Raw genomic sequence first — 115,343 nt, 5'->3', positions numbered from 1 at the left:
CTGTACAACTGCGGCACGTTGACCTGACCTTTTCGTACGAGCCAGTAGTCGACCATGATCACGCCGTACAACGGGCCGAGCAGGGCGCCGAGGCCGGACAGGAAATAAACGATCACCAGCGGGCTGTTGTAGAGGTTCCACGGCAGGATCAGCACCGCGATGGTTGCGCTGATCAGCCCGGCGCGGCGGAACGTCAGGTATTTGGGCGCCAGGTTGCTCAGCACAAAGGCCGGGGCGACGAAGTTGGCCATGATGTTCACCGCCACAGTGACGATCAGGAACGCCAGGCAACCGAGCACCAGAAAGAAGGTGTTGGGAATCGAGGCGATGATCTCGGTCGGACTTTCGATAATCCGGCCATTGATCTGAAATTGCGCGCCGCAGAGCAGGACGGTGATGCTGGCGAATACCAGAATATTCACCGGCAGGCCCCAGAAATTGCCGACCTTGATGGTCTTGCGGCACGGCGACGAACGGGCGAAGTCGCAGAAGTTGAGGATCAGCGTGCCGTAGATCGACAGCCACAACGCACCACCGGCAAAGATGTTGCGCCACATCTCGCCGCCGGTCAGCGGTTCGCGGATCGACCAGGCGATGGTCGCGTTGGCCTGAAAGTACATCCATGCGGCGAGGGCGGCGACGGTCAGCAGAATCACTGGCCCGGCGAACGCCTCGTAACGCCGCACCATCTCCATGCCATAGGCGAGAATCGCCAGTTGCACGAACCAGATCGCCACGAAGCACACCCAGCCCAGGCTCGATAGACCGAGGATCGAGTTGTGGTCGTAGTCGGCGAAGCCTGGATGAACCGCTGTCAGCAGTACGCGAAAGACCACCGAGGCCAGATACGTCTGAATCCCGAACCAGGCAATGGCGATAACGGCACGGATCAATGCAGGAATCTGCGCCCCGTGAATGCCGAAACTGATCCGGCTGATGACAGGAAACGGCACGCCGGTCTTCTGCCCCATGTAGCCGGAGAGGTTCATGAAGCAATACACCAACGCCGCGCCGATCCCCAGGGACAGCAGGATTTGCCAGCCGCCTAGTCCGAGGGCGTACAGCCCGATGGCGAATGAGTAATTGGCGATGTTGTGAACGTCGTTGGTCCACAGGGCGAAGATGCTGTAGCGGCCCCAGCGTCGACCTTCGGCTTTGGTCGGCGCCAGGTCCTTGTTGTGCAGGCGAGGGCTGAGTACGACGGGTTCTTGAAACGTTTGGTCGTGAGGGGTTGAAGTGGGTGGGAAGGAGGGCAGATCCAGCGCGATGTTGTTATTGGAGAGGCTAGTACGCATTCCGGCAGGCTCCGAGCTTGGCGTCGCGATGACTGTGCATGAGCGTGGGCTCGACAAATCTTCGTCGCGGGCAGTCAGCATCATTGGTTACGGGGCATCTGCAGCCTGTACGGGATAGGGCGCTTCAGGCTTGCGGATCTAAAGTGTGTGTATGTTTTGACATGATTGTATACAAAACATGTATGCACTTAAGCCAGATCCATGCCAGTCAGCGATCTATGAATTCTGCTGCTAATTTCGTTTTGTTATCTGTTCGCGATAAGTGTCTGAAATAAAGGCGATATAAATTGACTGTTTGAACAGGTATTTATTTTTCAGCGGGATTTGAAGAAAACATCGACTGAGGAAGTCAGGGCGGGAGCGTGTAACTTTTTGGGGCGCGGAAATGAAAAGTGCACACATAAATGGCACCTATGGTGACATTCGTGTGTACACATTTTTAAGATCAAAAGATCGCAGCCTGCGGCAGCTCCTACAGGTGTACATCACACCCCTGTAGGAGCTGGCGAAGCCTGCGATCTTTTAAGCTTTGGACTTGCTGATGATATTGCCCGCATGCAGACCGCATTCTTTCTGCGTCGCTTCTTCCCACCACCAACGACCTTCGCGCTCGTGCTGGTTCGGCAGCACCGGGCGGGTGCAGGGCTCGCAGCCGATGCTGATGAATCCGCGTTCGTGCAGGCTGTTGTACGGCAGCTCCAGCATGCGGATGTAACCCCAGATCTCTTCACTGGTCATTTGCGCCAGCGGGTTGAATTTGTACAGGGTGCGTTCCGGGGTGGAGAACGCGGTGTCGATTTCCAGCACGGCGACGGCGCTGCGTGTTCCGGGGCTCTGATCCCGACGCTGACCGGTGGCCCAGGCTGTCACACCGGAGAGCTTGCGACGTAGCGGCTCGATCTTGCGGATGCCGCAGCATTCGCCATGGCCGTCCTTGTAGAAACTGAACAGGCCTTTTTCCTTCACGAAAGGTTCGAGCTTGGTGTAGTCCGGCGACACCAGTTCGATGTCGATCTTGTAGTGCTCGCGCACCTGATCGATGAAGCGGTAGGTCTCGGGGTGCAAGCGGCCGGTGTCGAGGCTGAACACTTTGACGTTCTTGTTCAGCTTCCAGGCCATGTCCACCAGCACCACATCTTCGGCACCGCTGAAAGATATCCACAGGTCATCGCCAAACTCGGCGAACGCGAGTTTCAGGATGTCCTGGGCGGATTTGTTGGCATAGGTCGTGGCGAGTTCCACGACGTCGAACGTTGGGCTCATCAGGGCGGCTTCCTACAGGTCGGTGGCGCTGGGCGCTCTATATGGCTCTGATGGTAACAAAAACCTACGGCTGCTGGCGCGCCCTCTGCGTTGCGCAGGCTTGCCTGAGTCGCTAGAGTTCGGCAGTCCTTTTGCTCGCTCGACTCAATAATCAATACAAATGGGAGTGTCTTGTGGAAATTGCCTGTCTGGATCTTGAAGGTGTACTGGTCCCGGAAATCTGGATCGCCTTCGCCGAAAAAACCGGGATCGAGTCCCTGAGAGCTACCACCCGGGACATCCCCGACTACGACGTGCTGATGAAGCAGCGTCTGCGGATTCTCGACGAGCACGGCTTGAAACTCACCGACATTCAGGAAGTGATCGCCACGCTCAAGCCGCTGGATGGCGCCATCGAGTTCGTCAACTGGCTGCGTGAGCGCTTTCAGGTGGTGATTCTGTCGGACACGTTCTACGAGTTCTCCCAGCCGTTGATGCGTCAACTGGGCTTCCCGACCTTGCTCTGCCATCGTCTGATTACTGACGATTCCGGTCGGGTGACGAGCTATCAATTGCGTCAGAAAGATCCCAAGCGCCAGTCGGTTTTGGCCTTCAAGAGCCTTTACTACCGGGTGATCGCGGCGGGGGATTCCTACAACGACACCACGATGTTGGGTGAGGCAGATGCGGGGATCCTGTTCCATGCGCCGGACAATGTGATTCGCGAGTTTCCGCAGTTCCCGGCGGTGCACAGCTTTGATGAGCTGAAGCAGGAATTCATCAAGGCCTCCAACCGCGCCCTGACCTTGTAAACCCAACCCTGTAGGAGCTGTCGAGTGAAACGAGGCTGCGATCCTTTGATCTTGCTCTTAAAGATCGCAGCCTCGTTTCACTCGACAGCTCCTACAGGGGGCGGTGTTGGTTGTTACAGGTTTTGCAAGGTATCGAGCAATACCTTCACCTTGGTAATCGATTCCTGATACTCAGCCTGCCACTCCGAGTCCGCGACAATCCCGCCACCACCCCAGCAACACACCTGCCCATCCTTGACCAGCAAGCTGCGAATGGCGATGGAGCTGTCCATCTCGCCGCGCACGTCCAGATAGAGCAAAGACCCGCAGTACAACCCGCGACGCGTCGGCTCCAGCTCGTCGATGATCTGCATCGCGCGAATTTTCGGTGCACCGGTAATCGAGCCGCCAGGGAAGCTGCCGGCGATCAGGTCCAAAGCGTCCCGGTCATCCGCCAGTTCTCCGGTCACGCTGCTCACCAGGTGATGCACGTTCGGGTAGCTTTCCAGGCTGAACAACTCCGGCACTCGTACCGAGCCGATACGGCAAGTACGGCCGAGGTCATTGCGCAGCAGGTCGACGATCATCAGGTTTTCCGCGCGGTCCTTGGGGCTGGCCAGCAGTTCGGCGGCGTTTGCCGCATCTTCGGTAGCGGTCAGTCCGCGAGGGCGAGTGCCTTTGATCGGGCGGGTTTCCACATGGCGTTCGCTGACTTTGACGAAGCGTTCTGGCGACAGACTCAGTACCGCACCGCCGTCGGGCAAACTCTGAAAACCGGAAAACGGCGTCGGGCACGCCGCCCGCAGCGCGCAATACGCGGCCCATGGATCGCCCTGGCACTGAGCGCGGAAACGCTGGGCGAAATTGACCTGGTAACAGTCGCCAGCCTGGATGTAGTGCTGAATGCGTTCTAGCGCGTGGCGATATTCGTCAGCGCTCAGGTCGGCCTTCATCGGGGCTTTCAACTTGAAAGACTCGACTGCTTCAGCTGTAGGCTCACTGAATAGCGTGATCAGACGCTGACGTTCGCTGTCGATCAGTGACGGGTGGAAGACCAACTGACTTGTACTCAGTTGGTGATCGGTGATCAGTGCCCAGTCATACAGCCCAAAACGTGCATCGGGCAATTGCAGATCGTCCTGCGCCTGACTGGGCAGGTGTTCCAGATGGCGACCGAAGTCGTAGCTCAGGTAACCGATGAGGCCGCCGGCGAAGGGCAAATCGTAAGGAACAGCCGCTTCACCGAGTCGTGTCAGATTGTCGCGAAGGCGTTGCAGGAAATCGCTGCCACTTTCGTCAGGCAATACTGCTATTTGCTCCAGCGGCCAGGCACTGAGCAGGTCATAACATCCACGCTCGGCACTCGGCCGGCCACTGTCGAGCAGCACGGCACCGGGGGCATGACGAATCGCCGCGAAGTACTCGGCGGGGTTGGCGCAATAGGGGAGCGGGTGTACGGAACAGGTCAACATGGGCGGGGCAGATCAGCCATCGAGGCGGGGGTGGCGATTGTAGTCTCCTCGGGGAATTGCTCCTAGAGGGGATGTCGGGGAATGGCAGATTGGCGGCAGGTTGGGAGCCTTAGTGGCTGTCAGGCCGCCTTCGCGAGCAGGCTCGCTCCCACAAGGATTGCGCTGAACCCTGTGGGAGCGAGCCTGCTCGCGAAGGGTCGCCGCGGTTCAAGATCAGCCCTCAACCGCGGGAATATGCCCAAACATTTCCTGAACAAACTCAACCCGTTCCCGCACCGTCTCAACAACCCCACGAGCCTTCAACTCTTCCAGGCGTGCTTCAACCGCGTGGGTGCGCAACGTCAGCCCGCAATCATTGGCAATCTGAATGTTCAGCCCAGGCCGGGCATTGAGCTCAAGAATCAGCGGTCCTTTCTCCTGGTCCAGCACCATGTCGACACCGATGTAACCCAGCCCGCACAACTCATAGCAGCCTGCGGCGAGTTTCATGAAGCCGTCCCAGTAGGGCAGTTGCACGCCATCCACCGCGTTGGTGGTGTCTGGGTGTTTGTTGATGATGTTGTTCAGCCAGGTCCCGCGCAACGTCTGCCCGGTCGCGAGGTCGACACCGACGCCGATGGCGCCTTGGTGCAGGTTGGCCTTGCCGCCGGACTGGCGCGTCGGCAAGCGCAGCATGGCCATCACCGGGTAGCCCATCAGCACAATGATGCGGATGTCCGGCACGCCTTCGTAGCTGATGCTTTTGAAGATCTGGTCCGGGATCACTCGGTATTCGATCAGCGCGCGGTCGCGGTGCCCGCCCAGGGAATACAGACCGGTGAGGATGCTGGAGATATGGTGCTCGAGCTCCTCATGGTCGATGATCCTGCCGGACACTGTGCGATAGCGCCCCTCGAACCGGTCGGCAACCACAATGATGCCGTCACCGCCGGCGCCCTGGGCCGGTTTGATCACGAAGTCGTTGCGCCCGCCGATGATCTCGCCGAGGTTGTCGATTTCTTTTTCGGTGGAGATCACGCCGTACAGTTCCGGCACATGAATGCCGGCGGCGATGGCGCGTTCCTTGGTGATGATCTTGTCATCGACGATCGGGTACAGACTGCGCTTGTTGTACTTGAGCACGTAGTCCGCGTTACGCCGATTGATCCCCATGATGCCCCGGGCTTCCAGGGCCTTCCAGGTCTTCCAGAAGCCGAACATCAGGCGTCAGCCTTTTTCAGGAACGCCTTGAAGCGCACCAGTTCGGTCAGGCGGTAGCCGCGATAGCGACCCATCGCCAGCATGAAGCCCACCAGGATCAACAGGGTCGCCGGGAAGGTGAACACGAAGTAAACCAGCTCCGGAACGCTCATGATCAGGTGCGCCAGCGACGCGGCGAACAGCGTACCGATCGCCACTTTCATGGCGTGGCCGGAACCGCGTTCTTCCCAGGTAATCGACAGGCGTTCGATGGTCATGGTCAGAATCACCATCGGGAACAGCGCCACCGACAACCCGCGTTCCAGGCCGAGTTTATGGCTGAACAGGCTGATCGCCGCGATCAGCACCACCACGAAGGTCAGCACCACCGACAGCCTCGGCAGCATTTGCAGCTTCAAGTGTTCAAGGTAGGAGCGCAGCGACAGGCCCAACGCCGTGATGATCGTAAACAGCACGATACCGAAGCCGAGCTGGGTTTCCCGGAACGCCAGGGCGATCAGCACCGGAGTAAAGGTGCCGAGGGTCTGAATGCCGATCAGGTTGCGCAGGATCAAAATCACCAGCACGCCGATCGGGATCATCACCATGATCATGAAGGTTTGCTGGGTTTGCAGCGGCAGGCCGTACAGCGAGTATTCGAGGAAGTTGGCGTCGGTGTTTTCGTCGGTCAGCTTGGCCAGGCGAATGGCGTTCATTTCGCTGTTGTTCAGGCTGAAGGTCACGTTGGCCTTCTTGCCGCCATCGACGGTGATCAGGTTTTCGTCGCCGGTCCACCACAGCAGGCGGTCGGTCGGCAGGCCCTGTTCACCGGTTTCCGGGTTGAAGTACAGCCAGTCGGTGCCGTTGAAACTGCGCAACCAGAGTTCCGGAGTTTGCGGCTGGTCGGCCACCAGACGAATGGTGTGGACCTTTTCCACCGGCACGTGCGCGATGGACAGCACCAGCTCGACGATTTTCGCCTTGTGCCCGGCGGACGGATCGCCGCCCAGCAGCAGTTTCACGTTGTCGTCGTTGAGATTGTTGACACGCTTGATCGCTTCGCCGATGAAGGTTTCGACGTCGGCCGAGTGCTGGCGGATCGGTGCGAGCAGGGCTTCGGCGGCGATTTTTTCCGCACCTTCGACGGCGATGCTGTCGCGGAAGGTAGGCCCTTTGATCTTGGATTTTTCACCGGTGTAGCGCTTGGTCAGCACCAGGCGGTAATAAAGGGTCTGATTGCCCTTGGCCCGACGTGCCGACCAAGTGACTTTGCGGTTGCCGTCGGCACGGTTCACGGCCACACCGTAGTTATTGGAAATGAAGCTCTCGTTGAGACTGACGTAATCGCGGCTCAGCGGCGGCACGAACATCTGGATCTTGACAGGGTCTTTGGCACTGGCGACGAACTCGACCTTGGCGTCGATGTTCCATAAGTCGTCGGTGGCGTCTTCGGTCACGGGGATGCCGAGCACGAAGATCTGATAGGCCGTAACTGAAATACCCAGCACCACCAGGATGGCGATCAGGAATTTCAGGTGAAGGGTAAGAGAGCGCATTGGAATTACTCTGCGGTATGAGCGTCGGTGGCGCAGGCGGGTTTGCCAGCAGCGTATTTAAGACTGGGGTCGACCAGCGCATCGAAGCGTTTCAGCGCTTCGGAGCCGATCAGGAGCGGGTATTGGAAGGCGCTGCGGTCGGTCAAGTTCACTTCGATACTGCGTAAAGCCGAACCCATGCAGATATTCAGCTCGATCACCGGACGGGCGGTGTACTTCTTGCCTTCTTCCGGGTCGTAGTCGCCGGCCCTGCGCTTGATCTTGCTGACGCGGGCCAGTGGCCGTTCGATTGGGTGCGAGTGCGCAGCGTCAATTGCCAGATAGAAGCGTACCCAGGACTCGCCATTGCGTTTGAAGCGTTTGATGTCTCGGGCACTCAGGGACGCGGTTTTCGCCCCGGTGTCGAGTTTGGCGGCGACTTCCAGGTCAATGCCGTCCAGGGAGGCGTACTCGTTGAGGCCGTAAACGGTCTTTTCCCCCGCCGCGGCGAAACCGGGCAGGCAAAGAAGATAAAGGAAGGTGGGGAAGGGCTTGAGTCTCATAAATCCTGGTGCGCAGCGGTCCGTACTTCTATTCAAGGCCCTGGCATTGCTGCGCAAGCTCCCTCGTATGCCTATCAACTGTTTATGACAAGCAGTGCAGATGTCACAAACAAATGCGGCCGGCATTCTAGCACGGTCGTTTTATGGCGCCAGCGCCGGGGGGCGGCTATAAACAGAGGGACTGCCTCGTTAAGGTGCAGTCGGTTATTAGACGATTGTCGACAATACCTATTTATCCTTTGACTAAAAGGTCTGTATTCGCTAGTTTTTGCGGCATCAGCTTTCAAGGTGTCGACAATATGCTGGATCAACTCGATCCCCCGGTCATTGCCCAAGACGATTCAGAGACACTTTCCGAGAACGTCTTCCGGCGCATCCAGGCGGCCATCGTCAAGGGCGAAATCGCCCCGGGCAGCAAGATCTCCGAGCCGGAACTGGCGCGCACCTATGGCATCAGCCGCGGGCCGCTGCGTGAGGCGATCCACCGTCTGGAAGGCCAGCGCCTGCTGGTTCGCGTGCCGCACGTCGGGGCGCGGGTGGTTTCGTTGAGCCATGCCGAGCTGCTGGAGCTCTACGAAATCCGCGAATCCCTCGAAGGCATGGCCTGCCGTCTGGCGGCCGAGCGCATGACCCTCGAAGAAATCGACGAACTGCGCCGGGTCCTCGAAACCCATGAACGCGATGCGGCGTTTCAGGCCGGTGTCGGCTACTACCAGCAGGAAGGCGATTTTGACTTCCATTACCGAATCATCCAGGGCAGCGGCAACCGCACCCTGACGCAGATGCTCTGCGGCGAGCTCTATCAACTGGTGCGCATGTACCGCATCCAGTTTTCCACCACGCCCAATCGCCCGCGTCAGGCCTTTGCCGAGCACCACCGAATTCTCGACGCCATCGCCGACCGTGACGGTGAACTGGCCGAGTTGTTGATGCGCCGTCACATCGGCGCCTCCAAACGCAATATCGCCCGTCACTACCAGGACGGCGCTAACCAGACAGCCACTGAACGAGGTGAGTCATGAGTTCCAACAAGAGCACTCCAGGCCAGCGTTTCCGCGATGCGGTCGCCAGCGAACATCCGCTGCAAGTGGTCGGCGCGATCAACGCCAACCACGCGCTGCTGGCCAAGCGCGCCGGTTTCAAGGCTATTTATCTGTCGGGTGGCGGGGTGGCTGCCGGCTCCCTCGGCGTGCCGGACCTGGGCATCACCGGTCTGGATGACGTGCTGACCGACGTGCGTCGCATCACTGACGTTTGCGACCTGCCGCTGTTGGTGGACGTGGACACCGGTTTCGGCTCCTCGGCGTTCAATGTCGCGCGTACCGTCAAGTCGATGATCAAATTCGGTGCGGCGGCGATTCACATCGAAGACCAGGTCGGCGCCAAGCGCTGCGGTCACCGTCCTAATAAAGAGATCGTGTCCCTGCAGGAAATGGTCGACCGCATCAAGGCAGCCGTCGATGCGCGCACCGATGACAGCTTCGTGATCATGGCCCGTACCGACGCCCTCGCAGTGGAAGGTCTGGAATCCGCTTTGGATCGCGCCGCCGCGTGCATCGAGGCCGGCGCCGACATGATTTTCCCGGAAGCCATCACCGAACTGGACATGTACAAGCTGTTCGCCAGCCGCGTGAAAGCGCCGATCCTGGCCAACATCACCGAATTCGGCGCGACGCCGCTGTACACCACCGAGCAACTCGCCGCGGCTGATGTGTCGCTGGTGCTGTACCCGCTGTCGGCTTTCCGCGCGATGAACAAAGCCGCAGAAAACGTCTACACCGCGATCCGCCGCGACGGCACGCAACAGAACGTCATCGACACCATGCAGACCCGCATGGAGCTTTACGATCGCATCGATTACCACACCTTCGAGCAGAAGCTCGATGCGTTGTTTGCTGCCAAGAAATGAAGATCAAAAGATCGCAGCCTCGTTTCACTCGACAGCTCCTACAGGGTTGTTGCCGAACGAGGTCCATGTAGGAGCTGTCGAGCGAAGCGAGGCTGCGATCTTTTCGGCAACACCCAAAGAACCTGATGAATCACAACTTGCCGATTCCCTAACAAATTCAAGATTGGAGACAGCAATGGCCGAAGCAAAAGTACTCAGTGGCGCCGGGCTCCGTGGCCAGGTTGCCGGGCAAACCGCACTGTCCACCGTGGGCCAGTCGGGCGCAGGTCTGACCTATCGTGGCTACGACGTTCGCGAACTGGCGGCTGACGCACAATTCGAAGAAGTGGCCTACCTGCTGCTTTACGGTGAACTGCCGACCAAAACACAACTCGCCGCTTACATCAGCAAACTGGGCAAGCTGCGCGACCTGCCGCAAGCGCTGAAAGAAGTGCTGGAACGCATCCCTGTCGACGCCCACCCGATGGACGTGATGCGCACCGGTTGCTCGTTCCTGGGCAACATCGAGCCGGAGAAAGACTTCTGCGAACAACACGACGTGACTGATCGTTTGCTCGCCGCGTTCCCGGCGATCATGTGCTACTGGTATCGCTTCAGCCATGACGGCAAACGCATCAGCTGCGTGAGCGATGAACAATCCATCGGCGGCCACTTCCTGCACCTGCTGCACGACAAGAAGCCGAGCGAGTTGCACGTCAAAGTGATGAACGTTTCGCTGATCCTCTACGCGGAGCACGAGTTCAACGCCTCGACCTTCACCGCACGGGTTTGCGCCTCGACCCTGTCGGACATGTATTCCTGCGTCACGGCCGCCATTGGCTCGCTGCGTGGTCCGCTGCACGGCGGCGCCAACGAAGCGGCGATGGAAATGATCGAGCGCTTCTCGTCGCCGGAAGAGGCCGTCGAAGGCACCCTCGGCATGCTGGCGCGCAAGGACAAGATCATGGGCTTCGGCCACGCGATCTATAAAGACAACGATCCGCGTAACGAAGTGATCAAGGGCTGGTCGAAAAAACTCTCTGAAGAAGTGGGCGACACTGTGCTGTTCCCGGTTTCCGAAGCCATCGACGCAACCATGTGGGAACAGAAGAAACTGTTCCCGAACGCCGACTTCTACCATGCGTCGACGTACCACTTCATGGGCATCCCGACCAAGTTGTTTACACCGATTTTCGTCTGCTCACGCCTGACCGGCTGGGCGGCGCATGTGTTCGAACAACGGGCCAACAACCGCATCATCCGCCCGAGTGCCGAGTACGTCGGCGTCGAACAGCGCAAGTACGTGCCAATCGAACAACGCTGACCGGGAGGGCGCTGACGCTGGTTACTGAAGGAACCTGAAACCCTGTGGGAGCGAGCCTGCTCGCGATGACGGACTGACATTCAACATCAATGTCGACTGATACACCGCTATCGCGAGCAGGCTCGCTCCCACAGTGGAATGTGTTTACTTCAAATCCGCGCCGGGTGCCCCCCTTTGTAATTACCGTGACCGAGTCCTGACGATGAACACTGAATTCCGCAAACCGCTGCCCGGCAGCCATCTGGATTACTTCGACGTCCGCGCGGCTGTCGAGGCCATCCAGCCTGGCGCCTACGACACTCTGCCGTACACCTCCCGCGTGCTGGCGGAAAACCTGGTGCGTCGCTGTGACCCGGCCACGCTCACCGAATCCCTGAAGCAATTCATCGAGCGCAAACGCGACCTCGACTTCCCATGGTTCCCGGCTCGCGTGGTGTGCCACGACATTCTCGGCCAGACCGCGCTGGTCGACCTCGCCGGCCTGCGTGACGCCATCGCCCTGCAAGGTGGCGACCCGGCGCAAGTGAACCCGGTGGTGCCGACACAATTGATCGTCGATCACTCCCTGGCCGTCGAGCGCGGTGGTTTCGATCCGGAGGCGTTCGAGAAGAACCGCGCCATCGAAGACCGTCGCAACGAAGACCGTTTCCACTTCATCAACTGGACCAAAAAGGCCTTCAAGAACGTTGATGTGATCCCGCCGGGCAATGGGATCATGCACCAGATCAACCTGGAGAAAATGTCTCCGGTGATCCAGGTGCGCGACGGCGTGGCGTTCCCCGACACTTGCGTCGGCACTGACAGCCACACTCCGCACGTCGATGCACTGGGCGTGATCGCCATCGGTGTCGGCGGCCTGGAAGCTGAAAGCGTGATGCTCGGCCGCGCGTCGTGGATGCGTCTGCCGGAAAGCGTCGGCGTCGAACTGACTGGCAAGCTGCAACCGGGCATCACCGCCACCGACATGGTGCTGGCGCTGACCGAGTTCCTGCGTCAGCAAAAAGTCGTCGGTGCGTGGCTGGAGTTCTTTGGCGAAGGCGCCTCCGCGTTGACGCTTGGCGACCGTGCGACCATCTCCAACATGGCCCCGGAATACGGCGCCACCGCAGCGATGTTCTACATCGACCAGCAGACCATCGACTACCTGAAACTCACCGGCCGTGAAGACGAACAGGTGCAGTTGGTCGAGAACTATGCCAAACAAACCGGCCTCTGGGCTGACAGCTTGAAGAATGCACAATACGAGCGCGGGTTGACCTTCAACCTGTCCTCGGTGGTGCGCAACATGGCCGGCCCGAGCAACCCGCACGCCCGCGTTGCGACCTCGGACCTCGCCGCCCAAGGCATCTCCGGTCAGTGGGACGACGTTCCTGGCCAGATGCCGGATGGCGCGGTGATCATCGCCGCCATCACCAGTTGCACCAACACCAGCAACCCGCGCAACGTCATCGCCGCCGGCCTGCTGGCGCGCAATGCCAACAAGCTCGGATTGACCCGCAAGCCGTGGGTCAAATCGTCCCTGGCACCGGGTTCGAAAACCGTGGCTTTGTATCTGGACGAAGCCGGCCTAACCACCGAACTGGAGCAACTCGGCTTCGGCGTCGTGGCGTTTGCTTGCACCACCTGCAACGGCATGTCCGGCGCGCTGGATCCGGTGATTCAGCAAGAGATCATTGACCGCGACCTGTACGCCACCGCTGTGCTGTCAGGCAACCGCAACTTCGACGGCCGGATTCACCCATACGCCAAGAACGCCTTCCTCGCTTCGCCGCCGTTGGTGGTGGCTTACGCCATCGCCGGCACCATCCGTTTCGACATCGAAAAAGATGTGCTGGGCCTGGACGCCGAGGGCAAGGAAATCCGCCTGAAAGACATCTGGCCGAGCGACGAAGAAATCGACGCGGTGGTCAAGGCTTCGGTCAAGCCGGAGCAGTTCCGTCAGGTCTACATTCCGATGTTTGCCATCCACGAAGACACCGGCCCGAAAGTGACGCCGCTGTACGACTGGCGCGAGATGAGCACCTACATCCGCCGTCCGCCGTACTGGGAAGGCGCGCTGGCCGGGGCTCGTCCGCTCAAGGGTATGCGCCCGCTGGCGGTGCTGCCGGACAACATCACCACTGATCACCTGTCGCCGTCGAACGCGATCATGCTCGACAGCGCCGCCGGTGAATACCTGGCGAAAATGGGCTTGCCGGAAGAGGACTTCAACTCTTACGCAACGCACCGCGGTGACCACTTGACCGCGCAACGCGCCACCTTTGCCAACCCGAAACTGTTCAATGAAATGGTTCAGGAAAACGGCAAGGTCAAACAGGGTTCACTGGCGCGTGTCGAGCCGGAAGGCAAAGTGATGCGCATGTGGGAAGCCATCGAAACCTACATGGAACGCAAGCAGCCGCTGATCATCATTGCCGGCGCCGACTACGGTCAGGGTTCGTCTCGCGACTGGGCGGCCAAAGGCGTGCGTCTGGCGGGTGTGGAAGCGATTGCAGCCGAAGGCTTCGAGCGCATTCACCGCACCAACCTGGTGGGCATGGGCGTGTTGCCGCTGGAATTCAAACCGGGCACCGACCGCAAGACGCTGGGCATCGACGGCAGCGAAACCTACGACGTGATCGGCGAGCGCACCCCGCGTGCCGATCTGACGCTGGTGATCAATCGCAAGAACGGCGAACGCGTCGAAGTGCCGGTGACCTGCCGTCTCGACACCGCCGAAGAAGTGTCGATTTATGAGGCGGGCGGCGTGCTGCAACGCTTCGCTCAGGACTTCCTCGAAGAATCGGCGGTTGCCGTTTAACACGATGAGTTCGGGCGGGGCCATGCGGTCCCGCTCGATCCTAAAAGGAACATCATGGCTCACGCACCTCAAATTAGAATCCCCGCCACCTACATGCGCGGCGGCACCAGTAAAGGCGTGTTCTTCAGCCTGAAAGACCTGCCTGAAGCAGCACAGGTTGCAGGCCCGGCGCGCGACGCTTTGTTGCTGCGGGTGATCGGCAGCCCCGACCCGTATGACAAGCAAATCGACGGCATGGGTGGCGCGACCTCCAGCACCAGCAAAACCGTGATCCTGTCCAAAAGCATCAAGGCCGATCACGACGTCGATTACCTGTTCGGTCAGGTGTCTATCGACAAACCTTTCGTCGACTGGAGCGGTAACTGCGGCAACCTGTCGGCAGCGGTCGGTTCGTTCGCCATCAGCAATGGTTTAGTGGACGCCAGCCGCATCCCGCATAACGGCGTTGCCGTGGTTCGCGTGTGGCAGGCCAACATCGGCAAGACCATCATCGCCCACGTGCCGATCACCAACGGTGAAGTGCAGGAGACCGGTGATTTCGAACTCGACGGCGTGACCTTTCCGGCGGCTGAAGTGCAGGTCGAGTTCATGGACCCGGCGGCGGAAGAAGAGGGCGGCGGTGGTTCGATGTTTCCTACCGGCAACCTGGTCGATGACCTCGAAGTGCCTGGCGTCGGAACGTTCAAGGCGACCATGATCAATGCCGGTATTCCGACGATTTTCGTTAATGCCGAAGACATCGGTTACACCGGCACCGAGCTGCAAGGCGCGATCAACAGTGATCCGAAAGCGTTGCTGATGTTTGAAACCATTCGGGCTTACGGCGCATTGCGCATGGGCCTGATCAAGGATCTGGACGAAGCGGCCAAGCGTCAGCACACGCCCAAGGTTGCTTTCGTGGCCAAGCCTGCGGACTACGTTGCTTCGAGTGGCAAAGCGATTGCGGCGGGCGATGTCGATCTGTTGGTGCGGGCGCTGTCCATGGGCAAATTGCACCACGCGATGATGGGCACGGCGGCGGTGGCTATCGGTACGGCGGCGGCGATTTCCGGCACGCTGGTGAACCTCGCTGCGGGTGGTATTGAGCGCAATGCCGTGCGCTTTGGGCATCCGTCCGGCACCTTGCGTGTGGGGGCTGAAGCCAGCCAGGTGAACGGCGAGTGGACCGTGAACAAAGCCATCATGAGCCGCAGCGCACGGGTGTTGATGGAAGGTTATGTCCGCGTGCCGGGTGACTGTTTCTAACTAGCGCATACCCCCGTAGGAGCTGCCGAAGGCTGCGATCTTTTGATCTTGCCTTTAAAAAATCGAGATCAAAAGATCGCAGCCTTCGGCAGCTCCTACGGGATCGCATTTCAATAATAAGAATGAGATTGCCCTGAACCGAGGTCCCATTAACGAACCACTTCAAGAGTGAATCGAACATGAGCACCAACGTCGACCAGAACAACCGCCCCGACTACGACACGGTCCTGCAGGACATTGCCGACTACGTCCTCAACTTCAAAATCCAATCCGCCGAAGCCCTCGACACCGCCCGCAACTGCCTGATGGACACATTGGGCTGTGGCCTGTTGGCCCTGCGCTTTCCCGAATGCACCAAACACCTCGGCCCCATGGTGGAAGGCACTGTCGTCCCGTTCGGCGCGCGTGTCCCCGGCACCAGTTATCGCCTCGACCCGGTCAAGGCGGCGTGGGACATCGGCTGCATCGTGCGCTGGCTCGATTACAACGACACCTGGCTCGCCGCCGAATGGGGCCATCCGTCCGATAACCTCGGGGGCATTCTCGCGGTGGCCGATCACTTGTCGCAAAAACGCCTCGCCAATGGCGATGCGCCGCTGACCGTTCGCGTGGTACTCGAAGCCATGATCATGGCTCACGAAATCCAGGGCGTGATCGCGCTGGAAAACTCCTTCAATCGCGTAGGCCTGGATCACGTCATTCTGGTGAAAGTCGCCTCGACCGCTGTCACCGCCAAGCTGATGGGCGCCAATCGCGAGCAGTTGTTGTCCGCGTTGTCCCACGCGTTCGCCGACGGTCAGGCGCTGCGCACCTACCGTCATGCGCCGAATGCCGGATCGCGTAAATCCTGGGCGGCCGGCGACGCGTCCAGCCGTGGCGTGCGTCTGGCGGACATCGCAATGCGTGGCGAGATGGGCATCCCCGGCGTACTGACCGCGAAACAATGGGGCTTCTACGACGTGCTGTTCAGTCACACCAACAACGACCTGGCGCTCAAGCCCGCAGACAAACGCGCCTTCAGCTTCTCCCGGCCGTACGGCAGCTACGTGATGGAAAACGTGCTGTTCAAGATCAGCTTCCCGGCCGAGTTCCACGCGCAAACGGCGTGCGAAGCGGCCGTGACGTTACATCCGCAAGTCAGAAATCGCCTGCACGAAATCGACAAAATCGTCATCACCACCCACGAATCGGCGATCCGCATCATCTCCAAGGTCGGCCCGCTGGCCAACGCTGCGGACCGTGACCATTGCATCCAGTACATGACAGCCGTGCCGCTGGCGTTCGGCAATCTGGTGGCCGAGCAGTATGAGGACGACTTCCACGCGGCGCATCCGATCATCGACGTGCTGCGCGAAAAAATGGTCATCGTCGAAGACCCGCGCTACACCCGCGAATACCTGGAAGCCGACAAACGCTCCATCGCCAATGCGATACAGGTGTTCTTCAAGGACGGCTCCAGCACCGAAAACGTGTTGGTGGAGTACCCGATCGGCCACCGCCGTCGCCGCACCGACGGCATTCCGCTGCTGGAAGACAAGTTCAAGACGAACCTGGCGACGCGCTTCACCGCCCAGCGATGCGCCGAGATCTTTGCGTTGTGCAAGGATCAGGCGAAGCTTGAAGCAACACCGGTGAATCGGTTTGTGGATTTGTTCGTCATTTGATCGGATAAACGCCAATCCCCCGTAGGAGCTGCCGAAGGCTCGGGCCGCGTTCGGACGATCTTTTGATCTTGTTTTTAAAAGCAAAATCAAAAGATCGTCCGAACGCGGCCCGAGCCTTCGGCAGCTCCTACAGGGGCCGTGTCAGCCATTTTTCGATGGGCAATTTGGTGATCGCAAACCCCGTCAGCAAAATCGCCGAGTACATCATCAGTTCCCGGGACAAGGTTTGCCCCTCGTACCAGGCACCGATGATCACCGCGAACACCGGAAAAATGATGAACACAAACGACAGAATGATCGGACTCAGGCGTTTGAGCAGTATGAAATAAACAATGAATCCGCCCACTGACGCCACGAGCCCGAGATAGAGCAGGGCGCTCCAGGAACGCAGGCTGATCGCAGCAAACACAGGCGTTTCGAAGTGCAATCCCGCGACAAACAGCATCAACCCGGCGATGCCAATGGGCAGTGTGTTGTAGGTGATGACGCTGATCGCCGTACCGTGTTTTTTAGTCACCACGTAACACAGCGCATGCATCACCGCCGCGCAGAGGATCGCCAACACCCCGAGCAACTCGGCATGGTCCAGATGCAGCCCTTGGCTGCGGATGATCATGAACAGGCTGCCGAAACCGATGGCGATGCCGAGCACTTGCGAGGGATAGATTTTCTCCCGCAGAAACAGCGCGGAGAACAGCAGGATGAACACCGGCATGCAGCTGAACAGCAGCGCCGTCAGGCCAGACGAAACGTGTATCTCGCCGTAGTTGAGCAAGTAGTACGGCAGGCTGAAATACGACAGCGTGACAAAGACAAAAAACCAACGGCTTTCCTTGGGAAACAGCAGCGGCTCACGACGTATCAGGGCGAAGCCGAGAAAGAGCGGGAAGGCGATGAGGAACCGCAGGCCGGCGGCGGTCAGCGGCGGCACGCTTTCAACCGCAATCTTGATCCCGAGCCACGTGGTGCCCCAGCTCAGGCACACGATCAGGAACAGCACGCTGGTGACCAAGGCGGCGAGCCAGGGTTTTGCAGTACATGAAGGTGCACTGACGGTAATGGACATGAGCGAGCTCCTTTTATGTTCGGAATTGACCTTCATCTGCAAAAGGTCTATCCCTGATTGAACCTGTTTCAAGCACGCTATTCGGGGCTGGAATGACTGTCAAAACAAGTATTGCCATGGTGTCAATCCTGCGCGACGGCCTGGCGAACGGTCTGGGTGTGAAATACAAACGCCTCGCCGACGCGGTCGAAAAAGGCATCGCTGAAGGGCTGATCGAGCCTGGCTGCAAATTGCCGCCTCATCGGTTGCTGGCGGATAGCCTCGGCGTGACCATCGGTACCATCAGCCGCGCTTACGGTGAACTCGAACGCGTGGGATTGGTGGTCGCTCGCGTAGGAGACGGCACCTATGTGCGTCAGCGTGGGATGGAACGACCGCGGGACGGTGGCTTTCGCAATGTCAGTGATGAGCCTCGGGCGTTTTTTGACATGAGCCGTAATCAACCGATTCCGGGGCAGGAAGCGCTTTTTTTGAGTCAGAGCCTGCAAGCGTTGTCCCTTGATCCTGAGGCGTTGCAACACATCAGCGGCTACACCGTCGATGTCGGTTTGCCACGCTATCGTGCGGCGGGCGCGCACTGGCTCAGGCATAAAGAGTTTGTCCCGAACGCCGAGCAGATCGTTTGCGTGAACGGCGGCCAGCACGGTTTGTTGTGTGCCTTGATGGGGTTGCTCAAGGCGGGCGATACGTTGGTGACAGAGCACCTGACCTACCCGGGATTGATCAGCGTCGCACGCCAGCTCGGGATAAAACTCATCGGCGTCGGGATGGATGACGAAGGACTGATGCCCGATGCGCTGGAGGAGGTTTGCCGTAACCATCGAGTCTCAGCGCTGTATTGCACGCCGACGATCCAGAATCCTACGGCTGCCGTGATGTCCGTCGCACGGCGCGAGGCGATTGCAGAGGTCTGTCGGCAGCACAATCTGTTGATCTTTGAAGACGAAGCCCACGCGGTATTGGCTCAACATCGACCGTTACCCTTGAGCCATTTCGCCCCGGAGCGTTCGGTGCTGATTGGCAGTTTGAGCAAGGCGGTATCGGCAGGTTTGCGGGTCGGTTACCTGCATGCGCCGCAACCGTTGATCGGACGCTTGAGCGCCGCTGTGCGCGGGACGTGCTGGATGGCCAGCCCGCTGTCGCTGGAGGTGGCGAGCCTGTGGATAGAAAATGACATAGCCGAGCAGTTGCTGGGCCAGCAGATTACCGAGATCGGTCGGCGCAAGGCGTTGGTAAGCGGTGTGCTGGAAGGCTTGGCGTACAAAACCCATCCCCATAGCCCGCACTTCTGGATCGAAGTGCCCGAGCCGTGGCGGGCCTCGCAGATTGCTGAGGAGCTCAAGGCGAATAATTATCTGGTGGCGACTGCTGAAGCGTTTGCGGTCGGGCATGGGGCAGTGCCGCAGTTCATCAGGGCGAGTGTTTGTAATTCGGCGGGGGATGATCGGTTGTTGCTGGGCGGGTTTGACGCATTGGCGGCAGCATTGGCAGAGACCGTGTAATCGTTCTTCGCGCGCAGGCTCGCTCCCACAGTGGATCTCTGTCGTACACAAACGTTGTGTCCAATGGAGATCAATTGTGGGAGCGAGCCCGCTCGCGAAAGCGGTGTAACGGGCGCCGCAGAACTACTTGAAGCGCCGCTCCACGCCTTTCTCCACCAGGATCTTCGCCGAAATCTCTTCCACCGAAAAATGCGTGGAATTGATGTGCGGAATGTTCTCGCGACGGAACAGATTCTCCACCTCACGCACTTCGAATTCGCACTGGGCGTAGCTCGAATAGCGGCTGTTGGGTTTGCGCTCGTTGCGGATCGCGGTGAGGCGGTCCGGATCGATGGTCAGGCCGAACAGCTTGTGCTGGTGGGCGCGCAGGGTGGCAGGCAGTTGCAAGCGTTCCATGTCGTCTTCGGTCAGCGGGTAGTTGGCCGCGCGGATGCCAAATTGCATGGCCATGTACAGGCACGTCGGCGTCTTACCACAACGCGACACGCCCACTAGGATCAGGTCCGCCTTGTCGTAATAATGCGTGCGCGCACCGTCGTCGTTGTCGAGGGCGAAGTTGACCGCCTCGATGCGTTCCATGTAATTGGAGTTGCTGCCAATCGAGTGGGACTTGCCGACGGTGTAGGAAGAATGCTCGGTCAATTCCTGTTCAAGAGGCGCCAGAAAGGTCGAGAAAATGTCGATCATGAAACCATTGGACGTTGCGAGGATCTCACGGATGTCCTGATTGACGATGGTGTCGAAGATGATCGGCCGAAAGCCATCGTTTTCAGCGGCTTTGTTGATTTGTTGTACCATGACCCGCGCTTTATCCGCGTTGTCGATGTACGGCTTCGTGAATTTGCTGAAGGTAATGTTTTCGAACTGCGCCAGGAGGCTTTGACCCAGGGTTTCGGCTGTAATGCCGGTGCCATCGGAGATAAAGAAAGCAGATCGTTTCATTTGCACCTTGGGCCTTAAGCTAGTGACGAATCTTGGATATGATAGGCGCGATTTGCTGGCCGCCAGTGGCCCGCATTCTCACTTATTTTCCAGGTCCAGGCCATACAGCTGGCAAACGCTCCATAGAGCAGCCGGCTTCTGAGCTTTTCCAACACAGTTAGTGGAGAGATCACCTTGGTAGAGTACGTAGTTTCCCTCGATAAGCTCGGCGTCCATGATGTAGAGCACGTAGGGGGCAAGAACGCATCCCTGGGCGAGATGATCAGTAACCTTGCAGGTGCCGGTGTATCGGTGCCCGGTGGCTTCGCCACGACAGCTCAGGCTTATCGTGATTTTCTCGAGCTGAGCGGCCTGAACGATCAGATCCACGCCGCCCTCGACGCCCTGGACGTCGACGATGTCAATGCCCTGGCCAAGACCGGCGCCCAGATCCGTCAATGGATCATGGAAGCCGAATTCCCCGAGAAGCTCAACGCCGAGATCCGCACCGCGTTCGCCACGCTGTCGGCCGGCAACCCTGACATGGCCGTGGCCGTGCGCTCTTCCGCTACCGCCGAAGACCTGCCGGACGCTTCCTTCGCCGGTCAGCAGGAAACCTTCCTGAACATCCGTGGTGTCGAAAACGTTATTCGCGCCGCCAAAGAGGTGTTCGCTTCGCTGTTTAACGATCGCGCCATTTCCTACCGCGTCCACCAGGGCTTCGACCACAAACTGGTTGCCCTGTCGGCCGGCGTGCAGCGCATGGTCCGCTCCGAAACCGGCACCGCCGGCGTGATGTTCACCCTCGATACCGAATCGGGCTTCCGTGACGTGGTGTTCATCACCGGCGCCTACGGCCTGGGTGAAACCGTCGTACAAGGCGCGGTGAACCCGGATGAGTTCTACGTCCACAAAGGCACGCTGGCAGCCGGTCGTCCGGCCATCCTGCGTCGCAACCTGGGCAGCAAGGCCATCAAGATGATTTACGGCGAAGTGGCCACGGCCGGTAAATCGGTCAAGACCATCGACGTCGACAAGGCTGATCGCGCACGTTTCTGCCTGAGCGACGCCGAAGTCAGCGAGCTGGCCAAGCAAGCGATGATCATCGAGAAGCACTACAAGTGCCCGATGGACATCGAATGGGCCAAAGACGGCGACGACGGCAAGCTCTACATCGTTCAGGCCCGTCCTGAAACCGTGAAGAGCCGCACCCAGGCCAACGTTATGGAACGTTACCTGTTGAAAGAAACCGGCACCGTGCTGGTTGAAGGTCGCGCCATCGGCCAGCGTATCGGCGCCGGCAAGGTACGGATCATCAAGGACGTGTCCGAGATGGACAAAGTCCAGCCAGGCGACGTGCTGGTCTCCGACATGACCGACCCGGACTGGGAACCGGTCATGAAGCGCGCCAGCGCCATCGTCACAAACCGTGGCGGTCGTACCTGCCACGCGGCGATCATTGCTCGCGAGCTGGGGATCCCGGCCGTGGTCGGTTGCGGCAACGCCACCCAGCTGTTGAAAGACGGTCAGGGCGTGACCGTTTCCTGTGCTGAAGGCGATACCGGTTACATCTTCGAAGGCGAATTGGGCTTCGACATCAAGAAAAACTCCGTGGACGCCATGCCTGATCTGCCGTTCAAGATCATGATGAACGTCGGCAACCCGGACCGCGCCTTCGACTTCGCGCAACTGCCGAACGCCGGTGTGGGCCTGGCCCGTCTGGAATTCATCATCAACCGCATGATCGGCGTGCACCCCAAGGCGCTGCTGAACTACGCCGGGCTGCCGCAGGACATCAAGGACAGCGTCGACAAGCGCATTGCCGGCTACGACGATCCGGTCGGTTTCTATGTCGAGAAACTGGTTGAAGGCATCAGCACCCTGGCCGCTGCGTTCACCCCGAAAAAGGTCATCGTGCGTCTGTCGGACTTCAAGTCCAACGAATACGCGAACCTGATCGGTGGCAAGCTCTACGAGCCGGAAGAAGAAAACCCGATGCTGGGTTTCCGTGGCGCTTCGCGTTACATCAGTGAATCGTTCCGTGACTGCTTCGAACTCGAATGCCGTGCTCTGAAGCGCGTGCGCAACGAGATGGGCCTGACCAACGTCGAAATCATGGTGCCATTCGTCCGTACCTTGGGCGAAGCCAGCCAGGTCATCGACCTGTTGGCGGAGAACGGTCTGAAGCGTGGCGAAAACGGTCTGCGCATCATCATGATGTGCGAACTGCCGTCCAACGCCATTCTGGCCGAAGAATTCCTCGAGTTCTTTGACGGCTTCTCCATTGGCTCCAACGACCTGACTCAGCTGACGCTGGGCCTGGATCGTGACTCCGGGATCATCGCGCACCTGTTCGACGAGCGTAATCCGGCGGTCAAGAAGCTGCTGGCCAACGCGATTCAGGCCTGTAACAAGGCTGGCAAGTACATCGGCATTTGCGGTCAGGGACCTTCGGACCACCCTGATCTGGCCAAATGGCTGATGGAGCAGGGCATCGAAAGCGTTTCGTTGAACCCCGATTCCGTACTGGAAACCTGGTTCTTCCTGGCTGAAGGTCAGGCTCCGGCCTGATGGTGTGAGTGAAAGGGCCGATCAGTGATCGGCCCTTTTAGAGATTCTGTGTCCTATCTCGGCAATGCGTTCAATTTTGATGTGTGGATTTTGCTGGCAGGCAAGGCGCCGTGACGAGTCATAGCTTGCTATGGGGAGGAACGGCAACGCAGCATGCCAGCAAAAGACGCCGTCAAAATTGAACAGTCATTGCCGAGATAGGACTCGTGGGCGGGCTCCTCTGGAAGCCGCCCTTTTTTGTGCAAGAGCATTATGCAAAGCAGCAGCAACCTATTTCCTGTCGCCCTGATCAGCGCCGAGCGGCGCGGCGATCTGAGCGAAGACGTCTATCGTCTGAAACCCGGCAACAGCCCTGATGGCACCGTCGAACTGGCTGTGACGCGCCTGGGCATGGCGGATGGCTCAGACGCGCGTGGCGTTCCGGTTATTTTGCTTCACGGCAGCTTTTCCAATCGCCGGTTCTGGTTTTCCCCGAAGGGGCTCGGACTGGGCGCCTATCTGACGCGTCTGGGATTCGATGTATGGATTCCCGAAATGCGTGGTCACGGCCTGTCCCAGCGCAACCAGAACTACCGCAAGAACCGCGTTGCCGACTACGCCCGTTACGATTTGCCGGCCATTGGCGCGTTCGTGCGCGAGCAGAGCGGCCAGATCCCGCACTGGATCGGTCACTCGCTGGGCGGGATTACCCTGGCGGCGGCATTGGGTGGTGAGTACATCGGCGAGCCGGTGGTGGCTTCCGCGGCGTTTTTCGGTACGCAAGTCAGCCGCACCTATTGGCCGTTGAAAATTCCGCCGGTGGAGTGGAGCGGGCGCTTCATTCTCAAACGCTTTGCCCAGCTGTCCGGTTCACGGCTCAAGCGCGGCCCGGAGGACGAGCCCATTGGCCTGGCCCTGGAAAGCATGCGCTGGTATGGCTTGTTCGGGCGCTTTGGCGATGCCGACAAGGATTGGTGGGCCGGATTGGCCGACGTTCAGTTACCGGTATTGGCCGTGAGTGCCGCAGGTGACCATCAGGACCCGAGCTGGGCTTGTCGCAAGCTGTTCGATCAGGTGGGTTCCGAGCATAAGCAATTCATCAACCTGGGTCGCGAGCAGGGCTTTGGCGATAATTTCGGTCATGTGGAGATGCTCGTCAGCAAAGCCGCCCAGACTGAAGTCTGGCCCCTGGTGGCGCGCTGGCTGGAAGATCAGCAGACGCCATTGCTGGGTGAAAAACCGGATCTGGCCACGGCAGTCTGAGCCCGATGCTCTAACAAGGGCATTTCGCTCTGTTCGGCTTGCGGCTAAGATATGACGCATTGAGCTGTTCTGGTCACGTTTCGACACCCTCGATTGTCTTCCTCTTTACAGGAGTTTCTCGATGAATCATTACCTCACGCCTGACCTGTGCGACGCCTATCCGGAGCTGGTGCAGGTGTTGGAACCGATGTTCAACAATTTCGGTGGCCGTGATTCTTTCGGCGGTGAAATCGTGACCATCAAATGTTTCGAAGACAATTCGCGGGTCAAGGAGCAGGTCGAGCTCAAGGGGAATGGCAAAGTGCTGGTGGTCGACGGTGGCGGTTCCCTGCGTCATGCGTTGCTGGGTGACATGCTGGCCGAGAAAGCCGCGAAAAACGGTTGGGAAGGGCTGGTGATCTACGGTTGCATCCGCGACGTAGATATCATCGCGCAGACCGATCTGGGCGTTCAGGCCCTGGCCAGCCACCCGAGGAAATCCGACCGGCGCGGGCTAGGCGATCTCAACGTTGCGGTCACTTTTGCCGGTGTGACGTTCCACCCGGGCCACTATATCTATGCGGACAACAACGGCGTGATCATCTCGCCAAGTCCGCTTGCGATGCCTGAATAAAGCGCGACACCCACAAAGGGATGAGGATGTTCGAGGAAGAAAACGCGCAGTGGGGGCTGGTGCATGCCCTTGTGCTGGACGGTAAAGGCGGTGCGCGTTCGATAGCCCGGACTGAACTCGATGACTTGCAGCTGCAGGCCCATGAAAGCCTGTGGCTGCACTGGGATCGCAGTCACCCGCAAACCCAGACCTGGTTGCGCAAATCCAGCGGTCTGAGCGAATTCAGCTGTGATCTTTTACTTGAAGAAAACACCCGTCCGCGTCTTTTACAGCTTTCGGACAGCGAGCTGCTGCTATTTTTGCGTGGGGTCAACCTGAACCCGGGCGCCGAGCCGGAAGACATGGTCTCGGTGCGGATTTTTGCGTCAGCCCAGCGGGTTATTTCTCTGCGTTTGCGTCCATTGCGCGCCACCGATGATTTGCTGGTGCAGCTCGCCGAAGGCAAAGGACCGAAAACCGCGTCAGAACTCATCCTTTATATGGCGCAATACCTCACCAACAAGGTGCAGGATCTGATCGGTTGCCTCTCGGAAGTGGTCGATGAGGAAGAAGAAAAGCTGGATGCCGACGAACGGTACACGCCCGAGCACGGAGCCGTTTTACAGATCCGGCGCAGGGCTGCTGCGTTGAAGCGCTTTCTCGCTCCGCAGCGGGACATTTTCGGTCAGTTGACGCGGATAAAACTGCCCTGGTTCGTCGAAGATGATGGCGATTACTGGAACGAATTGAACAACAGCCTGACCCGATATCTTGAGGAGCTGGAATTGACCCGGGAGCGGGTGGGGCTGGTCCTCGAGGCCGAAGATAGACGTTTGAGCGTGCGCATGAACCGCACGATGTACCGCTTCGGGATCATCACCGGGATCTTTTTGCCGATGAGTTTTCTGACCGGTCTGTTGGGTATCAATGTCGGCGGAATTCCGTTCTCTGCAAGCCCCTATGGCTTCCTGATTGCGTGTCTGATGATGGTCTCGGTGGCGCTGGGGCAGTGGTGGTTATTCCGACGTTTGCGCTGGGTCTGAGGGTGAGCCATGTGACCCGAGCAAATTTGACCGCGTCTTTCACAGACATCACGAGAGGTGCGTATGCACGATCCGTTTGAACAGTCTTTGCGTGACATGCTCAAGGCATCACCGTCCACCCGGGACGACGATGCGTGCCTTGGGCGTGTACTGAAAACCGCCAACCGCCAGGTCGGCGCCGGTGATCTGTTCAGCTTGCTGGGCCGTTGGCTGCCCGCGCTGATGATTGCCTTGAATAACGGATCGGCCCATGTCGCTCCGGTTTCCCGTCACCGTAAACCTACCGTTCGCACTGCTGATAAGGCTGATTGAATATGGAACTTGATCTCTGGACTCAGAGCCTCGTCACTGCAATGACTGCGTTATGGACCAAGGTTGCAAATTTCATCCCGAACCTGTTCGGCGCACTGGTTGTGCTGCTGTTGGGTTTCGTCGTTGCGAAACTTTTGGACACTTTGTTGTCCAAGTTGCTCGCCAAACTGGGGCTCGATCGCCTGATGGGCGGCACCGGTCTGACCAAATTGCTGTCCCGGGCCGGCCTTCAAGTGCCCATCTCCACCTTGATTGGCAAGATTGTCTATTGGTTCGTTCTGCTGATTTTTCTGGTTTCTGCCGCAGAATCCCTTGGACTTGAGCGAGTTTCGGCTACGCTTGACATGCTTGCGCTGTATTTGCCGAAAGTATTTGGCGCCGCGCTGGTGCTGTTGGTGGGTGTTTTGCTCGCGCAATTGGCCAATGGGCTGGTGCGTGGTGCAGCAGAGGGCGTGGGGCTGGACTACGCTGCGGGCCTGGGAAGAATTGCCCAGGGCCTGGTGATTATCATCAGTATTTCGGTTGCAATCAGCCAGTTGGAGGTCAAGACTGACCTGCTCAACCACGTGATTGTGATCGTTTTGATTACCGTTGGTCTGGCAGTTGCGCTGGCCATGGGGTTGGGAAGCCGGGAAATTGCCGGTCAGATTCTTGCGGGAATCTATGTGCGTGAGTTGTATCAGGTTGGGCAACAAGTGCGTGTTGGCGAGGTCGAAGGTCAGATCGAAGAGATCGGCACGGTTAAAACCACATTGCTGACCGATGAGGGCGAGCTAGTCTCTCTTTCCAATCGGATCCTCCTGGAACAGCATGTGAGTAGCCGCTAACCCGGCAAACCCTGCTAATGTATGCCGCCGCAAAAATGCCCTGAAAAGGGTTGCGGCGGACATTGACCTGACTGTCGGCCCGACTTGTTTTGAATAAAGCTCAATCGCTGTCCACGCGCTACGACCCCCGCGAGCTCTCTGATGAGGAGTTGGTCGCGCGCTCGCATACCGAGCTGTTTCACGTAACGCGCGCCTATGAAGAACTGATGCGGCGTTACCAGCGAACATTATTTAACGTCTGTGCACGGTATCTTGGGAACGATCGTGACGCAGACGATGTCTGTCAGGAAGTGATGTTGAAGGTGCTGTATGGCCTGAAGAACTTCGAGGGGAAATCGAAGTTCAAGACATGGCTATATAGCATCACGTACAACGAGTGCATCACGCAGTATCGGAAAGAACGGCGAAAGCGTCGCTTGATGGATGCTTTGAGTCTGGACCCCCTCGAGGAAGCGTCTGAAGAAAAGACGCCGAAACCCGAGGATAAGGGTGGACTCGATCGCTGGTTAGTGTATGTGAACCCGATTGACCGTGAAATTCTGGTGCTACGATTTGTCGCAGAGCTGGAATTTCAAGAGATCGCGGATATCATGCACATGGGTTTGAGTGCGACAAAAATGCGTTACAAACGTGCTCTAGATAAATTGCGTGAGAAATTTGCAGGCATTGCTGAAACTTAGTTCGGCGCAAATATCTCTTACGTGTAGGCAAGTTCTGATAGACTTGCCGCCGAGTTGTCCCCCGGTTTGCGGGACTGCTTCACAATCACCAGATGGGGATTTAACGGATGAAACTGAAAAACACCTTGGGCTTTGCCATTGGTTCTCTTATTGCCGCTACTTCGTTCGGCGCGCTGGCACAAGGCCAAGGCGCAGTTGAAATCGAAGGCTTCGCCAAGAAAGAACAGTACGACAGCGATCGTGACTTCAAAAACAACGGCAACCTGTTTGGCGCTTCCGTAGGCTACTTCATCACCGACGACGTTGAACTGCGTCTGGCTTACGACGAAGTGCACAACGTGCGTTCCGATGACGGTCGTAACGTTAAGGGCGCTGATACCGCTCTGGACGCTCTGTACCACTTCAACAACCCAGGCGACATGGTTCGTCCATACGTTTCGGCCGGTTTCTCGGACCAGAGCATTGGCCAGAACGGCGGTGGCGGTCGTAACCGTTCCACTTTCGCCAACGTTGGTGGCGGTGCCAAGCTGTACTTCACCGAGAACTTCTACGCCCGTGCTGGCGTTGAAGCTCAATACAACATCGACCAGGGCGACACCGAGTGGGCTCCAAGCGTCGGTATCGGTGTGAACTTCGGTGGCGGCTCCAAGCCTGCTGCTGCTCCAGTTCCAGCACCAGCTGAAGTCTGCTCCGACAGCGACAACGATGGCGTTTGCGACAACGTTGACAAGTGCCCGGACACCCCAGCCAACGTAACTGTTGACGCTGATGGCTGCCCAGCAGTTGCTGAAGTTGTTCGTGTTGAACTGGACGTGAAATTCGACTTCGACAAGTCGGTAGTCAAGCCTAACAGCTACGGCGACATCAAAAACCTCGCTGACTTCATGAAGCAGTACCCATCCACCAGCACTACTGTTGAAGGTCACACTGACTCCGTCGGTCCTGACGCTTACAACCAGAAACTGTCCGAGCGTCGTGCAAACGCCGTTAAGCAAGTTCTGACCAACCAGTACGGTGTTGAATCGTCCCGCGTTCAGTCTGTTGGCTACGGCGAATCCCGCCCAGTTGCTGACAACAAAACTGAAGCTGGTCGCGCTGTAAACCGTCGCGTAGAAGCGCAGGTTGAAGCTAACGCTAAGTAATTAGCGCGCAGCTCTGAAAAGCCCGGCTCAGGCCGGGCTTTTCTTTGTCTGCGATTTGGGTTTCAGATTGGGGTTTGCGTCGCTTTTAAAAGATCGCAGCCTGCGGCAGCTCCAGGTTGTACGCAGAAGCTGTGTAGGAGCTGCCGCAGGCTGCGATCTTTTGACTTTCTTCGCAGGCCGCGACCGCACCGATCACCAGGATCGCCGGGCTTTTGAGTTCGAAGCTGTAGGCATCTTCTTCCATCGCTGTCAGGTCGCTCCGACATTCCCGTTGGTGTGGCAGGGAAGCGTTTTCAATCATTGCCACCGGTGTATCTGCCGCCATTCCACCGGCGAGCAACTGCTCACGAATCTCGCTCAGTTTTGCGACACCCATATACACCACCAGCGTCGTGCCACCTTGGGCCAGTGCTTGCCAGTTCAGGCTGCTGCCATCCTGAGTGTGGGCGGTGACCAGTGTCACGCCACGAGCAACACCCCGCAGGGTCAACGGAATATCGCATTGCGTTGCACCGGCAAGCCCGGCAGTGATGCCGTTGACCAGTTCGACTTCGACCCCATGTTCGCGCAGCCACTGCGCTTCTTCGCCGCCCCGGCCAAAAATGCACGGGTCGCCGCCCTTGAGCCGCACCACACATTTACCGTGGCGGGCATAACGCAGCATCAGGCGATGAATGAATGCCTGAGGCGTGGAGCGACAGCCGCCGCGCTTGCCCACGGGAATGATCCGCGCCTGCGGGCAATGCTCCAGCACCGCATCGTTGACCAGATCATCGATCAGCACCACATCCGCTTCGCTCAACGCCCGCACGGCCTTGAGGGTCAACAATTCAGGATCGCCAGGGCCCGCACCCACCAGCCAGACTTTTGCGCTCATAGTGTTTTCCTCACGAGGTGACGGCGACCGGCTGCGCAGTGGCGGCCAGCAAACGCTTGATTTCCGGGACGCAGGAGCCGCATTGCGTGCCGCAGCCCAATTCTTGTTTCAAGCCTTGCAGATCCAGGCCGCGGCTAATGCCGGCGCAGACCGCGCTTTGGCTGACGTTTTTGCAGCTGCACAGGGTTTTGTTACCGATGGCCGGCGTATTGGCGTTGCCCGGTGGGGCGCTCAGCGGTGCCAGCAGCCAGCGCCGTAGTTGCTCGTCGGCGCGACCTTCCAGCCACAGGCTTTGCAGCCAGTGTTGGGCAAGGGTTTCGCCGGCCAGGCGAATGGCAGTGATCCGGCCGTTCTCGATCCGCACCCGTTTACCAATAGAGCGCCGTGGGTCGTCGTAGGCCAAAACCGGGCCATCGTTGAGTCCCAGGCATTGATCGATATCACGCAGCAGTTGCGGGTCGGGCGCGACGGCGCTGGCAGCGCGTATCAGCAGCGCGGGGCGTTCACGGCCAGCCAGGCTGAGGCTGACGTAGGAAAACGCCTCACAGAGCGGTCGTAGCGTCTCAAAATTCTGTTGAACATCGCCTTCGATCAGGGCGAATAGCTGCCATGGGAGATTTACAGGTTCGAGACGCACGCCGCTGTGTTTGAGTTCGGGTTGTTTCGACAAAGGGTCGAAAGCCGGTTGGGTGAGCGCATTGACGCCACCCTTGAGGAAGCGGTCACCCCAATGCATTGGTAAAAAGGCCTGACCGGGTCGCACGCTGTCGTCGCCTCCAACGGCGACAATCACCGCGCCACGGCGACTTTTCAGGCTGACCAGGTCGCCAGATTGCAGCCGATGCCGACGCAGTTCATCCGGGTGCAGACTCAACACGGCTTCGCTGACATGGCCGAATAGCTGTGCGGCGGTGCCGGTGCGGCTCATGCCGTGCCATTGGTCCCGCAGGCGGCCGGTGATCAGGGTCAGCGGGAAGCGCGCGTCGCGTTGTTCCTTGGCGGCGCGGTACGGGTCGGCCACGAAGTGCGCACGTCCACTGGCCGTCGGGAAAACTCCGTCCAGGTACAGCCGGGCCGTACCTTCGCTGGCGCCAGTGGGGAAGGGCCATTGCTGCGGACCGAGGTGGTCGATCAGCGCATGACTGATGCCGGACAGGTCCAGATCACGCCCGCGGGTCAATTGCTTGTACTCGTCGAAGACCTGCGCCGGGTTTTCAAAGGCAAACAGGCTGGTTTGCCCTGGACGCAGATATTTTTCCAGGCGCTGTGCGAAATCCACGGTGATCGCCCAGTCAGAGCGGGCTTCGCCGGGTGCGACGATGGCTCGGCGAACGTGGGAAATGCGCCGTTCGGAGTTGGTCACCGTGCCGTCCTTTTCGCCCCAACTGGCGGCGGGCAGCAACAGGTCGGCAAACGCGGCGGTTTCGGTGGTCCGGAACGCTTCCTGCAACACCACGAACGGGCAGGCTTGCAGTGCCGCGCGCACGGCGGTTTGATCCGGCATTGATTGCGCGGGGTTGGTGCAAGCGATCCACAGCGCCTTGATCTTGCCGTTGCGCACCTGTTCGAACAGTTCAATGGCGGTAAGCCCGGTGTTTTCGGGGAGTTGTTCAACGCCCCAATAGTCCGCCACTTCCGCGCGATGTTCGGCATTGGCTGCCTCGCGATGGCCTGGCAGCAGGTTCGACAAGCTGCCGGTTTCGCGGCCACCCATGGCATTCGGCTGACCGGTCAGGGAGAAAGGTCCTGCGCCGGGGCGGCCGATTTGCCCGGTGGCCAGGTGCAGGTTGATCAGTGCGCTGTTTTTCGCGCTGCCGGCGGTGGACTGGTTCAAGCCCATGCACCAAAGCGACAGGAAGCTCGGTGAAGTGCCGACCCATTCGGCGCATTGCTGCAGTTGCTCGACGCTGATCCCGCAGAGTTGCGAAACCATCTGCGGCGTGTAATCGCGCACCAGGTTTTTCAGTTCGGCCAAGCCTTCGGTGTGGGCCTTGATGAAGTCGCGGTCGACCCAGTCTTCCCACAGCAATAGGTGCAAAATCCCATGAAACAAGGCGACATCGGTGCCTGGCAGAATCGCCAGGTGCAGGTCAGCCAGATCGCAGGTGTCGGTACGACGCGGGTCGATGACGATGACTTTCATCTGCGGCCGGCGGGATTTCGCTTCCTCCAGGCGACGGAAAAGTATCGGGTGGGCGTAGGCCATGTTGCTGCCGACGATCATCACGCAGTCGCTCAGTTCCAGGTCTTCGTAGCTGCACGGCGGGGCGTCGGCACCCAGGCTGCGCTTGTAGCCGACCACTGCCGAAGACATGCACAGGCGCGAATTGCTGTCGATGTTGTTGGTGCCCACCAGCGCTCGCGCCAGTTTGTTGAAGGCGTAGTAATCCTCGGTCAGCAATTGCCCGGAAATGTAGAACGCCACGCTGTCCGGGCCGTGTTCGGCAATGGTCTCGGCAAAAACGCTGGCGGCGTGATCGAGGGCGGTGGCCCAGTCGGTGCGGCTGCGGGCCAGGCCTTTGCCCAGGCGCAGTTCGGGATACAACGCCCTGGCTGCGAGGTCGCCGGTGAGGTGCAAGGTAGAACCTTTACTGCACAGTTTGCCGAAGTTGGCCGGGTGGGCCGGATCGCCGCTGACGCCGAGAATGCGCTCGCCGTCATGCTCGATCAGCACGCCGCAGCCGACCCCGCAATAGCAGCAGGTGGAAGCGGTGATCTGGTTCATCAGCTTGCTTCCCGCAGGGCCAGCAACACCCGGCCATTCTCGACCCGTGCTGAGTGGTGGTGAGCGCAACCGATGTCCGGGGCCTGGGCTTCACCGGTTTCCAGGTCGATCTGCCAGTTATGCAGCGGGCAGGCGACCCGTTTGCCGTAGATCAAACCTTGGGACAGTGGCCCGCCCTTGTGCGGGCAGCGGTCATCGAGTGCGAAAACCTCATCGTCGCTGGTACGAAAAATCGCGATGTCGCCTTTCGGGCCGGCAACGATCCGGGAGCCCAGGGCATTGATTTCTTCCAGTGCACAGATATCCAGCCAGTTCATGCCAGCACCTCCAGATTCTTCACTGTGATGACGTCGAATTCTTTCTTCAGCAGTGGTTGTTCCAGGCGTTCCTTCCACGGGTCCTGTTCGAACGACAAGGAGAATTGCAGGCGATCGTTGAGTGCCTTGCGGCGCTCCGGGTCTTCCAGCACGGCTTTCTTGATGTGCTCCATGCCGACCCGTTGCAGGTAGTGCACGGTGCGTTCGAGGTAGAAAGCTTCTTCGCGATAGAGCTGCAGGAACGCGCCGTTGTATTCACGTACCTCTTCGGCGGTCTTGAGCTTGACGAAGAATTCCGCGACTTCGGTTTTGATCCCGCCGTTGCCGCCGATGTACATCTCCCAGCCCGAGTCCACGCCGATAATTCCGACGTCCTTGATGCCCGCTTCCGAACAGTTGCGTGGGCAACCGGAGACGGCCAGTTTCACTTTGTGCGGCGACCACATGTTGAACAGGTCGTGCTCAAGCTCGATGCCCAGTTGCGTGGAGTTCTGAGTGCCGAAGCGGCAGAACTCGCTGCCGACGCAGGTCTTCACGGTGCGGATGGATTTGCCGTAGGCGTGGCCGGACGGCATGTCGAGATCCTTCCAGACGCCTGGCAGGTCCTGCTTCTTGATCCCCAGCAAATCGATACGCTGGCCGCCGGTGACCTTGACCATTGGCACGTTGTATTTGTCGGCTACGTCGGCAATGCGTCGCAGCTCCGAAGGATTGGTCACACCGCCCCACATCCGTGGGACTACAGAGTAAGTGCCGTCTTTCTGAATGTTGGCGTGGGCCCGTTCATTGATCAGGCGCGATTGCGGGTCGTCCTTGGCTTCGCCCGGCCAGGTGGAAATCAGGTAGTAGTTGAGCGCCGGGCGGCACGTGGCGCAGCCGTTCGGCGTGCGCCAGTTCAAATAGCTCAGGGTGCCGGCGATGGTCAGCAGATGCTGCTCGCGAATGGCCTGACGAATTTGCCCGTGGTTCAGGTCGCTGCAACCGCAGATGGCTTTTTCGCTTTTCGGTTTGACGTCGGCTGCGCCGCCCACGGTGTTGATCAGGATCTGTTCCACCAACCCGGCGCAGGAGCCGCAGGAGCTGGCAGCCTTGGTGTGTTTCTTGACGTCGTCGACGCTGAACAACCCGTGTTCCTGAATCGCCTTGACGATGGTGCCTTTGCACACGCCGTTGCAGCCGCAGACTTCGGCGGTGTCGGCCATGCTCATGGCTTTGTCCTGGCCTTGATGTCCTACGTCGCCTAAAGCGTTTTCGCCGAACATCAGGTGATCGCGGATCTCGTCGATGGCGTGGTTCTCACGGATCTGCCGGAAATACCAGCCACCGTTTGCCGTATCGCCGTACAGACAGGCCCCGACCAGCACGTCATCCTTGATCACCAGTTTTTTGTAGACCCCGCCGATAGGGTCGGAGAGGGTGATGGTTTCGGTGCCTTCGCCGCCCATAAAGTCGCCGGCGGAGAACAGGTCGATGCCGGTGACTTTCAATTTGGTCGACGTCACCGAACCTTTGTAGGTGGCGAAGCCCAGTTGGGCGAGGTGGTTGGCGCACACCTTGGCCTGTTCGAACAGCGGCGCCACCAGGCCGTAGGCGATGCCGCGGTGGCTGGCGCATTCGCCGATGGCGTAGATGCGCGGGTCGTAGGTTTGCATCGTGTCGTTGACCAGAATTCCCCGGTTGCAGGGGATGCCGGATTTTTCCGCGAGTTCGGTGTTGGGGCGGATACCGGCGGCCATCACCACCAGGTCGGCGGGGATGATGTCGCCATTCTTGAACTCAACCGAGCCGACCCGGCCATTGCCGGCGTCGTGCAGGGCCTGGGTTTGCTCGCAAAGACGAAAGTGCAGGCCGCGGGCTTCCAGGGCGGTTTGCAGCAACTGGCCGCTGGTTTTGTCCAGTTGCCGTTCCAGCAGCCATTCACCGATGTGCACCACGGTGACGTGCATGCCGCGCAGCATCAGACCGTTGGCGGCTTCCAGGCCGAGCAGGCCGCCACCGATCACAACGGCGTGCTTGTGGGTTTTCGCGGTGTCGATCATTGCCTGGGTGTCGGCGATGTCGCGGTAGCCGATCACGCCGTGCAAGGTGTTGCCGGGGATCGGCAGAATGAACGGAGTCGAGCCGGTGGCGATCAGCAGGCGGTCGTATTCGGCTTCGGTGCCGTCTTCGGCGATGACCCGGCGTTTGACCCGGTCGATCTCCACCACTTTGCGGTTGAGCAGCAGCTTGATGTTGTTTTCCAGGTACCAGTCCAGATCGTTCAGCACGATCTCTTCGAAGGTCTGTTCGCCGGCCAGTACGGGTGACAGCAGGATGCGGTTGTAGTTGGTATGAGGTTCGGCGCCGAAGACCGTGATGTCGTACAGCTCATTGCTCAGCTTGAGCAGTTCTTCCAGGGTGCGAACCCCGGCCATGCCGTTGCCGATCATCACCAGTTTTAGTTTTTTCATCAGGTTCTCCGGGGAGCTCAGACTCGCCTCATCAGGGCTTTCAGGTCTTGCTCGACAAATTCGCGCAAACAAAAAAAGGCGTCCCGCTAGTTGCCTAGCGAGGACGCCTTTGTCCTGGTCCCGTTCTCTCGGGCAGCGCATCCTTCATCGTTGAAGGCTGGGCTTTATGTATGGTGAAGAAGGTAATGCAGTGGTTGTGCCAAGTCGCACAAATGCCGAATTTATGGGCTCTTGTCATAGGCGGAGGGTATTTTCGTGCACCGGTTCAATGCGCGATGCCCGGTTTTGAAGCAGAAAAGTCAAAAGATCGCAGCCTGCGGCAGCTCCTACAGGAGATCGTGGGCACCCGTAGGAGCTGCCGCAGGCTGCGATCTTTTGATCTTTTGGGTGCAGTGAAAAACTCAGCCATGAAACAGTAAAAACAGCAACACCAGGTTCACCAGCAACGACACCAGTGCCAAGGTCCGCCAGACCTTCAACGGTTCGCGCTCCAGCAGCGGTTTGGGTCGCACGCTCAAACTGCGCCGCTCGCCCTGTTCCAGCAGTAGCAACCATTCTTCCGCCGTTTCAAAGCGTTGATCCGGGTCCGCCGCCACGGCGTGCTCCAGACTTTGCGCAATCCATTCCGGCAGATCGGGTCGATAGCGACTGGCGCTGACAGGAACCCCGAACCGTGGGCGCTGGAAGGCTTCGATTTCGCCGTAGGGATAATGCCCAGTGAGCAGGAAATACAAGGTCACGCCGACGGCATACAGGTCCTGTTGCGGTGTCGGTGCATCCCCGCGAAAGGCTTCCGGCGCGATATAGCTGGGTGTTCCGGGCAGGGCATAAGGCTGATCTTCGGACAGGCCGGGGCAATAGGCGAGACCGAAGTCCAGCAGGCGCAATTCGCCGTCGTCCCCCAGCAGCAGGTTCTCCGGTTTGATGTCGCGGTGGAGAATCTGCCGTCGATGCAGCATGCCAACGGCGCGCAGCAGGCGTTCGGCCAGATCTTGCCATTGGGGCAGAGGCAGCAGTCCGACATCGGCGTGCAACTGCGCCAAGGTAGATCCGCAATATTCCCGCATCACGTAGTACAAATGCTGACGCTGACTGGCGGCATGGACTTCAGGGAAATGCCGTCCGGCTACGCGCTTGAGAAACCATTCTTCCGACAGCAACGCCTGCCCTGCGAGGTGATCGTCACGCAGCGCGCCCGGCAAGGTTTTCAGCAGCCAGGGTTGTTGTTGCCCGTCGCGCACCCGATAGAGCAGCGACTGCTGGCTCTGGCCGAGTATCCCTTCGACCTGCCAGCCCTCGAAAGTCTGGCCTGCTTTCAAGGCTGGCGGCAGCGGCCATTGCTGCAAATGAATCAACGCATCGCCGATGCTCGTTTCACCGAGGGCATCGACTCGCACCAGCAAGGCGCTGGCGTTGTCCTGGCTGCCGGCCAGATGCGCCGCACTGACCAAGGTCTGCGCAGCGCTGTTCAGATCCGGTTGATCGCGCAGAATTGCCGCAATCGCGGTGTCGCCCAGCACGGCCCAAATGCCGTCGCTGAGCAGTACGAAACTTTCGTTCAACCGCAGTTCGCCATCGAGAAAATCCAGCACCAAATGCTGGTCGAGCCCAAGTGCCCGTTTGAGCACATGCTGCATGCCCGGCTGGTCCCAGACGTGATCCTCGCTGACCCGTTGCAAGGTGTCGGCGTGCCAGCGATAAACCCGGCAATCGCCGACATGGGCCAAGGTAAATCGCCTGCCGCGCATGACCAAAGCACTGACAGTGGTGAGCAACGGTTGCCCACCGCCATTGGCCTGCAACCAGCGATTTTGTGCCAGTAGCAGGCGATCCAATGCCTGCGCGACGCCCCAGGTTTCCGGCGTGGCGTAGTAATCCAGTGCCAGAGCCTGCAACGTCGAGCGGGCGGCGAGACCACCATCGGCGCACTGGCTGACGCCATCGGCGATGGCGAACAGGTAACCCTTGCTCGCCGCCAGCGCCGGGGCCGGAGTCACCAGACGCAGAGCGTCCTGATTCTCCTCGCGGGGGCCAATGGCGCTCGCTTCGGCAAAACTCAGTTGCAGGCTCATTGAGGCTTCAGACCCGAGCAGCGGTCACGGCTGCCGAACCCCAGGTTGTTCTCCAGCGACGTTTCACGCCGTGCAGACCGAACCAGGCCAGAACGCCAAGGCTGGCGAACAACCACAAGGCCAGTTGATAGCTGCCGGTGCTTTGCTTGATCGCGCCCATGCCTGCGGCCAGTGCAAATCCACCGATACCACCGGCCATGCCGATCAAACCGGTCATCACACCGATCTCCCGACGAAAACGCTGCGGTACCAGTTGGAAAACGGCGCCGTTACCGGCACCCAAACCGAGCATGGTGCAGACGAAAAGTGCCAGTGCCGCGTAGGAACTTGGCAGATTGAAACCCACCGCAGCGATGCAGACCGCCGCCACCGTGTACATCCCCAAGAGGGTGCGAATGCCACCGAAACGGTCGGCCAGAGCGCCGCCCAGCGGGCGCATCAAACTGCCACCGAACACACAGGCGGCGGTGTAGTAACCGGCGGTCACCGGGCTGAGGCCATATTGGTCGTTGAAATAGCCGGGCAGGGCGCTGGCCAGGCCGATGAAGCCGCCGAAGGTCACGCTGTAGAAAAACATGAACCACCAGCTGTCGCGGTCGCCCAAGGCCTTGAAGTAGTCGGACACGGACTTGGCTTTCGGCCGCTCAGGCGCGTTTTTGGCCAGCCAGGCGAAGACGATGATGGTCAGAATCAGCGGGATCAGGGCGAAGCCGAACACGTTGCTCCAGCCAAACGCAGCCGCCAGCACCGGGGCGATCAGCGCGGCGAGCACGGTGCCCGAGTTACCTGCACCGGCGATGCCCATGGCTTTGCCTTGGTGTTGTGGTGGATACCATTGCGAGGCCAGCGGCAGGGCGACGGCGAAGGAGGCGCCGGCCATGCCGAGGAACAGGCCCAGCACCAACGCTTGTTCGTAACTGTGGATGCCGAGTTTCCAGGCACCGAACAGGGCGCAGATGACGATCACCTGGCCAATCAGCCCGGCGGTTTTCGGCGACAGGCGATCAGCCAGCAAGCCCATTACAAAGCGCAATACCGCCCCGGCCAGAATCGGCGTGGCCACCACCAGCCCGCGCTGTTGGGTGGTCAGGTGCAGGTCGGCGGCGATTTGCACCGCCAATGGGCCGAGCAGGTACCAGACCATGAAACTCAGGTCGAAATAGAGGAAGGCCGCGAACAATGTCGGGGTATGGCCAGATTTCCAGAAGCTTGAATTCATCGCGCACCTCAGCTGTTAGGAGTCTCGAGAAGGAGTCATGAGCTTGCAGGTGGGGCGCCGCATCGGCCGCACCACCGGCCCCCGGTCTGTGGGGGCCAAAACAAAAAAACGTCGCCACCGGATTCGCCAAAGGGCAAATGAGGTGAGCGACGTCTTTGTCGTAGGTGGGGCAACCGCCGTTGGTTACCTGTAGCGATTACCTAGCGAGATCTGTGCCAACAGTCGAAACCGAGTTGCGGCCATTCGCGAGCAGGCTCGCTCCCACAAGGGAGTTGCGCCATACACAAAGCAACTGTGGGAGCGAGCCTGCTCGCGATGGCGTCCTATCAGGCGACACAGAGGTTCAGCCAAGCAACTCACTCATGGCAATGATCTGCTCCGCCACCTGAATCAGCTTCTGCTGACGGCTCATGGCCTGGCGGCGCATCAGGGTGTAGGCCTCTTCCTCGTTGCAGTCCTTCATTTTCATCAGCAGCCCTTTGGCCAGTTCAATGCGCTTGCGCTCGGCCAGTTGCTGGTCACGGGCGTTGAGCTGGGCGCGCAGGGCCTGGTCGCTTTCAAAACGCGCCATGGCCACGTCGAGAATCGGCTGCAAGCGCTGTGCGTGGATGCCTTCGACGATGTAGGCACTGACCCCGGACTTGATCGCCTGACGCATCACATTGGGGTCATGTTCATCGGTAAACATCACGATCGGCCGCGGTTGGTCGCGGCTCACCAGCACCACTTGTTCCATCACATCGCGGCTCGGTGACTCGGTATCGATCAAAATCACGTCCGGACGCACCGTTTCGACGCGCGCGGGCAGGTCGATGGTCAGGCCCGACTCGTCGATCACCTCAAAACCGGCTTCGGTCAGGGCCGCCTTCAGGCGACCGACTTTCTTCGCGGTGTCGTTGATCAGCAGGATACGCAACATATTCGTAGCCTCCTGTCAGCGGCTGGCGAGAAGGGGCGAGCTGTCGCTCATGGCGTGCAGCTTGAAACTGCGGGCATAGCCGGCGGGGTCCAGGCCATCCCAGACCTTGCCGTCGATCAACTGGCTGCTGCGCATTTGCTGATCACTCACGGCCACACCTACGGTGGTGGCAGCCTCTCGATACAAGTCTAGTTGCTGGACCTGACGGGCCACGCCCAGGTAGTCCGGGTCGTCACGCAACAATCCCCAGCGGCGGAACTGGGTCATGAACCACATGCCATCGGACAGATACGGCAGATTGACCTCGCCATCACCGTGGAAGCGCAGTGCGTGCGGGTCTTGCCAGCGATTACCCAGGCCATCGGCGTAGTCACCGAGCAATCGCGGTTCGATGCAGTCCAGCGGTGCGTCGAGGTATTGCGGGGCACTCAACAGCTTCGCGGTGCTACGGCGATTCTCGGTGCTTTCTTCGATGAAGCGGCTGGCCTCCAGAATCGCCATCACCAGCGCCCTTGCGGTGTTGGGGTATTGCTCGACAAAGGCGCGGGTGCAGCCGAGAACTTTTTCCGGGTGATCGGGCCAGATGGTCTGGGTGGTGGCCATCGTGAACCCCAGGTTCTGCTGCACCGCGCTGGCGGACCATGGCTCGCCGACGCAGAAGCCGTCGATGCGCCCGGCTTGCAGGTGCGCGACCATTTGCGGCGGCGGCACCACCACGCTGTCGACGTCCTGCAACGGATGAATACCCTGACTCGCGAGCCAGTAATACAGCCACATGGCGTGGGTGCCCGTAGGAAATGTCTGGGCGAAGGTGAGTTTTGGGCGACTTTGGTGCACGTGCCGGTCCAGTGCTTCAGGACTGGTCACGCCCAGCGCCTGCAAGCCATGGGAGAGGTTGATGCTCTGGCCATTCTGATTCAGGCCCATGAGCACCGCCATGTCGGTCGACGCGACACCGCCGATGCCCAAATGCACGGCGTAGATCAAACCGTACAGACTGTGGGCAGCGTCGAGTTCGCCACTGACCAGTTTGTCCCGCAGGTTGGCCCAGGACGACTGGCGCTTGAGGTTCAGGGTCAGGCCGTAAGGTTGGGCGAAGCCCTGCGTGGCCGCGACCACTACCGAGGCGCAGTCGCTCAGGGCCATGAAGCCGAGGTTGATTTCGGTCTTTTCCGGGGCATCGCTGCCGTTGACCCACGCCAGAGGGTTGGCTGGAACTTCAATCATCTGTAAACACCTTCCATAAAAAAGCGCCGTACCGGGCTGCTTGCCAGAGCAAGGCCAAGTGACGACGCCTTTGTCTTTCGACTCATCCCGCCGTTGGCATGAGTGCTTATGTGAGTGACGGTGCAAGGCATATGCCATCGCTCGCTGATTTTGTCGCGCGCCTCGCCTGCAACCCCGATGCCCGGCTATAATCGCCGCCACTTTTCGTAGCCCAGAGTCAAACCCGCCCATGTACACCCTGGCCCGTCAGCTGTTGTTCAAACTTTCCCCGGAAACCTCCCACGATCTGTCCCTGGACCTGATCGGCGCGGGCGGGCGTTTGGGCCTCAACGGCTTGCTGTGCAAGGCACCGGCGAAAATGCCGGTGACTGTCATGGGCCTGGACTTCCCGAACCCGGTGGGTCTGGCGGCCGGTCTGGACAAGAACGGCGCGGCCATCGACGGTTTTGCGCAACTGGGTTTTGGTTTTGTTGAAATCGGCACCATCACCCCGCGTCCGCAGCCGGGCAACCCGAAGCCACGCATCTTCCGTCTGCCGGAAGCCGAGGCGATCATCAACCGCATGGGGTTCAACAACCTCGGCGTCGATCACCTGCTGGCCCGAGTGGCGGCGGCCAAGTACAGGGGCGTGCTGGGCATCAATATCGGCAAAAACTTCGATACCCCGGTTGAGCGGGCGGTCGACGACTACCTGATCTGCCTGGACAAGGTCTACGCCCACGCCAGCTACGTGACAGTCAACGTCAGCTCGCCGAACACCCCGGGCCTGCGCAGCCTGCAATTTGGCGATTCGCTGAAGCAATTGTTGGCCGACCTGGCCACGCGCCGCGCAGAACTGGCGCTGCGCCACGGCAAACATGTACCTCTGGCGATCAAGATTGCGCCGGACATGACCGACGAAGAAACCGCTCAGGTCGCGCAAGCGCTGATCGAAACCGGGATGGACGCGGTGATCGCCACCAACACTACCCTGAGTCGCGTCGGCGTAGAAGGCATGGAGCATGGTGACGAGGCGGGCGGTCTGTCCGGCGCACCGGTTCGTGACAAGAGCACCCACACCGTGAAGGTGCTGGCGGCCGAGTTGGCCGGTCGCTTGCCGATCATCGCCGTGGGCGGCATCACCGAAGGCAAGCACGCGGCTGAGAAAATCGCTGCGGGTGCCAGCCTGGTGCAGCTCTATTCCGGCTTCATCTATAAAGGCCCGGCACTGATTCGTGAATCCGTCGACGCAATAGCAGCCTTGCGCTAAACCCCGTAGGAGCTGCCGAAGGCTGCGATCTTTTGACTTTGATCTTGATTGCCAGGAAGCAAGATCAAAAGATCGCAGCCTTCGGCAGCTCCTACAGTGAGAGAGTGTTTAGCCAAAGAGCGGGCATAAAAAAGGGCTCCTCGAAGGAGCCCCTGGGCCGAAGCCCGCCGCCCGGATGGGGCGTGCGTGGTAAGTCGTTACGTAATCAGATTGTCGTGTCGGAGTGTGTGCCCTGTGTTAGCCGACGGCGTGAAGTTCGTTGAGTCTATGGATTCCCGCAGTGCCGGTCATACCGTCCCAGTTGTCGCCGCGTCCTTCTCGCCAGCCATTAATCCAGGCTTGGCGTACCGACGGTAGAGTAAATGGGCAAAGCTCACGGGATTTGCCACCAACGCCATATTGATATCCGCGCAAAAATGCTCTTTCCAACGGATCACGCTTAAGTCTTCTCATAGGGTGTTGCCCTCACTTGTTGACTGTATTTATCGCGTCGACCTCAATCGAGGTCTGGCAGAAAAACTTCTGCCGTTGGGGCTCGCTGCCGGCGTCGCGAGCCAAGGTGTTGACGTCATTGCGGCGTCAACCTGTGTTGAGTTCTAACCAATGCGTCACATCGAGGGAATGATCGTTTTGTCATAAGGACGTAACGATAAAGATGGTATGGCGATAAGTAACACGATGTTGTCCCGTGTTTATTGGCAAAACCCCGGTATGATCAGCCCCTCGCTGCATGATGGGGTTAATCCTTTACTGAGAATGGCTCGCGTTGCAGTGGGGCATTATTCGACGAAGGGTCGACTTATGACATTTTGTTGCATCAACTTTTTTATCTGTCTTTGCATCTAAGCTCTTTTAACCCGAGCAGCAAGGGTGGGACGGCACACCTTCGTGCCACGCGGGCGCTCTTTTAGAAAAGCGCCTGATTGAAAACCGGGCCGGCAATGCGTTGCCGGTTCACTTAGCTAAAGGCTCTGAAATTCCAATGTCCGATCAATTCGAAATCTTCCTCACTTGCCCAAAAGGCCTTGAAGGCCTGCTCATCGAGGAAGCCGTCGGGCTTGGCCTTGAAGAAGCGCGTGAGCACACTTCTGCCGTGCGCGGCATGGCCACCATGGAAACCGCTTATCGTCTGTGCCTGTGGTCGCGTCTGGCGAACCGGGTGCTGCTGGTGCTCAAGCGTTTCCCGATGAAGGACGCCGAAGACCTTTATCACGGCGTGCTGGATATCGAGTGGCAAGACCACATGCTCAACGATGGCACCCTGGCCGTTGAGTTCAGCGGTCACGGCTCGGGCATCGACAACACTCACTTCGGCGCCTTGAAGGTCAAGGACGCCATCGTCGACAAACTGCGCACGCCGCAGGGCGATCGTCCGTCCATCGACAAGCTCAACCCGGACCTGCGCATTCACCTGCGCCTGGACCGCGGCGAAGCGATCCTGTCCCTCGACCTCTCCGGCCACAGCCTGCACCAGCGCGGCTATCGCTTGCAGCAGGGCGCGGCACCGCTGAAGGAAAACCTCGCGGCCGCTATCCTGATCCGTTCCGGCTGGCCACGCATTGCGGCCGATGGCGGCGCGCTGGCTGACCCGATGTGCGGTGTCGGTACGTTCCTCGTCGAAGCGGCGATGATCGCCGCCGACATGGCGCCGAACCTGCGTCGCGAGCAGTGGGGCTTCTCTGCCTGGCTCGGTCACGTCCCGGCCCTGTGGAAAAAGCTTCACGAAGAAGCCACTGAGCGTTGCGCGGCCGGTCTGGCCAAGCCACCGCTGTGGATTCGCGGTTATGAAGCCGATCCGCGTTTGATTCAACCGGGCCGCAACAACGTCGAACGTGCCGGCCTGAGCGAGTGGATCAAGATCTACCAGGGCGAAGTCGGGACGTTCGAGCCACGTCCGGACCAGAACCAGAAAGGCCTGGTGATCTGCAACCCACCGTACGGTGAGCGTCTGGGTGACGAGGCGAGCTTGCTCTATCTCTACCAGAACCTCGGCGAACGTCTGCGTCAGGCCTGCTTGAACTGGGAAGCCGCGGTATTCACCGGCGCCCCGGACCTGGGCAAGCGCATGGGCATCCGCAGCCACAAACAGTATTCGTTCTGGAACGGCGCGTTGCCGTGCAAGTTGCTGCTGATCAAAGTCACGCCGGACCAGTTCGTCACTGGCGAACGTCGCACCCCAGAACAGCGTCAGGTTGAGCGTGAACAAGTTCAAGCCGAAGTCGAAGTCGCAGACAACGATGTGGCACCCGGCAAGTACGAGAAGTACAACAAGAACGGCAACCCGATCAAACCGGCACCGGTGGTGATCGAGCAGCCGCGTTTGAGTGAAGGCGGGCAGATGTTTGCCAACCGTCTGCAAAAGAACCTCAAGGCCCTCGGCAAGTGGGTCAAGCGTGAAGGCATCGACTGCTACCGCGTCTACGATGCCGACATGCCGGAATACTCGATGGCCATCGACCTGTATCAGGATTGGGTCCACGTCCAGGAATACGCCGCGCCGAAATCCATCGATCCGGAAAAAGCCTCGGCGCGCATGTTCGATGCCCTGGCTGCCATTCCGCAGGCCCTGAACATCGACAAGAGCCGCGTGGTGGTCAAGCGCCGCGAGCGTCAGAGCGGCACCAAACAGTACGAACGCCAAGCGGCACAGGGCAAGTTCGTCGAGGTCAATGAAGGCGGCGTGAAGCTGCTGGTGAACCTCACGGATTACCTCGACACCGGGCTGTTCCTCGATCACCGGCCAATGCGCATGCGGATTCAGAAAGAGGCAGCCGGCAAGCGCTTCCTCAACCTGTATAGCTACACCGCAACCGCCAGTGTTCACGCAGCCAAGGGCGGCGCGCGCAGCACCACCAGCGTCGACCTGTCGAAAACCTATCTGGATTGGGCTCGTCGCAACTTGTCGCTGAACGGTTTCTCCGACAAAAACCGTCTGGAGCAGGGCGACGTGATGGCCTGGCTCGACGCCTGCCGTGACGAATACGACCTGATCTTCATCGATCCGCCGACGTTCTCCAACTCCAAGCGCATGGAAGGGATCTTCGACGTGCAGCGTGACCAGGTGCAATTGATCGACCTGGCCATGGCGCGTCTGGCCCCGGGTGGCGTGTTGTACTTCTCCAACAACTTCCGCAAGTTCCAGCTCGAGGAAAACCTCACCGAGCGTTATGCGGTCGAGGAAATCACCGCCCAGACCATCGATCCGGATTTCGCCCGTAATGGCAAAATCCACCGTGCCTGGAAAATCACGGCTCGTTGACACTTGGCGGGATTGGATCCACAGAGCCTTGATTTTTAAAGGCTCTTGGCTTCTTTCTGTGCTGGTCAAATTGATGGCTAATAGCTATAACTCAACGCATGGCCAATGGGCTTTCCCGCACCTGGCGTTTTGAGTTGCGTCTATGTCGTTGCACGCCGTGCGCCCCAAGATCCTGGGTTTTATCAGTGAAGATGTCTCGGCCTGGCTGGTCGCGCTGCTGGTATTGATCGTCGGCGGGATTCTCACGGGATTGCTGGCATGGTCGACGCTGAATCTGTTTCACCAACAATTACGGCAACGCTTCCAACTGCTGGCCAGTGAGCGTTACAGCCGTATCGAAGAACGCTTCGAAGATCAGGAGCAGCGCCTCGATGGCCTGCGCCGGTTCTTTGCCAATTCCGATTCGGTCTCCCGCGCGGAGTTCGACGGTTACACCCAACCGCTGCTGCACCGGACTCAGGCCTATTCCTTCGCCAAGCGAATCACCCGCGACGAACGAGCGGAGTTTGAACGCCAGGTCCGTGCAGAGGGTTTACCCGACTTCACCCTGCGTGAACTCAATGCCGATGGCCAGCTGCAACTGGCGGCTGAACGGGATGAGTACGTGGTGGTGCTGTATAGCCAGACCCAAAGCAAACTCGGCCCGCCGCTGGGCTACGACTTGTGGGCTCAACCCTTGCGCCGCGCCACCCTTGAACGGGCCGATCAGCACGGCGGCATGGCGGTATCGCAGCCGATGCATCTGGTCAGTATCGAACCGGCCTTCGCCCGCGGCGTGCTGCTGGTCGCACCGGTGTTGCTGCGTAATAGTCCGGCTACGGCGGGGGTGAAACCGTACGGTTATGTCATGGCCGTGATCAGCATGCATCAGTTGCTGGCGGACGGGCTGCCGGAGGCTGGCCGTGACTATCTTTCAGTGCGCATCCTCGACTTATCCACAGACGATCAGCACGAAGTGCTTTATGAATCCCCCAACACCCCAGCCCCCAGTGAGTTGGCCGCGACCCGGCTGCTGCGGCTTGGCGACCATGACTATCAAGTCGACATTCAGCCCAGCGATGCCTTCCTGCGAGCCAATCACTCTTCGGTGACCACCCTGGTGGTGCTGGGCGGTTTGCTCAGTCTGTTGCTCAGTGCCTTGCTCTATGTGCTGGTCAGTCAGCGTCAACGGGCGCTGAAAATGGTCGAGCAACGGACCCAGGAGCTGCGCGCCCGCGAGCAGGAGTTGCGCGGCACCCATGGCCAGTTGCGTGGCGTGCTGAATGCCGCGACCCAAGTGGCGATCATCGCCACTGACCTGCGCGGGGTTATCCAAACCTTTAATGCCGGGGCAGAGCAAATGCTTGGCTACACCAGCACCGAGGTGGTGGGCCATATGACCCTGGAAAACCTGCACCTGCCCCGAGAGCTCCTGGCACGTTCGGCGGAGTTGAGCGCGCGCTATGGCAAACCGATTCCGACCTGCCAGGCGATGTTGGTCGAGGGCGGCGAGGAGGGCGGCCACGAAGCGCGGGAATGGACGCTGCTGCGTAGCGACGGCAGCCATTTGACGGTGAACATGCTGGCGACCCCGGTCCTCGACGAGCAAGGCTTGTGGGTCGGGCACCTGGCGATCTGTATCGACATCACTGAACGCAAGCGGGTCCACGAGGCCCTGGCGGCACGGGACCTGTTGTTGAAGAAACTCAGCGCCCATGTGCCCGGCGGGATCTACCAATTCAAGATGGAGTTCGATGGGCGCTTCAGCGTGATCTACGCCAGCGACGGTATTCGCGAGATCTACGAACTTGAACCGGATGTGCTGTTGCTCAACGCCGAAGCGATTTTCACGCGGATTCATCCGCAGGACACCACCCGGGTCCGCGCTTCGATCCGGGCGTCGGCGGACACCCTCAGCCCTTGGCGCGAGGAGTACCGCGTGCAGCTGCCCCTGCGTGGCCTGCGTTGGGTTCGTGGCGAGGCGACACCGGAGGAATTGCCCGGTGGCGGCGTGCTCTGGCACGGCTATGTCTCGGACATCTCCGACTTGAAACGGGTGGAAGAAGAACTGCGGGCGCTATCGATCACCGACTCCCTGACCGGGATCCACAACCGCCGCTATTTCCAGGAACGCCTGACCACCGAAATGGCCCGGGTCGAACGCGGTGGCGGCGAACTGTCGGTGATCATGCTCGATATCGACCATTTCAAACGTATCAATGACCAGCATGGCCACGCTGTCGGCGATCGGGTGTTGCAGATTGTGTGCGAACGCATCGTCCTTCGGCTGCGGCGCACCGACGTGTTCTGTCGCCTGGGTGGCGAGGAGTTCATGGTGCTTTGCCCGGACATCAACGGCGAGCATGCCCATGTCCTGGCCTTGCAGCTATGGCAAGGGTTGCGCAGTTCGCCGATCGAAGGCGTCGGGACAGTGACCGCCAGTTTCGGGATTGCCAGCTGGCGAGTCGGGGAGGGCGCGGATGCGCTGCTGCTGCGGGCGGACTCGGGGGTGTATGCGGCGAAACTGGCAGGACGTGATCGAGTAGAAGGAGAGATGACCTAACCCTGCCGGGAGATCTTGGGTGAGTTGAAAAGATCGTCCGAACGCGGCCCGAACCTTCGGCAGCTCCTACAGGGTTATGTGTACACCTGTAGGAGCTGCCGTGTTGTGGTCGAAGTTTTTTAGACCATGATGTAGGAGCGTCGATTTAAGGAAGCATCATGGGATTCAGGGTTGTTACGTCTGAGGAAAAAGCAGAAGCCGTTCGGTTGGTTGTGGAGATGAATTACTCCGTTCCAAAAGCCTGTGAGGCTACCGGTGTGGGCCCTACAGCCCTGCGTCGCTGGGTTTTACGCTGGCGCCGGGAACAGGAAGGAATATCCCAGCCTCCACGACTGCAGGATCAGGAGTTGATTGAGTCGCTCCAGGCAAAACTGGCACTACTTGAAGCCGAGAACCAAGTGCTAAAAAAGCAATTGCCCTCTCATCTAAAGGTTCTGTTCGGTCGAACCAAGTGATTGATGGCGTTAGAGGTGCAATGTCGATTCGGCGTATGTGCTCCGTACTTGGCCTTGCCCGCAGCAGCTATTACACCAAGTGCAAACCCAAACAGCAGAAACCTGCCCTGCGTTGGCTGGGGCGCAAGCTTCGTGCGCTGCATAAAGAACATCGAGAGGCGCTAGGTACTCGTGGGCTATCCAAAGAGCTAAGAAAAGAGGGCATTTTCATCGGGCGCTATCGAATGCGCACTTTGATCAAAACCTTTGGCCTTCACCGACGCAGGCCGCGTTATGCCCATTATCGCCGCGCCACGAAGCCGGCGATCGTTGCCCCGAACATACTTGATCGTCGATTTAATCCGTCCCGTCCAGACACGCTTTGGGCGGGCGATATTACCTACATCAGAGTGGGAAATGGCTGGCTTTATCTAGCGGTGGTGATGGATCTGTTTTCACGCAGGATTGTGGGTTGGGCTTGCTCACGAACCGCCGATGCTGAGCTGTCTGCGAAAGCACTGAGACTGGCAGTGTCGCTACGCCGCCCGATGCCTGAACTGCTATTTCACTCAGACCAGGGTTGTCAGTACACCGCTGATCGATTTGTTGCATGCCTAGCGGAAAGCCGGATCGTTCAAAGCATGAGTCGTCGAGGTAACTGCTGGGACAACGCGGTGGTTGAACGCTATTTCAGGACGTTAAAGCACGATTGGATGCCGGAGAACGGCTACCAAAATCATTTCGAGGCCGAGAAGGATGTGATGGGTTTCATCTCCCATTACAACCATCGCCGTTGCCACTCCGCCTCGAACCACTTGCCGCCTGCGCTGTTTGAGGAGCAGGCGGCTTAATACTCCTACGGAATGGTTTAAAAAAACTGAACCACTACACCGGAGGCTGCGATCTTTTGATTTTAAGGCTTAGAGCACCGAAGCCGTTTCCGGCAGTTTCGGCTGGCGATACAGGTCCAGTAGCACCTGATCCAGCACCGACGACGCGCCAAACGGTGCCTTGTCGTTGAGGATCGCCACTACCGCCCAGGTATTGCCGTTGATGTCGCGGCTGAAACCGGCAATCGCCCGCACCGTATTCAAAGTGCCGGTCTTGATGTGTGCTTCACCGCGCATCGCCGTGGTCTTCAGGCGTTTGCGCATGGTGCCGTCGGTGCCGGCAATCGGCATCGAACTGATGAACTCGGCCGAATACGGGCTTTTCCAGGCCGCTTGCAGCATGCCGGCCATTTCACGCGCACTCACCCGTTCCGCACGGGACAGGCCGGAACCGTTTTCCATCACCAGGTGCGGCGCGGTGATGCCTTTCTTCGCCAGCCACTGACGCACCACACGCTGTGCAGCCTTGGCATCGTCACCGTCGGCCTCGGTGCGGAACTGTGCACCCAGGCTCAGGAACAGCTGCTGGGCCATGGTGTTGTTACTGTATTTGTTGATGTCGCGGATGATTTCCGCCAGGTCTGGCGAGAAGGCCCGAGCCAGGACCTTGGCATCTTTGGGTGTTGGCGCCAGACGGTCCTTGCCCTGAATGCTGCCGCCCAGTTCCTTCCAGATCGCCCGCACGGCGCCTGCGGTGTAGGTCGCGTGGTCGAGCAACGACAGGTAAGTCTGGGAGCTGCAGCCCTCGCCCAACTGGCCGCCGACCGTCACGGTCACGCTGCCATCGGCCTGAGTCACCGGGTTGTAGCGCACGCCACCGGTGCATTGCTTGGAGTTGACGGCTTTAACCTGGTTTTCGATGCGAATGGTGGCAATCGGCGGCTCCACCGACACCAGCACCCGGCCGTTGTCGTTACGCGCCACAAAACGCAGGGCCTTGAGGTTGACCATCAGCGAATCGGGTTTGACCAGGAACGGTTTGTTCTCGTCATTGCCATCGTCGTTGAACTCGGGCAGTTGCGGTTGTACGAAGAAACTGCGGTCCAACACCAGGTCGCCGGTGATTTGCGTCACACCGTTGGCGCGCAGGTCACGCATCAGCAACCAGAGTTTTTCCATGTTCAGCTTCGGATCGCCGCCACCCTTGAGGTAGAGGTTGCCGTTGAGGATGCCGCCGCTGAGCGTGCCGTCGGTGTAGAACTCGGTTTTCCACTGGTGGTTCGGGCCGAGCATTTCCAGCGCCGCGTAAGTGGTGACCAGTTTCATGGTCGAGGCCGGATTGACGGAGACGTCAGCATTGAAAATCGTCGGGGTGCCAGGTCCGTTGAGCGGGATCATCACCAGCGACAGGGCGTTGTCCTGCATCTTGCTGGCCTTGAGGGCTTTTTCAACGTTGGGCGACAGCGCGGTGTTGATCGAAGCGGCGGAAACAGAGAAGGCCAGAGGAAGCAGAAAACCGGCCAGTAGCAATGGACGCAAAGATTTGATCATGTGAAATAAAACCCTACAGCCGAGGGGGAAAAAGACGAGGGCATGAAGATAAATTCCCTCAGTGGTCATGAAAGTGTCGGCATTATGCCCCAAGGTGTAGCGGCTTGTGCCGTGCCCTGGCCTTCTAATCCGCTATTTTTTACCGACGGTAGGGCTTGCACCCCAGAGAGACGGGCAATCGGCGCCTTAAACTGCTAAAGTGCCGCCCGTTATTACTTATGAGGATTGTTCCAATGGCGACTAACCGTTCCCAGCGTCTGCGCAAAAAACTGTGCGTCGATGAATTTCAAGAGCTGGGTTTCGAACTGAACCTGGATTTCAAAGAAGATTTGGCCGATGAAGCCATTGATGCTTTCCTCGACGCGTTCCTGAAAGAAGCCATGGAAGCCAACGGTCTGGGCTATGTTGGCGGCGACGACTTCGGTCTGGTTTGCCTGCAGAAGCGTGGCTCGGTGTCCGAAGAGCAGCGTGCCGCTGTTGAAGCCTGGCTCAAAGGCCGCAGCGAACTGACTGAAGCGACTGTCAGCCCGCTGATCGACGTCTGGTACCCGGAAAAGCCGATCAATCCGGTAGCTTGATGTTCTAAAAAACGGCGACCCAAGGGTCGCCGTTTTTTTTTGTGACGATCAAAGGATCGCAGCCTCGTTTCACTCGACAGCTCCTACAGGATGAACACATTCCAATGTAGGAGCTGTCGAGTGAAACGAGGCTGCGATCTTTTGCTTTTCAGGCTTTACGCCAGTTCAAGATCACCAACGTCAACACCCCCGCCACAATCCCCCAGAACGCCGAACCGATGGAAAACAGCGTCAACCCCGACGCCGTGACCATAAAGGTAATCAGCGCCGCTTCACGTTCCTTCACTTCATTCATGGCAATGCTCAAGCCATTGATGATCGAGCCGAACAGTGCCAGTGCCGCAATCGACAGCACCAACTCTTTCGGTAACGCGGCAAACAGCGCCGCCAGCGTCGCGCCGAACACCCCGGCAATCCCGTAGAAAATTCCGCACCAGACGGCCGCCGTGTAGCGCTTGTTACGATCCTCATGGGCATGAGGTCCGGTGCAAATCGCTGCGCTGATGGCTGCCAGGTTAATCCCGTGGGAACCGAACGGCGCCAGCAGCAACGAGGCGATGCCGGTGGTGGTGATCAGCGGCGAGGCCGGTACGGTGTAACCGTCGGCGCGCAGCACGGCGATGCCGGGCATGTTCTGCGAGGTCATTGCCACGACAAACAGCGGAATGCCGATGCTGATGGTCGCGGCCAGGGAGAAGTGCGGCGTGGTCCAGATCGGCGTCGCCACTTCCAGATGGAAGCCGCTGAAGTCCAGCAAGCCCATGAACCCTGACAGCGCCGTCCCGATCAACAGCGCGGCCAGTACGGCATAACGCGGCGACAGGCGTTTGACCACCAGATAAGTGAAGAACATGCCCAATACCAGCGCGGTGCGATGCTGCGCGGCGACGAAGATTTCGCTGCCGATCTTGAACAGAATCCCCGCCAGCAGGGCAGCGGCCAATGACGCCGGAATCTTTTTCACCAGCCGTTCGAAGCTGCCGGTCAAACCACAGATCGTCACCAGCGCCGCGCAGGTAATGTAGGCGCCAATGGCTTCGCCGTAGGTCACGCCGCCCAGACTGGTGATCAGCAACGCTGCGCCGGGCGTCGACCAGGCGATGGTGATCGGCGTGCGGTAACGCAGAGACAGGCCAATCGAGCACACCGCCATGCCAATCGAGATCGCCCAGATCCACGAGGAAATCTGCCCGCTGGTCAGACCCGCCGCTTGCCCGGCCTGGAACATCAGGACCAGCGAGCTGGTGTAACCGGTCATCATCGCAATGAAGCCGGCGACGATCGCAGAAGGCGACGTATCGGCAAAAGGGCGGAGCTGCGTGTGCGTGACGTCGTTCATGACAGCGGTGTTCCTTATTACGTACGAAAATATCCGAAGCGAAGTCGTCCAACGTAGGAGCAGCCTCGTTTCACTCGACAGCTCCTACAGGATTCTGCGTTCAAGCCTAAACTCAAAAGTAACCAGTCGTTGCAATACAGCGGAAGTGACAAACAGCCGTACAGTCGTGTTGCCACCCTCCATTGTGTACAATCGCAGTGTTTTTTACGCGATACTTGCCAGCGACCCACTGTGCCGTATTACAGTCACGGTCAATTCGCCGCAGTTCTTCCGACTCGAGTGCCCATGAACGAACAGTTGCAACCCCTAAAGAAACAACCGCGAGCAGGCAAAGCCGGCCGCAGCGGTACTCAGGACGATATTGTCTATGCGCATATCTTCGAGGCCATCCTCGAACAGCGTCTGGCGCCCGGTACCAAGTTGAGCGAAGAAGCGCTGGGGGAAATTTTCGGGGTCAGTCGCACCATCATTCGCCGCGCGCTGTCGCGCCTGGCCCATGAAGGCGTTGTGCTGCTGCGGCCGAACCGTGGCGCTGTCGTCGCCAGCCCGAGTGTCGAAGAGGCTCGCCAGGTGTTCATGGCCCGGCGTCTGGTGGAGCGTGCGATCACTGAATTGGCGGTGCAGCACGCCACTGCCGAGCAGATTGCCGAGTTGCGCCAGATGGTCAACGACGAACGCGACAGCTTCTCCCGTGGCGATCGCGGCGCCGGTATTCGTTTGTCGGGCGAGTTCCACTTGAAGTTGGCCGAAGCGGCGAAAAACGCGCCGCTGATCAGCTTCCAGCGCAGTCTGGTGTCCCAGACGTCGTTGATCATTGCCCAGTATGAAAGCGGCAATCGTTCGCACTGTTCCTACGACGAGCACACCCAGCTGATCGACGCCATCGAAGCGCGCAACGCTGAGCTGGCGGTGGACCTGATGATGCATCACATGGATCACATCGACAGCAAACTCAACCTCGACGAAGAAAGCGCGTCGGATGATTTGCATGCGGTGTTCTCGCATTTGTTGCAGACCAAGAAGCCAGGACGGCCGGTCGCCAAGCTTTAAGTCAGACCGAGTCGCGCCCATCGCGAGCAGGCTCGCTCCCACATTGGATTTGTGTTGAACGCCAATCTTGTGTCCATTAGAGATCTACTGTGGGAGCGAGCCTGCTCGCGATAGCAATCTGACAGGCAATAAAAATCCCCCGGACTGAAGAGTACGGGGGATTTTTTATGGCCGAAGAAAACCTAGCGCTGATGCACCTGATTCCCCGCCGCATACGTCTGCAACACCGTCCGGTCATCCCCCAGCGTCATCAACACAAACAACGTCTCGGCAATGTTGTTGGCCTGCTTCAAGCGATAGCTCAGCAGCGGTGTGGCGTTGTAGTCCAGCACCAGGAAGTCCGCGTCGGTGCCCGGTTGCAGGGTGCCGATCTTGTCTTCCAGGCGCAGCGCACGAGCGCCGCCGAGTGTGGCCAGGTACAGCGATTTGAACGGGCTCAGTCGCGCACCTTGCATCTGCATGACCTTGTACGCTTCGTTCAACGTTTGCAGCAGCGAGAAACTGGTGCCGCCACCGACGTCCGTACCGAGGCCGACATTCAACTTGTGCTTCTCGGCCATCGGCAGGTTGAACAGGCCGCTGCCTAGGAAGAAGTTCGACGTCGGGCAGAAGGCGATTGCCGAGCCGGTTTCCGCCAGTCGCGCGCACTCGTCATCGCACAGGTGCACGCCGTGGGCGAATACCGAACGTTCGCCGAGTAGTTTGTAGTGGTCGTAGACGTCCAGGTAGCCCTTGCGCTCCGGGAACAGCGCCTTGACCCACTCGACTTCCTTCAGGTTTTCGCTGATGTGAGTCTGCATGTACAGATCAGGGAATTCGCTGAGCAACTGGCCGGCGAGGGTCAGCTGTTCCGGGGTGCTGGTCGGGGCGAACCGCGGGGTGACCGCGTAGTGCAGGCGACCCTTGCCGTGCCAGCGCTCGATCAGCGCCTTGCTTTCGACATAGCTGGATTCGGCGGTGTCGGTCAGGTAGTCCGGCGCGTTGCGGTCCATCATCACCTTGCCGGCAATCATCCGCAGGTCCAGCTGTTCGGCGGCTTCAAAGAACGAGTTCACCGATTGCGGGTGCACGCTGCCAAACACCAGCGCCGTAGTGGTGCCGTTGCGCAGCAGTTCCTTGATGAAAATGTCCGCGACTTCGTCAGCGTGAGCCTTGTCGGCAAACTGGCTTTCGCACGGAAAGGTGTAGGTGTTGAGCCAGTCCAGCAGCTGCTCGCCGTAGGCGCCGACCATGCCGGTTTGCGGCAAGTGAATGTGGGTGTCGATGAAGCCTGGGGTGATCAGCGCGTCCTGATAATGGGTGATTTCGATATCGGCCGGCAGGGTCGGCAGCAAGGCGCTGGCGTGACCAAGGGCGCTGATCTGGCCGTTATCGACCACCAGCAAGCCGTCTTCGAAATACTCATAAGAGGCTTCGATGCCCACTTCGGCGGGGTCGGCGATGCTGTGCAGAATGGCGGCGCGGTAGGCTTTGCGAGTCAGAGGCATTGTCGTTCTCAATTCGTGGCTTTTTAGTTCGAAGCGTGGCTGCGGCGTGAAGCAGGCAGCAGTTTGGCGATCGACGATCCGGCGCTGGCGGTGTGCTGGCCGAAATTGGCGTTATAGGTGGCGATGATTTCGCCGGCGATGGAGATGGCGATTTCCACAGGCAACTTGCCTTTGACTTCGCCGATGCCCATCGGGCAGCGCATGCGTTGCAGCACGGCGCTGTCGAAACCACGATCACGCAAGCGGTGTTCGAATTTCACCCGTTTGGTCTTCGAACCGATCAGGCCGAAGTAGGCGAAGTCGTTGCGCTTGAGGATCGCGGCGGTGAGTTCGAGGTCGAGCTGGTGATTGTGGGTCATGACGATGCAGTAGCTGCCGGCGGGCAGGTCATCGATTTCGTCCACCGGTTCTTCGGCGACGATTTTACGGACGCCGTGGGGGATCTGTTCCGGGAATTCGGCTTCCCGCGAATCGATCCAGCGCACCCGGCAGGGCAGGCTGGCGAGCAGCGGCACCAGCGCCCGGCCGACGTGGCCTGCACCGAATACGGCGATTTGCGCCTGGACCTGGCCCATCGGTTCGAACAGCAACACCGTCACGCCGCCGCAGCACTGACCCAGGCTGGCGCCGAGGCTGAAGCGCTCAAGGTGGGTGTCCTGCTTGCCGCTGGCAAGCATCTCGCGGCCGATCTGCATGGCCTTGTATTCCAGATGCCCGCCACCGATGGTGTCGAAGGTCTGGTTGGCGCTGATGACCATCTTCGAGCCGGCGTTACGCGGCGTCGAGCCGAGCTCTTCGATGATGGTGACCAGCACGCAGGGTTCACCCTGGGATTGCAGGTCGGCGAGGGCGTCGATCCAGTTGTACATGTTTCACCTCAACATTTCTGTTGTCTGTTCGGGCCTCTTCGCGAGCAGGCTCGCTCCCACATTTGGAATGCATTCCCCTGTGGGAGCGGGCTTGCTCGCGAAGGCCGCGACTCGGTCTTAAAGCGAAGCCAACTCCGGCTCAGCCTCGACAGCCTTCGCCACCGTCAACTGGCGCATCTGCTCACAACCCCACAACACCCGCTCCGGCGTCGCCGGTGCGTCGATTTTCGGTTGATGCTTGTAGTCGCCCAGACTGGCCACGGCGTCCTTGATCGCACACCACGCAGCGATGCCGAGCATGAACGGCGGCTCGCCCACTGCCTTGGAGTGGAACACCGTGTCTTCCGGATTTTTACGGTTTTCCACCAGCTTCACCCGCAGGTCCAGCGGCATGTCCGCCACCGCCGGGATCTTGTAGCTGGCCGGGCCGTTGGTCATCAGTTTGCCCTTGTTGTTCCACACCAGTTCTTCCATGGTCAGCCACCCCATGCCCTGGATGAAACCACCCTCGACCTGACCGATGTCGATCGCCGGGTTCAGTGAGTCGCCGACGTCGTGGAGGATGTCGGTGCGCAGCATTTTGTACTCGCCGGTGAGGGTGTCGATGATCACCTCGCAGCACGCTGCGCCGAAGGCGTAGTAGTAGAACGGCCGGCCCCGCGCCTGGCTGCGGTCGTAGAAGATTTTCGGGGTCTTGTAGAACCCGGTGCTCGACAGCGAAACCTGAGCGAAATACGCCTGCTGGATCAGCGATTCAAAGGTCAGGATGTGATCGCGAACGCGTACATGGCCGTTGTGGAATTCCACGTCTTCTTCGCTGACTTTGTACTGCCGCGCAGCGAATTCAACCAGGCGTTTCTTGATGATTTCCGCTGCGTTCTGCGCCGCTTTCCCGTTCAGGTCGGCACCGCTGGAAGCGGCGGTCGGCGAGGTGTTTGGCACCTTGTCGGTGTTGGTCGCGGTGATCTGCACGCGGTCCATTTCCACCTGGAACACTTCCGCCACGACCTGCGCGACTTTGGTGTTCAGGCCCTGGCCCATTTCGGTGCCGCCATGGTTCAGGTGGATGCTGCCGTCGGTGTAAACGTGGATCAGCGCACCGGCCTGGTTGAGGAAGCTGGCAGTGAAGGAGATACCGAATTTCACCGGGGTCAACGCCAGGCCTTTTTTCAGGATCGGGCTGTTGGCGTTGTAGCGACGAATCGCTTCGCGGCGCTCGGCGTACTGGCTGCTTTCTTCGAGCTCGGCGGTCATTTCCTCGAGCATGTTGTGCTCGACGGTCTGGTAGTAATGGGTGACGTTGCGCTCGGTCTTGCCGTAGTAGTTGGCCTTGCGCACCGCCAGCGGATCGAGGGCCAGATGACGGGCGATGGCGTCCATCACTTCTTCGATGGCGACCATGCCTTGCGGGCCGCCGAAGCCACGGTAAGCGGTGTTTGAGGCGGTGTTGGTTTTGCAGCGGTGACCGTTGATGGTCGCATCGCCCAAGTAGTACGAGTTATCGGCGTGGAACATCGCACGGTCGACAATCGATGCCGACAAGTCCGGCGAGCAACCGCAGTTACCGGCCAGTTCCAGGGCAATGCCGTGCAGCCGGCCAGTGCTGTCGAAGCCCACGTCGTATTCGACGTAGAACGGGTGACGCTTGCCGGTCATCAGCATGTCTTCGACCCGCGGCAGGCGCATTTTGGTCGGCTGGCCGGTGAGGTGCGCGATCACTGCGCACAGGCACGCCGGGCTGGCGGCCTGGGTTTCCTTGCCGCCGAAACCACCGCCCATGCGGCGCATGTCGACGACGATTTTGTTCATCGACACATCGAGCACTTCGGCCACCAGTTTCTGCACTTCGGTGGGGTTCTGCGTCGAGCAGTAGACGATCATGCCGCCGTCTTCGGTCGGCATCACCGAAGAGATCTGGGTTTCCAGATAGAAGTGTTCCTGGCCGCCGATGTGCAACGTGCCCTGGATGCGATGCTCGGCGGTGGCCAAGGCACCGGCCGAATCACCGCGCTGATGTGTGTGGCTGTCGAGTACAAAGTGGCGTTTGCGCAGCGCTTCAACCACGTCCAGCACCGGCTCCAGATCTTCGTATTCGATGATCGCGGCCATCGCGGCTTTACGCGCGGTTTCCAGATCTTTCGCCGCCACGGCGAGCACCGGTTGACCGACGAACTGCACGTCGTCGATGGCCAGTAGTGGATCGCCCGGAAGCAGTGGTCCGATATCTTTCAGGCCCGGCACGTCTTCGTGGGTAATGGCGATGCGCACGCCTTCGAAGGCGTAGCAAGGCTTGGTGTCGATGCTGATGATTTTCGCGTGGGCGCGGTCCGACAGGCGTGCGTAAACATGCAACTGGTTCGGAAATTCCAGCCGGTCGTCGATGTACTGCGCTTCACCGGACACGTGCTTGGCGGCGCTGTCGTGCTTGACGCTGCGGCCGACACCGGTGGTCAGGTCCTTGGCGAACAGTTCTGCCAATTCGGCCTGGGTCTTCTCTACGGCGTGATGATTAGACATAAGCGGTCACCCGAGTCTCGATGTGCGGTGTTTGCAGTTCGATGAAGTATTTACGCAGCAGGTTTTGCGCACTGAGCAGGCGGTATTCCTTGCTGGCACGGAAGTCCGAGAGCGGCGTGAAATCTTCGGCCAGTGCGGCGCAGGCGCGTTCGACGGTGTCGTTGTTCCAGGTGGCACCGAGCAATACGGCTTCGCAGGCCTTGGCGCGTTTTGGCGTTGCCGCCATGCCGCCGAAGGCGACGCGGGCGTCGGCGATCACGCCGTTGTCGATGCGCAGGTTGAACGCGGCGCAGACAGCGGAAATATCATCGTCCAGACGTTTCGATACTTTGTAGGCGCGGAACAGTTGTTCGGCGCTGGCACGCGGCACGATGATCTTTTCGATGAACTCGCTTTCCTGACGCGCGGTGACCCGGTAATCGATGAAGTAATCTTCCAGCGCCATCGTGCGGCGGACTTCGCCTTTGCACAGGACAATCTGCGCGCCGAGTGCAATCAGCAGGGGCGGGGAGTCACCGATCGGCGAGGCGTTACCGATGTTGCCGCCGAGGGTGCCCTGGTTGCGGATCTGCAGGGAAGCAAAGCGTTGCAGCAATTCGCCGAAGTCCGGGTACTCGGCTTTCAAGGCCTCGTAGCAATCGGAGAGGGCGGTGGCGGCGCCGATTTCCAGGCGATCGTCGAAGCGTTCGATGCGCTTCATCTCGGCAACATTGCCGACGTAAATCATCACCGGCAGGGTGCGGTGGAACTGCGTGACTTCCAGCGCCAGATCGGTGCCGCCGGCCAGTAGGCGAGCCTGTGGATAGGCGTCATAGAGGTCAGCCAGATCGGCAACGGTCAGCGGCACCAGGCAGCGCTTGTCGCCACTGTTGAGTTCGCCGATGTCGGTGGGGGCGATGGCCTTCAGGCGAGCGATGGTGTCGGCTTCACGGGCGTCGAACTGGTCCGTTTGCTTGCCGCAGCAGGATTGTTCGGCGGCAGCCAGAATCGGCCGATAGCCGGTGCAGCGGCAGAGGTTGCCGGCCAGTGCTTCGTGGGCTTTGTGCGAGTCCGGTTGATCGCTGTTCTTTTGCAGCGCGAACAGCGACATGACGAAGCCCGGCGTGCAGAAGCCGCATTGCGACCCGTGGCACTCGACCATGGCTTTCTGCACGCTGTGCAGTTCGCCTTGGTGCTTGAGGTCTTCGACACTGATCAGTTGTTTGCCGTGCAATGACGAAACGAACGTCAGGCACGAGTTGAGGCTGCGATAGCGAATGTGTTCGCGGCCATCGTCATCCGTTTGCAGCTCGCCGACTACCACGGTGCACGCGCCGCAGTCACCGCTGGCGCAGCCTTCTTTGGTGCCGGGTTTGCCCACATGGTCGCGCAGATAATTGAGCACGGTCAGGTTTGGGTCCAGGGCGTGCTCGCTACGGAGTTCCTGGTTAAGTAAAAACTGGATCACGGAAGGCCTCGCAGACTCATTATTGTTGTTAACCGACTTGAACCGAATTTATCAGGTCTGACTTTCCGGTCAATGATTTTCTGACTTAAGGGTCAGGAAATAGCATTTTGTCGATAAACGACTCGTTCCTTTATTATTGACCCTCACGGGATAGCCTGCTTTTTGCTTGAATCGTGCCAAAAACCGCCGAGTGGGCACTCCGCCATGACCCTTCATGTGCGCTACACTGCGCCGCTTGTGCAAATCGAAGAGTTTGAAGGACAACCATGACGTTCAAGGCGCCGGACAGCCTCGCCGAGCAAATTGCTCACCACCTCGCCGAACGCATCATTCGTGGCGAAATGAAGCCCGGGGAGCGCATCCAGGAACAGAAGGTCACGTTGGCCCTCAATGTCAGCCGCGGTTCGGTCCGTGAAGCCTTGCTGATCCTCGAGCGCCGCCACCTGATCGCAATCCTGCCGCGACGTGGCGCCCACGTGACCGAGCTCACGGTTCACAAGGTCCAGAGCCTGTGCACGCTGATGAGCGAGCTTTACATCCTGCTGGGCAATGCAGTGGCCAGCGGCTGGCAAGTCCAGGCCGACATGGCGCCGTTCGTGCAAATCCAGCAGCGTCTGACCGCCAGCTACGAGCGTCAGGACATTCGCACCTTCGTCGACGACAGCTTCAGTGTGATGCGCGCCGCGTATCCGTTCGCCAACAACCCGTACTTGCAGGAAACCGTCGAGAATCTGCAGCCGGCCATGAGCCGCGCGTATTTCCTCGCCCTGGAACAGCGCAAGGCCTCGATGAGCGAGTTCCTTGAACTGTTCGAACGCTTGCTCGCCGCCGTGCTGGCCCGTGATTTTCCGCAGATCCGCATTGTGCTGACGGCGTATGCCCAGCGCAGCAGTGATCTGGTGGTTTCTGCCCTGACGGACGCTTAAGCGTGCGGCTAAAGTGCATCAAACTGGCGGGGTTCAAATCCTTCGTCGACCCGACCACGGTGAACTTCCCCAGTAACATGGCGGCGGTGGTCGGGCCCAATGGTTGCGGCAAGTCGAACATCATCGACGCCGTCCGCTGGGTGATGGGCGAGAGTTCGGCCAAGAACCTGCGCGGCGAGTCGATGACCGACGTCATCTTCAACGGCTCGACCAGCCGTAAACCGGTAAGCCAGGCCAGCATCGAGCTAGTGTTCGATAACTCCGACGGCACCCTGCTCGGCGAATACGCGGCCTACGCGGAAATTTCCATTCGCCGCAAAGTGACCCGCGACAGCCAGACCACTTATTACCTCAACGGCACCAAGTGCCGTCGTCGCGATATCACCGACATCTTTCTGGGTACAGGCCTGGGCCCGCGCAGCTACTCGATTATCGAACAGGGGATGATCTCCAAGCTGATCGAGTCAAAGCCCGAAGACCTGCGCAACTTCATTGAAGAAGCGGCGGGCATCTCCAAGTACAAGGAGCGCCGGCGCGAGACCGAAAACCGCATCCGCCGCACCCACGAAAACCTGGCCCGCCTGACCGACCTGCGCGAAGAGCTCGAGCGTCAGCTTGAACGCTTGTACCGCCAGGCCGAGGCCGCCAAGAAGTATCAGGAATACAAGGGCGAAGAGCGTCAGCTCAAGGCCCAACTGTCGGCCCTGCGCTGGCAGGCTTTGAATGAACAGGTCGGTCAGCGCGAAGCGATCATCGGCAATCAGGAAGTCACCTTCGAAGCGTTGGTGGCCGAGCAACGCAATGCCGATGCGGCAATCGAACGCTTGCGGGACGGGCACCACGACCTGTCCGAACGATTCAATCTGGTGCAGGGGCGCTTCTATTCGGTCGGCGGCGACATCGCCCGGGTCGAGCAGAGTATCCAGCACGGTCAGCAACGCCTACGCCAGCTGCAAGACGATCTGAAAGAAGCCGAGCGCGCGCGTCTGGAAACCGAGTCTCACCTGGGCCACGACCGCACCTTGCTGCTGACCCTGGGCGAAGAGCTGGACCTGCTCACCCCTGAACAGGAAGTCACCAGCGCCGCCGCCGAAGAGGCTGCCGCCGCGCTGGAAGAGTCCGAAACCACCATGCACGCCTGGCAAGAGCAATGGGACAGCTTCAACCTGACGGCCGCCGAACCGCGTCGCCAGTCCGAAGTTCAGCAGTCGCGCATCCAGCAGCTGGAAACCAGCATGGAGCGCCTGGCCGATCGTCAGAAGCGTCTTGGCGAGGAGCGCACGTTGCTCTCGGCAGACCCGGAAGACGCGGCGATCATGGAACTCAGCGAGCAACTGGCCGCGAGTGAAGCGACGCTGGAAGATTTGCAGGCCAGTGAAGAAGCGCAGGTCGAACGCCTCGAGCAACTGCGTCAGGAATTGCAATTAGCGCTGCAAAATCAGCAGCAGGCTCAGGGCGACTTGCAGCGTCTGAACGGTCGCCTCGCCTCCCTTGAAGCCTTGCAACAAGCCGCACTCGATCCGGGCACCGGCACCGCTGAATGGCTGCGCGAACAACATTTGGCGGACCGTCCGCGTCTGGCCGAAGGCCTGAAAGTCGAAGCCGGTTGGGAGCTGGCGGTGGAAACCGTGCTTGGCGCCGACCTGCAAGCGGTGCTGGTGGATGACTTCGGCGATTTCGATCTGGCCGGTTTTGCCCAAGGCGATTTGCGCTTGCTCAGCCCGGCCACTGATGGCGTGCGCGTGCCCGGCAGCTTGCTCGATAAAGTTGAAGCGCAGATCGATCTGGCGCCGTGGCTGGGGCAGGTTAAACCGGTCGACAGCCTCGAACAGGCTTTGGCCCTGCGCAATCAATTGACCGCCGGCCAGAGCTTGATCAGCCGCGACGGTTACTGGGTCGGTCGGCACTTCTTGCGCGTACGCCGGGCCAGCGAAGCGGAAAGCGGTGTGCTCGCTCGTGGTCAGGAAATCCATCGTCTGGGCCTTGAGCGCGAAGAGCGCGAAGCCACGGTCGAAACCCTGGAAACCCAACTTCAGAATCTCAGGGCGCAGCAGCGTCAGCAGGAAAACGGTCGCGAACACCTGCGCCGTCTGCTGCAAGACGAAGCCCGTCAGCAAGGTGAGTTGAAAGCCCAGTTGTCCGCCGGCAAAGCCAAGGCCGAACAATTGACCCTGCGTCGTACACGCCTGGACGAAGAACTCACCGAATTGGCTGAGCAACGCGCTCTGGAGCACGAAAATATCGGCGAGGCGCGTCTGCAATTGCAGGAAGCCCTCGACAGCATGGCGCTGGACACCGAGCAGCGCGAGTTGTTGCTGGCTCAGCGCGACAGCTTGCGCGAGCGACTCGATCGGGTGCGGCAGGAAGCCCGGCAGCACAAGGATCACGCTCATCAACTGGCGGTGCGTCTGGGTTCGCTCAAGGCACAACACGACTCGACGCGTCAGGCGCTGGAACGTCTGGAAATGCAGTCCGAGCGCCTGACCGAGAAGCGCGAACAGCTCAGCCTCAATCTGGAGGAGGGCGAGGCACCGCTGGAAGAGTTGCGCCTCAAGCTCGAAGAGTTGCTCGACAAACGCATGACCGTCGACGAAGAACTCAAGACGGCGCAGATCGCTCTGGAAGACGCCGACCGCGAACTGCGCGACGCGGAAAAACGTCGCAGTCAGGCGGAGCAGCAATCGCAATTGATTCGCGGCCAGATGGAAACCCAGCGCATGGAATGGCAAGCCCTGACCGTGCGCCGCAAAGCGCTCGAAGATCAGTTGCTGGAAGACGGCTACGACCTTCATGGCGTGCTCGCCACGCTGGTAGCCGAGGCTAACGAAAAGGATGCTGAAGAAGAACTCGAACGCATTGCCGCGCGGATTCAGCGCCTCGGTGCGATCAACCTGGCGGCCATCGACGAATACCAGCAACAATCCGAGCGTAAACGTTATCTGGATGCGCAGAACGACGATCTGGTAGAAGCGCTGGATACGCTCGAGAACGTGATTCGCAAGATCGACAAGGAAACCCGAAACCGCTTCAAAGATACCTTTGATCAGATCAATGGTGGTTTACAGGCCCTTTTCCCAAAAGTTTTCGGTGGAGGACGCGCCTATTTGGAACTGACGGGCGAAGATCTACTCGATACTGGGGTAACGATCATGGCGCAGCCGCCAGGAAAGAAGAACAGCACCATCCATTTGCTCTCCGGTGGCGAAAAAGCCCTGACTGCCTTGGCTCTGGTTTTTGCCATCTTCAAGTTGAATCCGGCGCCGTTCTGCATGCTCGATGAAGTTGACGCGCCATTGGATGACGCTAACGTTGGACGCTACGCACGGCTGGTCAAAGAGATGTCGCAGACGGTGCAGTTCATCTATATCACCCACAACAAGATCGCCATGGAAATGGCCGAGCAACTGATGGGGGTGACGATGCACGAACCGGGTTGCTCGCGTCTGGTGGCAGTGGATGTGGAGGAGGCGATGGCGATGGTGGATGCCTGAGTCGACGCTTGAAGGAGAGGTATTTTTGAGTTGTAGGACTTATTTACCTGCCCTGACTTGCTGGCCAATCGACATATTCGCGCAAGCCGTTGTGACAGACGGTGTAAAGTTGCCTTTGGTCGTGCTAGTTTAATGTCAATTTTTCGTATACGTGGGCAAAACGCCTGTCAGAACATAGAGTTGGCGCCACGTTTTAAAGCGGTTTGCGAGTTGTAAACCTCTTATTTTTCAGCATTTTTTATAGAGGCACGGGATTACATGGAAATCGGTCTGCGCGAGTGGCTGATCGTCATCGGCATTATTGTCATTGCCGGTATTCTTTTCGATGGCTGGCGTCGCATGCGCGGCGGCAAGGGGAAACTGAAATTTCGTCTCGACCGAAGTTTGTCCAACTTGCCGGACGAGGACACCAGCGCCGAGCTGTTGGGCCCGCCCCGTGTGCTGGATACGCATAAAGAACCGCAACTGGACGAGCACGATCTGCCGTCGGTGAGCATGCCTGCCCGTGAGGCGCGTGAGTCGGGTTCCAAGCGCGGCAAGCGTGGCCATGGCGAGCCTTCCCAGGGCGACATGAACCTGAGTCTGGATCTGGACGGCGGCCCGAGCTTCAGCAGCCGTGACGACGATTTCCCGGATGACACCAAGTCTTCGGGCTCGGTCAGCGAGAAGGAACAACCGCAAGCAGAAGAAGTGCTGGTGATCAGCGTGATCTGCCGCGACGCCGCCGGCTTCAAAGGCCCGGCGCTGTTGCAGAATATTCTGGAAAGCGGTCTGCGTTTTGGCGAGATGGACATCTTTCATCGCCACGAAAGCATGGCTGGCAATGGCGAAGTCCTGTTCTCCATGGCCAATGCGGTCAAGCCGGGCGTCTTCGATCTGGACGACATCGACCACTTCAGCACACCGGCAGTAAGCTTCTTCCTCGGTCTGCCAGGCCCACGTCATCCGAAGCAAGCCTTCGACGTGATGGTGGCCGCGGCGCGCAAACTGTCTCAGGAGCTGAACGGTGAACTGAAAGACGACCAGCGCAGCGTGCTGACCGCCCAGACGATTGAGCATTACCGTCAGCGCATCGTCGAGTTCGAACGTCGCGCCCTGACCCAGAAGCGCTAAGGTCAAAAGATCGCGGCCTCGTTTTACTCGACAGCTCCTACAGGGGTCGCGATTTTCTGTAGGAGCTGTCGAGTGAAACGAGGCTGCGATCTCTTGATCCTGATGATATGAGATTGAGCAGCCTCGGCTGCTCTTTTGCTTTATGAGAGAACACCCATGACCGCCGTCAAAAACCGCATTCTAGAGCTGCGTGCTGAGCTGGATCAGCATAACTATCGCTACCACGTGCTGGACGAGCCGAGCATTCCGGACGCCGAATACGATCGGTTGTTCCACGAGCTCAAGGCCCTCGAAGCGGCCCATCCCGAACTGATCACCAGCGACTCGCCAACCCAGCGCGTCGGCAGTGCGGCGCTGTCGGCGTTCACACAGGTGCGTCACGAAGTGCCGATGCTCAGCCTCGGCAACGCCTTCGAAGAAACCGACATGCGCGAGTTCGATCGCCGGGTAACTGAAGGTCTCGACCTGCCGGTCGGCGACTTGTTTGGTGGCGGTGCCGCGGTGGAATACAGCTGTGAACCCAAACTCGATGGCCTGGCGGTCAGCTTGTTGTATCAGGACGGCGTGTTGGTGCGCGGCGCGACTCGCGGCGACGGCACCACCGGCGAAGACATCAGCGTCAACGTCCGTACCGTGCGCAACATTCCGCTCAAGCTGCACGGTACGGGCTGGCCGGCGACCCTGGAAGTGCGCGGCGAAGTGTTCATGTCCAAGGCCGGTTTTGAGCGTCTCAACGCCACGCAGCTGGAAGTCGGCGGCAAGACCTTCGCCAATCCGCGCAACGCGGCGGCCGGCAGTTTGCGCCAGCTCGATTCGAAGATCACGGCCAACCGTCCGTTGGAATTTTGCTGCTATGGCATCGGTCAGATTTCGGCCGATATTGCTGATACACACATTGGCAATCTCAAGCAGCTCAAGGCTTGGGGCATGCCGATCAGTCATGAGTTGAAACTGGCTCATGGCATCGATGAGTGCCTGGATTATTACCGCGACATCGGTGAGCGCCGAAATTCGCTGCCCTACGAAATCGACGGCGTGGTGTTCAAGGTCAACAGCATTGCCTCTCAGCGTGAGCTGGGCTTCCGTGCTCGTGAACCGCGCTGGGCGATCGCGCACAAATTCCCGGCGATGGAAGAACTCACTGAATTGCTTGATGTGGAATTTCAGGTCGGTCGTACCGGTGCGGTGACGCCGGTGGCGCGCTTGAAGCCGGTCAAGGTGGCCGGTGTGACCGTGGCCAACGCGACGTTGCACAACATGGATGAAGTGGCGCGTCTGGGCCTGATGATTGGCGACGCCGTGATTATTCGCCGCGCTGGCGATGTCATTCCGCAGGTGGTGCAAGTGGTCATCGAGCGCCGTCCGGACAACGCACGGCCAGTACAGATTCCCGAGAAATGCCCGGTCTGCGGTTCCCATGTCGAGCGCACGCAACTGGTCAAACGCAGCAAAGGTCGGGAGACCGTCAGCGAAGGTGCGGTGTACCGCTGCGTTGGTCGTCTGGCCTGCGGTGCGCAACTCAAGCAGGCAATCATTCACTTCGTCTCCCGTCGTGCCATGGACATCGAAGGCCTGGGCGAGAAGAGCGTCGAGCAACTGGTGGACGAAGGGCTGGTGAGTTCGCCAGCTGATTTGTACGCGCTGACGTTTGAACAGATTGTCGATCTGGAAGGCTTTGCCGAGTTGTCGAGCAAGAACTTGCTCAGCGCCATCGAAGACAGCAAGCAGCCGAGCCTGGCTCGCTTCATCTACGCCCTCGGGATTCCCGATGTCGGTGAAGAGACGGCGAAGGTGCTGGCGCGTTCTCTCGGCTCGCTGGAGCGGGTTCAGCAGGCGTTGCCGCAAGTGCTCACGTACTTGCCGGATGTTGGTCTGGAAGTGGCTCACGAGATTCACAGCTTCTTCGAAGATGCGCATAACCAGCAGGTGATCAAGGATCTGCTCAAGCACGGTATTCAGATTCAGGATCAGGGCGAGCTTGGCGCCGAGTTTGCCGCCAGCACCACGCTGGGTGGCTTCCTCGATAAGTTGCACATACCTTCGGTGGGGCCGGGCGGCGCGCAGAAGCTGGCGGACAAGTTTGGTTCGCTTGAAGGTGTTTTCAACGCCGACTGGCTGGATATGCGTCAGGCGCTGCCGGAGAAGCAAGCCACTTCGGTTCGCGAGTTCTTTGCGGTTGCACAACATCGTCAAATTGCTGAAGCCGCCGAGAAACAGCTGCGCGATTTCGGCATGCACTGGCAGAGCGAGAAGAAAGTCGTTGAAGGCTTGCCGCTGGCCGGGCAGACCTGGGTGCTGACCGGCTCGCTGGAGCTGATGAGCCGCGACATCACCAAGGACAAACTTGAAAGCCTCGGTGCCAAGGTAGCGGGCTCGGTGTCGGCCAAGACTCATTGCGTGGTGGCAGGACCGGGTGCCGGCTCGAAGTTGGCGAAGGCTAATGAGCTGGGGTTGAAGGTTCTGGATGAAGAGGCGTTTGTCGAGTTTCTGATGAAGTACGGTATCAACGTTTAAGGTCGCCAAGATCGCAGCCTCGTTTCACTCGACAGCTCCTACATTGGAATGCATATCCTCTGTAGGAGCTGTCGAGTGAAACGAGGCTGCGATCTTTTGGTTTTGCCCACGCAAAACGCGGGAACGATCACGGCGCGGTAATGATCTAGTCTTGGCAAGCCCCAGGGAGAGATCGTCATGTACCGCTTCTTCGAACAGCTCAGTTCACGCATCGCCGCGCCCTTCATCGGCGAAAGCTCGCGTAACAGCAAGGTCTGGCAGTGCCGCTGCGGGCAGTCGCTGTTTTTTCGCAACAGCCAGTGCCTGGCGTGTTCGGCGGCGTTGGGTTATCAACCGGACCAGAGTCGCCTATCGTCGCTGCAGCCCGGCGTGCAGGCTGATACCTGGTTGCTCGACGCCGATCCCGAAGCAGGTGTCTTGCGCCGCTGCGCCAACCTCGATTCCCCGGCCGCGTGTAATTGGCTGTTGCCCGCCAATGACCATGATGCGTTATGCATCGCCTGTAGCCTGAACCACACCATCCCCGACCTGTCGATTGGCGAAAACCACGAACGCTGGTGCAAGGTCGAAACGGCCAAGCGGCGGCTGGTTGCACAGTTGGTCAGCCTGGGTTTGCAGGTGATTCCCAAAACCGTGGACGAAGAGGCTGGACTGGCTTTCGATTTCATTGGCGTCGACCTCGAAGGCAAGCCGCCAACCACTGGTCACACCAACGGTCTGATCACCCTCGATATCAAAGAAGCCGACGACGCCCATCGCGAGCAGCTTCGGGTGCAGTTGCACGAACCTTACCGCACGCTGCTCGGGCATTTTCGTCATGAAGTCGGGCATTATTACTGGGACCGTCTGATCGCCAACAGCCATTGGCTGGAACCGTTCCGCGGCCTGTTCGGCGACGAGCGCGCCAGCTACACCGACGCTCTCGAACGGCATTACCAGCAAGGCGCACCGCTTGACTGGCAGCAACATTACGTCAGCGCCTACGCGACCATGCATCCGTGGGAGGATTGGGCCGAAACCTGGGCTCACTACCTGCACATGATGGACGCGGTGGATACGGCGCTTGGGTTCGGAATGAGTGCCAGGGAGATGGATTTCGACTATCAGCCGTTTCCCCCAAGCGCCCTCTACGATCCACAGCATCCCGGTGGCGCGGCGTTCCTGTCGTTCGTCAATGCGTGGATCGAACTGGCCGGGATGCTGAATGAACTGTCACGCAGCATGGGGCAGCCGGATTTCTATCCGTTCGTCCTGCCGCCGGCAGTGATCGCCAAGCTGCACTTCATCCACTTGGTGATCCAGCAGGAGGGCGGCCGGGCGGATGAGGTGTTGCAGGATTTGTAGAGTCTGCTGAACGCTGCATTTACTTGTAGCAGCTGTCGAGCCTGCGAGGCTGCGTTCGGCTCGGGCCGCGTTCGGACGAAGCAGTCGTAAAATCAGGCAGCGCGGTTTTTCAGGCAAACCACGATCACCGTATTGACGACTGCTGCGCAGCCGAACGCAGGCTACGCCAGCTGCTACAGGTAGCGATCTTTTCTAGAGATATGCATGTCCTTGAAGCAGCACATGTTTTTAATCCGCTCGAACGGTTGTAACTTCGTCTCAGATAGGTACAATGGCGCGGCTCGCCGTCAGGCGGGCGTCGTTATGGTGACCCCATCGGTCCCCCCGCAACGATTACCCGTGAACCTGGTCAGATCCGGAAGGAAGCAGCCACAGCGGGAACATTGTGTGCCGGGGTGTGGCTGGTGGGGTTGCCTCCTATCTCTAAGTCCTTGATTTTACAAGGGTTTATCAGTCAAAAATCTCGAAGTGTGACAGCGTTTAGGTACACCTAAGTGGTGCACTTTACTGCGCATTCTAGTCGGCCGATATTTGATCGCCAAGTCTATTCCTTAAAGCCTCGCTTCAATTGGTTGATGCCTTAGCACTGATCTCCTTGGGCTATGGGTCGCATTTGCATGATTAGGGTGCCTATAGGCTCGCTCATGGCAGGTCTTGTCGTCCTTTTCGGTGGGTGTGTAGCTCGTTCTCGGACTGTCGAACTGATCGAGAGGAGGGCGCAGGTTATTTAATGGTTCCGCTTGGATTTTTCCTAATGACCCCGGTAGTTGTTTGCTAAGCATGCAGTCGGTTTCAAGTAAATTTCCCAAGCAGGCCTAATCATTATTTTCGGCAAGATCCACTGGATCGCTCCAAGAGTTGCACTGCGTTTTAGGTGGCGGGGCCGCTCTGGCTGGACGGGTGTGAAGTCGTAATGCCATTATGGTCGAATCCCAACTTATCCTAGGGTGGGGGGGCGCGGTTTAATGCTGAATGGAGATTTTTATGCAGTGGATTTGCGACACGTGTAGTACGCCAATCAGCGAAGTCAAAGATGGTTGGGTTGAATGGCAGACTCGCAACGATGACGGCGTTTGGATCAAGCATTCGCCAAGAATAGTGCATCACCGTCCAGCATCACCAAGGGCTCATGGCTGTCAGTACGATCAAGATGCTATCTATGCGAACGGCCGGAATATTGTCGGTGATTTGCCGTTAGATCTCCTTGTTGGTGCTGATGGTCTGATCACCCTTTTGAGTTTCGTATCCGATGGCTATTTCGGATTAGAGCCTAGCCTCGACCTTATTCAGAGATTGCAGGTGCCAGATTACGACTTGGTACGCCGCCACTTCGATGAGGCGATTGGGGAGGGTGTTTTCGAGCCCAACAGTAAGCCTGGCTACTATGATGTCCATCAAATTGAAGCGGTGAAGGATTGGCTGAAAACTAGAGGCTGATTTGATTGCTTGCTGATCTAGTGACGTAGTTGGTGAGCCACTTAGCTCAATCAGACTTGGTGGTTCGTCGTCAGCTCTTACCGTACGGAGCAGAGAAGAGGCGTTGCATGTCTACTAACCAAGAGCGGGCGGATGGGGTAACGGAAGAGCATAGGAGAGTGCATCTTGTGTGACTATCACATCAAGCTTGGCATCAATGGTGAGGCCCGCCATGTGTGACTCAAGCGGGGCAACGGTTGGACGGTGGATGGAGGTTGAAACGCTTGCGGAGCATCTGACGCCGCTGCTTGAGCTTTATGACGTCAAATGGCGTGGGCATGGGGTCATCTATGTCGACCATGAGCAATACAACATCATCACCGCCCACAGAATCCTTGCGGACTTAAGTGCCAGTCTCGGTGTGCCCATTCAACTGGTCCGCTCCAGGTTGGTCGATTTAGGTTGGTTCAACGATGTCCGCAGTACCTTACCGGTCCGTGATGGCATCGCGCGCATCATTGACAAACTGCCGTCATGGGAGGCGGATGAACCAGGGGAAGATGACCCTGAAACGAATGAAGAGTATGACTAGGATTAATCTTTTGATGTGCCTGTTTTGGCTATGAGGTTGCATGCTCCCGGAACATTTTGATTTATCCAGCCCTGTTTTCTTGCCCATTACAGATGAAACCTGTGCGGGCTTGTTGCTTGCCGATGGCGTAAAAGCGCTTAGCGTCCTCACGGAACCAGAGCTGGCAGCAGTGTTGGTCATTCAGAATTTGGCTCAAGCGGCAGAAAAAGATCTTAATGCTGGTGCGGCAGAGAAGGTTCTGTCCAAGCTCATTGCGTGGGCCGTCGATTCCCGACAGTCAGCTACCGTAGGGTTGTTGTCAGAGGCGCAGCGGCTGTTCGACCCCCGGAAGTTGTACTTCGGTCTAAACGTCATCAAAAATTTGAACCTGCGTTTTCTTCTAGCCGAAGAAGTATCGGCGCGGGATTACTTGTTACCCGATGGCAAGTGGGATGTCGGGTACAGGGTTCGCCACCATTTGGGCAACAACCCATTCAGTCAGCAGATGGTGACGCCCAAGCACCGTGAGCACTGGTTGACCACTGCACAAGACAAGCTGGTCAGAACCTTCCGGGCCAATCTGGACGAAGATCTGCATGTTCAAGGTTACGCGGGGATAGGCAAGAGTCACTTGATAGGTGCCTTGATGGAGTGTCTGCGACCCGGAGGGGCGCTGGTGCTGGCATACACGTCTGAAAAGCTGGCGACTCTTCAAAAGCGCATCGGGGTTGCGCGCGACAGGAACACGGGTACGACCTTCGAGGCCTTTGCGAGGGCCCTATTGCACGGTCCTAGGCCTCAACTCGCGACTAAGTCGCTCAGGGAGCCGAGCAAGCAGGCCCTGTCGCAGGAGCTGAATATCCTCGGTTTTCGTGGCCACGATGCGCAGACGACATTTGAAGCCTGTCTTAGGGTGCTCAAGCGGTATTGCCATTCCAGGGATCACAGCTTATCGGCCAAGCATCTACCTCATTTCAAGCAAGCCTTGTCCAACCTGGACGCCAGGGTGCTTCTTGAGTATTCGAGTCGACTGTGGTCTTACCTTGAGGTAAACCCGGCATGGGGTAGTCGGACTGGGTTCGAAGAGTTATTGATGATAAAGCGGGCATGTCTGGCGGGTTGCGTCGTGCCTGCTCGTTATACGCACGTCCTCATTGACGAAAGCCAGGATGTTCCCCCGTCGCTGCTACAGATCATCGAGAGGGGCCGCCAGGTGTTGATTACCCTGGGTGATGAGTATCAGCAGGCTAGTGGCGAGATTGTCAAAAGAAAGCGTGCGGTACGGCAAAGTGATGTTAGCTACTCCGTTCGTTCAGGCCGCAATATTGAGCGTTTGGTCAACCCGTTGATCTGCCTGCACTCGGAGAAGAGCAAAGTCCCGTTCGAAGGTGCTCGTGATGCAGACGTCGGTATCGAGCACTATCCGGAGGGCTTCGTTCCGCCCGAGGGCTGCGTGGTCCTGACTGCGTCCCGCTGGGACACGATGAAGTGGATGATCGAGCTGCAAGCTGCCAACTGTCCGTTCAGTTTCTCGGACAAAAAGGCGGAGTCGGATCTCAAGCGCTTCATGACCACTGCCATCGCGCTGTTCAAACCAGAATACTATGGAGCCGAGAACATCGCGGATGGGTCGCATCCGTATTTCATCGAGATGGCCGGCTGGCAACAGGTGCGTGATGCCAATCAGTTCGATGAGTCGTTTCTCTGGGTTGAATCCGAGTTGGGAAAAGGCTTCAAGATTGCCGATGTGACCCGGTTGAACAGGATGATTGGTAGCCCTGGCAAGAGCTGCATGCTTATGATGGCAGAAGATGCGGGGGGGATGGAGTTCGACCGCGTGCTGCTGACGCCCGAGCTACTCTCAAATGCAAAGTTCAAGGACGCCTATGAGTTCGATCAGCGGATCTGTCTCGTGTACATCGCGATTTCCCGTGCCAGGCACCAGCTTTACCTTCCTTACGATGTGATCGAATGGGTCAAGTATCACGACTACCAGAAATACCGTGAGTCGCACGGCTACTGATGGACGTCACCCTTGCTGCCATCGGGTGACTGTAATAAGAATCAGCCCCAAATTCTCAAGCAACCACAATCCCGTTTTGCATCTAATTGGCGGCGGGATGTGACAGTACTGGATGTACTGCCGCGAGGACCTGCGCAAGCTCAAGCGGATCACCCTGTTGTGGGATTACATCCGCGCGGTCACCGAGAAGAATCAGGGTCTGTTGATGGGCGAAAGTCGGGAGATGCTGTTCGCCGATTAACAGTTTTTCAAGGAATCAGGTGGCGGAATCGTAACGAGGTTAGCGAGCCTTTTCCAACGGTTTGTAACAGGAGTTGGTACTCAACTTGTAACACCTCGACGTCAACTTTCAGAGACGTACAGGCACGCGATAAGACCCCATGCGGGCACCCATGAAGAGATGCTGAAGCCCAAGGCTTAGCCCTAGGTCAACGGTGTGACCTGTTGATACAAGGAACCTCAGCGAAAAGTCGGTACGTACGGTTGAGACCTCGGGACAGCCCGAAGTACCATCCTTTGGCACGCACCAATCAACCGAACTCTCAGATGCCCCCATTAGCACCACCGACAACGCTAGCCAGCCCTACAAGGACGAAACGAGATGGCATTCAAACAGAAAGCGCTGCAAACCCCTGATCAAATCAAAGTCCTCATGAGCAAGGAAACATATGAAGCGTTGCTTGATAGCGCTGAGCGCCGGAAACAACAACGCAGCCCGCTTGGGAGAATGATCATCATGGCTTCCCTCAAGGCCCTGCGTGAGAGCAACGCGCCGTTTACGCAAGCCTTAAAGGTAGCGGCAGAGATGGCTACGGGAATCCCTGAATACCGAGCGTGCGAAGTCAAAGTGCGGCTCACCACAGAAGATTTCAAAGAGTGGCGATTGATTTCCAAGAAGCTGAATGTCCGACACAGCGTCTTGGCTCGTGTAGCGATCAAAGAGTTTCTCAAGGCTGAAGGCGACGGGACGGAGCTGCCTTTAGATATGGGCAGTGTTGATTTGCCGGAGCAAAGTGACGTCCCCCCCCGAAGCGAGACACTGACGCCTGATCAGCAGAAGATTCAAGAACTTGAGGCCCGGATTGACTGCCTTGAACGAGAGAGGTCGATTTTAAAACAGGCCGCCACGATCCTGATGGCCGGGTAGCACTGGCTTTCACACTGAGTGCAACCAGACCGCTTTCCACAGGATTCATGCCCTCCTACACGGCGATGCTGAAGCACCACTGTGACCTGTTGTGTGCGGAACTGGAGACGACACGTCGAGACTTACGGAAGGCTCACCAGAACATCGCCGTGTTGATCGTCATGCACCGGGATAGCTCTACCGCCCTCTCCTCATTGAAGGTTGAACACGAACGGTTGAAGTGGACACTTAGTGACATGTACAACCGGGAACGTGAGTGGGATTCGTCACGGATGGGATATGCGTATGGCGATCACACGAAGGGCAGCCAATCAGAACACTCGGTAAGCTCGCACCTCAAATCCACTAGGGACGGACGATTATGAGCATTTACGATATCGATGATTACCTTGCACGAGCAAAGACGTTCATCGAAGCTGGAGACGAGAATTCATTACGACACGCTTGCCTTGAACTGCGACTGGCCCTCGAACGTATCGTCTATCAGAAACTAGAGCAAATTGGCCCAAAATTGCCTCCCGCCATCTTTCGGAAATGGCAACCAGACAAAGCATTGAAGATGCTTCGCAGCTTCGAGCCAAAAGCCGATCTGAACATGTCAATCGAGTTCACTGGCCCAGACGGTGTTCCATTCCCCATCGGCGACTACAAGATGTTTTCGGTCGATTGGCTCAACAAGCACTACCAGAAGCTAGGTAGTTTCCTGCACGCGCCCGCTCTCGCTGATACACGCAACCTCAAGCTCACTCCGACTACCGTTCAAGAAATTCTGGACGAGATAGAGCGTGTTGCGTCAGCCACGTTAGTGATGTCGATAAACAAAATCGACACGTTCACTTGCGATGCATGCGGGAAAGAAATGTACGCAAGCCAATCTCAGGTTGAAGCCAGTGCCACGGTCGAATGTCCGACGTGCGGCAATAAACACCTCGTTAGATGCGAAAACGAAGAAACCTACATAGTCGAACCATCGAACCTTTGCATCGCGCCTTGCATGAAATGCAAGAGCCCAATGGCGATAGAGCATCTCGAAGTGAACGAGAGGAAGGCGTGTTGGAACTGCGGTCAACTGCACCATTTCGACTGGGTATATACGATGGTCCAGCCCGACTCGGAAGCCTCAAGCAAAATAGAGGCATAAGGAAAGACCGCTTCCCAAGGAGCCACGAAAATCACGCCGAAGCAATACGTGGACCCGGTTCGCCGAAGGTGAAAGACTGAAAGCCCTAGAGCTGACTCAGGACCAACACAGAATGGATGTGAATTTTCGGCTGCCACCCATCAACGGCGAAATCGTAATCGTCGAAGATGAGTCCCTGTTGCGGGAACTCATGAGAGAAACCTTGAGCGAGGTTGGTGCCGAGTGTGTTGCATTCTCGAACGCTGATGATGCACTGATCCACATGCTCGCGTCGGACACCCGATGCGCACTCATCATCGCTGCCCATGGCCTACCGGGCCAGATTCAAGGTGCTGAACTGGCAGAGCTTGTCCGTGGTAGATGGCCCGAGATGCCGGTGGTCATCACAAGCGGCTGGACTGACACCTTCATTGGGCTGCCCGCCACCACCCAATTCCTCGCAAAACCGTGGTCGCTGGAAGGTTTGGTGATGACGGTTGCCAATTTGCTTCAACCCGGTGTTCCGTCTACGGATACTCCAAAGCACTGAAGCGTTTCCCACACATTTCAAAGCCCCCGTCTCTGACAGACTCGGCATGGGGTGGGGGTCGATCTGTACGCCAGCCAGATAAACAATGACGGGGCTCACCCGGCGTGACGTACTGCATCCAGCGAAGACGGGCACTGTCCACGCCGGGCGAGCGGGACAGATTATAGGTTGCTACTCTCTGGCTGTCAGCGATTAAAGGCGTAGTCGCATGATGGCGTCAGTGATGGCTTGTGCATTCGTGTCGAGTGTTTCCATGGCAGCCATGGCGTTAGCGGCGACACTCCCCACACCGTTCTCTGAGAGCCACTTGGTGATCTCTTCTATGGCAGCACCTAAGGCGTGCTGGTTATGCAGGAGCAACGTTAGAGCGTCCGCAGTGGCGATCTTGGCTTCTGGGTTATCTGACATGGCTATCGTCCTTGATTGATGGTGCGGAAGCTTAGATCATCTTACCGCTGGCTGGGGCTGGGTAAGTAATTGCTAAGGCCAACCCAATTGTCTGCATTCGACATGAACAGTCCTTTGAACTGGATTTGACCAACACTCTTCATGGTTATGACCGGCAGAAGGCGACCCATAGAAGACGTTCAAACCAGAGATGATAGATCCGTCCCCGCCGGGTGATTGCCCGTGAATCTAAGCGTCAGATTGTTTTTTTGCCAGCCTGATGGCTGTAGTCATATGCGGTACAGCGTAGGCCTTGTACCAATGATTCATTCCTGCAATAGCTTTCTGAGCTGGTGCCGTGTCTGCTGCTCCGACCAATTCCGCACAAGCCTGCGCCATTGAGACAAGAATGCGGGCTGCTTCGGGAACGTAGGGAAGGTCATTTCCAGCGTCATGACGTTCACGAATGATCTGGTAGCGAATGTTCTCCGGGAGTGTCCAGGCGCTGATTAAAAACTCCTGAACGGAGTAATCGACGCCATTGATTTCCACGGTCGCTGAGCGATGTTCCTCACGGAATCCTGCCGTTTCGATCTGCTCACAGCTATCGATGACAGTGTTCATCATTTCTCGAATTTGTTGCCAATCAGTTTTCATTTGAACTCCTTTTCATTGTTGTCTTTCAGCAGGATACGTTGAGCATGTTTCTGTGGGCAGTGTTGAAAGGCAGCTTCTGGCCGATTACTGCCTGCTGCGGACGGCTGAAAACGACCCAATATAGCCGGTGAGCAACGATGGTAGGCGCCACGAACGTCAATAGTAGGGAAAACAAATCTGCCCCCCGTTTACTACGATCCGCGCCACCTCTGCACGCAGCTTATCTGCGTATGGGATGGGGCACTCCGGCTTTTTATGTTTGCTGCTTAAAGCTGGCGCATTACTTCACGCACCAGCTTCTCAAACTCTTCAACCGACGAGGCCTTGGCGTTCAGGGGCCGGATGCGAATGAGCTTGGTGTTTGCTGCTCGGAAAATAGAGTCCTTTAGCTGATCATTGGCCTGGGCCTGAGCCTCATCATGGAAGCTACTATCCAGCTCGATGAAGTATCTCGGCTCATACCCACTGCCCACATCAAACACCACACTATCGATGATGGCCCGGAAGAAATATGACCTAGCCTTTTCGGACAACTGATCTTTGATGGCTTGGTAATCCAATACACAGCTTAAGGCGACGTTGGGGTAGGGATGATAGGTCGGAAAAACCCGACGCACCGCCTCATAGAAGTGTTCTTCTTGCTTAGACTTGAACAGGCGAATGGTTTTGGCCTTGCCGGCTACCACTTCTGTTGCGCGGATTGTCAGGTTCTCACGCAGGCTAGCAGCAACCGTTTCTGGTTTTGTCTGCAAAAAAGACTGAATGATTTGCTTGGCCAAGGGGCGGTGTTGATACGACTGGGCGTAGTTGAGTAGTGCAGAGTGCTTGGTTTCCTGCATTAGCTTCAAACGCTCATCCACAAAACGATCCACAAAGGCCTGGCTAAAGCCGTGCTGACCTAGTTCGATAATCAAGTTAGTGAACTCAAACTGCTTCGCGCGCGCAGCAGGTGCCAATGGCTCTGCGAAGGTAAAAAACTCAGCCTCAAAGAACGTAGTAACCTGGGACAAAAAGGGGTCTTGCGTCCTCGCCTTCTTGTTCTTGTAGATGATTTTACCTATCGCCTCCCAGTCTTTTTGGGCCAGCAATGCGTACAGCTGCTCTCTATCTTCCATGCCCGCGCTCCGCAGCTAATCCTGATCGTGCGCCTAAGATAGGACCGAAGTGGCTTGGTGACAAACGCCATGTCGAGTTGAGTCGTGGCAAGTCGCTTGGTTCAGTGCGTAGCAAATGGGGATAGATTTATTTTCTCCTAGTTAGACGTCCGCTTCTGGCCGTTCTCTGTCGGTCGTAAGCCACTCTTTGAAGTCCACTGATACCCAAGTTTTCAAAATCGACATTAGCCCTTGGCCGAATATTGCCTGTGAATCTGTGGCGGAATATCAGGGCGGAGAATCTGGCAGATCGGCGGATCTCCCGCACAGGATGGGTCGAGGTTAAGAGCCATTCCCATGCCACCTCGCTGCCGGCAACTATAAATTTAAAATATCAAGTTTCAAAGAAAAGCCCCGCACTTGGCGGGGCAGCGGTATTCGCTAGAAGAGGATTAGGCCTTGTTCCAGTGTCGTTTGACTGTAGCAATGCCGATCTTCAGGACAGCTGCTACCTCTGCCTGCGTCATATTCAATGCCTTGTGATGAAACACTGCTTTTGTGGTGCCCTTTGCCTCTGGTCTTCCCAGCTTTTTACCTTCGGCCTTGGCACGAATCAAACCCTGCTGGGTACGCTCGATCAGCAAGTCACGCTCAAACTCTGCTACCGCCCCAAGCACCTGCATCGTCATCTTGCCTGCTGCACTAGTCAGGTCCACGCCCCCCAAAGCGAGGCAGTGAACACGGATGCCAGCAGACGCCAAGTGTTCAACCGTCTGGCGTACATCCATCGCGTTACGGCCCAGCCTATCCAGCTTGGTCACGATCAGCACGTCACCTGATTCCATCTTGCCCAGCAAAGTCTGGAAGCCTTTACGCTCCTTGGCAGGAATACTGCCTGAGACAGTTTCTTCCACCACCCGGCCCACATGTACGTCGAAGCCAGCAGACTTCACTTCCTGTACTTGGTTCTCTGTGAACTGGCCGGATGTGCTGACTCGGCAGTAAAGGAAAGTGCGGGACATGGCGGTTAACTCCACTAGTATCACTTAAGGTGGTATCAGCGTATCAAGGTATCGACAATTCTAAAATGCTATTTTGATGATACCAAATACCGCTCGTCAGGAAGGTATCGTTTAACGGTCGTTTGTTGGTGCTAGCCGCAACCGTTGTCCACCTGGTGGTGAGGGGATGCAAGTAGGGTTAGCCGCTTACGATTCTCATCACCTCGTAAATTTGTGGATTATCCAATTTGATCGACCTCAGCCCCACGTGGAGGCAAGGTCATTGATACTCATTCATTCAGCAAATCGCCAGTGTTCAGGATTGCGTCTATTCGTAATTCGAACCCGAGCCACCCATGGAGTGAAACCGAGTTTCCGAGCCACATCAACAGCCTCTTTCTCGGTTCTATAGCGCAAGTTGGTAACAAATTGGCCATTGATATGCTGTAGCACGTAGAAAGTTATTGGGGCGGATTCAAGGCGGGCTGAGGGTTGAGGTTCAACGTATACGTGGTTCATAAATTTCCATTTGTAATGCCAGAGTTGGCTTGTTAGTTGTAGGTAATACTTGAAGAGGTCGCAAGTGACCGTATTTATTAACGCTGTCGGTCATGTCTATTCCAAACCAATACGGATAATGGTGATGGCATATTTACCTGTCATTCAGCGTGCATTAAATTTTGTGCATCTTGAAGATCGCTATCGATGAAAATTTGTTTCTTGATTCTCTCAAATGAGTGAAAGGTAACGCAAAGCATTGAATAAGATCATTCCGCCGGTAATGCAGTAGATGATCATTGAAGGATATATAGAATTCATGGGTATTTTGATGCTCTTCAGTATTGGGTGTCGACGGGTATGAATGATTGTCCCTTGGCTCAAACTTCCATAAAAAACCTGGAAGTACATATATATTTAATATGATGGGTTTACTATGTTTAATCCATTGCCTGGTAGGGAGCGTTAAAGACTACCTTGAATATTAATAACCAAGAGCTCATGCAGTCTGGTATTCAATTGCACTGTAGTCGATACAAAAAGTATTAAGTGCACCGCCCACAGTATATAACCAGCGCCCGATAATACGCGGGCTTGGGGGTGTTTTGGTGTTTGCAAATCGAGCTTGATTAGTCCGAAGGGCCGACACGGGAAATAGCAGTTTTTAATGATAGAAAATTATTTGCCCGGGACGCGACCACTCCAGCAGAAAGCTAGAAATTCCGTATTTTGTAGGGTGGTATACGTTCCATTATACAGCATGGCCTACCCTGATCTAAACACTTTGAACAGTAATTTTTAAAGCGGTGTTGCTTGCATGGGTACGATTACATTCAAGCTACATCTGGGTTTTTGATTTCCATGGCAAAAGTTGAATGGATCCGAAATAGCGCCATTGGCGACTAGGACGGATTGTGTTCTCGGAACTATATATCGTTAAAAGCGTTATGATAAACAGATAGAGTTCTGTGCGGTTAATTAAAATCGCACGAGCCCGCGAGTGCACCCGTAGGGTGAAGGTAGATCCATATGAACCGATTGTTACTTTTAAATTCGATAGAGTTTAAATGTTTTTAGTGTTGTTGATGGTGTCTGAAGGTAAAAGCCGAAAGCTGAGAAATTATGGTTCTATTGATTTTGGAATCTAGATGTATTGTACTGTTCAAATGGTGTTGTTGGGCGCTTCGCGACTTCATGCCCTGCGGGCATTCCGTTTGTCTTTGTGATTGGAATAGCTGTTTTTGTTCTAGAATGACCTTGAGTTTTTCGAAAACGGTCACATCTCTAAGTTATACTCTTAGGGATATGATCGGTTTTGCAATGTAGTTTGACAGCCCCATCTAAATGGGGCTATATCTATTTAGACAAGGAATTGTTCGAGCCCTTCAGCGGGTTTTGGATTAACCCCTTGAAGAATGTTTCTAGTCCATCTCCGAGCGGTGGTCTCGGAGATTTCCCACAGTTCAATCAAAGCTTTATTAATGTCTAGGCGCCGCATTCCTTTTTCAAAGGAAATTTTGATGAAATTAGCTACTTTGTTTTTTTCATCTGCTGTGACAGCGCACCGATTGTCTTTTTGTTTCGGTGGGGTCAGCGCTAAGCTTGTATCAATCATTGCATTAATCATATGAGTGCTTTTTAGATACTCGGCTACCTGTAGGTCCTGTACGTACAGGAAAACAGGTTTTTTGTTTTCTCTATCTCGAACTGCTGTCCTAGTAGCAGCTTGAAGGCTGGCTTCTAATTTGTTCGTCACAATCCATGCGTTGATCAAGTCGATGAGACTAATACCGTGTTTGTCAGAAAGAATCTGCAAACTTTTTTGATCATTAGGTGAAGGACGACCGCTGAATAGCAGGCTCGCTGCGGTTTTGCCCTTATAAACATTCAAGCCACGGCAGTCAATGGAGCTGTAATCAATACCATTTTTTTTGTTGGGGATATCGTAGTTCGGGCCAAAATCGGCCCAGCTATTGGCAATCACCAGGAAATCTTCTTCTGGTGTGTTATTGATTGCGTTTGCCAGTACTCTGTCGATCATCTGGCAATCGCGCATGGCCAAGTGAAACCAGTAATGGTCACCACTATTATTTTTCAAAGCCTGGGTCTTTGACCACATGCCATTCATCATTGGGAAAATAGTGATGTCACAGCTGTACTCAAAAGGTGCAGGAGTAAGCGGCGAGCGCTTGTACTGAAATCCAAACTTTTTGGAAAACAAGTCGAACAGGCCACCTTGAATCGTCGCCGATAAAATATGGGTTTCTTTGGCATGTTTGATATGTTCGAAAATGTTACTTTCAATAATGGTGTGAAAGTGAAAGACCACCTTGCCTTTTTTAAGTCCTTCTTCAACGTAGATAATTTGTTCGCTCAGCAAGGCGTCAAAGAGCTTGTACTCAAGCCCAGAGAGGGTAGAGGCTTTGATTTGGTCCTTTTTAGACGCCTTGTAAGTGGTTACCCGCTGCTTCATCTCCGTAATCATGCCATTTTTGATGGTCAAAAAATTATCGTTGATATCGGTCATGCGGAAGATTTGCTGAGCCTCAAGAGCTCCCAGTGTATCGTGGTGAAATTTCAGTGTTGAGGGGCTCTCATCGATAACCAAAGTCCACTCGCGAAGAAGCTCTGGGTTGGTCAGTTTCAATCCTTCATGTGTTACAAGAATCAAGTTTTCATTACCGTTTCGAAGGGTTCCCTCGATGGATTTGGATACGGACTTGTTGTTAACTTCGTCACTATTGATGACTTTTGGAGTTAAATCTAAATCCTTCATGCGAGAAAGAATCTCTCCGTTCAACCGGCGAGTGGGAAGTGCGAGAATTACTTTCTCGCCTAGTTTGATGTAATCAGGCAGCTTTTCGATCATTGCTTGGGTTTTGCCCGCTCCTGGCGCGGCAATGGCTGTGTGAATGAATTTCTTGGACATTACTAATATACCTTTTTGCGGTTGAGTTAATCCTTGCTGACAATGACGGTAGTCGTCGATGTCAGTTGGTGTTTCGTTTTTGTTGAGAGAAGCATACTACGAGTTTTGGCCAATCTAAACAAAATCCAAATTTTTTTTTGTTGGAGTGTTGCTTTGGGAGTTGTCTTGTGTTGATTAATAATTGCATCAAATCGTTATGGGCAATTATGTATTGGGGCTGTGGGGTGGCATTGGTTTTTGTTATAACTTTGATGCTATTTTTTTGGGTGCCTTCATGGGTTTTTAACGCATCGCAGGCCCCCTTTTTTGTTATTCGCCGAGGAATAATCCAGCGGCCTTCGCAATGTTTAGAAAATTCTGTATTTCCTCTGCAGTCGGGGACAACGGATTCACCCCATAACGGTCACCTTCATTCGTGCAGGCGTGACCGGTGATCAATCGCTGACCTCTTTGGGAATCCCAGCCTGTCTGGCAGTGGTCTTGAAGGTATTCCTGCAACAACAAGCGAACCCTGCTGATCGATCCTCAAGGAAATCTCGTTAGCAGTAACGGCTAGGGCCTATTAGTTTTTCAAGCCGGGCGATTATGTCAGCCAGCAAGCAGATGTCATTCATCGCTGGTCTCCATGCCCATGGATGTTTGGTTTGTATGGCCTAGATCTGTTGCTTGGGCTTGAGGTGCAAGTTCAATGTGTCGCAGTGCGTCCGCCATTGCCTTCAATGGGCTGCGACTGCCGTAAATGCTAAACGTCACTGCACCATCTTCGTGTCCTGCTATTCGCTTGATTAGAGAGTCCTGGACTCCGGAGTCCCGAAGATCATCGATTAGCGTATGTCGAAAGCTGTGGAATGTTTTCTTGGGGTCGGTGATCCCGCGTTTCACCTTGTAACGTCCGAACCATTTGGATGGTGCATGGCCCAGCTTTCCTCGTACGGGTTCAAGTTCAGGGAACAGGCGATTTGCCCCGGTAGCCCTGACAGACTCAACATGCCGCTGTAGGCCGAGTTCGACCAGAGTAGGGTGGATGGGTAGTAAACGGCGGCTGCTGGCGTTCTTGAGGTTCTGCTCTTCACTGTTGTCATCAATACGGATGCATTGAATACCCTGTTGCTGAATGAAGTCGTCAACACGTAGTTGGCATAACTCTTCCAAGCGAGCCCCGGTGGCTCGCCCCATGAGCGGTAACCAGTATCGCCAAGGATGCTTGCGTGCTTCGACTTGGAGGGCGTTCAGGTCTAGGAGTACGCGTAGGTCGCTATTGTCGAATGACAAACGGGCTTCCTTGGATGCACCGGTCATCATCTTGAGTCCAACCAATGGATTGTTTGTGATGTAACCGTTGGCCTTGCACCAACTGAGAAAGGCAGAAAGTTTGCGTAGCCGGTTGTTCACCGTTACCGCCGAGATCGTCTTGTACGTGCCAGCCGATTCAACGACCTGTCTCAGGGCCTTACCCTCATATTCGGGGCGTATGCCGAAGTATTGCGGGCAACGGCTTAACCGATCCTTCAGCAGTCGGGCTTGGTTTACGTCGAATGCTTCAACGGGCATGTCGCCCATCAGTTCGAACAAGTCTCGTAATGAGCGTTCGACTTCGTGGGTGCTGACCTCCCGCCACGTGCCACCGCGTTTTCCCTCTTCTATATAGAGCTTGGACAAGCTGGCGAGCGTATGACCGTCAATGTTCCTCATCACGGTAGTCGCTGGTGCCTTCCTTGTAGCAGTCTGAATCGTTGGGGAGGGGGCATTGTCTCGCCATTCCGAACACAGCCTACGTAGGGTCTTAACGTCTGCCATGGGATGTGCGTTCAGGTGGTTGTGGACTTGCTGGGCGAGCGAAGAGGCGAGGAACTGGGCGCTCTGGCGCTGTCGGATGTTCAGGCTCAAACGCAAAGTGTTACAGCGTGGGAAGAGGTGCTTGGGTAGCCGGAGGTTCAGGTAATAGAAGGCTCCGCGTCGGATCAGGTAGGCCATGTGTGTGACACCCATGTGTGACAGCAAAGTGTGACAATGCTGGCTACACCCCGAGTGCTGACAGTCCGTGCTGAGTGCTGGGACGGATGATTTGAAGCGACCTCAACAGCCTGAAACCCCCGTAATACATGGCCCCGCAACGATTACCCGTGAACCTGGTCAGATCCGGAAGGAAGCAGCCACAGCGGGAACATTGTGTGCCGGGGTGTGGCTGGTGGGGTTGCCTCCATAACGCACCGCGAATCCTCTCTCGCGTTATCTGTCTAAAATTACATTCTTGTTGCTCTGCCACGGATCTTGTCCAGGGCGGTGTTTTTTTCGTTTCCGGTTTTCAGAGCGCACACATAAAAGGAGGCCGAGCTGTCGAATGCGACATCTCGGCCTCCTTTTTTATTTCTGGCATCAAGGCTTGGACAAGGCCTGGTCAACCGCTGCAATCAGCTTTCCCAGATCCTTCGGGGTGGCTTTATGTATGACACCGAACAGATACGCCCGCTGTTCATCTTCATCGCCTAAATCTGCGAAAAAGGCTTTCAGCTTCACACCCAACACATCGGCAAACAGGAACAAGGCTTCCACGCTGGGGGTGTAGGTGCCGGTTTCGAAGCGGCTGATGGTTTTGGGGTCAAAACCGGTTTTTTCGCCGAGTTCAGCCTGAGTAAGCCCAGCGACCTTGCGGTAGCGCCGAATGGCCGCACCCAAACTTGAAATTTGCATCGCTTAATTCCCATTTAGAATCAAGAACTTAACGATAGATTTTTGCATTAGACAACTGCATGGTCCATCACCTTGCTTTGCAAAATGTGATGCGTTTCGTAGAATCGCCGCACAAAAAGGGTATTTGGGGTCTTTAAGGTTAGTTGATCTCTGCTGTCAGGAGGCCATCAAACGCTGTTCATGGAGTGATAACGTTTTGCTGCGCATTACCTATAAAAACATCTCTACCGGGCATCCCGCACGGGTCGAGCGGTACCACCGCTAGCCACAGCGAGCCTGACTCATGGATGAGAAATACCGCAGGGCCGTGGATGCCGCCGCGATTTTTTCCGAGACCGATCTGAGCGGCCGGATCACCCACGTCAATGATCAGTTCTGTGCCGTGTCCGGCTATAGCCGCGAAGAACTGCTCGGGCAGAACCATCGTCTCCTCAATTCGGGTCTGCACTCCGCCGATTTCTTCGCGACTATGTGGCGCACCATCGCCTTGGGCAAGGTCTGGAAAGGCGAGATTTGTAATCGCGCCAAGGACGGCAGCCTGTATTGGGTCGACAGCACTATGGTGCCGGTGCTCGATGACGCTACCGGGCGGGTTGACCGTTATCTTTCGATTCGTTTCGACATCAGCGAAAAACACCAATTGCTGCATTCACTGCAATGGCGGGTGGGGCATGACGTGCTGACCGGGCTGCCGAATCGCGCGTTCCTCTCGGATTTGCTGGATCAGGCGCTGGAGTTCTCCCGTCACGAAAACATCCCGCTGGCAGTGTGCATGCTCGACCTCGACGGCTTCAAAGCGGTCAACGATGGCTATGGGCATGCCAGTGGCGATCAGCTGTTGGTCGAGGTAGCCAAGCGTTTGCGAACCATTGTTCGCGGCGAAGATGTGGTGGCACGGTTGGCCGGCGACGAATTTGTGCTGGTGTTGCGATACGTGCGAGATCTGCCGGAACTGCGTGCGGCGTTGAACCGGGTGCTCGGCGCTATTTCGGCGCCGTACTCGCTGCATGGCAAGGGCGTCAATGTATTTGCCAGTATCGGCGTCACCCTGTTCCCCGACGACAATCACGATGCCGAAACCCTGCTGCGTCATGCCGATCAGGCCATGTACGTGGCGAAACAACGCGGTCGCAATCGCTTTCATTTGTTCGACGTGTCCCGGGATCAGGAGGTCAAGGCCACTCACCAGACGGTCGAGCGAGTGCGCCAGGCGCTGGCTGCCGGTGAGTTGCGTGTGCATTTCCAGCCCAAGGTGAACATGCGTCGTGGCGAGGTTGTCGGCTTCGAGGCGTTGTTACGTTGGGAGCATCCGCAACACGGCATGGTGCCGGCCCGGGAGTTTTTGCCGCTGGTGGAAGAAACGGACCTGATCATCGATATTGGTGAGTGGGTAATGGATCAGGTCCTGTCGCAGTTGCACCATTGGCAGCAAGCGGGGCAGGGCTGGCCAGTCAGTATTAATATTGCGGCACGACATTTCCAGCGCGCGGATTTTGTCGACCGGCTCAAATACGTGCTCGCCCGGCATGCCGAGGTGGCCCCGCAGATGCTCGATCTGGAAATCGTCGAGTCGGTGGCGATTGAGAATATTCAGCATGTCAGCACCTGTTTACAAGCCTGTCAGGCGCTGGGGGTGCAGTTTTCACTGGGGGACTTCGGCACCGGTTATTCGTCCCTGAGCTACCTCAAGCGTTTGCAAACCCAAACCATCAAGATCGACAAGTCGTTTGTGCGCGGCATCCTTGAAGATCGTGATGATCTGGCCCTGACCAAGGCTGTCATTGGCCTGGCTCGGGCCTTTGGTCGGCAGGTGATCGCCGAAGGGCTGGAAAGTATCGAGCACGGTATATTGCTGCTGCGCCTGGGCTGCGAAGTTGCTCAAGGCTGTTTCATTGCCCGGCCGATGCCGCCCGCAGAAGTACCGGGCTGGGTTGCGGGGTTTGTCGCGCCGGCGCAATGGCAGGCGCTGGATCAAGCAGGCTGAAGTTTTGTGATCAACACCGAACCCATGTGGGAGCGAGCCTGCTCGCGATAGCGGTCTGACATTCTACATTGATGGGGACTGACATACCGCTATCGCGAGCAGGCTCGCTCCCACAATGGTCTCGTGTCGATCAGAGGAATCGCTTAGGGTGTGCTTGGCTCGGAACCTATATAGAGCCGGATGATGTCATCAATTTCTCCAGACATTTTCATTCGCACCAAGGTGCGCAAAATGCGCTGCACGGGCACCTTGGGGTCGTTGCGCGTAGCAGCCGACACTCTGTTCCTGCAGCACCGCGACACCTTTCAGTTGCCGATCAGGCAGCAGGCGCTGATTGAACCAATCCAACGTCCATTGATTGCTCACGGCGTAGTGATAGCGTCCGGCCAGGAGTTTTTCCAGCACCTGTTCCTGGTTGCGCGCGTCTTCGCGATGCAGGCGGTCGGCATCGAACAGGGGTTGCAACGTGGGGTAGGTGTAGCCAAGCACCGTGCCAACGGATTGTCGCGGCAAGTTTGCAGGCACAACCGAGGGTAGCGGATCTGACCGGCTGATCAACATATCGCGCTGGAACCAGAGCGGAATGCTCCAGATGTAGTCTCCGGACTGATTCGGCTGCCAGGACTGCGCCGCATAGCAGCGGATATCGACTTCGCCGTGCTCCATCGCGTTTTGCACCCGTGTGCGAGGCAGTACGTGAAATTCGGCCGGTACGCCGACCTGGGTCGCGAGGCTGACCATCACGTCGTGCAGGATGCCCTGGGTCGGGTGGCCGCGGTCCAGTTGCACCATCGGCATCGCCCAACTGTCGGGCACCACAAAGCGCAGCGGCGCCTCGGCGCCAGCGACATTCAGGCTGATCAACAGCAGTGCCCCCAAGGCCAGCCGCATAAACGCTCCGGCACTGATAAAACCCGAGCCGATAAAAGCCCCCAAAGACCATCTTAGCCAGATTAGACGAGCGCACCGGATGCAATTTTGGCCTTGCTCCGATAGCATTAGCCGCTTCTGTTCCTTCGTTGCGACGGTTTTCGATGAGTTATCAGGTTCTTGCACGTAAATGGCGTCCGCGCTCGTTCCGCGAAATGGTCGGCCAGACCCATGTGCTCAAGGCTCTGATCAATGCCTTGGACAGCCAGCGGCTGCATCACGCCTATCTGTTTACCGGTACCCGCGGGGTCGGCAAGACCACCATCGCGCGGATCATCGCCAAATGCCTGAACTGTGAAACTGGTATCACTTCAACGCCTTGCGGCGAGTGCTCGGTGTGCCGCGAGATCGATGAAGGTCGCTTTGTCGACCTGATCGAGATCGACGCCGCGAGCCGGACCAAGGTCGAGGACACCCGCGAACTGCTCGACAACGTGCAGTACGCGCCGAGCCGCGGGCGCTTCAAGGTCTACCTGATCGACGAAGTGCACATGCTCTCCAGCCATTCCTTCAATGCGCTGTTGAAAACCCTTGAAGAGCCGCCGCCCTACGTCAAGTTCATCCTGGCGACCACCGATCCGCAGAAACTTCCCGCAACGATTCTTTCGCGATGCCTGCAGTTCTCTCTGAAGAACATGACGCCGGAGCGTGTGGTCGAGCATTTGACCCATGTGCTGGGTGTCGAGAACGTACCGTTCGAAGACGACGCGCTGTGGCTGCTGGGCCGTGCTGCCGACGGTTCGATGCGCGACGCCATGAGCCTGACCGACCAGGCGATCGCCTTCGGTGAAGGCAAGGTCATGGCCGCCGACGTACGGGCGATGCTAGGCACGCTCGATCACGGTCAGGTCTACGACGTTCTGCATGCGCTGATCGAAGGCGACGCCAAGGCCGTGCTCGAAGCCGTCCGTCATTTGGCTGAACAAGGCCCGGACTGGAACGGCGTGCTCTCGGAGATTCTCAATGTGCTGCACCGTGTCGCCATCGCCCAGGCCCTGCCTGAAGGCGTCGACAACGGTCATGGCGACCGTGATCGGGTGCTGGCGCTGGCCCAGGCCTTGCCGGCCGAAGACGTGCAGTTCTATTACCAGATGGGCCTGATCGGTCGCCGTGACTTACCGCTGGCGCCGGACCCGCGCGGAGGCTTCGAAATGGTCCTGCTGCGAATGCTCGCGTTCCGACCGGCAGACACTTCGGATGCCCCGAGGCAACCGCTAAAGCCAGTGGGGATCAGCCAGGCCACAGTTGATTCCGCAAATTCAGTGGCTGCCGCGCCCGTTGTTGCGCCGGTAGTCGCTGCGGCAGTTGCACCCATCGCGCCTGCGCCAGTTGCGGCGGTGGTTGCTCCAGTGCAAGCGCCCGAGCCTGAGCCGGTCGCGCCCGTCGTTGCGCCCGAGCCTGTTGTTGTAGCAGCAGCGGTCGAAGTCGTCGTCGATTTGCCCTGGAACGATCCGATAGAACCCGAAGTCGTTCAGCAACCCGCCGTCGAGCCGGTGCTGGAAACCGCCAGCGAACAGCCCGATTTGGCGCCGATGCCATTGCCGACCCCCGACAGCGTAGTGCCGGACGCACCGGAGTGGGCCGCTGCGCCGATTCCGGAGCCGTCGGTAGCCGAGGTCGATGCCGCGACGCCGGGCATGGAACTGGACGATGAGCCGCCGCTGGACGAGGACTACATCGAGCCAGATATCGAGTCGGCCTACAGCTACCTCGATGAACTGGCCAGCGAACACACCGCCGAGCCAGCGCCGGAAGCCGAGCCTGAACCGGCCGCCATGCCGGCCACCGGGTTGGCGCTGCAATGGCTGGAGTTGTTCCCAAAACTGCCGATCTCCGGCATGACCGGCAGCATTGCCGCCAACTGCACGCTGATCGCCGTCGACGGTGACAATTGGCTGATGCACCTGGACCCGGCCCACAGCGCGTTGTTCAACGCGACTCAACAGCGTCGGCTGAACGATGCGTTGAACCAGTTTCACGGGCGTACGCTGACCCTGCGCATGGAGTTGATCAAGCCCGAGCAGGAAACTCCGGCCCAGGCTGCGTCCCGCCGTCGTGCGAACCGTCAGCGCGAGGCCGAAGAGTCGATTCACGGTGATCCGTTCATCCAGCAAATGATGCAGCAGTTCGGTGCGGTGGTCCGTAACGATACTATTGAACCTGTCGAGACCCTGGTTACTCAGGGCTAATAACTGAAGGTGTTCGGCCGAAAGAGCCGGGCGCTGTATTTATCCAAGTACTTTTGAGGTGATTCCCATGATGAAAGGTGGCATGGCCGGCCTGATGAAGCAGGCACAGCAGATGCAGGAAAAAATGGCCAAGATGCAGGAAGAACTGGCCAACGCCGAAGTCACCGGTAAAGCCGGTGGCGATATGGTCACCGTGGTGATGACCGGTCGTCACGACGTCAAGCGCGTGACCATCGATCCAAGCCTGGTCGAAGGCTTGAGCGAAGACGACAAAGAGATGCTGGAGGCTGTGTTCGCCGCCGCCGTCAACGATGCCGTGCGCAAGATCGAAGCGAACAGCCAGGACAAAATGTCCGGCATGACCGCTGGCATGCAACTGCCACCGGGTATGAAACTGCCATTCTGATTCGCCAAAGCGCTTCGGATGGGCTACAAAAAAATGCCAGGCATCGCGCCTGGCATTTTTGTTTCTGGCTATTGGATATGTAGTGTCTGTGAGGCCGCTTTCGCGAGCAGGCTCGCTCCCACAGGGGGCGGCGTTCCAATGTGGGAGCGAGCCTGCTCGCGAAGCAGTCGACACGGTCTCGGACAGAAACATCGAACGTGATAGCGCCACAACGGTCTGCTCCCTATACCGCCGAATTCATCGATCAAAGGAGACGCTCACATGCCACAAGCATTGACCCTCAACCAACGTATCGTCCTGGCGTCCCGCCCGGTAGGCGCGCCGACGCCGGAGAATTTCCGTCTGGAGCGCGTTGCCCTGCCGGACCTGGCCGACGGTCAGGTGCTGCTCAAGACTCTTTACCTGTCACTCGATCCCTACATGCGCGGACGCATGAGCGACGCGCCGTCCTACGCCGCACCGGTTGAAATCGGTGAGGTGATGACCGGTGGCGCTGTCAGCCGGGTCGAGCGCTCGCTGAATCCGAAATTCCACGAAGGTGATCTGGTGGTCGGTTCTACCGGTTGGCAGAGCCACAGCCTCAGCGACGGCCGCAACATCATTCCGGTGCCGTCCGGGCTGCCGAGCCCGTCAATGGCGTTGGGCGTGTTGGGCATGCCCGGAATGACCGCGTATATGGGCCTGATGGATATCGGCCAGCCCAAGGCCGGCGAAACCCTGGTGGTTGCGGCTGCATCCGGCGCCGTGGGTTCGGTGGTCGGTCAGGTAGCGAAGATCAAGGGCTTGCGCGTGGTCGGCGTGGCGGGAGGCGCGGACAAGTGCCGTTATGTGGTCGATGAGTTGGGTTTTGATGCCTGCATCGATCACAAGAGCCCGAACTTCGCCGATGAATTGGCCAAGGCGTGCTCGGAGGGCATCGACATCTATTACGAAAACGTCGGTGGCAAGGTGTTCGATGCCGTGCTGCCGTTGCTCAAGCCCAAGGCGCGAATTCCACTCTGCGGTCTGATCGCGACCTACAACGCTCACGAAGCACCGACCGGCCCGGATCGACTGCCGCAATTGCAGCGCACGCTGCTGACCAAGCGCGTGCGAATCCAGGGCTTCATCGTGTTCGACGACTACGGTGATCGTCAGCCGGAATTCGTCAACGCGATGGCGCCGTGGGTGCGCGATGGCAAGGTGAAGTTCCGCGAAGACGTGGTCGATGGCCTGGAGCAGGCACCTGAAGCGTTCATCGGTCTGCTGGAAGGACGCAACTTCGGCAAACTGGTTGTGCGAGTCGCCCAGGACTGAGTAATTGACGCTAAACAGAGGCGCGGGTATAAACCGCGTCTCGTTGTTTTGTCGGACTTTTCCCCATGAGCTTCAGCCCTTTGATTCGCCAACTGATCGACGCCCTGCGAATTTTGCCAGGTGTGGGTCAGAAAACTGCTCAACGCATGGCGTTGCAGCTGCTCGAGCGTGATCGCAGCGGCGGCTCGCGATTGGCCCTGGCCCTGAGCCAGGCCATGGAAGGGGTGGGTCACTGCCGGTTGTGCCGCACGCTGACCGAAGACGACCTCTGCCCGCAATGCGCCGATACCCGTCGCGATGACACCTTGCTCTGCGTGGTGGAAGGGCCGATGGACGTCTACGCGGTGGAGCAGACCGGTTTCCGTGGTCGCTACTTTGTGCTCAAGGGCCATCTGTCGCCACTCGACGGACTCGGGCCGGAAGCCATCGGTATTCCGCAGCTGCTGGCGCGGATCGAAGAGGCGGGCACGTTCACTGAAGTCATTCTGGCGACCAACCCGACCGTGGAAGGTGAGGCGACAGCGCATTACATTGCCCAGTTGCTCAGCAACAAAGGCCTGATCGCCTCACGCATCGCCCACGGCGTGCCATTGGGTGGCGAGCTGGAATTGGTGGATGGCGGGACGTTGGCGCATTCGTTTGCCGGGCGTAAGCCTATTGCTCTGTAATTGTTAAAAGCAAAAGATCGCAGCCTTCGGCAGCTCCTACACGGGATCGGTTTACACCTGTAGGAGCTGCCGAAGGCTGCGATCTTTTGATCTTCCACACCTCCTTCACTTGAAAACCAAGCAAGCGCTCGGTTAACTTCCCTGAACCTTCAGTGGAGCTCGCCGATGCCTGCCTTTCAGGAATACTTCGACCCCAGCCACCAATTGGTCCGCGACAGCGTCAGACGCTTCGTCGAGTGCGAGATCTTGCCGGACATCGACCAGTGGGAAGAAGCCGAAAGCTTTCCCCGCGAGCTCTACCTCAAGGCCGGCGCGGCGGGGATTCTGGGGATCGGTTACCCCGAAGCCCTGGGTGGCAGCCACGAAGGTGATCTGTTCGCCAAGGTCGCCGCCAGCGAAGAGCTGATGCGCTGTGGCTCCGGCGGTCTGGTGGCGGGACTTGGCTCGCTGGACATCGGCCTGCCGCCGATTCTCAAGTGGGCCAGGCCTGAAGTTCGCGATCGCGTTGTGCCTCAGGTGCTCGCCGGCGAGAAGATCAGCGCCCTGGCCGTGACCGAGCCCAGCGGTGGCTCTGACGTCGCCAACCTGCAAACCCGCGCCGTGCGCGATGGGGAGTTCTATCGGGTCAGCGGCAGCAAAACCTTTATCACCAGTGGTGTCCGCGCGGATTACTACACCGTCGCGGTGCGTACCGGTGCGCCGGGTTTTGGTGGCATCAGCCTGCTGTTGATCGAGAAGGGCACGCCCGGTTTCACTGTCGGCCGTCAGTTGAAGAAAATGGGCTGGTGGGCGTCGGACACTGCCGAACTGTTCTTCGACGATTGCCGGGTGCCGGCAGGAAATCTGATTGGTGCTGAAAACATGGGCTTCGCCTGCATCATGGGCAACTTCCAGAGCGAACGCCTGGCGCTGGCGCTAATGGCCAACATGACTGCGCAACTGGCGCTGGAAGAGAGCCTGAAATGGGCTCGCCAACGGGAAGCATTCGGTAAACCCATCGGCAAGTTTCAGGTGCTCAAGCATCGCCTTGCCGAAATGGCCACGGCGCTGGAGGTGTCACGGGAATTCACCTACCGCCAGGCGGCGAAAATGGCGGCGGGGCAGAGTGTGATCAAAGAGATTTCCATGGCCAAGAATTTTGCGACTGACACGGCTGATCGAATCACCACGGATGCTGTGCAGATCCTCGGTGGTCTTGGTTACATGCGCGAGAGCCTGGTGGAGCGGCTGTATCGCGATAACCGGATTTTGTCGATCGGCGGCGGGACGCGGGAAGTGATGAACGAGATCATCAGCAAGCAGATGGGGCTTTGATCGGAGGTGTAGCGGCTGACGCTATCGCGAGCAGGCTCGCTCCCACAGTGATCTTTGTCGTATGCAAGATTTGTATCTAACAACAATCCCCTGTGGGAGCGAGCCTGCTCGCGAAGGCGTCGGTGCAGACGCCGCCTTTTACTTATCGCTCAACGCAAACTGCGTCAGGCAAAAGGTCGGAATCCCCATATCTTCCAGGCGCTGCGACCCGCCCAACTCCGGCAAATCAATGATCGCCGCCGCTTCGTGAACCCGCGCACCCATGCGTCGAATCAGGTTCGCCGCCGCAATCAGCGTACCGCCCGTGGCGATCAGATCATCGAACATCACCACCGAATCGCCCTCGCACAGGCTGTCGGCGTGGACTTCGAGGAAGGCTTCGCCGTATTCGGTCGCATAACCCTCGGCCAGAACGTCGGCCGGCAGTTTGCCTTGCTTGCGGAACAGCACCAGCGGCTTGTTCAACTGATAGGCCAGGACCGAACCGATCAGAAAACCACGCGCGTCCATCGCACCGATGTGGGTGAAGTCGGCCTCGACATAACGATGGGCAAAACTGTCCATCACCAGGCGCAGGGCCGTGGGCGACTGGAACAGCGGGGTAATGTCGCGAAAGATCACGCCCGGCTTGGGAAAGTCGATCACAGGGCGGATGAGGGATTTGATGTCGAAGGAGTCGAAGACCATCGTCGAGGTGTCCTGGCAGGCTGCAAACGACGCAGTATAACGGCGGCTGAACCGTTTCGCTCAGCCGCCATCGCCGAAATCAGCCGTCTAGCGAGCCGCCGGCCAGGGCGCAGAGCTGGATCGGGTCGAGGATATGGATTTCCTTGCCTTCAGCCGCAATCAGTTCGTTTTGCTGGAAGCGCGTGAATACCCGGGACACGGTTTCCACCGCCAGGCCCAGGTAATTGCCGATTTCGTTGCGCGACATGCTCAGGCGGAACTGGTTGGCCGAGAAACCCCGGGCGCGGAAACGGGCCGACAGGTTGACCAGGAACGTGGCGATGCGCTCGTCGGCGGTTTTCTTCGACAGCAGCAACATCATTTGCTGATCGTCGCGAATCTCGCGGCTCATCACACGCATCAACTGACGGCGCAGCTGCGGCAGTTGCAGCGCCAGTTCGTCGAGGCGTTCGAAAGGGATTTCACACACCGATGTGGTTTCCATGGCTTGCGCCGAGACCGGGTGTTTTTCGGTGTCCATGCCCGACAGGCCGACCAGTTCGCTTGGCAGGTGAAAACCGGTGAGTTGTTCTTCGCCGCCATCGCTCAGGCTGAAGGTCTTCAGGGCGCCAGAGCGTACTGCATAAACGGAATCGAAGGTGTCGCCCTGGCGGAACAGGAATTCGCCCTTTTTCAGCGGGCGGCCACGTTTAACGATTTCGTCCAGCGCTTCCATGTCTTCCAGATTCAAAGAAAGTGGCAAGCAGAGGGGGGCCAGGCTGCAATCCTTGCAATGGGCCTGACTATGAGCGCGCAGTTTTACTGGCTCGGACATTTCTTCAATCCTTGTGGGAAAAAACACACATAAGCCGTAAGGGTAACCCACGGGAGGACATTCAGGCACGCGGCGATTTTGTCGCAGGGTCGTAAAGTCAGCGATTCGTAGACCGGCCAGTGAGGTGATGGCTAGATCACCCGCGAAAACCGCTGACGATTGTGCTGTTCCAGGTACGCGTCGAACACCATGCACACCGAACGCACCAGCAATCGTCCGGCGGGCATTACGGTAATCCGCTCGTTATTAAGTTCGATCAGACCGTCGTCGGCCATTCCCTGCAACTGTGGCCAAAGTTCGCCGAAGTAGCCCCGAAAGTCGATATTGAAGGCTTGTTCGATCTGCGCGAACTCCAGGCTGAAAGTGCAGGTCAGTTGCTGGATGACCGCACGTCGCAGGCGGTCATCGGCGTTGCACAGCAGTCCACGGCTGGTGGCCAGTTGCGAGCTGGCCAGGGTGTTCTGGTACTGATTCAGGTCGCTGCTGTTCTGGCAATACAAGTCGCCGATCTGGCTGATGGCCGACACGCCCAGGCCAATCAGGTCGCAATGACCGTGGGTGGTGTAGCCCTGGAAGTTGCGTTGCAGGGTCGATTCTTCCTGAGCAATCGCCAGTTCATCGTCGGGCAGCGCGAAGTGGTCCATGCCGATATAGCGATAACCGGCCTTGGTCAACTGCTCGATGGTGCCCTGGAGCATTTCCAGTTTTTGCGCCGGTGTCGGCAGTTCGTCGCTGTTGATTCGCCGTTGCGGCATGAAGCGTTCCGGCAGGTGGGCGTAGTTGAACACCGAGAGGCGGTCCGGTTGCAGGTTGATGACTTCATCGACGGTGCGGGCGAAACTCTCGGGTGTCTGCCTCGGCAAGCCATAGATCAGGTCAATGTTGATCGAGCGAAACTGCAGCGTGCGGGCAGCGTCGATCACCGCGCGGGTTTCTTCCAGGCTTTGCAGGCGATTGACCGCTCGTTGCACTGCCGGGTCGAGGTCTTGCAGGCCAATACTGACCCGATTGAAGCCCAGTTCACGGAGCAGGCCCATGGTCGCCCAGTCGGCTTCGCGAGGGTCGATTTCGATGCCGTAGTCGCCGGAATCGTCGTCCAGCAAGTTGAAGCTTTTGCGCAACTGGGCCATCAACTGGCGCAGTTCGTCGTGACTGAGAAAGGTCGGGGTGCCGCCGCCGAAATGCAGTTGCTCGACTTTCTGCGCGGGGTCGAGGTGGCAGGCGATCAGCTGGATTTCCTGCTCAAGTCGCTGCAAATAGGGCTGGGCCCGGCCGCGGTCCTTGGTGATGACTTTATTGCAGGCGCAGTAGTAGCAAATGTTCGCGCAGAACGGCACGTGAACATACAGCGATAACGGGCGCAGGGCTTTACGGCTGTCGCGCAGGGCGTGGAACAGGTCAAACGTGCCGACCTGACCGTCGAATTGCACCGCGGTCGGGTAGGAGGTGTAGCGCGGTCCCGCCAGGTCGTAACGGCGGATCAGATCGGTGTCCCAACGAATGGCGTCGAGCATCATGCGGGCGTTCCCCCGGATAGGCTGGCAGTGTCAGCGAGTCTAGGGGGAGGCGCGGAGGGGCATCTTGATTTGCATCAACGGTCAGGATTTGTGTCGTTGGTGAGGACTTCTTCGCGAGCAAGCTCGCTCCCACAGGGGAATGCATTTCAATGTGGGAGCGAGCCTGCTCGCGATGGGGGCGACGCCGATCTAATGGCCCATTAGCCAATGCTGATGCGGTCCCGGCAAGGTCCAGATGCCGAACAGGATCACCAGTAATCCGCCCGTCATCCGCACGCTACGTTTGCGCAACAACGCCGTGACCCGCTCAGCCGCCAACCCCGTGGCGAGTAACACCGGCCAGGTGCCGAGCCCGAACGCGAGCATCAGTAACGCACTGTCCAGCGCATTACCCTGACTCGCCGACCACAGCAGGGTGCTGTAAACCAACCCACACGGCAGCCAACCCCAGAGCGCGCCCAGCAGTAGCGCGCGGGGGACGCTCGACACCGGCAACAGTTTGTTGGCTACGGGCTGGATGTGCCGCCACAGGCCGCGACCGAGGCTTTCGATGCGGGTCAGGCCGCTCCACCAACCGGCGAGGTACAGGCCCATGGCGACCAACAGCAATCCAGCGATGACGCGCATGAACATCGCTGCCGGGCTGTTGGCCACCGCCCAGCCCGCCAGACCGATCAGCAGGCCGGCCGTTGCATAGCTGAGAATTCGCCCCAGGTTGTAGGCCAGCAGCAGTCGAAAGCGTCGGCTGCGTTGTTCCTTGGGAATCGCCAGGGTCAACGCGCCCATCAAGCCGCCGCACATGCCCAGGCAATGCCCGCCACCGAGCAAGCCGAGAATCACCGCAGACACCAGCAGCGGCGCCAACTCAAGCATGAGGTGGCGCCTTGTCGTCCGGTTTGGCCGGATGGCCGCTGGCTTCGTCGACGGCGGCTTTGTGGTTCGGGTCCTGGTCGTCGAACAGGATGCTGTGGGCCGGGCCGTCGAGGTCGTCGTACTGACCGCTGTCGACTGCCCAGAAGAAGATGTAAATGGCGATGGCCACGATCAGCAGCGCGGCCGGGATCATCACGTAGAGAGCTGGCATCTGGACTCCATGCCCGCGCGGCTCAAGCCGGCAGCGGACGGGTTTCTGGCGTGGCGCTGACCGCAGGCGTGTTTGGCATGCGAGTCAGGCGCAGGGCGTTCAGCACCACGGTCAACGAACTGATGGACATGCCGACCGCAGCCCATACCGGAGTGATCCAGCCGAGGGCGGCGAACGGCAACATGAGGCCATTGTACAGCCCGGCCCACAGCAGGTTCTCGATGATTACCCGACGGGTGCGCCGAGCCAGGCTGAAGGCTTGTACCAGTGCGTCGAGGCGGTTCGACAGCAATACCGCGTCGGCACTGGTTTTTGCCAGGTCGGTGGCCGACCCCATGGCCACGCTGATGTCGGCGGCGGCCAGCACTGGCACGTCGTTGACCCCGTCACCGAGCATCAACACCTTGCGGCCTTCCTTGTGCAGCTGTTGCAGGACTTGCAATTTGTCGTCCGGACGCAAGCCGCCGCGGGCTTCATCGATGCCCAGTTCGGCGGCGACACTGGCGACCATCGGCGAGCTGTCGCCGGACAGCAGCAGCGTGCGCCAGCCGCGAGCCTTGCAGGCGGCGAGCAGGGTGGGGGCGTCGGCACGCAAACGGTCATCGAGAACAAACCATGCCAACGGTCCCTGACTGTTACCGAGCAGCAACCATTGGCCGGCTTCATCCGGTATCAATGGCACGGCAGCGCCACTGAGTTCACAGACAAAACCCGGTTGGCCGATGCGCAGGCGTTGTTCACCGACCAATCCTTCAAGGCCAAGCCCCGGCGTGCTGTGGACTTCTTCAGCGGCCAGCGGCGCCCGGCCAAACGCATGGGCGATCGGGTGTTCAGAGCGGTTTTCCAGGGCGGCGGCCAGGCTCAGGCATTGATCGCTGTTGAGTGCGCCGAGTGGGCGAATCGATCGCAAGGCCAGGCGACCTTCCGTCAGCGTGCCGGTCTTGTCGAAAATCACCGTATCGATCTGGTTCAGGCCTTCCAGCACATGGCCGCGAGTCAGCAGCAAGCCGAGTTTGTGCAGTGTGCCAGTGGCGGCGGTGAGGGCGGTCGGTGTGGCCAGGGACAGGGCGCACGGGCACGTCGCAACCAGCATCGCCAACACAATCCAGAAGGCTCGCGACGAATCCAGTTCCCACCAGATCAGGCCGATGACGGCAGCGGCAATCAGCGACAGCAGCAGGAACCATTGCGCGGCGCGGTCGGCAATTTCCGCCAGTCGGGGCTTTTCGGCCTGGGCGCGATCCAGCAGGCGGACGATGGCGGACAGTCGGGTGTCTTGACCCAGCGCCAGGACTTCCACGGTCAATGCACCTTCGACGTTCAGGGTGCCGGCGGTGACGGCATCGCCCGGCGTGCGCGGTTGCGGCAGGTATTCGCCGGTGAGCAGGGATTCGTCGATGCTCGACTGGCCGTCGAGGATCTTGCCGTCAGCCGGGAGGATCGCGCCGGGATGCACCAGCACCTGATCGCCGACGCGCAGTTCGCTGAGCAGGATCCGCTCGCTCTGGCCGTCGGCACTCAGGCGCAAACACGAGGCGGGTAACAGATTGACGAGTTGCGCGGTGGCAGCAGCGGTGCGTTCGCGGGCGCGACGTTCCAGATAACGCCCGGCCAGCAGGAACAGCGCGAACATGCCCACCGCATCGAAATACAGTTCACCGACACCGGTGATCGAGGTCCAGATCCCGGCGATGTAGGCGCTGCCAATCGCCAGCGACACCGAAACGTCCATGGTCAGGTGGCGGGTGCGCAAGTCACGCATGGCGCCTTTGAAGAATGGCGCGCAGCTATAGAAGACGATCGGGGTGGTGAGGAACAGCGCGACCCAACGCAGGATGGTATGCAGCTCGGGGCTGAGGTCGATGTTGAATTCCGGCCAGGTGGCCATGGTCGCCATCATCGCCTGGAACCACAACAGCCCGGCCACGCCGAGTTGGCGCAGGGCCAGGCGGTTTTCGCTGGCCAGTTGTTCACTGGCGCGGTCGGCCTGATAGGGGTGCGCGGCGTAACCGATGTGGCGCAATTCGCTGAGTACCTGACTCAGTGGCAGTTGCGCATCGGCCCATCGTACGTGCAGGCGATGGTTGGACAGATTCAGGCGCGCTTCGGCTACCGCCGGCAAGCCACGCAGGTGTTTCTCGATGAGCCAGCCGCAGGCGGCGCAACTGATGCCTTCCATCAACAGGGTGGTTTCGGCGAGTTCGCCTTCGTGGCGGACGAAGGGGGCTTGCACGTCGGCGCGGTCGTAAAGCGCCAGTTCGTCCACTAACTGCACCGGCAAGGCTTCGGGGTTGGCCGATGATTCGCTGCGATGCTGGTAATAGGTTTCCAGTCCACCGGCCACAATGGCTTCGGCCACGGCCTGACAACCCGGGCAGCAGAACTCGCGGGTTTCACCGAGGACGGCAGCGGTGAAGCGGCTGCCGGCCGGGACGGGCAGGGCGCAGTGGTAGCAGGGGGTTGGAGTACTCATGAGCTCGAATCTATATCGTCCGGGAGGGCCTCATCGCGAGCAGGCTCGCTCCCACATTTGATCGATGTCGTGCACAAAATTCATGTACACCGCAGATCCACTGTGGGAGCGAGCCTGCTCGCGATGCGCGAAGCGCGACTTTATTTTTTCAGGTCTTCGGCGCCTTGAAGTGGCTCGTCACCCAGCAGCAGATCCTTGTCATGGCTGACCTGTTCTTCTTCGAACATGCGCCAGGTCTTGTCATCCTGCACGCCCAGCAGTTCTACAAAGCGGCGACCGTCGACCTTGTCGTTCAACTGGCCGATGTAGCGGCCCTGTTCGGTTTCGCTACGCGCCAGGGTGATTTTGCGATCTTTCTGGGGCTGGGTCGGCGAGATCAGGTTCAGTTCCAGGGTTTTCGGTTGGCTGTTGCCGCTCAGGCGCAGGTCGACTTCACCGGTCACGTCGTCCAGATGAACGCTGGCTCGCAGCAGCAGGGTCTGCGCCAGCAGCTCACGGTCGAGGGAGCGGTTGATGCCTTTACCGGCCTCGTAATAGTTGTCGTTGACCAGGTTGTCCGGGTTTTTCACCGCGATCGTCACCATGGATAAGGTCAGGGTCACAGAACACGCCAGGATGGCGATGATGATCCACGGCCAAAGGTGCTTGTACCAGGGACTTGCGGCATTTGCTGCGGGCATGATCACTTCTCTCAACGAACTTGTGGGCCGATGAACCGGCTCTTGGCTTCAATGTGGACGCTGTTGTCATCGGCATCCTTGAGGATGAATTTCACCTCGTTGGTGCTCGATGGCAGTTTTTCCGGAGCGATGGACAGTTCGACCGGCTGACTGAAAATCTCCCCGGCGGCGACCTTGATCTCGCGCTTACCTTGCAGCTTGAGGTCCGGCAGGCCAGCGGCTTCGAGCACGTAGGTGTGGTCGCGCTGATCCTTGTTCATGATCTTCAGGCTGTAGACGTTTTCGATTCGGCCTTCAGCGTTCTCGCGGTACAGCACGCGGTCCTTGCTGACGTCGAATCCGACCAATGAGCGCATGAAGAACGCGCCCGCCAGCAATCCCATCATTGCCAGCAGCACCAGGGCATAGCCGATCAGGCGCGGGCGCAGTTTATGGGTTTTTTGCCCCGACAGGTTGTGCTCGGTGGTGTAGCTGATCAGGCCGCGCGGATAGTCCATCTTGTCCATGATGCTGTCGCAGGCATCGATACACGCGGCGCAGCCGATGCATTCGATCTGCAGGCCGTCGCGGATGTCGATACCGGTCGGGCAAACCTGGACGCACATGGTGCAGTCGATGCAGTCACCCAGGCCCATGGCCTTGTAGTCGGCGCCTTTCTTGCGCGGGCCGCGGCTTTCACCACGACGCGGGTCGTAGGAAACGATCAGGGTGTCTTTGTCGAACATCACGCTCTGGAAGCGCGCGTACGGGCACATGTAAATGCACACCTGCTCACGCAACCAGCCGGCGTTGCCGTAGGTGGCGAGAGTGAAGAAGCCGACCCAGAAATACGACCAGCCATCGGCTTCGCCGGTGAAGAAGTCGATGGTCAGTTCGCGGATCGGCGAAAAGTAACCGACGAAGGTCAGGCCGGTCACCAGGCCGATCAGCAACCACATCGTGTGCTTGCTGAACTTACGCACGAATTTGTTGGCGCTCATGGGCGCTTTGTCGAGCTTGATGCGCTGGTTGCGGTCGCCTTCGGTGACCTTCTCGCACCACATGAAAATCCAGGTCCAGACACTTTGCGGGCAGGTATAACCGCACCAGACCCGCCCGGCATACACGGTAATGAAGAACAGGCCGAAGGCGCTGACGATCAAGATCCCGGAGAGCAGGATGAAATCCTGAGGCCAGAAGGTCGCACCGAAAATGAAGAATTTGCGCTCCGGCAGGTTCCACCAGACGGCCTGATGGCCGCCCCAGCTCAGCCAGACCGTACCGAAATACAGCAGAAACAACCCGGCACCGCCCATCATCCGCAGGTTGCGGAACAGGCCGGTGAAGGCGCGGGTGTAAATCTTTTCTCGAGAGGCGTAGAGGTCGACGCTGTTGTTCGCGTTCTTGGCAGGCGGGGTAACGTCGTGTACCGGAATCTGATTGCTCATCATTGCATCCCACGGCAGTGGAAAAATGCCTCGGTCAGTACATGCCGACCGCGGTCAAAAAGAGGTGTTGCAGTGGCGCAATGATACGCCTGTAGCTCTGGCTCAAGGGTGCGACCTTTGGTCACGTTGGTAGAAATCAACTGACGGTGTAATGACTTGAATCAATTGACTTGTGAATTATGGACGGTTTTTCGTGATGCAGAATGGGAGGTGGTGCGATTCGTGGCCGAAGCAGTAGGGAGAGTTTGTAGACCCGGCCGCCCTGCATGCCGATCACCAGAGTGAATTGCATAAACGGCTTCCTGGTTGGGCCCACTAAAATCTGAAACATCAAACACACAGAGCAAACCAGGTTTAAGTTGGGGAGAAGTTGTTCTTCAATTTTATCTTGTGTGGTGGAAATATATTTATTTAATTGGTTTTAGTTGAGGGTTTGAAGTTTTTGTTCGTTTCCAATAAGTTGCTCGGGTGCGGTCTTTTAATCGCACTTTGTTTAATACTAATGGAAACGGAATTCTATGATTTCTAAGAAAGTTAAGCGGTTTGTACTGGGCTTGTGCCTGTTGTCTATGGCGCCTTTGGCCTATTCAGTGGAGGGGGCTCCACGCCATATGATCTTCGCTTCGGATACGCAATACCCGTGGACGGATAAGCTCGACCGCAGAGAGCCTGAGTCGGATGCGGATTTCAAAAGTCGTTCAAAATGGCTGGTAGAGACCCAGTTTGCGAGTATTGCCGACTTCCGGAAAAGTAATGCGCAATCCCATGTACCGCTGATGATCAATGGCGATATCACTGCTTTCGGTCACGGCTGGCAGCGCTCTTACATGAATTCGACATTGAAAAAATACTTCAAGGACGATTATCTGTATGGGTTGGGTAATCACGATTATGAGAATAACGTAAATGATTGCTTCAGCAATAATTGCGCGGCCGGCAGTATCGTGGAGTTTAAGGAGCACCATGAAGGCAAGGTTGATAATTTTGATTTGAAAATTACGGGCAGTTTCCTTAGCAGGCTGTATTCGGGCAGTCTCGCCTATTCCAAGAACATCGGTGACGTCCATATGGTGCAACTCAATAATGAGCCGACCTATGCGACCAGAATTGCTCATGCGTTAAACCCGACGACCTTTGATATCACCAGCACACTGGATTGGCTTGAAAACGATTTGAAACACGCTCGGATTCAGGGTTACGCCATCATTATCAACATGCACAAGCCCGAGGAAATGATGGGTAACAGTGAGCAAGTGAGGCGCTTCTACCAAATGATCAGAAAGTATGAGGTCACTGCCATTTTTGCCGGTCATTACCATCAAAATGGCGGCGATGCCTATGAAGTGAATGGCGTGCCAATGTATCTCAGCGGCGCCACTTCCCAGCAAACCTACCTGATTGCCAGCTTCTCGGATGATCGCAAGCAATTGCACATCAACCTTGTGAAGAACAATCAATGGCAGACCCGAGAGCTGCTGGATACGGTACCGGTGAAATCGATCTGGGCCAGTCGCCCATGAAAAAGGCCCCGTCAGATCACTGGCGGGGCCCTCTTTATTGCATCAAGCGCTTGCCTTGCTGAGCGGCTTCCGCCGGCGTTTTCTCACCGTGAGACAGGCTGTAGGCGTAAGCCGCCAGCAGGTGAACCTTGTCGTTGCATCACGCTCTGGAAGCGCGCGTACGGGCACATGTAAATGCACACCTGCTCGCGCAACCAGCCGGCATTGCCGTAGGTGGCGAGGGTGAAGAAGCCGACCCAGAAATACGACCAGCCGTCGGCTTCGCCGGTGAAGAAGTCGATGGTCAGCTCGCGGATCGGCGAGAAGTAACCGACGAAGGTCATGCCGGTCACGAAGCCAATCAACAGCCACATCGTGTGTTTGCTGAGTTTGCGCAGGAATTTGTTGGCGCTCATGGGCGCTTTGTCGAGCTTGATGCGCTGGTTGGGGTCGCCTTCGGTGACCTTCTCGCACCACATGAAAATCCACGTCCAGACACTCTGTGGGCAGGTATAGCCGCACCAGATCCGCCCGGCGTACACGGTAATGAAGAACAGGCCGAAGGCGCTGACGATCAGGATCCCCGAGAGCAGGATGAAGTCCTGAGGCCAGAAGGTTGCGCCAAAGATGAAGAATTTGCGTTCCGGCAGGTTCCACCAGACGGCCTGGCTCAGCCAGACCGTACCGAAATACAGCAGAAACAACCCGGCACCGCCCATCATCCGCAGGTTACGGAACAGGCCGGTGAAGGCGCGGGTGTAGATTTTTTTCGATTCAATGAGTGTTATGAGTTTGTTGTTTTAATCTTCGTATTATTATTGTTGGAGTGCTTATTTAAGGGGGCTTGTGGGTGGTTCGGTAGGTGCGTTAATTGTTGGTTGGAAATATTGTTAATTAATTGTCGGGTGTTGGATGTTTGTGTGTATTCGAGGTCTGTTATATGTTCGTGTTCGGGCAAGTTGCCTGTCGCTCTATTATTAATGTTAGATGGAAATGGAATTCTATGAGCTTATCAAATTCTGGCAGTTTGCTGGCGTGTCTGGCCTTTGCTGTCATGACGCCTTTTGCACATTCAGCAACAACAGTATCTCCGGATGACATGGTGTTCACCTCCGATCCGCAATATCCGTGGACTGAGAAAACCGATGCAGGTGAAACCCAGACCGACTCGGATCGGGATTCGCGTTCTAAATGGCTGATCGAAACCCAATATAATGATATCGCCAATTTCAGGCAGAACTTTGGCGGCGCCGCGCGAGTGCCGGTGATGATCAATGGCGATATCACTGCCTTTGGTCATGGTTGGCAGCGTTCGGTGGTCAAGCCGATTCTGGACCGCAAGCTGCTCGGCCTGTATGACTATGGCCTGGGTAATCACGACTATCAGAATAATGTTGATGACTGTCTTTTTAATAATTGTGCCGCAGGGAGTGTTGAGGACTTTTTGGCACGCTATACCGGTAAAGATGGCAGGGCCGACAGCATTGATGTTCAACTGATGGGTGAGGGTAGCTTAAATAAAGCTGTGACGGGCAGTCTGGCTTATTCCAAGAACTTTGGAGATGTTCATATGGTGCAGCTAAATAATGAGCCTACTTACTCGGTCAGCTTCACCGCTTATAACTGGCTTGTGCCGAAGACCTATCACCTGACGGACGCACTTGACTGGTTGGAAGTGGATTTGAAGAACGCCCGTGAAAGAGGCCAGATCATTATCCTGAATATGCATAAACCCAGGTGGGATGGCAGTGACCAGCAATTGAGTCGCGTCAGTAAGATGATCAAAGATTACAAGGTGACTGCGGTGTTTGCCGGGCACTTCCACCGGTTTAATGGCCAATACGGAAGCGCCACTAGCGAGTTTGGTGACGTGCCATTGTTCCTGAGCGGGGCGGCTTCGCAACAGACGTATCTGATTGCGAGTTTCTCCAAGGAAAGGGACAAGTTGATGGTCTACCGCGTGAAGGGCAACAACTGGCCTAGTCGAAAGCTTGAGGCAACTATTGCGGTCCAGCGCTAAGTCGAACCGATCGTGAAATGAAAACGGCCCCGCCAGTATTATTGGCGGGGCCGTTTGGTGTTGCAGTCAGGCGTTTGCCTTACTGAGCGGCTTCCGCCGGCGCTTTCTCACCGTGAGAGAGGCTGTAGACGTAAGCGGCCAGCAGGTGAACCTTGTCGTTGCCTTGCAGCTGTTCTTGCGCAGGCATCTGGCCCTGACGGCCGTAACGGATGGTCTGCTGCAGTTGAGCGAAGCTCGAACCGTAGATGAACGCTGCCGGGTGGGTCAGGTTAGGTGCGCCCATTGCTGGCGTGCCTTTGCCTTCCGGACCGTGGCACACCGCGCAGTTGGCGGCGAACAGCTTCTGGCCGGCTACCGGGTCAGCCTTGGTGCCTTCCGGCAGTTTGCGGCCATCGAGGTTGGTCAGTACGAACGAGGCAACGTTCGCGACGCCTTGCTCGCCGATCACTTCTGCCCAGGCCGGCATCACAGCATGTCGACCGCCCATGATGGTGGTCTTGATGGTTTCCGCTTCACCACCCCAGCGCCAGTCGGCGTCGGTCAGGTTCGGGAAGCCATAAGCGCCTTTGGCGTCGGAGCCGTGGCAAACCGAGCAGTTGGAGGCGAACAGACGGCCACCCATCTTCAGGGCTTGCGGGTCCTTGGCGACTTCTTCAATCGGCATGGAAGCGAACTTGGCGAAGATCGGGCCGAACTTGGCGTCCGACTTGGCCATTTCCTTTTCCCACTCGTGAACGCCGGTCCAGCCGCTCTGGCCGTTGGCGAACGCGGTCTGCTTTTCGTTATCGAGGTAGTTGTAACCCGGCAACAGGCCTTTCCAGTTACCCAGGCCCGGGTACAGAACCAGGTAGCCCAGGGCGAAGATGATGGTGCCCACGAACAGCATGAACCACCATTTCGGCAGTGGGTTGTCGTACTCCTCGATCCCGTCGAAGGAGTGGCCAACCGTTTCTTCGGTGGCTTCGCTGCGCTGGCCCTTGCGGGTGGACAGCAGCAGCCAGGTCAGGGCGAAGATCGTGCCGAGACTGAGGACTGTGACGTACAGACTCCAGAACGTAGTCATTCTTTGTTACTCCTAGAAGCTTGCTCGACGTGCTTGATGGCTTCGGGATCATCCGCGAAGGGCAGCAAGGTCGCGTCTTCAAACTCCGACTTGCGCTTGGGGCTGAATACCCACAACGCCAGACCGATGAAGGCCACCATCACAACAACGGTGCCCAGGCCACGAATCATCCCGATATCCATCTAAATCACCGTTTGCTTTTGATGATGGTGCCCAGGCCTTGCAGATAGGCCACCAGCGCGTCCATTTCGGTTTTGCCCTTCACGGCATCCTTGGCGCCGGCGATGTCTTCGTCGGTGTAAGGGACGCCGAGCATGCGCAAGACTTCCATTTTCTTGGCGGTGTCTTTGCCGTCGAGCTTGTTTTCCACGAGGAACGGGTAGGCCGGCATTTTCGATTCAGGCACGACGTTGCGCGGGTTGTACAAGTGCGCACGCTGCCAGTCATCGGAGTAACGACCGCCAACACGGGCCAGGTCCGGACCGGTACGCTTGGAACCCCACAGGAACGGGTGGTCCCAGACGCTTTCACCGGCGACCGAGTAGTGGCCGTAACGTTCGGTTTCAGCACGGAACGGGCGGATCATCTGCGAGTGGCAGCCGACACAACCGTTGGCGATGAAGATGTCGCGGCCTTCCAGTTCGAGGGCGGGGCGAGGCTTCATGCCTTCGACCGGCTTGTTGGTGACGTCCTGGAAAAACAGCGGAACGATCTGGGTCAGGCCGCCGATGCTGACGGCGATAACCATGAAGAAGGCCAGCAGGCCAATGTTCTTCTCGACTGCTTCATGCTTCATCAGTGAGCTCCAACTACAGCAATCTGTTCAGCAGCTTTGGCTTCAGCCGGGTTCGAGGCACGTACGGTACGCCATACGTTGTAGGCCATGAACAGCATGCCGCTGGCGAAGAACGCACCGCCCAGGGCGCGAACGATGAAACCAGGATGGCTGGCTTGCAGCGCTTCTACGAACGAGTAGGTAAGGGTGCCGTCGTCGTTGATTGCACGCCACATCAGACCCTGGGTGATGCCGTTGACCCACATCGAAGCGATGTACAGAACGGTACCGATGGTCGCGAGCCAGAAGTGCGTGTTGATCAGGCCGATGCTGTGCATCTGCGCACGACCGAACAGTTTCGGGATCATGTGGTAGATGGCGCCGATCGAGATCATCGCCACCCAGCCCAAGGCACCGGCGTGTACGTGGCCGATGGTCCAGTCTGTGTAGTGAGACAGCGAGTTGACGGTCTTGATGGCCATCATCGGGCCTTCGAAGGTCGACATGCCGTAGAACGCCAGCGACACAACGAGGAAGCGCAGGATCGGGTCGGTGCGCAGCTTATGCCAGGCGCCCGACAGGGTCATCATGCCGTTGATCATGCCGCCCCAGCTTGGTGCCAGCAGGATGATCGACATCGCCATGCCCAGCGACTGAGCCCAGTCCGGCAGAGCGGTGTAGTGCAGGTGGTGCGGACCGGCCCAGATGTACAGGGTGATCAGCGCCCAGAAGTGCACGATCGACAGGCGATAGGAGTAGATCGGACGCTCGGCCTGCTTCGGAACGAAGTAGTACATCATCCCCAGGAAGCCCGTGGTCAGGAAGAAACCCACCGCGTTGTGGCCGTACCACCACTGGATCATCGCATCAGTCGCACCGGCGTAGGCCGAGTAGGACTTGAAGAGGCTGACCGGCAGGGAGGCGTGGTTGACGATGTGCAGCATCGCCGTCACAACGATGAAGGCACCGTAGAACCAGTTACCCACATAGATGTGCTTGGTTTTGCGCTTGGTGATGGTGCCGAAGAACACCAGACCGTAAGTAACCCAGACGATGGCCAGCAGAATAGCCAGGGGCCATTCCAGTTCCGCGTATTCCTTGGTGGTGGTGTAACCCAACGGCAAGGTAACGATCGCGCCGACGATCACCGCTTGCCAACCCCAGAAGGTGAAGGCGGCGAGGCTGTCGGAAATCAGTCGCGTTTGGCAGGTTCGCTGCACGACGTAATAAGAAGTGGCAAACAGTGCACAACCACCGAAGGCGAAAATCACCAGGTTGGTGTGCAACGGGCGTAAGCGTCCAAAAGTCGTCCACGGCAGACCGAAGTTCAATTCCGGCCATACAAGCTGTGAGGCGATGAAGACACCTAGCCCCATGCCAAGGATCCCCCAGACCACCGTCATGATGGCGAACTGGCGGACTACCTTATAGTTATAAGCAGTCGGACTGATTGCTGTGCTCATTCTAAGGTTCCACGGTTTGGGTGTTTTATTAGGAGTAAAAATCGGCCGCAAGTATGGAGAAAGCGGGGGGTCATTGCAACGCGCCATGACCTGGGTCAATGCTTTCAAAAGCTGATTCTGCGGCCTTTCCATGCGCCGCGTAAGGACAAAATTGCCCAAGGACAAAATGTCGCAGCAGACGAAAATGGTGAGAGGGTCAGGTCGGATGTAACGGGGTGTGTTCAAACACAACGATCGGGTGACAGATGGCAATTGGCACGACAGCCGGTATCTACCAGCCTTTGCGGCTTGTCATCGAGCAGATTCGTCGAACACATCGGGTTGGGTCGACCTGGAACCGGCTCATGCCAGTCCGCATCGGGGGAAGCTTAGACCCGAAACTGGGGAACCGAAAGGAGGACTAACGGAGAGGTGCGACACTTGGTCGCAAAGAAGCAGGGAACTGCCGCATCCGGAAGAATGCGGCAGCAGAGCGGTCGAGATTTATTCGTGTTTGCCTTCAGCCTGCAAACGCTCGGTGCTCAGACCGTGAGACAAGCTGTAAACGTAAGCGGCCAGCAGTTGCACCTTGTCGTTGCCGAGCAGTTCGTTCTGCGCCGGCATATGGCCCTGGCGGCCATGACGAATCGTCTGTTGCAGTTGCGCCAGGCTTGTACCGTAGATAAAACCGGCCGGTTGCGTCAGATTCGGCGCGCCCATGGCTTCAGTGCCCTGGCCGTTTGCCCCATGACAGGCTACGCACATCGTGCTGAACGCTTGCTGTCCGGCGTGCAGGTCGGCACCGTTGTCGGCAGCCAACGGCAGGCCGGCCAGGTCATGGCGCACATACGCCGCGACGTTCTTCACGCCAGCATCACCAAGGATTTCACCCCAGGCCGGCATCGCGGCCATGCGACCACCCATGATCGTGGTTTTGATCGTGTCGGCGTTGCCGCCCCAGCGCCAGTTGGTGTCCGCCAGGTTCGGGAAGCCAAAGGCGCCCTTGGCATCCGAGCCGTGGCAGACCGCGCAATTGGAGGCAAACAGGCGACCGCCCATTTTCAACGCTAGCGGGTCTGTGGCCACTTCTTCCACGGGCATCGCCGCGAATTTGGCGAAGATCGGCCCGAACTTCGCATCGGCCTTGTTCATCTCCTTTTCCCACTCGTGGACGCCGGTCCAACCGTCCTCGTAACCCGGCAGGATGCCTTTCCAGTTGCCCAGGCCGGGGTAAAGCACCAGATAACCCACGGCGAACACCAGCGTGCCGGCGAACAGCATGAACCACCACTGCGGCAGCGGGTTGTCGTACTCCTCGATGCCGTCGAAGCTGTGGCCCATGGTCTGGTCGACACTGCCCTTGGTTTCGCCCTTGCGGGTGCCGATCAGCAGCCAGGTCAGGCCGATCAGGCTGCCAATGGTCAGTACGCAGATCCACGTACTCCAGAAGGTGGTCATGGCCGGGTACTCCTTGTTTCAGGTTCTTGGGTGGCGTCGTCGGATAGGGGTTCATCGGCGAACGGCAGCAAACGCGCTTCGGCGAATTCCGGATTGCGCTTGCTGTTGAACACCCACAGCGTCAGGCCGACGAAGGCTACGAACACCACGACCGTGCCCAGGCCGCGGATCATTCCACTGCTCATTTCGCTTACGATTTCAAAGGGCATGGCCATGGCTCACCTCTTGCTCTTGATGGATGTGCCGAGCACTTGCAGGTAAGCGACCAGCGCGTCCATTTCGGTCTTGCCCTCGAGCGAGGCGACTGAGCCGGCGATGTCATCGTCGGTGTACGGCACGCCGAGGGTGCGCATCGCCTTGATCTTGCCTTCGGTGTGGCTGCTGTCGAGTTGATTGGCGACCAGCCACGGATAGCCGGGCATTTTCGATTCCGGCACCACGTTGCGCGGGTTGTACAAGTGCGCGCGGTGCCAGTCTTCGGAGTAGCGACCGCCGACCCGGGCCAGGTCCGGACCGGTACGTTTCGAGCCCCACAGGAACGGGTGATCCCAGACGCTTTCACCGGCCACCGAGTAGTGGCCGTAACGTTCGGTCTCGGCACGGAACGGCCGGATCATCTGCGAATGGCAACCGACGCAGCCTTCGCGGATGTAGATGTCGCGACCTTCCAGTTGCAGCGCGGTGTAGGGCTTCATGCCTTCCACCGGTTTATTGGTCACGTCCTGGAAGAACAGCGGGACGATCTGGGTCAGACCGCCAATGCTCACGGCCAGCACCATCAGCAACATCAGCAGGCCGACGTTTTTCTCGATTGTTTCGTGTTTCATGGCGGCCTCCTCAGGCGATCTGCGCAGCAGCGGCGGCTTCGGCAGGCTGCGAAGCCCGCACGGTGCGCCAGGTGTTGTAGGCCATCAGCAACATGCCGCTGAAGAAGATCGCACCGCCTACCAGGCGCACGACGAAGCCTGGGTGGCTGGCCACCAGGGTTTCGACGAAGGAGTAGGTCAGCGTGCCGTCGTCATTGACTGCGCGCCACATGAGGCCCTGGGCGATGCCGTTGACCCACATCGAAGCGATGTAGAGCACGGTGCCGATGGTCGCAAGCCAGAAGTGCGCGTTGATCAGGCCGATGCTGTGCATCTGCGTGCGACCGAAGATTTTCGGGATCATGTGATACAGCGCGCCGATGGAGATCATCGCTACCCAACCGAGGGCGCCGGCGTGAACGTGGCCGATGGTCCAGTCGGTGTAGTGGGAGAGGGCGTTGACCGTTTTGATGGCCATCATCGGCCCTTCGAAGGTCGACATGCCGTAGAACGCCAACGAGACCACGAGGAAGCGCAGGATCGGGTCGCTGCGCAACTTATGCCAGGCGCCCGACAGGGTCATCATCCCGTTGATCATCCCGCCCCAGCTCGGCGCCAGCAGGATCAGCGACATCACCATGCCCAGCGACTGTGCCCAGTCCGGCAGCGCGGTGTAGTGCAAGTGGTGCGGACCGGCCCAGATGTACAGGGTGATCAGCGCCCAGAAGTGCACGATGGACAGGCGATAGGAATACACCGGGCGTTCGGCCTGTTTCGGCACGAAGTAGTACATCATCCCGAGGAAACCGGCGGTGAGGAAAAAGCCTACGGCGTTGTGCCCGTACCACCACTGAACCATGGCATCGGTCGCACCGGCGTACACCGAGTAAGACTTGGTGAAACTCACCGGCAGCTCAAGGTTGTTGACGATGTGCAGAATCGCCACGGTGATGATGAACGCACCGAAGAACCAGTTGCCGACGTAGATGTGCTTGGTCTTGCGCTTGGCCAGCGTACCGAAGAACACGATGGCGTAAGCGACCCAGACGATGGTGATCAGGATGTCGATCGGCCATTCCAGTTCGGCGTATTCCTTGGAGCTGGTGTAACCCAGCGGCAGGCTGATAGCGGCCAGCAGAATCACCACTTGCCAGCCCCAGAAGCAGAACGCGGCGATTTTCGGCGCAAACAATTGAGTCTGGCAGGTACGTTGCACCGAATAGAACGAACTGGCGAACAGGGCGCAACCGCCGAAGGCGAAGATCACTGCGTTGGTGTGCAGCGGGCGCAGACGCCCGAAACTGGTCCACGGCAGATTGAAGTTGAGTTCAGGCCAGACCAATTGAGCCGCGAGAAAAACCCCGAGCCCCATGCCGACGATGCCCCACACCACCGTCATAATGGCGAATTGGCGGACCACCTTGTAGTTGTAGGCGGTACTGATAGAAGTGTTCATGGTTCCCCATCCACGGTTCAGCCGAAGTGAAGGCCTGTCTTTGCGAGTAAGCCGCACGGCAGACGCTCCCTTCGCCTGGAGTTATAGGCAGACTAAAAGCGAGGCAAGCATGGACAAAGAGCACAAGGCCAGTATTGACGGGGATCAATGGGCGCGGTGTGTGCGGGATCATGGATGGTTGTGGAATGAGGCGGCTTCAAAGGCCTCGGCGGAACCTGTGACGCTGATTCTCGCCCATGGCGCGGGCGCACCAATGGACAGCGGCTGGATGAACGACATGGCTGCGCGCTTTGCAGCTCAAGGCGTCAATGTTCTGCGCTTTGAGTTTCCCTACATGGCGCAACGCCGCATCGATGGTGGCAAGCGTCCTCCGAACCCGGCCACGAAACTGCTTGAGTGCTGGCGTGAGGTCTATGCGGTGGTGCGACGCCATGTCGCTGGTCGTCTGGCCATTGGCGGCAAGTCCATGGGTGGGCGGATGGCGAGTTTGTTGGCGGATGAATTGGGGGCGGATGGTTTGGTGTGCCTGGGGTATCCGTTTTATGCGGTCGGTAAGCCCGAGAAGCCACGGGTTGAGCATTTGGCCGCGCTGATGACGCGGACGTTGATTGTTCAGGGCGAACGGGATGCGTTGGGGAATAGGGAGGCGGTCGAGGCTTACGCGTTGGCGCCGAGTATCGAGGTGTTCTGGCTGGTCGCGGGGGATCATGATTTGAAGCCGTTGAAGGCTTCGGGGTTTACCCATGAGCAGCATTTGGCGGCTGCGGCGGGCAGGGTAGCTGCATTTCTTCAGGGCCAGCCCTCACCCTAACCCTCTCCCAGAGGGAGAGGGAACTGATCGAGGTGTTTTTCGCGAAGCATCGACCTGAAAAATCGAGTCGAACTCAGGTTCTGGAAACGATAAAGATTGGCTCCCTTTCCCCCTCTCCCCATTGGGGCGGTCCGACGTTTCGGGAGGGCTGGGGTGAGGGGTGGATTTCAAGAGCAATACAAGTCTCAAGACCTACCCGACAATCCGAATATTAGTCTCCAGCAACGATCAGCGGTTAAACCGCTCCACCAACGAATACTGGGTATTCGCTGTCTTCGTCAGCTCTTCACTCAACAGTGCCGAGTGTTGCGCCTGTTCCGAGGTCTGATCCGCCAGGTGCGAGATGTTGCTGATGTTGCGGCTGATCTCTTCGGCGACAGCGCTTTGCTCTTCGGTCGCTGCAGCGATCTGGGTGGTCATGTCGGTGATGTTGGCCACCGCTTCGCTGATCCCCACCAGTGCCTGGTCCGCTTCCAGTACCCGCGCCACACCTTCTTCGGCCTGGCGATGGCCAGCCTCCATGGTTTGCACCGCCGTGCTGGCGGTTTGCTGGAGCTTGGCGATCAGGGCGTGGATCTGCCCGGTGGATTCGCTGGTGCGTTGCGCCAGTTGACGGACTTCGTCGGCGACCACCGCAAACCCACGACCCATTTCACCGGCACGGGCCGCTTCGATGGCGGCGTTCAACGCCAGCAGGTTGGTCTGGTCGGCGATGCCTTTGATCACATCGACCACGCCACCGATTTCGTCGCTGTCCTTGGCCAGTTGGGTCACGGTCAGCCCGGTTTCACCCACCACCACCGACAGGCGCTGGATGGCTTCGCGGGTTTCCCCGGCGATGTCGCGGCCGCGACCGGTCAGGCGATTGGCTTCCTGAGTCGCATCGGCCGTGCGCTGCACGTGGCTGGCGACTTCCTGTGTGGTGGCGGCCATCTGATTGACGGCGGTGGCCACTTGCTCGGTTTCGACACGTTGGCGTTCCAGGCCATTGGAGCTGTTGTGCGCCAGGGTGTCGGACTGTTTCGCTTGGTCGCTCAGGTGCTCGGCGGTGTCCTGCAGACGGGTCAGGCAGGTTTTCAGGCGGGCTTCCTGGCTGAGGATCGACATCTCCAGGCGTGCTTGAGCGCCGCGGCTGTCGGTGTACATCTGCGCAATCAGCGGGTCGGAGGTGGTCTGCCCGGCCAGGTGCAGCAGACGCTTGAGGCCGCGCTGTTGCCA

The 115,343-nt window shown here is 58.1% G+C and carries 90 protein-coding genes, 2 other RNA genes and 3 pseudogenes (2 of these 95 only partly in view); 46 read left to right on the top strand and 49 right to left on the bottom strand.

The features are described from left to right. Both EAH74_RS16490 and EAH74_RS16485 read right to left on the bottom strand, forming a co-directional pair. Positions 1-1,295: the 5' portion of an NCS1 family nucleobase:cation symporter-1 gene (locus EAH74_RS16490; protein WP_140679814.1), read on the bottom strand. 247 nt of this gene lie to the left of the window's left edge; the window shows 1,295 of its 1,542 coding nt (coding positions 1-1,295); the start codon lies at positions 1,293-1,295; its stop codon lies beyond the left edge, outside the window. A 522-nt stretch (positions 1,296-1,817) separates the two neighbouring features. Further along, positions 1,818-2,558, bottom strand: a complete 741-nt coding sequence (locus tag EAH74_RS16485) for a phosphoadenylyl-sulfate reductase (RefSeq protein ID WP_008027340.1) — start codon at positions 2,556-2,558, stop codon at positions 1,818-1,820. Positions 2,559-2,731: 173 nt separating this feature from the next. Between EAH74_RS16485 and thrH the strand changes: the two genes are divergently transcribed. Continuing rightward, on the top strand, positions 2,732-3,349 hold the full coding sequence (thrH, locus tag EAH74_RS16480; RefSeq protein WP_140679812.1) for a bifunctional phosphoserine phosphatase/homoserine phosphotransferase ThrH: 618 nt from the start codon (positions 2,732-2,734) through the stop codon (positions 3,347-3,349). 113 nt (positions 3,350-3,462) lie between these two features. On the opposite strand, the gene pabB is transcribed toward thrH, so the two are convergent. The 4 genes from pabB to EAH74_RS16460 all read right to left on the bottom strand — a co-directional run bounded on the left by pabB (position 3,463) and on the right by EAH74_RS16460 (position 8,077). Next, entirely contained in the window at positions 3,463-4,800 is a 1,338-nt protein-coding gene (gene pabB / locus EAH74_RS16475) for an aminodeoxychorismate synthase component I (RefSeq protein ID WP_140679810.1), read from the bottom strand. A 213-nt stretch (positions 4,801-5,013) separates the two neighbouring features. Further along, positions 5,014-6,000 (bottom strand): alpha-L-glutamate ligase-like protein, encoded by a 987-nt coding sequence (locus EAH74_RS16470; RefSeq protein WP_140679808.1) that lies wholly within the window; start codon positions 5,998-6,000, stop codon positions 5,014-5,016. Then, positions 6,000-7,535 carry an inactive transglutaminase family protein gene (locus tag EAH74_RS16465; protein ID WP_123365948.1) on the bottom strand — a complete coding sequence of 512 codons (1,536 nt, stop codon included), beginning with the start codon at positions 7,533-7,535 and terminating at the stop codon, positions 6,000-6,002. The genes EAH74_RS16470 and EAH74_RS16465 overlap by 1 nt, the downstream gene beginning before the upstream one ends. A gap of 5 nt (positions 7,536-7,540) precedes the next feature. Continuing rightward, positions 7,541-8,077 (bottom strand): ATP-dependent zinc protease family protein, encoded by a 537-nt coding sequence (locus EAH74_RS16460; protein WP_008146333.1) that lies wholly within the window; start codon positions 8,075-8,077, stop codon positions 7,541-7,543. Positions 8,078-8,379: 302 nt separating this feature from the next. On the opposite strand from EAH74_RS16460, the gene EAH74_RS16455 reads away from it, so the two are divergent. From EAH74_RS16455 to prpD, 6 genes are all read left to right on the top strand, one after another. Continuing rightward, a complete protein-coding gene (locus EAH74_RS16455) occupies positions 8,380-9,099 on the top strand; it encodes a GntR family transcriptional regulator (RefSeq protein ID WP_177327884.1) in 720 nt (239 codons plus the stop codon). Continuing rightward, on the top strand, positions 9,096-9,986 hold the full coding sequence (gene prpB, locus EAH74_RS16450) for a methylisocitrate lyase (protein WP_008146328.1): 891 nt from the start codon (positions 9,096-9,098) through the stop codon (positions 9,984-9,986). Before EAH74_RS16455 ends, prpB begins: the two co-directional genes overlap by 4 nt. Positions 9,987-10,161: 175 nt before the next feature. Then, entirely contained in the window at positions 10,162-11,289 is a 1,128-nt protein-coding gene (prpC, locus tag EAH74_RS16445) for a bifunctional 2-methylcitrate synthase/citrate synthase (RefSeq protein WP_140679806.1), read from the top strand. A 202-nt stretch (positions 11,290-11,491) separates the two neighbouring features. Continuing rightward, positions 11,492-14,089: a Fe/S-dependent 2-methylisocitrate dehydratase AcnD gene (acnD, locus tag EAH74_RS16440; RefSeq protein ID WP_140679804.1), complete on the top strand. Its 2,598-nt coding sequence runs from the start codon at positions 11,492-11,494 to the stop codon at positions 14,087-14,089. A 54-nt stretch (positions 14,090-14,143) separates the two neighbouring features. Then, the gene (gene prpF, locus EAH74_RS16435; RefSeq protein WP_140679802.1) at positions 14,144-15,334 is read left to right on the top strand and encodes a 2-methylaconitate cis-trans isomerase PrpF; all 1,191 of its coding nucleotides are present in this window, start codon (positions 14,144-14,146) and stop codon (positions 15,332-15,334) included. Positions 15,335-15,513: 179 nt separating this feature from the next. Further along, a complete protein-coding gene (gene prpD / locus EAH74_RS16430; RefSeq protein WP_140679800.1) occupies positions 15,514-16,998 on the top strand; it encodes a 2-methylcitrate dehydratase in 1,485 nt (494 codons plus the stop codon). A gap of 127 nt (positions 16,999-17,125) precedes the next feature. Here the strand turns inward: prpD and EAH74_RS16425 are convergent, their stop codons facing one another. Next, complete coding sequence (locus EAH74_RS16425; RefSeq protein ID WP_140679798.1) at positions 17,126-18,064, bottom strand: DMT family transporter; 939 nt, start codon at positions 18,062-18,064, stop codon at positions 17,126-17,128. 92 nt (positions 18,065-18,156) lie between these two features. Between EAH74_RS16425 and EAH74_RS16420 the strand changes: the two genes are divergently transcribed. After that, a complete protein-coding gene (locus EAH74_RS16420; protein ID WP_140679796.1) occupies positions 18,157-19,566 on the top strand; it encodes a PLP-dependent aminotransferase family protein in 1,410 nt (469 codons plus the stop codon). A 123-nt stretch (positions 19,567-19,689) separates the two neighbouring features. Here EAH74_RS16420 and ppsR read toward each other — a convergent pair whose 3' ends face one another. Then, the gene (gene ppsR / locus EAH74_RS16415; protein ID WP_123369280.1) at positions 19,690-20,508 is read right to left on the bottom strand and encodes a posphoenolpyruvate synthetase regulatory kinase/phosphorylase PpsR; all 819 of its coding nucleotides are present in this window, start codon (positions 20,506-20,508) and stop codon (positions 19,690-19,692) included. Between the two features lie 174 nt (positions 20,509-20,682). Here ppsR and ppsA point away from each other — a divergent pair, with 174 nt between their 5' ends. The 8 genes from ppsA (at position 20,683) to EAH74_RS16375 (ending at position 28,896) form a co-directional block, all read left to right on the top strand. Then, positions 20,683-23,058, top strand: coding sequence for a phosphoenolpyruvate synthase (ppsA, locus tag EAH74_RS16410; RefSeq protein ID WP_140679794.1), 2,376 nt, complete (start codon positions 20,683-20,685; stop codon positions 23,056-23,058). Positions 23,059-23,310: 252 nt separating this feature from the next. Beyond that, complete coding sequence (locus EAH74_RS16405; protein ID WP_140679792.1) at positions 23,311-24,300, top strand: alpha/beta fold hydrolase; 990 nt, start codon at positions 23,311-23,313, stop codon at positions 24,298-24,300. A 121-nt stretch (positions 24,301-24,421) separates the two neighbouring features. Beyond that, entirely contained in the window at positions 24,422-24,913 is a 492-nt protein-coding gene (rraA, locus tag EAH74_RS16400; protein WP_140679790.1) for a ribonuclease E activity regulator RraA, read from the top strand. A gap of 26 nt (positions 24,914-24,939) precedes the next feature. Beyond that, positions 24,940-25,935 carry a zinc transporter ZntB gene (locus tag EAH74_RS16395; protein WP_140679789.1) on the top strand — a complete coding sequence of 332 codons (996 nt, stop codon included), beginning with the start codon at positions 24,940-24,942 and terminating at the stop codon, positions 25,933-25,935. A 63-nt stretch (positions 25,936-25,998) separates the two neighbouring features. Further along, on the top strand, positions 25,999-26,247 hold the full coding sequence (locus EAH74_RS16390) for a hypothetical protein (protein WP_008146303.1): 249 nt from the start codon (positions 25,999-26,001) through the stop codon (positions 26,245-26,247). A 2-nt stretch (positions 26,248-26,249) separates the two neighbouring features. Next, positions 26,250-27,074: a mechanosensitive ion channel family protein gene (locus EAH74_RS16385; RefSeq protein WP_008027407.1), complete on the top strand. Its 825-nt coding sequence runs from the start codon at positions 26,250-26,252 to the stop codon at positions 27,072-27,074. Between the two features lie 89 nt (positions 27,075-27,163). Further along, the gene (gene sigX, locus EAH74_RS16380) at positions 27,164-27,754 is read left to right on the top strand and encodes an RNA polymerase sigma factor SigX (protein WP_010456518.1); all 591 of its coding nucleotides are present in this window, start codon (positions 27,164-27,166) and stop codon (positions 27,752-27,754) included. Positions 27,755-27,861: 107 nt separating this feature from the next. Continuing rightward, positions 27,862-28,896, top strand: a complete 1,035-nt coding sequence (locus EAH74_RS16375) for an OmpA family protein (protein WP_140679787.1) — start codon at positions 27,862-27,864, stop codon at positions 28,894-28,896. 85 nt (positions 28,897-28,981) lie between these two features. On the opposite strand, the gene cobA is transcribed toward EAH74_RS16375, so the two are convergent. The 8 genes from cobA to EAH74_RS16335 all read right to left on the bottom strand — a co-directional run bounded on the left by cobA (position 28,982) and on the right by EAH74_RS16335 (position 40,702). After that, entirely contained in the window at positions 28,982-29,773 is a 792-nt protein-coding gene (cobA, locus tag EAH74_RS16370; RefSeq protein ID WP_140679785.1) for a uroporphyrinogen-III C-methyltransferase, read from the bottom strand. Between the two features lie 10 nt (positions 29,774-29,783). Then, positions 29,784-32,498 (bottom strand): nitrate reductase, encoded by a 2,715-nt coding sequence (locus EAH74_RS16365; protein ID WP_170206627.1) that lies wholly within the window; start codon positions 32,496-32,498, stop codon positions 29,784-29,786. Then, complete coding sequence (gene nirD / locus EAH74_RS16360; RefSeq protein WP_140679783.1) at positions 32,498-32,815, bottom strand: nitrite reductase small subunit NirD; 318 nt, start codon at positions 32,813-32,815, stop codon at positions 32,498-32,500. Before nirD ends, EAH74_RS16365 begins: the two co-directional genes overlap by 1 nt. Further along, positions 32,812-35,265, bottom strand: coding sequence for a nitrite reductase large subunit NirB (nirB, locus tag EAH74_RS16355; RefSeq protein WP_140679782.1), 2,454 nt, complete (start codon positions 35,263-35,265; stop codon positions 32,812-32,814). Before nirB ends, nirD begins: the two co-directional genes overlap by 4 nt. 401 nt (positions 35,266-35,666) lie before the next feature. Then, positions 35,667-37,337, bottom strand: coding sequence for a bifunctional protein-serine/threonine kinase/phosphatase (locus tag EAH74_RS16350; RefSeq protein WP_140679780.1), 1,671 nt, complete (start codon positions 37,335-37,337; stop codon positions 35,667-35,669). A 7-nt stretch (positions 37,338-37,344) separates the two neighbouring features. After that, positions 37,345-38,556 (bottom strand): nitrate/nitrite transporter, encoded by a 1,212-nt coding sequence (locus tag EAH74_RS16345; RefSeq protein ID WP_046047894.1) that lies wholly within the window; start codon positions 38,554-38,556, stop codon positions 37,345-37,347. Positions 38,557-38,899: 343 nt separating this feature from the next. Then, positions 38,900-39,475, bottom strand: a complete 576-nt coding sequence (locus EAH74_RS16340) for an ANTAR domain-containing response regulator (protein WP_074875038.1) — start codon at positions 39,473-39,475, stop codon at positions 38,900-38,902. Positions 39,476-39,490: 15 nt separating this feature from the next. Then, the gene (locus tag EAH74_RS16335) at positions 39,491-40,702 is read right to left on the bottom strand and encodes a CmpA/NrtA family ABC transporter substrate-binding protein (RefSeq protein WP_140679779.1); all 1,212 of its coding nucleotides are present in this window, start codon (positions 40,700-40,702) and stop codon (positions 39,491-39,493) included. Between the two features lie 229 nt (positions 40,703-40,931). Here EAH74_RS16335 and EAH74_RS16330 point away from each other — a divergent pair, with 229 nt between their 5' ends. Next, positions 40,932-41,951, top strand: a complete 1,020-nt coding sequence (locus EAH74_RS16330; RefSeq protein ID WP_140679777.1) for a quinone-dependent dihydroorotate dehydrogenase — start codon at positions 40,932-40,934, stop codon at positions 41,949-41,951. A 237-nt stretch (positions 41,952-42,188) separates the two neighbouring features. Here EAH74_RS16330 and rmf read toward each other — a convergent pair whose 3' ends face one another. Further along, positions 42,189-42,404: a ribosome modulation factor gene (gene rmf, locus EAH74_RS16325; protein ID WP_003223300.1), complete on the bottom strand. Its 216-nt coding sequence runs from the start codon at positions 42,402-42,404 to the stop codon at positions 42,189-42,191. Between the two features lie 529 nt (positions 42,405-42,933). On the opposite strand from rmf, the gene rlmKL reads away from it, so the two are divergent. The 4 genes from rlmKL to EAH74_RS16305 all read left to right on the top strand — a co-directional run bounded on the left by rlmKL (position 42,934) and on the right by EAH74_RS16305 (position 49,037). Beyond that, the gene (rlmKL, locus tag EAH74_RS16320) at positions 42,934-45,210 is read left to right on the top strand and encodes a bifunctional 23S rRNA (guanine(2069)-N(7))-methyltransferase RlmK/23S rRNA (guanine(2445)-N(2))-methyltransferase RlmL (RefSeq protein ID WP_140679775.1); all 2,277 of its coding nucleotides are present in this window, start codon (positions 42,934-42,936) and stop codon (positions 45,208-45,210) included. A gap of 142 nt (positions 45,211-45,352) precedes the next feature. Then, complete coding sequence (locus EAH74_RS16315) at positions 45,353-47,752, top strand: sensor domain-containing diguanylate cyclase (protein WP_140679774.1); 2,400 nt, start codon at positions 45,353-45,355, stop codon at positions 47,750-47,752. A gap of 158 nt (positions 47,753-47,910) precedes the next feature. Then, positions 47,911-48,207, top strand: coding sequence for a transposase (locus tag EAH74_RS16310; protein ID WP_140679773.1), 297 nt, complete (start codon positions 47,911-47,913; stop codon positions 48,205-48,207). 20 nt (positions 48,208-48,227) lie between these two features. Continuing rightward, complete coding sequence (locus EAH74_RS16305; protein WP_140679771.1) at positions 48,228-49,037, top strand: IS3 family transposase; 810 nt, start codon at positions 48,228-48,230, stop codon at positions 49,035-49,037. 69 nt (positions 49,038-49,106) lie between these two features. On the opposite strand, the gene dacB is transcribed toward EAH74_RS16305, so the two are convergent. Beyond that, positions 49,107-50,567 (bottom strand): D-alanyl-D-alanine carboxypeptidase/D-alanyl-D-alanine endopeptidase, encoded by a 1,461-nt coding sequence (gene dacB / locus EAH74_RS16300; RefSeq protein ID WP_140679769.1) that lies wholly within the window; start codon positions 50,565-50,567, stop codon positions 49,107-49,109. A gap of 233 nt (positions 50,568-50,800) precedes the next feature. Between dacB and EAH74_RS16295 the strand changes: the two genes are divergently transcribed. After that, positions 50,801-51,145: a YggL family protein gene (locus EAH74_RS16295; RefSeq protein WP_007896965.1), complete on the top strand. Its 345-nt coding sequence runs from the start codon at positions 50,801-50,803 to the stop codon at positions 51,143-51,145. A gap of 148 nt (positions 51,146-51,293) precedes the next feature. Here EAH74_RS16295 and EAH74_RS16290 read toward each other — a convergent pair whose 3' ends face one another. Next, positions 51,294-52,484 (bottom strand): benzoate/H(+) symporter BenE family transporter, encoded by a 1,191-nt coding sequence (locus EAH74_RS16290; protein ID WP_140679767.1) that lies wholly within the window; start codon positions 52,482-52,484, stop codon positions 51,294-51,296. Between the two features lie 285 nt (positions 52,485-52,769). On the opposite strand from EAH74_RS16290, the gene EAH74_RS16285 reads away from it, so the two are divergent. Next, positions 52,770-53,534: a GntR family transcriptional regulator gene (locus EAH74_RS16285; protein WP_046047886.1), complete on the top strand. Its 765-nt coding sequence runs from the start codon at positions 52,770-52,772 to the stop codon at positions 53,532-53,534. Between the two features lie 182 nt (positions 53,535-53,716). On the opposite strand, the gene guaD is transcribed toward EAH74_RS16285, so the two are convergent. The 4 genes from guaD to xdhA form a co-directional block, all read right to left on the bottom strand. Beyond that, a complete protein-coding gene (guaD, locus tag EAH74_RS16280) occupies positions 53,717-55,021 on the bottom strand; it encodes a guanine deaminase (protein ID WP_140679766.1) in 1,305 nt (434 codons plus the stop codon). Positions 55,022-55,044: 23 nt separating this feature from the next. Further along, the gene (xdhC, locus tag EAH74_RS16275) at positions 55,045-55,890 is read right to left on the bottom strand and encodes a xanthine dehydrogenase accessory protein XdhC (RefSeq protein ID WP_140679764.1); all 846 of its coding nucleotides are present in this window, start codon (positions 55,888-55,890) and stop codon (positions 55,045-55,047) included. Positions 55,891-56,007: 117 nt separating this feature from the next. Then, complete coding sequence (gene xdhB, locus EAH74_RS16270; RefSeq protein ID WP_140679762.1) at positions 56,008-58,407, bottom strand: xanthine dehydrogenase molybdopterin binding subunit; 2,400 nt, start codon at positions 58,405-58,407, stop codon at positions 56,008-56,010. Beyond that, the gene (gene xdhA / locus EAH74_RS16265; protein ID WP_123369301.1) at positions 58,400-59,854 is read right to left on the bottom strand and encodes a xanthine dehydrogenase small subunit; all 1,455 of its coding nucleotides are present in this window, start codon (positions 59,852-59,854) and stop codon (positions 58,400-58,402) included. The genes xdhB and xdhA overlap by 8 nt, the downstream gene beginning before the upstream one ends. A 266-nt stretch (positions 59,855-60,120) precedes the next feature. On the opposite strand from xdhA, the gene EAH74_RS16260 reads away from it, so the two are divergent. The 13 genes and pseudogenes from EAH74_RS16260 to EAH74_RS16195 all read left to right on the top strand — a co-directional run bounded on the left by EAH74_RS16260 (position 60,121) and on the right by EAH74_RS16195 (position 76,069). Then, positions 60,121-60,780: a GntR family transcriptional regulator gene (locus EAH74_RS16260; RefSeq protein WP_046047881.1), complete on the top strand. Its 660-nt coding sequence runs from the start codon at positions 60,121-60,123 to the stop codon at positions 60,778-60,780. Positions 60,781-60,782: 2 nt separating this feature from the next. Further along, the gene (smc, locus tag EAH74_RS16255) at positions 60,783-64,271 is read left to right on the top strand and encodes a chromosome segregation protein SMC (RefSeq protein WP_140679760.1); all 3,489 of its coding nucleotides are present in this window, start codon (positions 60,783-60,785) and stop codon (positions 64,269-64,271) included. 258 nt (positions 64,272-64,529) lie between these two features. Continuing rightward, positions 64,530-65,384 carry a cell division protein ZipA gene (zipA, locus tag EAH74_RS16250; RefSeq protein ID WP_140679758.1) on the top strand — a complete coding sequence of 285 codons (855 nt, stop codon included), beginning with the start codon at positions 64,530-64,532 and terminating at the stop codon, positions 65,382-65,384. Positions 65,385-65,540: 156 nt separating this feature from the next. Then, positions 65,541-67,898 carry an NAD-dependent DNA ligase LigA gene (ligA, locus tag EAH74_RS16245; protein WP_140679756.1) on the top strand — a complete coding sequence of 786 codons (2,358 nt, stop codon included), beginning with the start codon at positions 65,541-65,543 and terminating at the stop codon, positions 67,896-67,898. Positions 67,899-68,075: 177 nt separating this feature from the next. Continuing rightward, entirely contained in the window at positions 68,076-69,242 is a 1,167-nt protein-coding gene (locus EAH74_RS16240) for a zinc-binding metallopeptidase family protein (protein WP_140679754.1), read from the top strand. Positions 69,243-69,555: 313 nt separating this feature from the next. Continuing rightward, an RNA gene (gene ffs, locus EAH74_RS16235) (signal recognition particle sRNA small type) lies at positions 69,556-69,652 on the top strand. 574 nt (positions 69,653-70,226) lie between these two features. Continuing rightward, positions 70,227-70,679 carry a hypothetical protein gene (locus EAH74_RS16230; protein ID WP_205012916.1) on the top strand — a complete coding sequence of 151 codons (453 nt, stop codon included), beginning with the start codon at positions 70,227-70,229 and terminating at the stop codon, positions 70,677-70,679. Positions 70,680-70,926: 247 nt separating this feature from the next. Then, positions 70,927-71,250 carry a hypothetical protein gene (locus EAH74_RS16225; RefSeq protein ID WP_140679752.1) on the top strand — a complete coding sequence of 108 codons (324 nt, stop codon included), beginning with the start codon at positions 70,927-70,929 and terminating at the stop codon, positions 71,248-71,250. A 40-nt stretch (positions 71,251-71,290) separates the two neighbouring features. Further along, positions 71,291-73,252, top strand: a complete 1,962-nt coding sequence (locus EAH74_RS16220) for a hypothetical protein (protein WP_140679750.1) — start codon at positions 71,291-71,293, stop codon at positions 73,250-73,252. Positions 73,253-73,355: 103 nt separating this feature from the next. Beyond that, positions 73,356-73,493: pseudogene (locus EAH74_RS16215) on the top strand (LysR family transcriptional regulator); the annotation flags it as partial. A gap of 360 nt (positions 73,494-73,853) precedes the next feature. Continuing rightward, on the top strand, positions 73,854-74,399 hold the full coding sequence (locus EAH74_RS33220; protein ID WP_205012918.1) for a hypothetical protein: 546 nt from the start codon (positions 73,854-73,856) through the stop codon (positions 74,397-74,399). Between the two features lie 361 nt (positions 74,400-74,760). Continuing rightward, positions 74,761-75,540 (top strand): hypothetical protein, encoded by a 780-nt coding sequence (locus tag EAH74_RS16200; RefSeq protein ID WP_140679748.1) that lies wholly within the window; start codon positions 74,761-74,763, stop codon positions 75,538-75,540. A 112-nt stretch (positions 75,541-75,652) separates the two neighbouring features. After that, positions 75,653-76,069: a response regulator gene (locus EAH74_RS16195; protein WP_140679746.1), complete on the top strand. Its 417-nt coding sequence runs from the start codon at positions 75,653-75,655 to the stop codon at positions 76,067-76,069. Between the two features lie 192 nt (positions 76,070-76,261). On the opposite strand, the gene EAH74_RS16190 is transcribed toward EAH74_RS16195, so the two are convergent. The 6 genes from EAH74_RS16190 to EAH74_RS16165 all read right to left on the bottom strand — a co-directional run bounded on the left by EAH74_RS16190 (position 76,262) and on the right by EAH74_RS16165 (position 84,609). Then, a complete protein-coding gene (locus tag EAH74_RS16190; protein ID WP_140679745.1) occupies positions 76,262-76,477 on the bottom strand; it encodes a hypothetical protein in 216 nt (71 codons plus the stop codon). Positions 76,478-76,705: 228 nt separating this feature from the next. Then, positions 76,706-77,113 (bottom strand): hypothetical protein, encoded by a 408-nt coding sequence (locus EAH74_RS16185; RefSeq protein ID WP_140679743.1) that lies wholly within the window; start codon positions 77,111-77,113, stop codon positions 76,706-76,708. A 266-nt stretch (positions 77,114-77,379) separates the two neighbouring features. Beyond that, entirely contained in the window at positions 77,380-78,228 is an 849-nt protein-coding gene (locus tag EAH74_RS16180; protein WP_140679742.1) for a DUF2726 domain-containing protein, read from the bottom strand. Between the two features lie 431 nt (positions 78,229-78,659). Continuing rightward, on the bottom strand, positions 78,660-79,229 hold the full coding sequence (locus EAH74_RS16175) for a recombinase family protein (RefSeq protein WP_140679741.1): 570 nt from the start codon (positions 79,227-79,229) through the stop codon (positions 78,660-78,662). A 1,837-nt stretch (positions 79,230-81,066) separates the two neighbouring features. Then, the gene (locus tag EAH74_RS16170; RefSeq protein WP_140679740.1) at positions 81,067-82,635 is read right to left on the bottom strand and encodes a hypothetical protein; all 1,569 of its coding nucleotides are present in this window, start codon (positions 82,633-82,635) and stop codon (positions 81,067-81,069) included. 606 nt (positions 82,636-83,241) lie between these two features. After that, on the bottom strand, positions 83,242-84,609 hold the full coding sequence (locus EAH74_RS16165) for a site-specific integrase (protein ID WP_140679739.1): 1,368 nt from the start codon (positions 84,607-84,609) through the stop codon (positions 83,242-83,244). Positions 84,610-84,737: 128 nt separating this feature from the next. On the opposite strand from EAH74_RS16165, the gene ffs (EAH74_RS16160) reads away from it, so the two are divergent. Further along, positions 84,738-84,822: signal recognition particle sRNA small type (ffs, locus tag EAH74_RS16160), an RNA gene on the top strand. A gap of 189 nt (positions 84,823-85,011) precedes the next feature. Here the strand turns inward: ffs (EAH74_RS16160) and EAH74_RS16155 are convergent. Further along, positions 85,012-85,326 carry a helix-turn-helix domain-containing protein gene (locus EAH74_RS16155; RefSeq protein WP_008146799.1) on the bottom strand — a complete coding sequence of 105 codons (315 nt, stop codon included), beginning with the start codon at positions 85,324-85,326 and terminating at the stop codon, positions 85,012-85,014. A 283-nt stretch (positions 85,327-85,609) separates the two neighbouring features. On the opposite strand from EAH74_RS16155, the gene EAH74_RS16150 reads away from it, so the two are divergent. Next, positions 85,610-87,310, top strand: coding sequence for a putative bifunctional diguanylate cyclase/phosphodiesterase (locus tag EAH74_RS16150; protein WP_140679737.1), 1,701 nt, complete (start codon positions 85,610-85,612; stop codon positions 87,308-87,310). Between the two features lie 143 nt (positions 87,311-87,453). Here EAH74_RS16150 and EAH74_RS16145 read toward each other — a convergent pair. Then, positions 87,454-88,201 (bottom strand): annotated as a pseudogene (locus EAH74_RS16145) (substrate-binding periplasmic protein). A gap of 143 nt (positions 88,202-88,344) precedes the next feature. On the opposite strand from EAH74_RS16145, the gene dnaX reads away from it, so the two are divergent. The 5 genes from dnaX to EAH74_RS16115 all read left to right on the top strand — a co-directional run bounded on the left by dnaX (position 88,345) and on the right by EAH74_RS16115 (position 94,113). Then, complete coding sequence (gene dnaX, locus EAH74_RS16140) at positions 88,345-90,429, top strand: DNA polymerase III subunit gamma/tau (protein WP_140679736.1); 2,085 nt, start codon at positions 88,345-88,347, stop codon at positions 90,427-90,429. Positions 90,430-90,496: 67 nt separating this feature from the next. Further along, positions 90,497-90,835, top strand: coding sequence for a YbaB/EbfC family nucleoid-associated protein (locus EAH74_RS16135; protein ID WP_008028561.1), 339 nt, complete (start codon positions 90,497-90,499; stop codon positions 90,833-90,835). Between the two features lie 261 nt (positions 90,836-91,096). Continuing rightward, complete coding sequence (locus tag EAH74_RS16125) at positions 91,097-92,131, top strand: NADP-dependent oxidoreductase (RefSeq protein WP_140679733.1); 1,035 nt, start codon at positions 91,097-91,099, stop codon at positions 92,129-92,131. 65 nt (positions 92,132-92,196) lie between these two features. Next, entirely contained in the window at positions 92,197-92,799 is a 603-nt protein-coding gene (gene recR / locus EAH74_RS16120; protein ID WP_033055661.1) for a recombination mediator RecR, read from the top strand. A gap of 165 nt (positions 92,800-92,964) precedes the next feature. Then, entirely contained in the window at positions 92,965-94,113 is a 1,149-nt protein-coding gene (locus EAH74_RS16115; protein WP_140679732.1) for an acyl-CoA dehydrogenase family protein, read from the top strand. A 138-nt stretch (positions 94,114-94,251) separates the two neighbouring features. Here EAH74_RS16115 and EAH74_RS16110 read toward each other — a convergent pair whose 3' ends face one another. From EAH74_RS16110 to ccoG, 8 genes are all read right to left on the bottom strand, one after another. Continuing rightward, entirely contained in the window at positions 94,252-94,800 is a 549-nt protein-coding gene (locus EAH74_RS16110; protein ID WP_008057870.1) for an adenine phosphoribosyltransferase, read from the bottom strand. A gap of 79 nt (positions 94,801-94,879) precedes the next feature. Next, positions 94,880-95,614, bottom strand: coding sequence for a fumarate/nitrate reduction transcriptional regulator Fnr (fnr, locus tag EAH74_RS16105; RefSeq protein ID WP_008146816.1), 735 nt, complete (start codon positions 95,612-95,614; stop codon positions 94,880-94,882). Between the two features lie 131 nt (positions 95,615-95,745). Further along, entirely contained in the window at positions 95,746-97,128 is a 1,383-nt protein-coding gene (gene hemN, locus EAH74_RS16100; protein ID WP_140679902.1) for an oxygen-independent coproporphyrinogen III oxidase, read from the bottom strand. Between the two features lie 192 nt (positions 97,129-97,320). Further along, entirely contained in the window at positions 97,321-98,004 is a 684-nt protein-coding gene (locus EAH74_RS16095) for a sulfite exporter TauE/SafE family protein (protein WP_033055657.1), read from the bottom strand. Continuing rightward, on the bottom strand, positions 97,997-98,215 hold the full coding sequence (gene ccoS / locus EAH74_RS16090) for a cbb3-type cytochrome oxidase assembly protein CcoS (RefSeq protein WP_007905420.1): 219 nt from the start codon (positions 98,213-98,215) through the stop codon (positions 97,997-97,999). Before ccoS ends, EAH74_RS16095 begins: the two co-directional genes overlap by 8 nt. A 22-nt stretch (positions 98,216-98,237) precedes the next feature. Beyond that, the gene (locus tag EAH74_RS16085; protein WP_140679731.1) at positions 98,238-100,688 is read right to left on the bottom strand and encodes a heavy metal translocating P-type ATPase; all 2,451 of its coding nucleotides are present in this window, start codon (positions 100,686-100,688) and stop codon (positions 98,238-98,240) included. Between the two features lie 140 nt (positions 100,689-100,828). Then, on the bottom strand, positions 100,829-101,368 hold the full coding sequence (locus EAH74_RS16080; protein ID WP_140679730.1) for a FixH family protein: 540 nt from the start codon (positions 101,366-101,368) through the stop codon (positions 100,829-100,831). 11 nt (positions 101,369-101,379) lie between these two features. Beyond that, complete coding sequence (gene ccoG, locus EAH74_RS16075) at positions 101,380-102,795, bottom strand: cytochrome c oxidase accessory protein CcoG (RefSeq protein ID WP_140679729.1); 1,416 nt, start codon at positions 102,793-102,795, stop codon at positions 101,380-101,382. A gap of 518 nt (positions 102,796-103,313) precedes the next feature. Here ccoG and EAH74_RS16070 point away from each other — a divergent pair. Then, positions 103,314-104,315: a metallophosphoesterase family protein gene (locus EAH74_RS16070; RefSeq protein WP_140679728.1), complete on the top strand. Its 1,002-nt coding sequence runs from the start codon at positions 103,314-103,316 to the stop codon at positions 104,313-104,315. A 137-nt stretch (positions 104,316-104,452) separates the two neighbouring features. On the opposite strand, the pseudogene EAH74_RS16065 reads toward EAH74_RS16070, so the two are convergent. Then, positions 104,453-105,082, bottom strand: a pseudogene (locus tag EAH74_RS16065) (cytochrome c oxidase accessory protein CcoG); the annotation flags it as partial. 215 nt (positions 105,083-105,297) lie between these two features. On the opposite strand from EAH74_RS16065, the gene EAH74_RS16060 reads away from it, so the two are divergent. Beyond that, positions 105,298-106,314, top strand: coding sequence for a metallophosphoesterase family protein (locus EAH74_RS16060; RefSeq protein WP_140679726.1), 1,017 nt, complete (start codon positions 105,298-105,300; stop codon positions 106,312-106,314). 79 nt (positions 106,315-106,393) lie between these two features. Here the strand turns inward: EAH74_RS16060 and ccoP (EAH74_RS16055) are convergent, their stop codons facing one another. The 8 genes from ccoP (EAH74_RS16055) to ccoN (EAH74_RS16020) form a co-directional block, all read right to left on the bottom strand. Continuing rightward, positions 106,394-107,377: a cytochrome-c oxidase, cbb3-type subunit III gene (gene ccoP, locus EAH74_RS16055; protein ID WP_140679725.1), complete on the bottom strand. Its 984-nt coding sequence runs from the start codon at positions 107,375-107,377 to the stop codon at positions 106,394-106,396. Further along, entirely contained in the window at positions 107,374-107,559 is a 186-nt protein-coding gene (locus EAH74_RS16050) for a CcoQ/FixQ family Cbb3-type cytochrome c oxidase assembly chaperone (protein WP_003175465.1), read from the bottom strand. Before EAH74_RS16050 ends, ccoP (EAH74_RS16055) begins: the two co-directional genes overlap by 4 nt. A 5-nt stretch (positions 107,560-107,564) precedes the next feature. Next, complete coding sequence (gene ccoO, locus EAH74_RS16045; RefSeq protein ID WP_140679724.1) at positions 107,565-108,173, bottom strand: cytochrome-c oxidase, cbb3-type subunit II; 609 nt, start codon at positions 108,171-108,173, stop codon at positions 107,565-107,567. Then, positions 108,173-109,615 carry a cytochrome-c oxidase, cbb3-type subunit I gene (gene ccoN, locus EAH74_RS16040; RefSeq protein WP_140679723.1) on the bottom strand — a complete coding sequence of 481 codons (1,443 nt, stop codon included), beginning with the start codon at positions 109,613-109,615 and terminating at the stop codon, positions 108,173-108,175. The genes ccoO (EAH74_RS16045) and ccoN (EAH74_RS16040) overlap by 1 nt, the downstream gene beginning before the upstream one ends. Positions 109,616-110,098: 483 nt before the next feature. After that, positions 110,099-111,052 (bottom strand): cytochrome-c oxidase, cbb3-type subunit III, encoded by a 954-nt coding sequence (gene ccoP, locus EAH74_RS16035; protein ID WP_140679722.1) that lies wholly within the window; start codon positions 111,050-111,052, stop codon positions 110,099-110,101. Beyond that, complete coding sequence (locus tag EAH74_RS16030) at positions 111,049-111,249, bottom strand: cbb3-type cytochrome oxidase subunit 3 (protein WP_170206212.1); 201 nt, start codon at positions 111,247-111,249, stop codon at positions 111,049-111,051. The genes ccoP (EAH74_RS16035) and EAH74_RS16030 overlap by 4 nt, the downstream gene beginning before the upstream one ends. A gap of 21 nt (positions 111,250-111,270) precedes the next feature. Further along, positions 111,271-111,879: a cytochrome-c oxidase, cbb3-type subunit II gene (gene ccoO, locus EAH74_RS16025; RefSeq protein WP_123365419.1), complete on the bottom strand. Its 609-nt coding sequence runs from the start codon at positions 111,877-111,879 to the stop codon at positions 111,271-111,273. Between the two features lie 10 nt (positions 111,880-111,889). Next, positions 111,890-113,314 carry a cytochrome-c oxidase, cbb3-type subunit I gene (gene ccoN / locus EAH74_RS16020; RefSeq protein WP_140679721.1) on the bottom strand — a complete coding sequence of 475 codons (1,425 nt, stop codon included), beginning with the start codon at positions 113,312-113,314 and terminating at the stop codon, positions 111,890-111,892. A gap of 109 nt (positions 113,315-113,423) precedes the next feature. Between ccoN (EAH74_RS16020) and EAH74_RS16015 the strand changes: the two genes are divergently transcribed. Further along, positions 113,424-114,125: an alpha/beta family hydrolase gene (locus EAH74_RS16015; RefSeq protein ID WP_140679719.1), complete on the top strand. Its 702-nt coding sequence runs from the start codon at positions 113,424-113,426 to the stop codon at positions 114,123-114,125. A 228-nt stretch (positions 114,126-114,353) separates the two neighbouring features. Here the strand turns inward: EAH74_RS16015 and EAH74_RS16010 are convergent, their stop codons facing one another. Then, positions 114,354-115,343: the 3' portion of a methyl-accepting chemotaxis protein gene (locus EAH74_RS16010; RefSeq protein ID WP_046047856.1), read on the bottom strand. The gene runs 576 nt beyond the window's last position; 990 of the gene's 1,566 nt are visible here — the last part of the coding sequence; its start codon lies beyond the right edge, outside the window — the gene reads right to left on this strand; the stop codon is at positions 114,354-114,356.

This window comes from Pseudomonas mandelii, from assembly GCF_006438925.1.
Lineage (GTDB): Bacteria > Pseudomonadota > Gammaproteobacteria > Pseudomonadales > Pseudomonadaceae > Aquipseudomonas > Aquipseudomonas mandelii_C.
This window is presented reverse-complemented; position numbering and strand designations above follow the sequence as displayed.

What these genes read in the sequence shown, in the direction of transcription:
- EAH74_RS16385 (WP_008027407.1), top strand. Translation starts at nt 26,250, where the DNA reads ATGGAACTTGATCTCTGGACTCAGAGCCTCGTCACTGCAATGACTGCG.
- EAH74_RS16260 (WP_046047881.1), top strand. Translation starts at nt 60,121, where the DNA reads ATGACGTTCAAGGCGCCGGACAGCCTCGCCGAGCAAATTGCTCACCAC.
- guaD (WP_140679766.1), bottom strand. Translation starts at nt 55,021, where the DNA reads ATGCCTCTGACTCGCAAAGCCTACCGCGCCGCCATTCTGCACAGCATC.
- dnaX (WP_140679736.1), top strand. Translation starts at nt 88,345, where the DNA reads ATGAGTTATCAGGTTCTTGCACGTAAATGGCGTCCGCGCTCGTTCCGC.
- EAH74_RS16195 (WP_140679746.1), top strand. Translation starts at nt 75,653, where the DNA reads ATGGATGTGAATTTTCGGCTGCCACCCATCAACGGCGAAATCGTAATC.
- rlmKL (WP_140679775.1), top strand. Translation starts at nt 42,934, where the DNA reads ATGTCCGATCAATTCGAAATCTTCCTCACTTGCCCAAAAGGCCTTGAA.
- EAH74_RS16115 (WP_140679732.1), top strand. Translation starts at nt 92,965, where the DNA reads ATGCCTGCCTTTCAGGAATACTTCGACCCCAGCCACCAATTGGTCCGC.
- EAH74_RS16165 (WP_140679739.1), bottom strand. Translation starts at nt 84,609, where the DNA reads ATGGCCTACCTGATCCGACGCGGAGCCTTCTATTACCTGAACCTCCGG.
- recR (WP_033055661.1), top strand. Translation starts at nt 92,197, where the DNA reads ATGAGCTTCAGCCCTTTGATTCGCCAACTGATCGACGCCCTGCGAATT.
- EAH74_RS16345 (WP_046047894.1), bottom strand. Translation starts at nt 38,556, where the DNA reads ATGAATTCAAGCTTCTGGAAATCTGGCCATACCCCGACATTGTTCGCG.
- rmf (WP_003223300.1), bottom strand. Translation starts at nt 42,404, where the DNA reads ATGAGAAGACTTAAGCGTGATCCGTTGGAAAGAGCATTTTTGCGCGGA.
- EAH74_RS16170 (WP_140679740.1), bottom strand. Translation starts at nt 82,635, where the DNA reads ATGTCCAAGAAATTCATTCACACAGCCATTGCCGCGCCAGGAGCGGGC.
- EAH74_RS16190 (WP_140679745.1), bottom strand. Translation starts at nt 76,477, where the DNA reads ATGTCAGATAACCCAGAAGCCAAGATCGCCACTGCGGACGCTCTAACG.
- EAH74_RS16485 (WP_008027340.1), bottom strand. Translation starts at nt 2,558, where the DNA reads ATGAGCCCAACGTTCGACGTCGTGGAACTCGCCACGACCTATGCCAAC.
- EAH74_RS16365 (WP_170206627.1), bottom strand. Translation starts at nt 32,498, where the DNA reads ATGAACCAGATCACCGCTTCCACCTGCTGCTATTGCGGGGTCGGCTGC.
- EAH74_RS16285 (WP_046047886.1), top strand. Translation starts at nt 52,770, where the DNA reads ATGAACGAACAGTTGCAACCCCTAAAGAAACAACCGCGAGCAGGCAAA.
- EAH74_RS16125 (WP_140679733.1), top strand. Translation starts at nt 91,097, where the DNA reads ATGCCACAAGCATTGACCCTCAACCAACGTATCGTCCTGGCGTCCCGC.
- EAH74_RS16225 (WP_140679752.1), top strand. Translation starts at nt 70,927, where the DNA reads ATGGAGGTTGAAACGCTTGCGGAGCATCTGACGCCGCTGCTTGAGCTT.
- xdhB (WP_140679762.1), bottom strand. Translation starts at nt 58,407, where the DNA reads ATGTCTAATCATCACGCCGTAGAGAAGACCCAGGCCGAATTGGCAGAA.
- EAH74_RS16060 (WP_140679726.1), top strand. Translation starts at nt 105,298, where the DNA reads ATGAGCTTATCAAATTCTGGCAGTTTGCTGGCGTGTCTGGCCTTTGCT.
- xdhC (WP_140679764.1), bottom strand. Translation starts at nt 55,890, where the DNA reads ATGTACAACTGGATCGACGCCCTCGCCGACCTGCAATCCCAGGGTGAA.
- hemN (WP_140679902.1), bottom strand. Translation starts at nt 97,128, where the DNA reads ATGCTCGACGCCATTCGTTGGGACACCGATCTGATCCGCCGTTACGAC.
- ccoP (WP_140679725.1), bottom strand. Translation starts at nt 107,377, where the DNA reads ATGACTACGTTCTGGAGTCTGTACGTCACAGTCCTCAGTCTCGGCACG.
- rraA (WP_140679790.1), top strand. Translation starts at nt 24,422, where the DNA reads ATGAATCATTACCTCACGCCTGACCTGTGCGACGCCTATCCGGAGCTG.
- zipA (WP_140679758.1), top strand. Translation starts at nt 64,530, where the DNA reads ATGGAAATCGGTCTGCGCGAGTGGCTGATCGTCATCGGCATTATTGTC.
- EAH74_RS16340 (WP_074875038.1), bottom strand. Translation starts at nt 39,475, where the DNA reads ATGTTGCGTATCCTGCTGATCAACGACACCGCGAAGAAAGTCGGTCGC.
- EAH74_RS16335 (WP_140679779.1), bottom strand. Translation starts at nt 40,702, where the DNA reads ATGATTGAAGTTCCAGCCAACCCTCTGGCGTGGGTCAACGGCAGCGAT.
- EAH74_RS16305 (WP_140679771.1), top strand. Translation starts at nt 48,228, where the DNA reads ATGTCGATTCGGCGTATGTGCTCCGTACTTGGCCTTGCCCGCAGCAGC.
- EAH74_RS16295 (WP_007896965.1), top strand. Translation starts at nt 50,801, where the DNA reads ATGGCGACTAACCGTTCCCAGCGTCTGCGCAAAAAACTGTGCGTCGAT.
- prpB (WP_008146328.1), top strand. Translation starts at nt 9,096, where the DNA reads ATGAGTTCCAACAAGAGCACTCCAGGCCAGCGTTTCCGCGATGCGGTC.
- EAH74_RS16200 (WP_140679748.1), top strand. Translation starts at nt 74,761, where the DNA reads ATGAGCATTTACGATATCGATGATTACCTTGCACGAGCAAAGACGTTC.
- ligA (WP_140679756.1), top strand. Translation starts at nt 65,541, where the DNA reads ATGACCGCCGTCAAAAACCGCATTCTAGAGCTGCGTGCTGAGCTGGAT.
- fnr (WP_008146816.1), bottom strand. Translation starts at nt 95,614, where the DNA reads ATGTCCGAGCCAGTAAAACTGCGCGCTCATAGTCAGGCCCATTGCAAG.
- EAH74_RS16175 (WP_140679741.1), bottom strand. Translation starts at nt 79,229, where the DNA reads ATGTCCCGCACTTTCCTTTACTGCCGAGTCAGCACATCCGGCCAGTTC.
- ccoO (WP_140679724.1), bottom strand. Translation starts at nt 108,173, where the DNA reads ATGAAGCATGAAGCAGTCGAGAAGAACATTGGCCTGCTGGCCTTCTTC.
- EAH74_RS16230 (WP_205012916.1), top strand. Translation starts at nt 70,227, where the DNA reads ATGCAGTGGATTTGCGACACGTGTAGTACGCCAATCAGCGAAGTCAAA.
- EAH74_RS16220 (WP_140679750.1), top strand. Translation starts at nt 71,291, where the DNA reads ATGCTCCCGGAACATTTTGATTTATCCAGCCCTGTTTTCTTGCCCATT.
- nirD (WP_140679783.1), bottom strand. Translation starts at nt 32,815, where the DNA reads ATGAACTGGCTGGATATCTGTGCACTGGAAGAAATCAATGCCCTGGGC.
- EAH74_RS16375 (WP_140679787.1), top strand. Translation starts at nt 27,862, where the DNA reads ATGAAACTGAAAAACACCTTGGGCTTTGCCATTGGTTCTCTTATTGCC.
- ppsR (WP_123369280.1), bottom strand. Translation starts at nt 20,508, where the DNA reads ATGAAACGATCTGCTTTCTTTATCTCCGATGGCACCGGCATTACAGCC.
- EAH74_RS16185 (WP_140679743.1), bottom strand. Translation starts at nt 77,113, where the DNA reads ATGAAAACTGATTGGCAACAAATTCGAGAAATGATGAACACTGTCATC.
- EAH74_RS16420 (WP_140679796.1), top strand. Translation starts at nt 18,157, where the DNA reads ATGACTGTCAAAACAAGTATTGCCATGGTGTCAATCCTGCGCGACGGC.
- ccoO (WP_123365419.1), bottom strand. Translation starts at nt 111,879, where the DNA reads ATGAAACACGAAACAATCGAGAAAAACGTCGGCCTGCTGATGTTGCTG.
- ccoP (WP_140679722.1), bottom strand. Translation starts at nt 111,052, where the DNA reads ATGACCACCTTCTGGAGTACGTGGATCTGCGTACTGACCATTGGCAGC.
- EAH74_RS16050 (WP_003175465.1), bottom strand. Translation starts at nt 107,559, where the DNA reads ATGGATATCGGGATGATTCGTGGCCTGGGCACCGTTGTTGTGATGGTG.
- ccoG (WP_140679729.1), bottom strand. Translation starts at nt 102,795, where the DNA reads ATGAGCAATCAGATTCCGGTACACGACGTTACCCCGCCTGCCAAGAAC.
- ccoN (WP_140679723.1), bottom strand. Translation starts at nt 109,615, where the DNA reads ATGAGCACAGCAATCAGTCCGACTGCTTATAACTATAAGGTAGTCCGC.
- ccoS (WP_007905420.1), bottom strand. Translation starts at nt 98,215, where the DNA reads ATGCCAGCTCTCTACGTGATGATCCCGGCCGCGCTGCTGATCGTGGCC.
- EAH74_RS16310 (WP_140679773.1), top strand. Translation starts at nt 47,911, where the DNA reads ATGGGATTCAGGGTTGTTACGTCTGAGGAAAAAGCAGAAGCCGTTCGG.
- EAH74_RS16460 (WP_008146333.1), bottom strand. Translation starts at nt 8,077, where the DNA reads ATGAGACTCAAGCCCTTCCCCACCTTCCTTTATCTTCTTTGCCTGCCC.
- EAH74_RS16085 (WP_140679731.1), bottom strand. Translation starts at nt 100,688, where the DNA reads ATGAGTACTCCAACCCCCTGCTACCACTGCGCCCTGCCCGTCCCGGCC.
- prpC (WP_140679806.1), top strand. Translation starts at nt 10,162, where the DNA reads ATGGCCGAAGCAAAAGTACTCAGTGGCGCCGGGCTCCGTGGCCAGGTT.
- EAH74_RS16135 (WP_008028561.1), top strand. Translation starts at nt 90,497, where the DNA reads ATGATGAAAGGTGGCATGGCCGGCCTGATGAAGCAGGCACAGCAGATG.
- EAH74_RS16080 (WP_140679730.1), bottom strand. Translation starts at nt 101,368, where the DNA reads ATGCCCGCAGCAAATGCCGCAAGTCCCTGGTACAAGCACCTTTGGCCG.
- acnD (WP_140679804.1), top strand. Translation starts at nt 11,492, where the DNA reads ATGAACACTGAATTCCGCAAACCGCTGCCCGGCAGCCATCTGGATTAC.
- EAH74_RS16110 (WP_008057870.1), bottom strand. Translation starts at nt 94,800, where the DNA reads ATGGTCTTCGACTCCTTCGACATCAAATCCCTCATCCGCCCTGTGATC.
- EAH74_RS16395 (WP_140679789.1), top strand. Translation starts at nt 24,940, where the DNA reads ATGTTCGAGGAAGAAAACGCGCAGTGGGGGCTGGTGCATGCCCTTGTG.
- EAH74_RS16180 (WP_140679742.1), bottom strand. Translation starts at nt 78,228, where the DNA reads ATGGAAGATAGAGAGCAGCTGTACGCATTGCTGGCCCAAAAAGACTGG.
- EAH74_RS16425 (WP_140679798.1), bottom strand. Translation starts at nt 18,064, where the DNA reads ATGTCCATTACCGTCAGTGCACCTTCATGTACTGCAAAACCCTGGCTC.
- EAH74_RS16150 (WP_140679737.1), top strand. Translation starts at nt 85,610, where the DNA reads ATGGATGAGAAATACCGCAGGGCCGTGGATGCCGCCGCGATTTTTTCC.
- cobA (WP_140679785.1), bottom strand. Translation starts at nt 29,773, where the DNA reads ATGAGCGCAAAAGTCTGGCTGGTGGGTGCGGGCCCTGGCGATCCTGAA.
- EAH74_RS16390 (WP_008146303.1), top strand. Translation starts at nt 25,999, where the DNA reads ATGCACGATCCGTTTGAACAGTCTTTGCGTGACATGCTCAAGGCATCA.
- prpF (WP_140679802.1), top strand. Translation starts at nt 14,144, where the DNA reads ATGGCTCACGCACCTCAAATTAGAATCCCCGCCACCTACATGCGCGGC.
- pabB (WP_140679810.1), bottom strand. Translation starts at nt 4,800, where the DNA reads ATGTTGACCTGTTCCGTACACCCGCTCCCCTATTGCGCCAACCCCGCC.
- EAH74_RS16465 (WP_123365948.1), bottom strand. Translation starts at nt 7,535, where the DNA reads ATGCGCTCTCTTACCCTTCACCTGAAATTCCTGATCGCCATCCTGGTG.
- EAH74_RS16155 (WP_008146799.1), bottom strand. Translation starts at nt 85,326, where the DNA reads ATGCAAATTTCAAGTTTGGGTGCGGCCATTCGGCGCTACCGCAAGGTC.
- EAH74_RS16015 (WP_140679719.1), top strand. Translation starts at nt 113,424, where the DNA reads ATGGACAAAGAGCACAAGGCCAGTATTGACGGGGATCAATGGGCGCGG.
- EAH74_RS16405 (WP_140679792.1), top strand. Translation starts at nt 23,311, where the DNA reads ATGCAAAGCAGCAGCAACCTATTTCCTGTCGCCCTGATCAGCGCCGAG.
- ccoN (WP_140679721.1), bottom strand. Translation starts at nt 113,314, where the DNA reads ATGAACACTTCTATCAGTACCGCCTACAACTACAAGGTGGTCCGCCAA.
- EAH74_RS16095 (WP_033055657.1), bottom strand. Translation starts at nt 98,004, where the DNA reads ATGCTTGAGTTGGCGCCGCTGCTGGTGTCTGCGGTGATTCTCGGCTTG.
- prpD (WP_140679800.1), top strand. Translation starts at nt 15,514, where the DNA reads ATGAGCACCAACGTCGACCAGAACAACCGCCCCGACTACGACACGGTC.
- EAH74_RS16330 (WP_140679777.1), top strand. Translation starts at nt 40,932, where the DNA reads ATGTACACCCTGGCCCGTCAGCTGTTGTTCAAACTTTCCCCGGAAACC.
- EAH74_RS16290 (WP_140679767.1), bottom strand. Translation starts at nt 52,484, where the DNA reads ATGAACGACGTCACGCACACGCAGCTCCGCCCTTTTGCCGATACGTCG.
- EAH74_RS16470 (WP_140679808.1), bottom strand. Translation starts at nt 6,000, where the DNA reads ATGTTCGGCTTCTGGAAGACCTGGAAGGCCCTGGAAGCCCGGGGCATC.
- EAH74_RS16240 (WP_140679754.1), top strand. Translation starts at nt 68,076, where the DNA reads ATGTACCGCTTCTTCGAACAGCTCAGTTCACGCATCGCCGCGCCCTTC.
- nirB (WP_140679782.1), bottom strand. Translation starts at nt 35,265, where the DNA reads ATGAAAAAACTAAAACTGGTGATGATCGGCAACGGCATGGCCGGGGTT.
- EAH74_RS16315 (WP_140679774.1), top strand. Translation starts at nt 45,353, where the DNA reads ATGTCGTTGCACGCCGTGCGCCCCAAGATCCTGGGTTTTATCAGTGAA.
- EAH74_RS16350 (WP_140679780.1), bottom strand. Translation starts at nt 37,337, where the DNA reads ATGAGCCTGCAACTGAGTTTTGCCGAAGCGAGCGCCATTGGCCCCCGC.
- dacB (WP_140679769.1), bottom strand. Translation starts at nt 50,567, where the DNA reads ATGATCAAATCTTTGCGTCCATTGCTACTGGCCGGTTTTCTGCTTCCT.
- EAH74_RS33220 (WP_205012918.1), top strand. Translation starts at nt 73,854, where the DNA reads ATGGCATTCAAACAGAAAGCGCTGCAAACCCCTGATCAAATCAAAGTC.
- EAH74_RS16070 (WP_140679728.1), top strand. Translation starts at nt 103,314, where the DNA reads ATGATTTCTAAGAAAGTTAAGCGGTTTGTACTGGGCTTGTGCCTGTTG.